The organism is Acinetobacter sp. ANC 4178 (assembly GCF_004331175.1).
GTDB lineage: Bacteria > Pseudomonadota > Gammaproteobacteria > Pseudomonadales > Moraxellaceae > Acinetobacter.
Genome location: NZ_SJOD01000003.1, coordinates 57,672 through 173,014 on the forward strand (window position 1 = coordinate 57,672; position 115,343 = coordinate 173,014).

At 40.3% G+C, this 115,343-nt stretch carries 101 protein-coding genes, 2 tRNA genes and 1 other RNA gene (2 of these 104 cut by a window edge); 29 read left to right on the forward strand and 75 right to left on the reverse strand.

Going from position 1 to position 115,343, the window contains the following annotated elements; genetic code table 11:
• The 8 genes from cysN to glnA form a co-directional block, all read right to left on the reverse strand.
• Positions 1 to 177, reverse strand: partial view of a sulfate adenylyltransferase subunit CysN gene (gene cysN, locus E0H87_RS07355; protein WP_131323001.1) — the start only. The gene continues 1,440 nt to the left of window position 1, outside the view; only the first 177 of its 1,617 coding nucleotides appear in the window; it begins with the start codon at positions 175 to 177; the stop codon falls past the left edge of the window.
• Positions 178 to 294: 117 nt separating this feature from the next.
• Positions 295 to 1,203: a sulfate adenylyltransferase subunit CysD gene (gene cysD, locus E0H87_RS07360; protein WP_171065359.1), complete on the reverse strand. Its 909-nt coding sequence runs from the start codon at positions 1,201 to 1,203 to the stop codon at positions 295 to 297.
• A gap of 214 nt (positions 1,204 to 1,417) precedes the next feature.
• Positions 1,418 to 1,630, reverse strand: a complete 213-nt coding sequence (locus E0H87_RS07365) for a hypothetical protein (RefSeq protein ID WP_131323002.1) — start codon at positions 1,628 to 1,630, stop codon at positions 1,418 to 1,420.
• Positions 1,631 to 1,733: 103 nt separating this feature from the next.
• On the reverse strand, positions 1,734 to 3,179 hold the full coding sequence (locus tag E0H87_RS07370) for a lipase family protein (RefSeq protein WP_131323003.1): 1,446 nt from the start codon (positions 3,177 to 3,179) through the stop codon (positions 1,734 to 1,736).
• A 107-nt stretch (positions 3,180 to 3,286) separates the two neighbouring features.
• Positions 3,287 to 4,168, reverse strand: a complete 882-nt coding sequence (gene ubiA / locus E0H87_RS07375) for a 4-hydroxybenzoate octaprenyltransferase (protein ID WP_131323004.1) — start codon at positions 4,166 to 4,168, stop codon at positions 3,287 to 3,289.
• Positions 4,169 to 4,186: 18 nt separating this feature from the next.
• A complete protein-coding gene (locus tag E0H87_RS07380) occupies positions 4,187 to 4,657 on the reverse strand; it encodes a chorismate--pyruvate lyase family protein (RefSeq protein ID WP_131323005.1) in 471 nt (156 codons plus the stop codon).
• 88 nt (positions 4,658 to 4,745) lie between these two features.
• Positions 4,746 to 5,021 (reverse strand): hypothetical protein, encoded by a 276-nt coding sequence (locus E0H87_RS07385; protein WP_131323006.1) that lies wholly within the window; start codon positions 5,019 to 5,021, stop codon positions 4,746 to 4,748.
• Positions 5,022 to 5,109: 88 nt separating this feature from the next.
• On the reverse strand, positions 5,110 to 6,525 hold the full coding sequence (gene glnA / locus E0H87_RS07390; protein WP_171458355.1) for a type I glutamate--ammonia ligase: 1,416 nt from the start codon (positions 6,523 to 6,525) through the stop codon (positions 5,110 to 5,112).
• A gap of 803 nt (positions 6,526 to 7,328) precedes the next feature.
• Here glnA and E0H87_RS07395 point away from each other — a divergent pair.
• Positions 7,329 to 8,126 (forward strand): transporter, encoded by a 798-nt coding sequence (locus E0H87_RS07395; RefSeq protein ID WP_131323008.1) that lies wholly within the window; start codon positions 7,329 to 7,331, stop codon positions 8,124 to 8,126.
• 54 nt (positions 8,127 to 8,180) lie between these two features.
• Here E0H87_RS07395 and yddG read toward each other — a convergent pair whose 3' ends face one another.
• The 13 genes from yddG to E0H87_RS07460 all read right to left on the reverse strand — a co-directional run bounded on the left by yddG (position 8,181) and on the right by E0H87_RS07460 (position 23,207).
• Positions 8,181 to 9,068: an aromatic amino acid DMT transporter YddG gene (gene yddG, locus E0H87_RS07400; RefSeq protein ID WP_131323009.1), complete on the reverse strand. Its 888-nt coding sequence runs from the start codon at positions 9,066 to 9,068 to the stop codon at positions 8,181 to 8,183.
• Between the two features lie 248 nt (positions 9,069 to 9,316).
• Positions 9,317 to 9,583: a PAAR domain-containing protein gene (locus tag E0H87_RS07405; RefSeq protein WP_131323010.1), complete on the reverse strand. Its 267-nt coding sequence runs from the start codon at positions 9,581 to 9,583 to the stop codon at positions 9,317 to 9,319.
• Positions 9,584 to 9,604: 21 nt separating this feature from the next.
• Positions 9,605 to 10,369: an OmpA family protein gene (locus E0H87_RS07410; protein ID WP_131323011.1), complete on the reverse strand. Its 765-nt coding sequence runs from the start codon at positions 10,367 to 10,369 to the stop codon at positions 9,605 to 9,607.
• A 7-nt stretch (positions 10,370 to 10,376) separates the two neighbouring features.
• The gene (gene tagF, locus E0H87_RS07415; RefSeq protein WP_131323012.1) at positions 10,377 to 11,336 is read right to left on the reverse strand and encodes a type VI secretion system-associated protein TagF; all 960 of its coding nucleotides are present in this window, start codon (positions 11,334 to 11,336) and stop codon (positions 10,377 to 10,379) included.
• A gap of 34 nt (positions 11,337 to 11,370) precedes the next feature.
• The gene (tssM, locus tag E0H87_RS07420) at positions 11,371 to 15,198 is read right to left on the reverse strand and encodes a type VI secretion system membrane subunit TssM (RefSeq protein WP_131323013.1); all 3,828 of its coding nucleotides are present in this window, start codon (positions 15,196 to 15,198) and stop codon (positions 11,371 to 11,373) included.
• A 49-nt stretch (positions 15,199 to 15,247) separates the two neighbouring features.
• Entirely contained in the window at positions 15,248 to 16,630 is a 1,383-nt protein-coding gene (locus E0H87_RS07425; RefSeq protein ID WP_131323014.1) for a hypothetical protein, read from the reverse strand.
• A gap of 1 nt (position 16,631) precedes the next feature.
• Positions 16,632 to 17,624: a type VI secretion system baseplate subunit TssG gene (gene tssG / locus E0H87_RS07430; RefSeq protein ID WP_131323015.1), complete on the reverse strand. Its 993-nt coding sequence runs from the start codon at positions 17,622 to 17,624 to the stop codon at positions 16,632 to 16,634.
• Positions 17,588 to 19,396 (reverse strand): type VI secretion system baseplate subunit TssF, encoded by a 1,809-nt coding sequence (tssF, locus tag E0H87_RS07435; RefSeq protein ID WP_131323016.1) that lies wholly within the window; start codon positions 19,394 to 19,396, stop codon positions 17,588 to 17,590. Before tssF ends, tssG begins: the two co-directional genes overlap by 37 nt.
• A gap of 17 nt (positions 19,397 to 19,413) precedes the next feature.
• The gene (gene tssE, locus E0H87_RS07440; protein WP_016165885.1) at positions 19,414 to 19,887 is read right to left on the reverse strand and encodes a type VI secretion system baseplate subunit TssE; all 474 of its coding nucleotides are present in this window, start codon (positions 19,885 to 19,887) and stop codon (positions 19,414 to 19,416) included.
• A gap of 83 nt (positions 19,888 to 19,970) precedes the next feature.
• A complete protein-coding gene (locus E0H87_RS07445; protein ID WP_016165884.1) occupies positions 19,971 to 20,474 on the reverse strand; it encodes an Hcp family type VI secretion system effector in 504 nt (167 codons plus the stop codon).
• Positions 20,475 to 20,522: 48 nt separating this feature from the next.
• Entirely contained in the window at positions 20,523 to 22,004 is a 1,482-nt protein-coding gene (tssC, locus tag E0H87_RS07450) for a type VI secretion system contractile sheath large subunit (RefSeq protein ID WP_131323017.1), read from the reverse strand.
• Entirely contained in the window at positions 21,997 to 22,506 is a 510-nt protein-coding gene (gene tssB, locus E0H87_RS07455; protein WP_131323018.1) for a type VI secretion system contractile sheath small subunit, read from the reverse strand. Before tssB ends, tssC begins: the two co-directional genes overlap by 8 nt.
• Positions 22,507 to 22,532: 26 nt before the next feature.
• On the reverse strand, positions 22,533 to 23,207 hold the full coding sequence (locus E0H87_RS07460; RefSeq protein ID WP_131323019.1) for a hypothetical protein: 675 nt from the start codon (positions 23,205 to 23,207) through the stop codon (positions 22,533 to 22,535).
• A gap of 356 nt (positions 23,208 to 23,563) precedes the next feature.
• Between E0H87_RS07460 and tssH the strand changes: the two genes are divergently transcribed.
• From tssH to E0H87_RS07490, 6 genes are read left to right on the forward strand one after another with little or no spacing between them, the layout of a single operon-like run.
• Positions 23,564 to 26,224, forward strand: coding sequence for a type VI secretion system ATPase TssH (gene tssH, locus E0H87_RS07465; RefSeq protein ID WP_131323020.1), 2,661 nt, complete (start codon positions 23,564 to 23,566; stop codon positions 26,222 to 26,224).
• Positions 26,225 to 26,249: 25 nt separating this feature from the next.
• Positions 26,250 to 27,362, forward strand: a complete 1,113-nt coding sequence (tssA, locus tag E0H87_RS07470; RefSeq protein ID WP_131323021.1) for a type VI secretion system protein TssA — start codon at positions 26,250 to 26,252, stop codon at positions 27,360 to 27,362.
• Between the two features lie 5 nt (positions 27,363 to 27,367).
• Complete coding sequence (gene tssK / locus E0H87_RS07475; RefSeq protein ID WP_131323022.1) at positions 27,368 to 28,732, forward strand: type VI secretion system baseplate subunit TssK; 1,365 nt, start codon at positions 27,368 to 27,370, stop codon at positions 28,730 to 28,732.
• 12 nt (positions 28,733 to 28,744) lie between these two features.
• Positions 28,745 to 29,548 carry a type IVB secretion system protein IcmH/DotU gene (gene icmH / locus E0H87_RS07480; protein ID WP_131323023.1) on the forward strand — a complete coding sequence of 268 codons (804 nt, stop codon included), beginning with the start codon at positions 28,745 to 28,747 and terminating at the stop codon, positions 29,546 to 29,548.
• Between the two features lie 14 nt (positions 29,549 to 29,562).
• The gene (locus E0H87_RS07485; protein WP_131323024.1) at positions 29,563 to 30,141 is read left to right on the forward strand and encodes a hypothetical protein; all 579 of its coding nucleotides are present in this window, start codon (positions 29,563 to 29,565) and stop codon (positions 30,139 to 30,141) included.
• A gap of 7 nt (positions 30,142 to 30,148) precedes the next feature.
• Entirely contained in the window at positions 30,149 to 31,117 is a 969-nt protein-coding gene (locus tag E0H87_RS07490) for a M15 family metallopeptidase (protein WP_131323025.1), read from the forward strand.
• Positions 31,118 to 31,252: 135 nt separating this feature from the next.
• Here E0H87_RS07490 and E0H87_RS16100 read toward each other — a convergent pair whose 3' ends face one another.
• The 9 genes from E0H87_RS16100 to E0H87_RS07535 form a co-directional block, all read right to left on the reverse strand.
• The gene (locus E0H87_RS16100; protein ID WP_319922776.1) at positions 31,253 to 31,402 is read right to left on the reverse strand and encodes a zinc ribbon-containing protein; all 150 of its coding nucleotides are present in this window, start codon (positions 31,400 to 31,402) and stop codon (positions 31,253 to 31,255) included.
• A gap of 352 nt (positions 31,403 to 31,754) precedes the next feature.
• On the reverse strand, positions 31,755 to 31,898 hold the full coding sequence (locus E0H87_RS07500; protein ID WP_205677742.1) for a zinc ribbon-containing protein: 144 nt from the start codon (positions 31,896 to 31,898) through the stop codon (positions 31,755 to 31,757).
• A gap of 94 nt (positions 31,899 to 31,992) precedes the next feature.
• Positions 31,993 to 33,339 (reverse strand): PIN-like domain-containing protein, encoded by a 1,347-nt coding sequence (locus tag E0H87_RS07505; protein WP_131323026.1) that lies wholly within the window; start codon positions 33,337 to 33,339, stop codon positions 31,993 to 31,995.
• A 193-nt stretch (positions 33,340 to 33,532) separates the two neighbouring features.
• Positions 33,533 to 34,048: a hypothetical protein gene (locus E0H87_RS07510; protein ID WP_131323027.1), complete on the reverse strand. Its 516-nt coding sequence runs from the start codon at positions 34,046 to 34,048 to the stop codon at positions 33,533 to 33,535.
• A 70-nt stretch (positions 34,049 to 34,118) separates the two neighbouring features.
• Positions 34,119 to 36,743 (reverse strand): Fe/S-dependent 2-methylisocitrate dehydratase AcnD, encoded by a 2,625-nt coding sequence (acnD, locus tag E0H87_RS07515; RefSeq protein WP_131323028.1) that lies wholly within the window; start codon positions 36,741 to 36,743, stop codon positions 34,119 to 34,121.
• The gene (gene prpC, locus E0H87_RS07520; protein ID WP_131323029.1) at positions 36,743 to 37,894 is read right to left on the reverse strand and encodes a 2-methylcitrate synthase; all 1,152 of its coding nucleotides are present in this window, start codon (positions 37,892 to 37,894) and stop codon (positions 36,743 to 36,745) included. The genes acnD and prpC overlap by 1 nt, the downstream gene beginning before the upstream one ends.
• A gap of 96 nt (positions 37,895 to 37,990) precedes the next feature.
• Positions 37,991 to 38,875, reverse strand: a complete 885-nt coding sequence (gene prpB / locus E0H87_RS07525) for a methylisocitrate lyase (protein WP_016165869.1) — start codon at positions 38,873 to 38,875, stop codon at positions 37,991 to 37,993.
• Positions 38,876 to 38,898: 23 nt separating this feature from the next.
• On the reverse strand, positions 38,899 to 39,582 hold the full coding sequence (locus E0H87_RS07530; protein WP_131323030.1) for a GntR family transcriptional regulator: 684 nt from the start codon (positions 39,580 to 39,582) through the stop codon (positions 38,899 to 38,901).
• Positions 39,583 to 40,012: 430 nt separating this feature from the next.
• Positions 40,013 to 42,976: a heavy metal translocating P-type ATPase gene (locus E0H87_RS07535; RefSeq protein WP_131323031.1), complete on the reverse strand. Its 2,964-nt coding sequence runs from the start codon at positions 42,974 to 42,976 to the stop codon at positions 40,013 to 40,015.
• An 82-nt stretch (positions 42,977 to 43,058) separates the two neighbouring features.
• Here E0H87_RS07535 and E0H87_RS07540 point away from each other — a divergent pair, with 82 nt between their 5' ends.
• The 4 genes from E0H87_RS07540 to E0H87_RS07555 all read left to right on the forward strand — a co-directional run bounded on the left by E0H87_RS07540 (position 43,059) and on the right by E0H87_RS07555 (position 47,206).
• Positions 43,059 to 43,454, forward strand: coding sequence for a MerR family transcriptional regulator (locus tag E0H87_RS07540; RefSeq protein ID WP_131323032.1), 396 nt, complete (start codon positions 43,059 to 43,061; stop codon positions 43,452 to 43,454).
• Between the two features lie 71 nt (positions 43,455 to 43,525).
• Complete coding sequence (locus tag E0H87_RS07545) at positions 43,526 to 44,116, forward strand: 5-formyltetrahydrofolate cyclo-ligase (RefSeq protein ID WP_131323033.1); 591 nt, start codon at positions 43,526 to 43,528, stop codon at positions 44,114 to 44,116.
• A gap of 148 nt (positions 44,117 to 44,264) precedes the next feature.
• Complete coding sequence (gene lon / locus E0H87_RS07550) at positions 44,265 to 46,694, forward strand: endopeptidase La (protein ID WP_131323034.1); 2,430 nt, start codon at positions 44,265 to 44,267, stop codon at positions 46,692 to 46,694.
• A 131-nt stretch (positions 46,695 to 46,825) separates the two neighbouring features.
• Positions 46,826 to 47,206, forward strand: a complete 381-nt coding sequence (locus E0H87_RS07555; protein ID WP_131323035.1) for a VOC family protein — start codon at positions 46,826 to 46,828, stop codon at positions 47,204 to 47,206.
• A gap of 282 nt (positions 47,207 to 47,488) precedes the next feature.
• On the opposite strand, the gene E0H87_RS07560 is transcribed toward E0H87_RS07555, so the two are convergent.
• On the reverse strand, positions 47,489 to 48,427 hold the full coding sequence (locus tag E0H87_RS07560; RefSeq protein WP_131323036.1) for a M20/M25/M40 family metallo-hydrolase: 939 nt from the start codon (positions 48,425 to 48,427) through the stop codon (positions 47,489 to 47,491).
• 153 nt (positions 48,428 to 48,580) lie between these two features.
• Between E0H87_RS07560 and rlmH the strand changes: the two genes are divergently transcribed.
• The 3 genes from rlmH to E0H87_RS07575 all read left to right on the forward strand — a co-directional run bounded on the left by rlmH (position 48,581) and on the right by E0H87_RS07575 (position 50,841).
• The gene (rlmH, locus tag E0H87_RS07565) at positions 48,581 to 49,063 is read left to right on the forward strand and encodes a 23S rRNA (pseudouridine(1915)-N(3))-methyltransferase RlmH (protein ID WP_026441300.1); all 483 of its coding nucleotides are present in this window, start codon (positions 48,581 to 48,583) and stop codon (positions 49,061 to 49,063) included.
• A 114-nt stretch (positions 49,064 to 49,177) separates the two neighbouring features.
• Positions 49,178 to 49,954 carry a dioxygenase gene (locus E0H87_RS07570; RefSeq protein ID WP_131323037.1) on the forward strand — a complete coding sequence of 259 codons (777 nt, stop codon included), beginning with the start codon at positions 49,178 to 49,180 and terminating at the stop codon, positions 49,952 to 49,954.
• A 116-nt stretch (positions 49,955 to 50,070) separates the two neighbouring features.
• A complete protein-coding gene (locus E0H87_RS07575; protein WP_131323038.1) occupies positions 50,071 to 50,841 on the forward strand; it encodes an META and DUF4377 domain-containing protein in 771 nt (256 codons plus the stop codon).
• Between the two features lie 67 nt (positions 50,842 to 50,908).
• Here E0H87_RS07575 and gdhA read toward each other — a convergent pair whose 3' ends face one another.
• Positions 50,909 to 52,252 carry an NADP-specific glutamate dehydrogenase gene (gdhA, locus tag E0H87_RS07580; RefSeq protein ID WP_131323316.1) on the reverse strand — a complete coding sequence of 448 codons (1,344 nt, stop codon included), beginning with the start codon at positions 52,250 to 52,252 and terminating at the stop codon, positions 50,909 to 50,911.
• A gap of 343 nt (positions 52,253 to 52,595) precedes the next feature.
• On the opposite strand from gdhA, the gene E0H87_RS07585 reads away from it, so the two are divergent.
• Positions 52,596 to 53,387 (forward strand): RnfABCDGE type electron transport complex subunit B, encoded by a 792-nt coding sequence (locus E0H87_RS07585; protein WP_131323039.1) that lies wholly within the window; start codon positions 52,596 to 52,598, stop codon positions 53,385 to 53,387.
• Positions 53,388 to 53,389: 2 nt separating this feature from the next.
• Positions 53,390 to 54,088, forward strand: a complete 699-nt coding sequence (nth, locus tag E0H87_RS07590) for an endonuclease III (RefSeq protein WP_131323040.1) — start codon at positions 53,390 to 53,392, stop codon at positions 54,086 to 54,088.
• A gap of 51 nt (positions 54,089 to 54,139) precedes the next feature.
• Here nth and E0H87_RS07595 read toward each other — a convergent pair whose 3' ends face one another.
• The 4 genes from E0H87_RS07595 to E0H87_RS07610 all read right to left on the reverse strand — a co-directional run bounded on the left by E0H87_RS07595 (position 54,140) and on the right by E0H87_RS07610 (position 57,053).
• Entirely contained in the window at positions 54,140 to 54,322 is a 183-nt protein-coding gene (locus tag E0H87_RS07595; protein ID WP_131323041.1) for a hypothetical protein, read from the reverse strand.
• A gap of 84 nt (positions 54,323 to 54,406) precedes the next feature.
• Complete coding sequence (gene adk, locus E0H87_RS07600) at positions 54,407 to 55,066, reverse strand: adenylate kinase (RefSeq protein WP_116759750.1); 660 nt, start codon at positions 55,064 to 55,066, stop codon at positions 54,407 to 54,409.
• Between the two features lie 83 nt (positions 55,067 to 55,149).
• Positions 55,150 to 56,466 carry a hypothetical protein gene (locus E0H87_RS07605; RefSeq protein ID WP_131323042.1) on the reverse strand — a complete coding sequence of 439 codons (1,317 nt, stop codon included), beginning with the start codon at positions 56,464 to 56,466 and terminating at the stop codon, positions 55,150 to 55,152.
• A gap of 59 nt (positions 56,467 to 56,525) precedes the next feature.
• Complete coding sequence (locus E0H87_RS07610; RefSeq protein WP_131323043.1) at positions 56,526 to 57,053, reverse strand: hypothetical protein; 528 nt, start codon at positions 57,051 to 57,053, stop codon at positions 56,526 to 56,528.
• Positions 57,054 to 57,305: 252 nt separating this feature from the next.
• Here E0H87_RS07610 and mrdA point away from each other — a divergent pair, with 252 nt between their 5' ends.
• Together mrdA and rsmD are read left to right on the forward strand one after the other, a co-directional pair.
• The gene (gene mrdA / locus E0H87_RS07615; protein ID WP_131323044.1) at positions 57,306 to 59,354 is read left to right on the forward strand and encodes a penicillin-binding protein 2; all 2,049 of its coding nucleotides are present in this window, start codon (positions 57,306 to 57,308) and stop codon (positions 59,352 to 59,354) included.
• Positions 59,354 to 59,908, forward strand: a complete 555-nt coding sequence (rsmD, locus tag E0H87_RS07620; protein ID WP_131323045.1) for a 16S rRNA (guanine(966)-N(2))-methyltransferase RsmD — start codon at positions 59,354 to 59,356, stop codon at positions 59,906 to 59,908. Before mrdA ends, rsmD begins: the two co-directional genes overlap by 1 nt.
• 88 nt (positions 59,909 to 59,996) lie before the next feature.
• Here rsmD and E0H87_RS16105 read toward each other — a convergent pair whose 3' ends face one another.
• Positions 59,997 to 60,329 carry a hypothetical protein gene (locus E0H87_RS16105; protein WP_205677743.1) on the reverse strand — a complete coding sequence of 111 codons (333 nt, stop codon included), beginning with the start codon at positions 60,327 to 60,329 and terminating at the stop codon, positions 59,997 to 59,999.
• A gap of 624 nt (positions 60,330 to 60,953) precedes the next feature.
• On the opposite strand from E0H87_RS16105, the gene E0H87_RS07630 reads away from it, so the two are divergent.
• Together E0H87_RS07630 and E0H87_RS07635 are read left to right on the forward strand one after the other, a co-directional pair.
• Positions 60,954 to 61,163, forward strand: coding sequence for a hypothetical protein (locus tag E0H87_RS07630; protein ID WP_131323046.1), 210 nt, complete (start codon positions 60,954 to 60,956; stop codon positions 61,161 to 61,163).
• 325 nt (positions 61,164 to 61,488) lie between these two features.
• Positions 61,489 to 63,114, forward strand: coding sequence for a bifunctional 3-(3-hydroxy-phenyl)propionate/3-hydroxycinnamic acid hydroxylase (locus E0H87_RS07635; protein WP_131323047.1), 1,626 nt, complete (start codon positions 61,489 to 61,491; stop codon positions 63,112 to 63,114).
• A gap of 76 nt (positions 63,115 to 63,190) precedes the next feature.
• On the opposite strand, the gene E0H87_RS07640 is transcribed toward E0H87_RS07635, so the two are convergent.
• The 12 genes from E0H87_RS07640 to E0H87_RS07695 all read right to left on the reverse strand — a co-directional run bounded on the left by E0H87_RS07640 (position 63,191) and on the right by E0H87_RS07695 (position 76,694).
• Complete coding sequence (locus E0H87_RS07640; RefSeq protein WP_131323317.1) at positions 63,191 to 63,802, reverse strand: glutathione S-transferase family protein; 612 nt, start codon at positions 63,800 to 63,802, stop codon at positions 63,191 to 63,193.
• Positions 63,803 to 63,919: 117 nt separating this feature from the next.
• On the reverse strand, positions 63,920 to 64,813 hold the full coding sequence (locus tag E0H87_RS07645) for a LysR substrate-binding domain-containing protein (protein WP_131323048.1): 894 nt from the start codon (positions 64,811 to 64,813) through the stop codon (positions 63,920 to 63,922).
• Entirely contained in the window at positions 64,813 to 66,018 is a 1,206-nt protein-coding gene (locus E0H87_RS07650; RefSeq protein ID WP_131323049.1) for an MFS transporter, read from the reverse strand. Before E0H87_RS07650 ends, E0H87_RS07645 begins: the two co-directional genes overlap by 1 nt.
• 1 nt (position 66,019) lies before the next feature.
• Positions 66,020 to 66,601 carry a TetR/AcrR family transcriptional regulator gene (locus E0H87_RS07655; RefSeq protein ID WP_131323050.1) on the reverse strand — a complete coding sequence of 194 codons (582 nt, stop codon included), beginning with the start codon at positions 66,599 to 66,601 and terminating at the stop codon, positions 66,020 to 66,022.
• 167 nt (positions 66,602 to 66,768) lie between these two features.
• Positions 66,769 to 67,293 (reverse strand): acyl-CoA thioesterase, encoded by a 525-nt coding sequence (locus E0H87_RS07660; protein ID WP_116759774.1) that lies wholly within the window; start codon positions 67,291 to 67,293, stop codon positions 66,769 to 66,771.
• 475 nt (positions 67,294 to 67,768) lie between these two features.
• Entirely contained in the window at positions 67,769 to 68,698 is a 930-nt protein-coding gene (locus E0H87_RS07665) for a patatin-like phospholipase family protein (protein ID WP_227547332.1), read from the reverse strand.
• Between the two features lie 323 nt (positions 68,699 to 69,021).
• Complete coding sequence (locus E0H87_RS07670; RefSeq protein ID WP_131323051.1) at positions 69,022 to 70,500, reverse strand: alanine/glycine:cation symporter family protein; 1,479 nt, start codon at positions 70,498 to 70,500, stop codon at positions 69,022 to 69,024.
• 78 nt (positions 70,501 to 70,578) lie between these two features.
• A complete protein-coding gene (gene gltS, locus E0H87_RS07675) occupies positions 70,579 to 71,820 on the reverse strand; it encodes a sodium/glutamate symporter (RefSeq protein ID WP_131323052.1) in 1,242 nt (413 codons plus the stop codon).
• 215 nt (positions 71,821 to 72,035) lie between these two features.
• Positions 72,036 to 72,500, reverse strand: a complete 465-nt coding sequence (locus E0H87_RS07680) for a hypothetical protein (protein WP_131323053.1) — start codon at positions 72,498 to 72,500, stop codon at positions 72,036 to 72,038.
• Positions 72,501 to 72,805: 305 nt separating this feature from the next.
• Entirely contained in the window at positions 72,806 to 74,218 is a 1,413-nt protein-coding gene (locus E0H87_RS07685; RefSeq protein ID WP_131323054.1) for a DcaP family trimeric outer membrane transporter, read from the reverse strand.
• Positions 74,219 to 74,816: 598 nt separating this feature from the next.
• On the reverse strand, positions 74,817 to 75,728 hold the full coding sequence (locus E0H87_RS07690; protein WP_131323055.1) for a neutral zinc metallopeptidase: 912 nt from the start codon (positions 75,726 to 75,728) through the stop codon (positions 74,817 to 74,819).
• 39 nt (positions 75,729 to 75,767) lie between these two features.
• Entirely contained in the window at positions 75,768 to 76,694 is a 927-nt protein-coding gene (locus tag E0H87_RS07695) for a DUF808 domain-containing protein (protein ID WP_131323056.1), read from the reverse strand.
• Between the two features lie 198 nt (positions 76,695 to 76,892).
• Here E0H87_RS07695 and trpS point away from each other — a divergent pair, with 198 nt between their 5' ends.
• The 4 genes from trpS (at position 76,893) to E0H87_RS07715 (ending at position 81,600) form a co-directional block, all read left to right on the forward strand.
• Positions 76,893 to 77,906, forward strand: a complete 1,014-nt coding sequence (trpS, locus tag E0H87_RS07700) for a tryptophan--tRNA ligase (protein WP_131323057.1) — start codon at positions 76,893 to 76,895, stop codon at positions 77,904 to 77,906.
• A 382-nt stretch (positions 77,907 to 78,288) separates the two neighbouring features.
• Entirely contained in the window at positions 78,289 to 78,930 is a 642-nt protein-coding gene (locus E0H87_RS07705; RefSeq protein WP_131323058.1) for a YqiJ family protein, read from the forward strand.
• Between the two features lie 24 nt (positions 78,931 to 78,954).
• Positions 78,955 to 80,664 (forward strand): flotillin family protein, encoded by a 1,710-nt coding sequence (locus E0H87_RS07710; protein ID WP_131323059.1) that lies wholly within the window; start codon positions 78,955 to 78,957, stop codon positions 80,662 to 80,664.
• A 117-nt stretch (positions 80,665 to 80,781) separates the two neighbouring features.
• Positions 80,782 to 81,600, forward strand: a complete 819-nt coding sequence (locus E0H87_RS07715) for a VOC family protein (protein WP_131323060.1) — start codon at positions 80,782 to 80,784, stop codon at positions 81,598 to 81,600.
• A 37-nt stretch (positions 81,601 to 81,637) separates the two neighbouring features.
• Here E0H87_RS07715 and E0H87_RS07720 read toward each other — a convergent pair whose 3' ends face one another.
• From E0H87_RS07720 to sdhC, 13 genes are all read right to left on the reverse strand, one after another.
• The gene (locus E0H87_RS07720; RefSeq protein ID WP_227547334.1) at positions 81,638 to 82,000 is read right to left on the reverse strand and encodes a hypothetical protein; all 363 of its coding nucleotides are present in this window, start codon (positions 81,998 to 82,000) and stop codon (positions 81,638 to 81,640) included.
• Positions 82,001 to 82,251: 251 nt separating this feature from the next.
• The gene (locus tag E0H87_RS07725; protein ID WP_165493947.1) at positions 82,252 to 83,007 is read right to left on the reverse strand and encodes a TorF family putative porin; all 756 of its coding nucleotides are present in this window, start codon (positions 83,005 to 83,007) and stop codon (positions 82,252 to 82,254) included.
• 70 nt (positions 83,008 to 83,077) lie between these two features.
• The gene (tynA, locus tag E0H87_RS07730) at positions 83,078 to 85,312 is read right to left on the reverse strand and encodes a primary-amine oxidase (protein WP_227547345.1); all 2,235 of its coding nucleotides are present in this window, start codon (positions 85,310 to 85,312) and stop codon (positions 83,078 to 83,080) included.
• A 196-nt stretch (positions 85,313 to 85,508) separates the two neighbouring features.
• Positions 85,509 to 86,183, reverse strand: a complete 675-nt coding sequence (locus tag E0H87_RS07735) for a response regulator transcription factor (RefSeq protein ID WP_131323064.1) — start codon at positions 86,181 to 86,183, stop codon at positions 85,509 to 85,511.
• A 132-nt stretch (positions 86,184 to 86,315) separates the two neighbouring features.
• Entirely contained in the window at positions 86,316 to 87,206 is an 891-nt protein-coding gene (sucD, locus tag E0H87_RS07740; protein WP_131323065.1) for a succinate--CoA ligase subunit alpha, read from the reverse strand.
• Positions 87,207 to 87,217: 11 nt separating this feature from the next.
• Positions 87,218 to 88,384 (reverse strand): ADP-forming succinate--CoA ligase subunit beta, encoded by a 1,167-nt coding sequence (gene sucC, locus E0H87_RS07745; protein WP_131323066.1) that lies wholly within the window; start codon positions 88,382 to 88,384, stop codon positions 87,218 to 87,220.
• 175 nt (positions 88,385 to 88,559) lie between these two features.
• On the reverse strand, positions 88,560 to 89,993 hold the full coding sequence (gene lpdA, locus E0H87_RS07750) for a dihydrolipoyl dehydrogenase (protein ID WP_131323067.1): 1,434 nt from the start codon (positions 89,991 to 89,993) through the stop codon (positions 88,560 to 88,562).
• A gap of 60 nt (positions 89,994 to 90,053) precedes the next feature.
• Positions 90,054 to 91,271, reverse strand: coding sequence for a 2-oxoglutarate dehydrogenase complex dihydrolipoyllysine-residue succinyltransferase (odhB, locus tag E0H87_RS07755; RefSeq protein ID WP_131323068.1), 1,218 nt, complete (start codon positions 91,269 to 91,271; stop codon positions 90,054 to 90,056).
• The gene (locus tag E0H87_RS07760; protein ID WP_131323069.1) at positions 91,271 to 94,111 is read right to left on the reverse strand and encodes a 2-oxoglutarate dehydrogenase E1 component; all 2,841 of its coding nucleotides are present in this window, start codon (positions 94,109 to 94,111) and stop codon (positions 91,271 to 91,273) included. The genes odhB and E0H87_RS07760 overlap by 1 nt, the downstream gene beginning before the upstream one ends.
• Positions 94,112 to 94,861: 750 nt before the next feature.
• On the reverse strand, positions 94,862 to 95,572 hold the full coding sequence (locus tag E0H87_RS07765; RefSeq protein ID WP_116759813.1) for a succinate dehydrogenase iron-sulfur subunit: 711 nt from the start codon (positions 95,570 to 95,572) through the stop codon (positions 94,862 to 94,864).
• 14 nt (positions 95,573 to 95,586) lie between these two features.
• Complete coding sequence (locus E0H87_RS07770; RefSeq protein ID WP_131323070.1) at positions 95,587 to 97,485, reverse strand: FAD-binding protein; 1,899 nt, start codon at positions 97,483 to 97,485, stop codon at positions 95,587 to 95,589.
• A gap of 12 nt (positions 97,486 to 97,497) precedes the next feature.
• Positions 97,498 to 97,863: a succinate dehydrogenase, hydrophobic membrane anchor protein gene (gene sdhD, locus E0H87_RS07775; protein ID WP_004695554.1), complete on the reverse strand. Its 366-nt coding sequence runs from the start codon at positions 97,861 to 97,863 to the stop codon at positions 97,498 to 97,500.
• On the reverse strand, positions 97,863 to 98,261 hold the full coding sequence (gene sdhC, locus E0H87_RS07780) for a succinate dehydrogenase, cytochrome b556 subunit (RefSeq protein ID WP_026441307.1): 399 nt from the start codon (positions 98,259 to 98,261) through the stop codon (positions 97,863 to 97,865). Before sdhC ends, sdhD begins: the two co-directional genes overlap by 1 nt.
• 994 nt (positions 98,262 to 99,255) lie before the next feature.
• Here sdhC and gltA point away from each other — a divergent pair.
• On the forward strand, positions 99,256 to 100,533 hold the full coding sequence (gltA, locus tag E0H87_RS07785) for a citrate synthase (protein WP_131262493.1): 1,278 nt from the start codon (positions 99,256 to 99,258) through the stop codon (positions 100,531 to 100,533).
• Positions 100,534 to 100,606: 73 nt separating this feature from the next.
• Here the strand turns inward: gltA and E0H87_RS07790 are convergent, their stop codons facing one another.
• The 4 genes from E0H87_RS07790 to E0H87_RS07805 form a co-directional block, all read right to left on the reverse strand.
• A complete protein-coding gene (locus E0H87_RS07790; protein WP_131323071.1) occupies positions 100,607 to 102,205 on the reverse strand; it encodes a flavin-containing monooxygenase in 1,599 nt (532 codons plus the stop codon).
• 16 nt (positions 102,206 to 102,221) lie between these two features.
• Positions 102,222 to 103,067, reverse strand: a complete 846-nt coding sequence (locus E0H87_RS07795) for an SDR family NAD(P)-dependent oxidoreductase (RefSeq protein WP_131323072.1) — start codon at positions 103,065 to 103,067, stop codon at positions 102,222 to 102,224.
• A 19-nt stretch (positions 103,068 to 103,086) separates the two neighbouring features.
• Positions 103,087 to 104,043 (reverse strand): metal-dependent hydrolase, encoded by a 957-nt coding sequence (locus tag E0H87_RS07800; RefSeq protein ID WP_131323073.1) that lies wholly within the window; start codon positions 104,041 to 104,043, stop codon positions 103,087 to 103,089.
• 195 nt (positions 104,044 to 104,238) lie between these two features.
• Positions 104,239 to 104,724: a type IV secretion protein Rhs gene (locus tag E0H87_RS07805; protein ID WP_131323074.1), complete on the reverse strand. Its 486-nt coding sequence runs from the start codon at positions 104,722 to 104,724 to the stop codon at positions 104,239 to 104,241.
• A gap of 239 nt (positions 104,725 to 104,963) precedes the next feature.
• Here E0H87_RS07805 and E0H87_RS07810 point away from each other — a divergent pair, with 239 nt between their 5' ends.
• A complete protein-coding gene (locus tag E0H87_RS07810; RefSeq protein WP_131323075.1) occupies positions 104,964 to 106,589 on the forward strand; it encodes an NAD+ synthase in 1,626 nt (541 codons plus the stop codon).
• Between the two features lie 118 nt (positions 106,590 to 106,707).
• Here the strand turns inward: E0H87_RS07810 and E0H87_RS07815 are convergent.
• The 5 genes from E0H87_RS07815 to coaD all read right to left on the reverse strand — a co-directional run bounded on the left by E0H87_RS07815 (position 106,708) and on the right by coaD (position 108,591).
• Positions 106,708 to 106,784, reverse strand: a tRNA-Met gene (locus E0H87_RS07815).
• Positions 106,785 to 107,280: 496 nt separating this feature from the next.
• Positions 107,281 to 107,357 (reverse strand) — tRNA-Met (locus tag E0H87_RS07820).
• A gap of 73 nt (positions 107,358 to 107,430) precedes the next feature.
• Positions 107,431 to 107,808, reverse strand: an RNA gene (gene rnpB / locus E0H87_RS07825) — RNase P RNA component class A.
• A gap of 26 nt (positions 107,809 to 107,834) precedes the next feature.
• A complete protein-coding gene (locus tag E0H87_RS07830; protein WP_131323076.1) occupies positions 107,835 to 108,098 on the reverse strand; it encodes a YfhL family 4Fe-4S dicluster ferredoxin in 264 nt (87 codons plus the stop codon).
• A gap of 1 nt (position 108,099) precedes the next feature.
• Positions 108,100 to 108,591, reverse strand: a complete 492-nt coding sequence (coaD, locus tag E0H87_RS07835; protein WP_131323077.1) for a pantetheine-phosphate adenylyltransferase — start codon at positions 108,589 to 108,591, stop codon at positions 108,100 to 108,102.
• Positions 108,592 to 108,842: 251 nt separating this feature from the next.
• Here coaD and smpB point away from each other — a divergent pair, with 251 nt between their 5' ends.
• On the forward strand, positions 108,843 to 109,319 hold the full coding sequence (gene smpB / locus E0H87_RS07840) for an SsrA-binding protein SmpB (RefSeq protein ID WP_131323078.1): 477 nt from the start codon (positions 108,843 to 108,845) through the stop codon (positions 109,317 to 109,319).
• Between the two features lie 43 nt (positions 109,320 to 109,362).
• Here smpB and E0H87_RS07845 read toward each other — a convergent pair whose 3' ends face one another.
• The 3 genes from E0H87_RS07845 to rluD all read right to left on the reverse strand — a co-directional run bounded on the left by E0H87_RS07845 (position 109,363) and on the right by rluD (position 111,916).
• Positions 109,363 to 109,929 (reverse strand): flavodoxin family protein, encoded by a 567-nt coding sequence (locus tag E0H87_RS07845; RefSeq protein ID WP_131323079.1) that lies wholly within the window; start codon positions 109,927 to 109,929, stop codon positions 109,363 to 109,365.
• A gap of 106 nt (positions 109,930 to 110,035) precedes the next feature.
• On the reverse strand, positions 110,036 to 110,776 hold the full coding sequence (pgeF, locus tag E0H87_RS07850) for a peptidoglycan editing factor PgeF (protein WP_131323080.1): 741 nt from the start codon (positions 110,774 to 110,776) through the stop codon (positions 110,036 to 110,038).
• Between the two features lie 87 nt (positions 110,777 to 110,863).
• Complete coding sequence (gene rluD / locus E0H87_RS07855; RefSeq protein WP_131323081.1) at positions 110,864 to 111,916, reverse strand: 23S rRNA pseudouridine(1911/1915/1917) synthase RluD; 1,053 nt, start codon at positions 111,914 to 111,916, stop codon at positions 110,864 to 110,866.
• A 71-nt stretch (positions 111,917 to 111,987) separates the two neighbouring features.
• Here rluD and E0H87_RS07860 point away from each other — a divergent pair, with 71 nt between their 5' ends.
• Both E0H87_RS07860 and E0H87_RS07865 read left to right on the forward strand, forming a co-directional pair.
• Positions 111,988 to 112,977: an outer membrane protein assembly factor BamD gene (locus tag E0H87_RS07860; RefSeq protein ID WP_131323082.1), complete on the forward strand. Its 990-nt coding sequence runs from the start codon at positions 111,988 to 111,990 to the stop codon at positions 112,975 to 112,977.
• Positions 112,978 to 113,162: 185 nt separating this feature from the next.
• Complete coding sequence (locus E0H87_RS07865; RefSeq protein WP_131323083.1) at positions 113,163 to 115,043, forward strand: DNA primase; 1,881 nt, start codon at positions 113,163 to 113,165, stop codon at positions 115,041 to 115,043.
• Positions 115,044 to 115,059: 16 nt separating this feature from the next.
• Here the strand turns inward: E0H87_RS07865 and hemA are convergent, their stop codons facing one another.
• Positions 115,060 to 115,343 carry the end of a glutamyl-tRNA reductase gene (hemA, locus tag E0H87_RS07870; protein ID WP_131323084.1) on the reverse strand. 1,000 nt of this gene lie beyond the right edge of the window, so 284 of the gene's 1,284 nt are visible here — the last part of the coding sequence; its start codon lies beyond the right edge, outside the window — the gene reads right to left on this strand; it ends in the stop codon at positions 115,060 to 115,062.

A 115,343-nucleotide genomic window follows, 5' to 3' on the forward strand; every position in this document is an offset into this window, starting at 1 on the left:
TACGGCTTGCAATTGATCTTCATAAATCAATTTTGAATCGTAAAGCAAACGACCAATTAAAGTTGACTTACCATCATCGACGTTACCGCAAGTCAAAAAACGTAATAAGTCTTTATTTTCGTGTTGTTTCAAATATGCCAAGATATCTTGGCTAATCAGGTCAGATTGATGAGACATTGCTCAAACTCCACAAATTCGTTGAAATCGTTTTAATCCTGAATCTCCCTACATCCCTCTTTATCAAAGAGGGACTTTTTCTCCTCTCTTTCTTAAAGAGAGGTTGGGAGAGATTAATTAGAAATAGCCTTCTTGCTTTTTCTTTTCCATCGAGCCTGCTTCATCATGGTCAATCATACGACCTTGACGTTCAGAGCTTGTGGCAAGAAGCATTTCTTGAATAATTTCCGGTAAAGTATTAGCCGTTGATTCAACCGCACCCGTGAGTGGGTAACAGCCTAAAGTACGGAAACGTACCGATTTCATTTGTGGAACTTCACCTTCTTTTAAAGGCATACGTTCATCATCAACCATGATGAGTGTACCGCTACGTTCAACCACAGGACGTTCTGCAGCCAAATATAAAGGTACTAGTGGAATACTTTCTAAATAGATGTATTGCCAAATATCCAGCTCAGTCCAGTTTGACAATGGGAACACGCGAATACTTTCACCTTTGTTCACTTTACCGTTGTAAAGATTCCAAAGTTCAGGACGTTGGTTTTTAGGATCCCAACGATGCTTGCTATCACGGAAAGAATACACACGTTCTTTGGCACGTGATTTTTCTTCGTCACGACGTGCGCCACCAAAAGCGGCATCAAAACCATACTTATCCAGTGCTTGTTTTAAGCCCTGAGTTTTCATGATGTCGGTATATTTTGAACTGCCATGATCAAACGGATTGATTCCAGCGTCTTTACCTTCTTTATTTTGATGAACGATCAAATCGAAACCATGGGTTTTCGCCATGTTGTCACGGAAGGTGATCATCTCTTTGAATTTCCAGCCTGTATCGACATGCAATAGTGGGAATGGAAGTTTTGCAGGATAGAACGCTTTCAAGGCAAGATGCAGCATGACCGCTGAGTCTTTACCAATAGAATACAACATCACCGGATTTTCGAATTCGGCAGCTACTTCACGAATAATGTGAATACTCTCAGCTTCAAGCTGTTTAAGATGAGTAAGTCTTTCCTCATTTATTGACATCGACAACACCGATTACTAATTCGTGCTTATTACACATTCAACAATTGATATTCATTATAGAGATTTACTATTCACAACTATTGCTTGTTTTATTATATTGATATGCAAAATTATCATATAGAGCATAACTAATAATAACTATAAGTTTTCAAGCTATAGTAGACCCCTACCCGTTCAAAATGATTGCAAAGTTCTGGAAGATTTTAGCCTATTCACTCTTTGCCTGCGCAGCAGCTTCGCGCTGTTGCCTTAATTCAACACGCTTTTGAATTTCTGCACGCTCTAAATCATATTGCTTTTTATTCTCTGCATCGCTTTTTGCAGCTAAAAGTGCCATGCCAAGGATAAACACTGGAATGAGCAGCCCTAAGACCATTAATTTCCAAGGTATGGGCTTTTTATTCACTTCTGGTTGGCTCATAGGTGATTTAACTCAAATCTTGCTTTCTTCATTGTGCAACAATATAACAAAAAAGAGCCTCAATAATGAGACTCTTTTTCACAAAGATTAATCTAAAAATGACTTAGAAATTGCCCGTACATTGTGGGTTTTGACTTGCATCTTTCTGAGCATCGGTTAACACGATACCCGTAGCCGCTGACATATTTGCTTGAATGAAATCTACAGCATCTGCATTTTTACAAACGATCGTTTGCGTATGTGTTGCATTCGGCACGATAGTCAGCTTGTAGCCATCAGCATAAGTATTTTGCGGGAAATACTTTGTGGCATTTGCTTGCATATTTGCATACAACGCTTGTGTCATTGGAGGTAATACCGCTTGATCATTCGCCCCTTGAATAATAAATACTGGGGTTTTAATCACTTTTGCTGCGGTTGCATTAGTGGCTGGCTGATTATCCACTAAGAATTTCTGAACCACTGGATCGGTTTTAATTTTATTTAAATCAATTCCGTATTGGGCAATTAAATGTGTAGGGTCTTCATTTAAGAAAGCAAGTACCCCGACTTTAAATTGTTCTTGTAAACCATTCGCACTATTCGGGTCGGCATAACCTAAACATGCGCCATCATCGCCCGTACGGCCATAGGCTTTTTCTGCAATATCCGCCGCACCCGCAGTAAAGATATTTTTTAAATCGTAATTGGGTTGATATGCTTTAATACCTGAACTGGTCAGTGCTGCATAAGCCAACAACTCAGCATAACCATCTGCAATTTGACCAATTGCTGCTTGTCCTTGTGCTGCTGTAATTAAGTTGTTTGCAACTGCATAACGAACTTTTAGTAATTGTTCATCTAATCTATTCACACCCTTAGATTGATTATTTTCATCAAGATTCAACTGCGGATCGAGATAAATTTGAATAATTGTTCCTAAGCTTGATGCTGGCGCACCCGCAACTGCCCCTTTATAACTGCTATCAGTATTGGCAAATTCCGCAGTGCCCAAGGAAGCATGTCCACCTTGTGACTGACCAATCGACATCCATGCGCCATTTAACTGCGTACCATAATGATCCTTTGCTGCTTTAACTGCCGCAATTGCTGAGTTTGCGGCACTAGATAAGTTCAAATAAGGGTGTACACCTGGTGTACCCAAACCTTCATAATCTGGTGCAACTATCACGTAACCTGCTGCCAATAAGGTATCTGCAAGAATTTTAAAGCGAGGGTTAAGTAGATTTTTGCTTGGCGCACAGCCATCTCCACCTCCGACTGTACCATGCTCCCAAACCACAACTCGATAACCATCTTTAGGCTGAATGGCTTTTGGAAATAAAACCATGGCAGTGGCTGTTGCAGTTTTCCCTTGAACATTGGTCATATTATAGGTCATGACTTTAATCGATGAGCTATTCTCTACTGTATCTAAAGAATAATTCCCTTCAGATAAATAGGTTTTATTTGAATCGGCTACCGTATTATCGTCATCATCATTACAAGCTGTTAAAAATAGACTTGAAAGTGTCAATGTAAGTGCCAAAGCTATTTTCGTGCGCTTCATAAAATATCCTTTTTTAATCTTTATTTTTGGGCATGAAACTACATGCAGAATTATTAAGGCATAAAAAAAGTGCCCTGTATAGGACACTCTTTAACCATATGGTCATTTTAAACTATTAATTCTAAAAAAATTCCCATAAATATTATCATTCCTACCCAACGATTGTGACGGAATGCCCAAAAACATATTTGTGGATCACGATCTTTGGTTTTAACCGCTTGAAAGATAAAATCACCTGCAACTAAAATTAATGCAAGCATGCCAAATGGCATCAATAATTGCTCTAGAAATAAAGCAGTCGCAATTAAAATCAGGCTTAATATCTGCAACGCACCAATAATTTGAATATCGTAACGTCCAAATAAAATCGCGGTTGATTTCACTCCAATCTTTAAGTCATATTCACGGTCAGTAATGGCATATTGCGTATCATAAGCAACTGTCCATGCCAAATTACCAAAATATAATAGCCAGCAGGTTAATCCCAAAGGTTCTCCCACTGCGGTATAAGCCATAGGAATAGACCACGAAAATGCAGCCCCCAGAAAGACTTGCGGCAAATGGGTATAGCGCTTCATAAAGGGATAGATAAAAGCGAGAAATAGCGCACCAAAAGAACAATAGAAGGTTTCTATCGGTAAAAACAGCAGCATACATGCGCTGGCAAAAACCAGAATTAGAAACACATAAATCGCTTCTTTCGCACTAATGACTCCTGTTGCCAAAGGTCTATTTTTTGTTCGTTCAACGTGTGCATCGACTTTACGATCAGCGAAGTCATTAATCGCACAACCTGCCGCACGCATAAAAATGGTGCCCAAAATCATTGGAATTAAAATTCCTAAACTTGGCATTCCTTTATTCGCTATCCATAAAGCCCACATGGTTGGCCAAAAAACCAACTCTGTACCAATAGGTTTATCAAAACGACATAAATAATAATAAGCTTCTAAGCGTTCACGCCAAGTAATATGTTGCACCGTAGCCATGAAAATCCTTCAACAATTTCATAATTTGGTTTTGCGTAGATACTGCTCGAATGCAGGTAAGAACGTTTCTTGCACAATAAATTTACAACCATGCCAAGTATAACAACTTTGACGTGTCCAACCATCTTCCAGCCAAATCACACGGCGTTCACATGCTGGATTGGTGCGCTGAAACAAGAACCAGCCAATCGGTTTTGTGCCAATATGTTTAAACAGTCGTGCCCGACCTTGCAAACTTAGAATTGGAAAAATACTTTTCGCTTTGACCCAAGGCTGCTCTTCACAACCATACAGATAACTTTCTCGCACCCACGAGGTATGTTGTGGCGGCATTCTCATCCATTTCGCATTGATAAAATGCAGGCGCTGAAAATGCTCTTGAGTGGGCTGTACCCTAAATTTTCCACCCGCTAAATCCGTGAGTTGCTGCGTCAATGAACCTGAAGCATATAACCATGTTTTCAGTTCAGCTGGAATTTGCTGCTGCATAACCTTACCTGTTTAATTGATCTACTTTATGTTCAAACCCTTTTAGAGTTTATAAAGAATGTTATTGATTTAAGTTAAAGATCAATTATTAACAATTATCTGTTTTTGCAATGACTTCAAATTTTCCTTGTGGTGTTTTCACCAAAATAAACCCTTCTGCACTCAAGTAAAAACTTTGAGGATAATCATAATCGAGTGCCAATTCTGGGCTTTTTAGTGCAACAAACTCTGCCTGTTTATACCCTTCTGCTGTTCGACCAACTTCGACATAAGTCACCATTGAAAAGTTCAGTTTAAAACCTTTGTCATGGTCTTTGGGATCGATCCACGGATAAAAACTGGTGTGTTTCTTACGTTGAGCCATAAAGCTGATCTATTTTTTAAATAAAACAGATCATACAAAAAAAACCCGCGACAAGCGCGGGTTTTTTACAGTGAAATTCAGTTCAGAATCACAAGCTGTAGTACATATCAAATTCAACTGGGTGAGTTGTCGTATTTAAACGACGAACTTCTTCAGTTTTAAGTTCGATGTACGCATCAAGCATTTCTTTAGTGAATACGCCACCTTTCAATAAGAATTCGTTATCCGCTTGAAGTGCTTCAAGTGCCATATCTAGGCTATGCGCAACTGTAGGGATTTTCGCTTCTTCTTCTGGAGGAAGGTCATACAAGTTCTTGTCAGCAGCTTCACCTGGGTGAATCTTGTTTTGGATACCGTCGATACCCGCCATTAACAATGCTGCGAAACCTAAGTACGGGTTCATCATTGGATCTGGGAAACGAGCTTCGATACGCTTACCTTTAGGGCTAGAAACGTAAGGAATACGGATTGATGCAGAACGGTTACGCGCTGAGTATGCCAACATAATTGGTGCTTCAAAGTGCGGAACTAAACGCTTGTACGAGTTTGTAGAAGGGTTAGTAATTGCATTCAATGCACGAGCGTGCTTGATTACACCACCGATGAAGTAAAGCGCCATTTCTGAAAGACCAGCGTATTCATCACCAGCAAACAAGTTCTTGCCATCTTTAGAGATAGACATGTGAACGTGCATACCTGAACCGTTGTCACCTACCATTGGTTTAGGCATAAACGTTGCAGTTTTTGCATATTGGTGCGCAACGTTCCAAACAGCATATTTAAACTGTTGAACTTCGTCAGCTTTACGAACCATAGTGTTGAAGCTCACACCAATTTCTAATTGGCAAGATGCAACTTCGTGGTGATGTACTTCTACACGACCTGGGCCCATGATGTCTTCAATTTTCGCACACATTTCTGCACGCATGTCATGTGAAGAATCAACTGGAGGAACTGGGAAGTAACCACCTTTTACACGTGGACGGTGACCAGAGTTACCAGACTCGTAGTCTTTACCAGTAGACCAAGCAGCTTCTTCAGCGATTAATGTATGACGAGCGCCAGACATATCGATGTCCCACTTCACTTCGTCAAATACAAAGAATTCTGGTTCTGGACCAAAGAATGCAGTATCACCAATCCCTGTAGATTTTAGGTATTCTTCTGCACGGCGAGCGATAGAACGTGGATCACGGTCATAACCTTGACCAGTTGATGGCTCGATGACATCACAAGTAACAACTACTGTAGGCTCAGCGAAGAACGGGTCAATAAAACCAGTTTCAGCATCTGGGCGTAAAATCATGTCAGACGCTTCGATACCTTTCCAACCAGCAATTGAAGAACCGTCAAACATTTTACCGTCTTCAAACGTATCTTCATCAATTGTATCTGCTGGGTAAGTTACGTGTTGTTCCTTACCTTTAGTATCAGTAAAGCGGAAATCGACCCATTTTGCGCCACTTTCTTGGATGAGTTGAAGGACCTTGTTCGCCATGCTCATTTTGCTCCGATGATTTTTTGTTGCACCTGTGGAGTGCGTGTTAGTAGTTGGCAGTTATAAAGCAATTCTCGTACCAACTTTCAAAAAGCAAAGCTAAAACATTGAATTATTTATCAGAATACAAGATTTATAAACTTCGCTTCAAACCTATTATACTGTTTGAAAAATGAAATGCACCATATTCAAACATTTTCATTATTCAGCAATTAACCAAACCACAAAAGGAACCAAAATAGTGCATTAAAATACAAATGACATAATCCAGTGCATTTTTAAGCGTATTTTTTGACGCTTATGCCTTTTTTATTTATAGACCATAGATCCATCCATCAGAAAAGCTTATAAATAATATAGAATGCTATCCAAGCCCCCATAAAACCTCATACCTTTGAGCTGATTTAGTCGTCCCTATCCTTCATCTAATCATTTAAAACGGCGCTCAAGATCCAAAAGATGCACCACTTTATTGCCAGTACTCCTTATCTGATTAATATTTCTTCCATGCTTTGGGTAGAACAATAAAAATTTCAATAATGCCGTTTAGGACAAACGTTTAGCTTAAAAATTAAGTTCACTTTATAGACAACGCTGTTGTTTTAACCAATACTACCACTACCGTTGATTGTTCTAAGTCACTCTTTGTATAGGTATTCCAAGGATAATAGATCAACATGATTTCCCGTGGTTGCAACAATGAATCCTTTTAATACTGAATAAGTTAACAAGAAATAAAACTGCTTTTATTCTAGATTGATTCAAAAATATTAAAGAAATAGAAATAAGCAGCTGATCCAGAGGTCAAAATGAATAAAAAATTGTGTTTGGGTATTGGTCTTCTGCTCTCTTCAGTCAGTCAGAGTTATGCAGCAGATACGGCAGACTTAGCAAAACAGCTATCTAACCCTGTTGCGGCCATGGTGAGTGTGCCTTTTCAATTTAACTATGATGAGAAGATTGGTGCGAATGAAAACATTGAACGCTATCAGCTCAATATTCAGCCCGTCATTCCAATCAGTTTAAATGAAGATTGGAACTTAATTTCCCGTACTGTACTTCCTGTTCTTTATCAGACCTACGGCGATAACTCTAAATATGATGACTGGGGTACGGGCGATATTGTTCAAAGCCTATTCTTATCTCCTGTTAAATCCGGTCCAGGTGGAATAATTTGGGGTGTTGGACCTGCGATGTTATTACCCACCGCTTCTGAAAAAACCTTAGGCGCAGACCAGTGGGGACTCGGTCCCACAGCTGTAGCGCTAAAGCAAAAGAATGGCTGGACTTTTGGTGCGCTTGCTAACCATATTTGGGCGGTTGAACACAAGGACAATACCGAAGGTATAAATAGTACATTCTTCCAACCTTTTGTAAGCTATACCTACCCAAGTAGCTTAACCCTTGCCCTTAACAGTGAAATCACTTATGACTGGAACAGCGAAGATGCAACTGTGCCAATAAATGTAACAGCCACCAAAATTGTGAATTTAAATGGGCAGTTGATAAGCGTAGGTGGTGGTGTACGTTACTGGGCAGATGATACGACAGGTAGTGCCAAAGAATGGGGTGGTCGCCTAATTGCTTCCTTCATTTTCCCCAAATAATTTTGCATAACACTTGATGATAAACTGAATGGGAGATACTGATATCTCCCATTTTCACGACCGAGTACGTGTAGACCACCAACATAAAAATGAACCTAAAGTGACCAAAGCAGCACCCTGCCAAAATGACCATGAAAGCTCTAAATCAAGCAACTGCATCGCAATTAAAGAGGAAATAATGGGGGTGAAATAAGATGCGGCTGTCAGTAGTTGAATATTGCCATGCAAAATTCCAATGTTCCAAGCCGCATAACCCAATCCAAATGCAGCAGCACTAACGACCAAATAGACAAAACTCTGTAGTTGAAGTTCAGGAACTTGAAAATCACCCACCCAAAGATATTTAAGCCATAAAACCACAGAAGTTAGACAAAAAAATAGAGCGATTGCATTCTGACCATTACCTATTTTTTTTGTGAGTGTGCAATACGCGGCCCAGATAAAAGCACCGATAAATGCTAAAGCGTAGCTGATGGGGTTCACCGCAATATTCTGTATCAGTTGATTTAAGCTAAACTCGCCACTTCCGACTTGAACTTGAATAATGCCAAATAAAGTCAGCAACATTCCCACAATTACCCAAGGATGGAACTTTTGCTCTTTGGTTAAAATTAAAAGTAAAACGGTCAAACTCGGCCACAAATAATTCAAAATACTCACTTCAACGGCTTGTTGATTGTTTTGAGCAAATGCTAAAGAAAGTGATAGGCATAACTCATAGGCAACAAACAGAATTGAGCCAAAAATCAGATAAGCTTTAGGGAATAAATGCAATTTTGGTGGTTTAAATACGATCAATAAAAGAATAGAGCTTAAGCTGTAAATTAAACAGACCCCTAAAATTGGACCAAATCCATCCGTGACTTGTCTTAACAGCCCTACAATAGAAGCCCAGAACAAAAGAGCGCATAGCCCAATCGTAGTGGCAAAACGATGTGACATAATCCCCTACTTAACCCGTGTAAAATTCATGTGAATGTAGCAATAGTCAGATGAGGGAACAAGGTTTTTGTGGCAAAGACTAATCAATATAATTTAATCTAAGTTCTATCAAAATCGTACTGATAATACGAATACACAGTTTAAAATCACATACTTTGCCTTATCCTCTCTTACCCAAAAGAAATGTAATACAGTAAATATTTATCTGACAGAAAAATAATCATAAAGTCTAAAATTGACGTCCATGTTTAATTCGCACCTTGCACCAAATTTTGCTTGGGTAATAACTTACAACCACAAGATAAGGCATCATTGACTCGTGCAACTGCCTTCCCCATGACTAACATATGCGCATCTCCAGAAACAATAGTCGCGACCACTTTATGTAAGGGACAAGTCGCTTTATCTCCGACACAAGCAATCGCAATACCATCGACCAAAAAACTAGAATTGCCAGAAATTACTTTTCCACCACCTGTTGTTGGACATCCGACTGTTATATAAGGCATCGCCATAGCCTATCCCCTTATTGCCAATTACAATACTTCAAACTCAATTCTACGATTTTTTTTACGTCCCTCTATTGAGGCATTATCTGCGACAGGTTTTTCTGAACCTAATCCAGCCGTACTTAAACGTCCTGCAACAATCTCTTTCTGAATTAGATACGTTTTGACTGCTTCTGCGCGTGCCAAGCTCAATGCCACATTCTTTTTAGCATCACCAGAGCTGTCAGTATGACCAATAATTTTGACGTTCTTGTCTCGTACTTTATTTAATGCGACTGCCATCTCATCCAGAATTTTTGTTCCTATCGGAGTTAAAATGGCACTTCCAGATTCAAATTCTACAATTCGATCTTTCAAAGCATCATCTACGATTTTTTGTTCGGATTGATTAATCGAAAAACTTGTATTTACCCGATAAGGTGGCAGTACAAGGGATTGAAACATAGATGTAACTGGTTGAATTTCTGTTGGGTTCATCAGTTTTCCAGTTAATTCAACTTGCGTTCCTTTTACAGTTAACTTACCAGCTGTGATTTTTTTTAAATCAGAAGTAATCACCCGTGCCACAGTATCATCCCAAGCTGGGGGGGTGGCGACGGATCGTATTTGGATTTTATCAACAATCTGATCCTGCCCGTAAACAGCATACAATTTCTGTAAAATTGCCTGTTTACTGGTTTGATTAGCAACCACACCCTCTACAATAACAGGCTGTGCATAAAGCAAAGCACTAGATAAAAGCCCACATGCCAAGATGATATTTTTGTAAATCGTTCTATTTTTAAAATTCATTTTTCTATTAGCCGCGAATAAAGGTCTGTTTAAAAAATTTAATCCCTTGATTGAGACTTAATTGTCGCTCGCACAAAGCTTGTTCTAATACCGCTAGACCTGCATTTTGTTCTAAATAGCGATCAATCCATTCTGCATGAATCAGAGAAACCCAACGTTCAGCAGTAAAATTCTGCATAAAAATATCGCTAAGTGCTGAAATATCAGCACCTTGAAAACCAAAGAGTAAAATAGGTTCTTCGGCATGTAGCAGCCCAATCAAGACCTCAGTATTTTGGTTACCAATGAACAAATGAATTAAATTGACCCAAAATGCTGCTATTTCATAACGATAACGTGCATTATGTATGGGCAGAATCAACACCTTATTTAAATTGGCAACACCCACACTGAGAATAGGCTGTAATAATAATCCTAAGCCAATCATACTTTGCGCCAGCTGATAACTATTCATTTTCATTAAATTGGCAAATGAATACATGGTTTGATTATCAAAAAAATCTGGGCTGACATTAAGATTACAGCTCAGATTGTCACGACCAAAATTTGCTAATTGTTCTAGTAGCTGATCGGGTTCCTGAATCGCTTGCAGCTTTTTATTGGTTTGAAATAAATCAATTAACAAAGGTTTATACACAACAGGTGCATAGGACAAATTCTGTATTGGCTTCGGCACTTCAAGTAAATGGCACAACACCATTGGAAACTTTCGCCCCGAAGCATCTTCACTAACTTCTAAGTTAGCAAGTAACAGCGGTGATTCCATTGGATTAGCAATGAAAAAGTCTAAGCTTGGTAAAGCTTGATATGCTCTTTCGAAATCTGGTTTTTGCATCGCCAACTCTAATGCTTCCGTCATCCAGCGATCAATCATTTGAATAACATTAGACTGTCCCTTACTTTTTAAGAAGTCACCACGCGCTGGGCACTTGCCAAAATAAAAAGATGCCGTTTTATTTACTTGCATTGAGCCTCTCCCCTACTTCTTCTCAAGCCTCGTATCATTGTGGTTTTACTCCTAATAAAGCTTGCGAAGTAGATGCCAAATTTTGCGGTTCTGCTTTTATATTGACTTGCGTAGGTGCAACTTGTGCAGCAACAACCCGTACAGCTTTGTCCATCACTACTTTATCGACCAATTGCAGCCCTGCATAACCTCGACCAGCACCAACATTGCTACCACTATTACCGCTAATGAGGCGGAAATTTAATTTCACAGCAAGTGATGGATCTTGCGGGCTTGCCCAAGTCATTTCAAAACTACCGTTTTGTGGCTTTCTTTGCGCAGAATCAATCAAGCGGTTAATGCCATATTCACCTGGTGCCTCAAAAATAGTATGGGTTTGCCCTGCTAAGTCGACAGCAGTGATTCTGACACCGGGAATAGCACTCGGATTTGGCCAAATAAAATTCACCCACTGTTGTATTCCATTTTCATACACCATTCTTTGACCATCAATATCGATGCTATAAGACAGAAATTTTGGATTCGGTAATGGATAAAATTGGAAATTCGATTGATTCGCTGCAGCAGACGGCGCTGTTTGATTTAAATCACCCGTCGCTACACCATTCGCTGGTGCAACATAACTTTGAAAATTCATCACAAACTGTGGATTTAAACCTATACCTAAATCTTTCCATGTTTTAGATGACAACATATATCCACGTCGAATCACTAAAGGATCCAGACTTTCTTTAACAAAACGAGCGATACTGCCTGTTTCGCCAAAAATCTGTGCAATTTCAGCACTGGTCGCTTGTATCGTCGCACCCTGATTAAATGGATATTTTTGTCCCAAAGTCGTGCTAAATGGTTGATATGCCTGCATGACCCATAATTTATTCAGTTCATTTTGTGCAGGAGGCAATAAAGCATTAAAAGCTTGGGTTAATGGACTCACCAATAGACGTTGTAACACCTGCTGATCTGTCGCATTCAGCCCAACCATTAACTTTTCATCGACAATTTTCTGCGTAGTATTAAATACAGAAGCTTGTTCATTAATGGTTTGTTTAACGACGGTTAAAGCGCTTGGACCAATATCACCTGCATTTTTTAAATCATTAAACTTACTACGTACCTGAGAAAGGTTATTTAAATATTCATCCAGAAGAGACTGATTTTGCTGATCATCACGCTTACGTATTAGTTGGTAGAAAAATACAAACTCTTGCGATATTGGTCCTTGAGCCTGATTGATAGCTTTCTTTACGGCATCTTCGTTATTTTGTCTTAATATCGTCCGCTTGAACCATGCAACAAAACCTGTTTGTGGTGCTGCCAATTCAGCTTGTACAACAGGATTATCCCAGCTGGTTTCTTTAGTCACACGCTCGATTAATATTCTGATTGGTGAGTTTTGCGGTTCACCTAAGATTTCGACAATACGAGCATCACTTTTAAAGTCTGTTCCTTTCGCATAATGTACGGCATTCAGGAACTTTTTCCATTCTGCGATATATTCCTGCTTATACAACTGCGTGAGTTGTTTTCGAATTTGATCTGGGCTTCCAGTAAAAGTTAAATCATCCGACTGAGTCGTATTTAGCACCCAATCTTTTGTATCAGTCGGTTTATTCGCAGCATCTTCAATCGCTTGGTCAACGTAATCATTCCATGCCTTGTAAGTGAATACACCAGGTAGCGCATAGCCTCCCATTAACGTGGTCTTATTGCTTTCACCGACAATCTGACCAACAGTCAGTGCAGGGAAACGAACTGATGCCCGCATTTTAATTTCATTATAAACTCGGTCTCTGGCTGGCATACCACGCACTACAGCCACCATGACCTGACGTGTTTGATCCACCAATTGGGTATCGGCTTCTAATACAGGGAACTGTTTTTGATTGGCTAAAGACATTGCATAAGTTAAAATTTGCTCCGCTTTTTGCGTCAGCTCACTTTGCGGCATGGCTCCACGATTTGCCAATAACCAAGAACGCCAGAACTTTGTCACCTGATCACTGAGATGACTTGCATCCATATACTGTGGATTGCTCAGCATGATATACGCTTTTAAAGCATTATAAGCATCTTGAGGATTGGTATCAGACGGTTCAAAGTACTGTTGATTTTTATTGGCAGCCAATTGTTGAATTTGTACATTGACATGATTTGCCTTTAACGTGGCTTCATTACTTTTAACCCTTTGCAAATATTGCGCAATATTCTGCTGCGAAGGTTCCAGTACAATCTGCCGAATACCTTTTAAATATTCACCTTGTAATTTCTCACGCAATTCATTGCCTTGATATAAACCAAATGAAAATTTGAAAGGATGATCTTGATCAAAGGTATCTAATTGCTGCAATCGATTTTGTAGAATTAACAGGGCGTCTAATTGTGTCGCTAAATCATTTTCGGATGTTTTTTCCAACTGTTGGACTTTGTTTAGGTCCGCTTGCACATCCAAAATCAACTGCTGGTTATTACGATAAGACCAAACCCATACACCAAGTACCATAGCAACTGTTATTAAACCCACCATAAAGCCCAAGTAACGTTGGCGTTTACGCAAAGGATTAATATGCTGCTTAACTAAATTTTTATCTTTTAAAATTACATTTGAAAATAAACCTTTTAAAAAATAACCATGATTTTGCGCACTGATTTTCTTCGAGGCATCTTCAACATGTAGCCGATTCAAATCAAATTCTTGTGCAATTTGCTCAGTCATCGGGCTTTCAATGATGCCCTCTTGTAATGCACTGGTAAAATAGAAACCACGGAAAACAGGTTTAAATTGATAAGGGTTGTCTTCAAATAATGCGGCAATAAAGGTCTTTACCGCTGGTTTTAATGTTTTAAACTCGAGCGGAAATGTCATTACCCCAGGTGAAATATTTTGTGCATGGCGACGACTTAAATGCGTGGTACTTACGCTTTTTAAGCCATCAAATAGCGTATTATAATGTTGCTCAAATAAGTCTGAAGCATTGGGCGAAGAGTCAGCATGATATGGAAGTGTTGCACCCCACACTTGATCGAATTCCTGCCCCTCATAACATTCAAAAAACTCAGTAAAACCCGCAATCAAATCCATTTTCGTAAACACCACATAAACTGGTGCAAATACTTCTAATCGTTCGGTTAAGTCTTGAATCCGTGCTCTTAAATTTTTGGCTAGTTTTAGTGATTTCTCAGGACTCTGACTAATCAATTCGGCAATACTAACCACCACAATTAAGCCATTTACGGGTGCTTTCGGTCGATTTCTTTTCAATAGTTTAAGAAAACCAAGCCATTCACCATGATCCTCAGCATACACAGAATAACGACCTGCTGTATCCAATAAAACACCATCAGTTGAGAAAAACCAGTCACAGTTTCGGGTTCCGCTTAACCCCGCAGAGACCACTTTTTGATGGGATTCCTCAAATGGAAACTTCAATCCAGAATTATAAATCGCCGAACTTTTACCAGCTGCTGGATTACCAATCACCATATACCAAGGCAATTCATATAAAGCCGTATTCCCCTTTTTATCCCCCAACTTTGATTTGCGAATCAGTTGAATGGATTCTTTCATCTGCTGCTGAATCAGTCTTAATTCTTCATTATTTTTGGTTTGACTGTACTCAGATTCAGTTTCCTTGCCAATTGCTTCTGCAAGTTGCTCACCTTGCTGTTCATGCTTTCGACGTTGAATCAGCCAATAAATACCATAACCGATTAAACCTAAAAGATAGGCAATACACAGCATAATAAAGATATGCCGAGGCACCACATTAAATGAAGATATCAGAGCAACCAGTATGGAAAGTGCAATGATTGCTTTGGGATTGGTAATGTACTGCCACAAGTAGCCTAAAATTGTATACATTGTTATCTCGTCAATTTTAATATTCTTAAGTATTTAATTCTGATCATCATTATTCAGGCAGGAACACCACATGCGTGTCTGGAGCATCTAGACTGAACATAAAACTATGTATTGATTCGGATGCTTGTAGCCCAAGAAAAAATCCGAAAATCTTAGCCAAACTTTGCGTATGTCCTAAACTGTAATGACTATATAAGCAGTGATACGACTGTATGTTTGATGCACCAATATGTGTTGCTATTTGTTGAGCAACTTTGATTTGAGCAATATTGTCTGGCACCACAAAAAATGGAGTTTCGTTGGCATATTGTTCTAAATTCTCAATGCCTAATTTGGTAATAAAGTTCATTACATTGGTTTCATTTTCAACCAGTTCAATTACCTTGACTCTAGAGAGTTCAGATACTTGTAACGATTCGGCAGAAATACAACAACTACCAATAAACTCTGCAGGAATATATTGATCAATTGCCCATAGATGTTCGTCGATAATGTCCTGATCTATGGCTGAGTCAACCACCGTGATATATGAAACTTCATCCTTTTGGTGCTGAATATCTTTAAGTAGTTCAATCCATTCCACATAGGCATTTTCGGTACCCCAATAATGGTAATGCACGTTTATTTGTTGGACTAATAGCCCTAAACTCTGCAAGTATTCTTCAATCAATACATCACTCGATTGTTCATTCCAAACATGCAGTAAGTAATCGGAAAGTACGACATGAATATTCAACATATTGAGGCGAGGAACATCCATAACCACTGTTTGCTCTTCTTCATCTTCCTGATAATCGGAGCGAATCCAAGCAGGATGCATACGATATTCATAAGCAAGTTGCTGATCATAAAACATCGCTGAATTTTTCAAATGCTCCACAATAGTTAATAAGGGTGCACAATTTTCATTGAGTTCTGCCTGCATCAATGCCTGTATGCGTTGTTGAATTTCGCTTATCTCAGGGCGATCCACTTCATGGTCTAAAGTCTCATCGACAGGATCAGGCATTCGGTAAGATAAAATTGGATTACCCATCTGATTCACAAGTTTGGAATCCAATGCAGGTGCAGGCATCTCAGCCATTTTGGCAAATATTTCTTGGTTTCGCCCTAAAGCCGATTGCAACGATGCTGCATAAACATTTAAACGTAAATACTCAGGACACAGCTGATTTTGTGTATTTACACTGCCAGAAGATGAATGTGCTTCTATCAGTTGTGCATCTCGTTGCCTATTTTGTATAAATTGGTACAGCTTCCATAGGAGATAAGGACTGAGTACTACCAATGAAATCAAAAAAGGCATCAACACAAAATAAAGCAATAAATCTTGTGCTGTCGGTTCAAATTTAGCATCGCGCCAATAATAAATAATCAGCGTAGAACTTACGAAAAATATGCTTAAAACTGTACTGAATATAATTTTAAGCATTTTAGATCTCTCGTATTAACGCATAACAAAATTCGTTATGATCTTCTGTCAATGTCGGCATTAAGAAAGTTCCCTGCCCCAAACCTAATGATTGGTTTGCACCAATTTGAACTGCTTTTTTGTCAGTTCTTTTCAAAATTAAACGAACATCGACATGCAAAGTCGGGTCACACCAACTCTTAAAAATCTTTCGGAGTTGTTCGCTTAATCCTTTCCCAGGCAAATAATCTAAATAATGTGGGTAGGTTAAAGGCCCGATTTGAACTTCAATTTTTCCATCCACCTGACGAACTTTTTCGCCACAAAAAGTATTTAAACCCAAAGCATTTTTAGCCAAGCCACCCAAACTGGTTTTTTGAGCATCATTCAACTGAAAGGTTTCTACAATAAATTCTTTAATTTCGATCTTTTGCTTAAACACACAGCACAACATCGTTTTCAAGGCATGTACATTATTATTCTGTCCTTGCATTAATCCTGAAAACTCGGCAAAAAAATCTTCCAAGTCAGAAGGCTGATGTTGCTGGCGCACAAAACCATTCAATGCATGTAAAATCGTTAAATAGTGATTATTCTGATCAATTTCGTAACGAACGGGTAAGTTATATACCAGACTGGAATCGACATACTGAGCGGTCAACTTGTGATTAAAAAGTCCAATAAATTTCTGTACTTCATCACGTTGCTTGCGCGGTGATAACTTAATTTTCTGTGTATAGCTATACGGTAATGCCCCTTGTATCCCGAGCAATCCCACCATCAAGTTTTTGAGTTCAATTTTATCGTCTACTAGATTTAAGGACTCAAGCTCAGAAACAGGAAAGTTGAGCTGAATTGAGCTCTCAAAACTAAAATGATCCGCCCAATGTTGAACCTGATTAAAAATAGGATCATGCCGTAACAAGCGAGTCGTTTGGATAAACTCATAAGCCGTGGGTGTATGAAACAGACCATCAATTACAGAAGCTTCTTGCCACCAACGTTCTGAACGCATTGGTATAACTCCTGTCCTGATTGATCATCAAAAATAATTAAATCAACGAAACTGTTCATTTGTACTTTTAAGTTGAATACATAGCTCAATAACTGGCTAAAAATATATAAACTATGCCCCCGAAAGACTTCCGCTTTGATTGATACTTTGACTTTTATACCGCGGACAAAAGCTGGGAATGGCTTGATATTCATCATTTTATGGGTAGATTCAAATTCAATGCCCTGAATAGCATCAATCAATAGATGATTTTCTTTAGTATTTGATAAATTATATAAAGCCAACAATTCTTGAATATGGGGTACAGCATTTTCTTGCATTAATGTCATTAAATTCAAAGATAAGTGTGAAATCAGTCGCCACTGCTCTTCTTTATTTCCATTAAAAACATAACATGGGGTAGGTCGTTTTAAGACCTGTGCACGCCGAACCAAGCCTGTACCATTCATATTTAAAGTATGCTGACTCAGACTCATGCTCTCGTAAGGCAAATTACCATTCGAGCACAATAAGTTTGTACTAATAAAATCAGACTTGATTTCATGGGGATTCAAATGCCGAGAAATAATGGAATAACCCAATTCAATGTTCTTATGTTGGTATTGTTTTTGATTCAGTGCATAAAAATATCGCACATTCTCTTTATGGGCATGACTCATGGCAAAAAATGGTGAAATCGGATAGGTCACAGCATCCTGATCATGTTTTTCTCTCATCATTTGCATATTAAGAATTGAATAAACACGATAAAATTCAGGGTGATGTGCATCCGTTAAAATTGGATATTCTAATTTTCTATGATCTATCTTTTGGGGTTCGGCTTTTTTCTCAAACAAATTTACTGCGGGACTACTAAATAACTTGAAATTTGCAATATTCAAAGCTGAATAATTATGAACAATTGCAGGGTCAGTCAAATTGAGTTTTAAATGAACATGTAATTCAAATTGGCTATTTCGTTGTGTTAATTTTTTCAGTCCCTTTAAATTTAATTTAAGATAGTTGAATTTTTCTGAAAAGCAAAAATACTCCATTAAAAGCCGATAAGCATGATGGGTATGCTGATCAAGAGGCAATAGACTTTCATTTTCTGCAAAGCCCATCACTTCAAATGGATTCTCAATTGCTAAAGTCTGTTGACCTGATTTCAAGCTAAAACTGGTTTCAGATTTAAAAACTGCATCTAAAAACTGCAAAGGAAAATTTGAAATAGCATCTAAATAAATAGGCAAGACTTCATTGTCCAACCATGCTTCTGCCCCATTAAACGCTTCAAAAGAAAAAACCAAAGTGGCATTTTGATTCAAATGTAAATGTGAGCTCTGATTGGTCTTAAATTCCAGAGATTTCAATTGGAGGGGTAAGAGCTGCACAGCCATACTGGTTTTAAACTCACACTGCACCCCTTTTACACTTCGTGATTTCAGTGTTGTATTTTCTGGGACAATCGTACCTTCCGTAAGCTTCTTCTGTTTTTCTATATCTTCGAAACTCACCACGGTACAAGCAGGAAAATGTCTCAAATATTGAGGAAACATCACCTCAAATAATGACCGTGTAAACACGTCATAACTGTCTTCTAATTTTTTATCAATTCTTGCTGCAATTAACGAAAACGCTTGAATCAGCCGTTCAATGTGCGGGTCATCAATTTGCTCTTGATTTAGAGATAAACGTTGCGCAATTTTAGGATACTTTTTTGCAAATACTCTGGACTGTAGCGCAAACTCTTGCAACTGCTTTTCATAATAAGGTAAAAGTTCTTCGATCACAGCATTGTCCTTATACCTTAAGCTTGCGCAGAAATAACATATTGTTGCGTCGTTGGTTTCAACAATGCATCAAAAACGACGGGCTCATATAAGGGATGAATATTTAAATAAGCCTGAATGGTTAAACACAATGCCCCCATATTGTGACCATCTAAAAGCATCTCTACTTTGACTTGTTTTAAGCGTGGTTCATGTGCAGAAATAGATTGCTCTATCGACTGACAAATTTTATCGCGATCAAGAGGATTTGCGGTCGAAAGTCCAACAAAATCAATAATGCCAAATTGTACAATCGATTGTTTTGACAAAGGATAAGCATCAATAAGATGATCTAATTTTGCTATACGGCTGTTCAGTAAATCTTCAAGATCATTGGCGACTGACTGTCTTAATTCTTGAATTGAAAGTCCTTTTATACTTTCAGTTTCAGGAAGTAAGCGATCAAACAGCGTGGACTGAAAGCCGTAGGGGTGTAATTGTTCTAAACTCATGCTCATTATCTCAGTCAATTTATTCTGCATTCAAAAAATAGAGGACAACATTAGTTATCCTCTATGTATTGATCTGAGTTTAGTTACGCAGCATAAGATGCTGTATTATTCGATAATGACCATTTCTTGGTCACAGCACCTTTCGCAGTACCGTTAATATCTTGTTGATTATAGGTCCACTCAACTGCAGCATATTTCAAACCGAAAGTTTCAGTTGGCACACCCTCTTCATTCACACTTGGCGCAACACTTGAAACTAAAACATGCTTCAATTTAATTTGAAGATATTTAATACGCTTATCACCATTGGCACGGTAAAAATCGATTTGCACTTCATCAAAAGTGTAACCTGCTGAACACGCTTCCCATAGTTTCGGGCTAGTCGCATCAAGGTCTTTTACAAAGTGCATATCGGCATGTTCAACACGTTCAGCAGTGTGACCACCCACGCTAGATGAAGTTGCAGACTTAGGCTGACGAATATTGTGCGCCCAAGAGTTTACTTCTAACCAACCCTTGTGCTCTGAGTCACGTGACTCGCCATCAACTTTGTATTTACCTCGAAATTCGACGTATATATCTTTCATGAAATTATCCTATATTATAAAGTTCTTAATTATTGAGCTGTTCTTAATTTAATTAGAAGACTGAGGCAACTCAGTGACGAGTCGCAAAGATACGGACAACTCGTCCAGCTGGAAATGTGGTCTTAAAAAGACCACAGACTTGTAGTGACCAGGCTCTGCTGGATTTTCTACAACTTTCACGGAAGCTTCTCTTAATGGAAATTGGGCTTTTGCTTCTTGAGAAGCCCCATCATCCAAGAGCACATATTTTGCTAACCATTCATTTAAAAAGGCTTCGACATTGCCTGCCGATGCAAAACTACCCACTTTGTCACGCATCATGGCTTTTAAATAATGTGCAATACGAGAAACTGCCATAATGTATTGAATCTGGCTCGATAAAGCTGAATTGGCATTTGCAGTATCGCTGTCATATTTCTTTGGTTTTTGCGCGGATTGCGCACCAAAAAATGCTGCATAATCCGTGTTCTTACAATGTACCAATGGAATAAAGCCAAGATCACTTAGCTCTTTTTCGCGGCGGTCTGTAATCGCAATTTCAGTTGGACATTTGAATGCAACTTCACCATCGCTGGTTTTAAAGGTATGTACTGGTAAACCTTCTACCAATCCCCCGCCTTCTACGCCACGAATTGCAGCACACCAACCATGCATATCAAATGCATTGGTTAAACGTGTACCAAATGCATAAGCAGCATTCATCCATAAATATTCATCGTGGTTTTGACCCGAAACCTCTTCTACAAAATTAAAGCCTTCGGTTTGCATGCCTTGCTTTGGATCATAAGGTAAACGACCTAAAACACGTGGCATGGTTAATGCCACATAACGGGCATCATCACTTTCACGGAATGAACGCCACTGCACATATTCAGCGGTTTCAAAAATTTTTGATACATCTCGCGGTCGGTCAATATCAGTAAAAGATTCCAGACCTAACATATTGGCACTGGCAGCAGAGATAAACGGAGCATGAGATGCCGCAGCAACATGTGAGATTTGCTCTAACAAATACATATCTGCTGGGGTACGGTCAAATTCAAAATCACCAATCAAAGTTGCATACGGTGCTCCACCAAAGGAACCATATTCTTCTTCATAAATTTTCTTGAATAAGGTGCTTTGATCAAAATCTGTAGCGCTTTGAAAATCTTTAATCAACTCTTTTTTCGTGGTGTTTAATACCCGAATTTTAATGAGTGGATTTGAAGGTGATTCTTGGCAGAAGTAATATAATCCGCGCCATGTCGATTCGATTTTCTGAAACTCAGCATGATGCATAATTTGACTTAATTGTTTGGAAATTAAATCATCGATTTCGGCAATTCGCTTATCAATCGACATCGACATGTTGTCTGAAACCGTAATTGTTCCAGCCATAACTTCTTTTGCTAGTTCAGCGATGAGGCTTTTCGCACGGTCATGTTCTTCATCGTTTCGAGCAATACGGCTTTGCTCAACAATAGAATCAAGTAAAGTAAATTCTGCTGAACTATCTTGCACAGCAAGTGCAGATTGCATGTTATTCATTGTCCGCTCCCACATCTTGACTCAGTTGACGGACTTGTTCGGTATTTTTTAAAACGTCATCTAATAAATCTTCTAAACGTTCACTATTCGATATTTTGTTACGTAAATCCGTTAAACGCTCACGTGCTTCGACCAGTTTACGCAGAGGTTCAATTTGCTGTGCAATATTTTCAGGTCTAAAGTCATCCATTGATTTAAAGGTTAAATCAACTCCAAAGCGCCCACCCGTTTCAGAAAGCGTATTTTGTACCTGAAAAGTTGCTCGTGGCGAAAGTGATTCCATGACTTCATCAATATTTTCTAAATCAACATTCACGAACTTCTTATCTTTAAGTTTGGTTTTTTCCTGCTCCGAAGCTGCAGAAAAATCGCCTAAAACTCCAACGACAAAAGGGAGCTCCTTAATTTCTTTCCCCTCACCCACTTCTACGTCATAAGTAAGTTGGACACGCGGGGGGCGGATACGCTGCAATTTTTTTTGCACGCTTTCTCGTTTAGCCATGTTTTAAAGCCTTATATTTTAAATTGTTATAAACCCGCAAAAGGGTTGCTACTGCTATTTGTACTCGTATTGGTCGTATTGACTTTAACTGTCGCTGTACTTGCCTTCACCTTATTGGTTGTTACTGCTGCGGGTTTAGTTTTGGTCTTATTCTTTGTAGTTGTGCTAACTTTTGCTGATTTTTTTTTCGATGATTTTGATGTCGTTTGATTCTTTTCAGCATTATCTAAAGCAGTTTCTAATAAAACTGAGGCTGGTTTTGCCAAATCAATTGATCGAATGAGTTCATTTGCTGCTGGATAAGTAATGTCCGAACTGAGATAACGCATTTCTTTCTGACGCATTTGTTTTAATGCATCATTTGCAATATTGGTCGCTGCAAGAAACTTAACATCAGTCAGGGTATTACCTTGTACTTTTTCAGCTTCAAGCTGCTGTACCAGTGCTAAAGCTTTTTCGCTTCGACCAATTTGCTGAAAACGTTGCGCTGCTTGAACTAAATAACCATTTTTATTATCTGCATTTTTTTTATCGCAAATTTGGCTATATGTTTTTAATAAAACAGGATCATTTTCACCAGAAACTAACGGATTTTTCTTGATGCAACTTCGAGAAATATCAATATCTGAATTACTCGCAAGCGTACTCATAGATAAACTAGACAGCATTAAGCCTGCCCATAAGAGAATATTTGTCTTCAAAACAACCTCTATTATTAAGTATTTGTCTAAAGTTTTAACCCGTTTATTTACTGGTTTTTACTTTATGTATTTTTAAAGTACGCAGATTTAACTAAAAATCGACCACAATAGTCAAGACAAATTTGGTCAGTTAATGACATTTAATAAATTTAAATAACACTTTTTTTCTTAAAATTTATGATATATGATTCGCACGACTTTATACCAATTACTTAAAAACATAATTTTTCATGCTAGAAAGTTATGATTTTTTTGACTAAGAAAATTTGATTATTACTTTTTTATTAATAACTTAACCAACAAAAATATTCGTATGAAAGTAGTGATTCAAATCTTAGTCTCAAAAGCTGAGATCCATAATGAATAATTTAAAAGTTTTAATTACAAAACTGTCTATTCCTGCACGTGAAGCTTTAGAAAAGGCGGCGAACTTTTGTGTTTCTCAACAAAATTTTGAAATAGAGATTGAGCATTTACTGACTGAATTGATGAAACAAAATTCAGATAATGATCTGCAACTCATATTAAAAAAATACAAAATTGCGCATGAAGAACTTTTAAATGATTTAAGCCAAAGCATTGCATTATTGCCTAAAGGTAACACTCGTACCCCTATTTTTGCTTTGTCTATTGTTCGTTTATTTGAACAAGCTTGGTTAGTGGCCTCTGCTGAGAAAATACCTGTTATTCGGAGTAGCCATTTATTGGTTGCATTACTTACCGCGACTGATTTACACCAGATTGCAACCCGAGCATCTGTACACTTAACCATGTTGCCAATCGACACGATAAAACATCAGTTTTTAGACATTTGTCGAAACAGTACCGAATGTCATACAACACCAGCAGTACAAGATCTTCCCTCTAGTTCTATCCAACCATCAACTTCGCAGACACCTGCTTTAAATCAATACACCATCAACTTGACGCAAAAAGCACAAAACGGACAAATTGACCCTGTAATTGGACGCGAACATGAAATTCGCCTCATGCTCGATATTCTGATGCGACGTAGACAAAACAACCCGATTTTAACGGGCGAACCAGGCGTCGGAAAAACAGCGGTTGTTGAAGGACTGGCTTTAAAAATTGCACAAAATTCCGTTCCAGATGCGCTCAAAAATGTACAACTTCACACCTTAGATATGGGGTTATTACAAGCAGGAGCCAGTGTCAAAGGCGAGTTTGAAAACCGACTGAAACAAATTATTCAGGAAGTGCAACGTTCAAGTCATCCTATTATTTTATTTATTGATGAAGCACATACACTGATTGGTGCAGGAGGACAAGCGGGACAAAATGATGCTGCAAATTTACTTAAACCTGCACTAGCTCGTGGTGAACTGCGCACTATTGCTGCAACAACTTGGGCAGAATATAAACAATACTTTGAAAAAGATGCAGCCTTAAGTCGTCGCTTTCAAGTCATTCAAGTGGAGGAACCAACCGAAGCTGTCGCAATTGATATGCTACGCGCCATGATTCCAGTTATGACTGAACATTTTAAGTTACAAATTGATGATGAAGCAATTATAACCGCTGTTCATGCATCACATCGTTATATTACAGGGCGCCAACTCCCCGATAAGGCGATTAGCGTTTTAGACACTGCGGCTGCACGTGTCGCACTGACGCAGAATGCTCAACCTATTCAATTAGACCAATTTCAAGCGCAATTACACAATCTCAAATTAGAACTAAACATTCTACAGAATGAACACCAAAGTAATCCAATTCATGAAGAACGTCTGAACAGCATTCAAGAAAACATTCTGTCTTTAGAACAAAATATTCAAGTCATACAACAAAAATGGCAGCAAGAACTGGCTTTAGTCAAACAAATCCAAGCGCTGCAAGATGGTCAAACCGTTAACTGTAATGAGCAAATTGCTGAACTAAGATTCAAACTGCTCCAATTACAAGACAATAACCCCCTCGTGTTTGACCGTGTGAATGCCACCATCATCAATGAAATTATTTCTGATTGGACAGGTATTCCTGTAGGTAACATGGTCAGCGATGAAATTAAGCAAATACTGAACCTAAAAAGCAAACTTGAACAACGCGTCATGGGGCAAGATTATGCATTAAAACTGCTAGTTCAAGGCATTAAAACCGCTAAAGCCAAGCTTGAAGACCCCAATAAACCACAAGGTGTGTTTATGTTAGTGGGACCAAGTGGTGTAGGTAAGACCGAAACAGCACTGGCACTAGCACAGGAGTTATATGGCGGTGAATCGCACCTCATTACCATTAACATGTCCGAATACCAAGAAGCCCATACCGTTTCCTCGTTAAAAGGTTCGCCTCCGGGTTATGTCGGTTATGGTCAAGGTGGCGTATTGACCGAAGCGGTACGACGAAATCCGTATAGTGTTGTTTTACTGGATGAAATTGAAAAAGCACATCAAGATGTTCAAGAATTATTTTTCCAAGTCTTCGACAAAGGTACTCTAGAAGATGGTGAAGGACGTATCATTGATTTTAAAAATACTACGATCTTACTGACTTCAAATACAGGCTCTAGCAGCATCATGCAAGCCTGTCTAAATCATCCTGTCGAGCAATGGCCTACTGCTGAGCAACTACTTGATAAATTAAAACCAAGTTTATATCAGCAATTTAAACCTGCATTTTTAGGTCGCATGCAAATTGTTCCTTACTTCCCATTACATGATGATCTTTTAATTCAAATTATTGAGCATAAATTAGGAAAAATTATCCAGCGCATCGAGCAGCAATACAATGTGCAGGTTCAGTATAGTGATGATGTCAGTGAGCTATTACTTAGCCGTTGCACTGAAGTGGATAGCGGTGCCCGAAATGTAGATCATATTTTAAATGCTTCGATTCTGCCTGCTTTAGCAACGGAAATTTTACTGGCTTTAAGCGAGCAAAAGTTGCCAAATCAAATTTGCATAGACGTGCAAAATGACGAATTCATTTATGTTCTTGATCCCAATATTAAGCAAACTAAAAAGAAAAAAACCAAAACGGTCAAAGCTGAAACTGTATAAAACGTAAATTGGATTATTTCATACCATGAATATAGAGTTAGACAAGTTACTCGAACCCATTTCGGGTACAAAAGCATGTGGGGAAGATTTATCCTTTTCCAATGAATTTCATGCCATTAAAAAAGCCAAGACTGAAGATGATCCATCTTTGGTCTTGGGTGACTGGATTACAGAACCGAAACAAGCTGACTGGAATTTTGTTGCAGAACAAAGTTGCCAACTTCTAATTGAAAAAACCAAAGATATTCGACTGCTCACTTGGTTATCTGAAGCATGGGCAAATTTGTATGGTTTCTATGGCTTATCGAAGAGTCTGGAACTGTCACACCGTTTATTAGAACAATTCTGGCTCAAGTTACACCCTGCAATTGAAGAAGATGACTTAGATCAACGCTTGGGATTATTAAAAGGTTTAGTCAATCAACTTCCGCTATTAATCAAAAAAACACCATTGATTGAAAGTTCGCCAGCTTATTCTTTATGTGATTATGAAAATTTTCTTTATCAAAACAACAATCAAAGAAAACAAGCCGATGATGAGGCTGTATTTTCGAATCAACTCGAACAATTTGACCTCGCACTGGCGCAAAGTTCCCGAACGGTACAATTACAGAATTACCAAAGTTTTGAACAACTTTTATTGCATTGGGAAACCTTAAAACTGGTACTAGATCAACTCATGCAACTGGAAGCTCCAAGCTTTGCGCATATCGATTCACAGCTTGAAGATATCCATAAGTCATTAAAGAAAATTTATAAAGCGGATCAATTTCAACATGGATCTGACACTTTAGACACTTCATCTACGCTTGAAATATCAACAGATACCCGTCAATTGCCTCACACCGAAACAGCTTTCGCTATGCCCCTGCATTCACAACAAGGTTTTCAACCTTCCCCACAAAGTCATTTACAAAATCGGGAACAAGCTATCAAAGTTTTGCAGGACATTGCCGATTATTTTCAAACACATGAACCCCATAGCCCAGTGAGTTATATGCTGCAAAAGACAGTGAAATGGAGCCAAATGCCTTTACATGAATGGTTAGCTCAGGTCATTAAACAGGAAAATCCACTTGAATCTGTTCAAGAATTATTGGGCATCTCCTCAACCAACAATGAAACAAGTAACTGGTAATTGACATGTTTAAAGCAGAAAAAATTCTTTGGGGCGAAGGTTTGTTTTTACGTCCTCAACACTTTCAATTACAAGACCGTTATCACGAACAACATCTGAATCAGACCATTCGTGCCACCATTCCTTTTGCCTACGGTATTCAAAAAATTAGCTTCGATGAAAGCCAATTGAACTTAAATGTTTTGGCTTTAGAAGCTATTGAAATGATCTGGCAAGACGGTGAAATTTATGCCGCTCCCTCACGTGACCTTTTACCTGAACCCATTTTATTGGACAATTTAAACTTGCAAGGTGAAATGCAAATTTATTTGGCGATTCCTATCGTACAAGCCAATAAAAAAAATGTCTCATATGAAAAAAGTTCACAGTCAAGTCGTTATCATTGTTATTTGACAGAAACCCATGACCTGTTTACCGATGCGTCTCCTGCTGAAATTTCCCTATTGCAACGTCGCGCAGAATTTAAGTTATTAGAACCACATATGATGCCAACCCATGAAATGGATGGGTTCTTATATCTACCTGTTGGCATGATTAAACGCCAAAGTTCAGGACATTTTGAACTTGACCCGAAGTTTATTCCGCCGTTATTGCATATTGAATCAAATGCAGCATTGCTAAATCAGTTGAAACGTTTGCTAAATATCATTCGTGCCAAGATTAAAACCATTCAATCTAATAATCGTGAAAATGAACAAAAACTGATTGAATTTCGTTCTGGTGATATTGTGTCTTTTTGGTTGGTCAATGCACTTAATACAGCATATTCTTGCCTCAATCACATTTTTCAACACCCTCAGATTCATCCTGAACGCTTATTTTCCGAACTGTTACGATTGACTGGTTCTTTACTGACTTTCTCATCCGTCTATGACGTAGACCAACTGCCCAAATATCAACATCACCAACTGCAACAAAGTTTCAGTGATTTAGAGCAAATTTTACGTGACTTACTTGATACGATTATTTCTAATCGCTACATCAGTATTAGCTTAAAAGAAACACGCCCATCGTACTGGGTCGGTAGTCTTGAAACTGACAAGATTACCCGAGATACCCGACTCTATGTTTCTGTCTCTAGTAGCATGATGCAAACGCATGAACTAATTCAAATTGTGCCTTTACGCTTTAAAGTGGGCAGTACCATTGACGTCGAACAACGTGTGGTTGCAGCACTTCCTGCAATTCCATTACATCACTTAATGCAAGTTCCTACGGCCATTCCTGTGCGTTCAGGGGTGAGTTATTTTGAAATTGAACCTCATCATGAACTTTACCAACAGATGTTGTCTTCTGAAACCATTTGTATTTATGTTCCATCTGGTTTCCAAGACATTAGTATTGAATTAATTGCTGTGATGAATAGCTAAGGAATAATAAAAATGAATTCTTCTAGTCAGGCACCCTCTTTGTTTGATGATGGTCAAATTGGCTCAAATACCTTGCCTTATCACCCTGCGATTGTGAAGCCAACATCCTGCCTAATTGATTTACTGTATGACGGTTTTTATGTGGTTTTTTTATTAAGAAACCAATATGTCCCTCAACAACCCGAACAATTTAGACAAAAAGTTCTGGATTTATTACACCGCTTTGAACAGCAGGCACGCAAATTACAATTTTCTGCGGAAGATATTCATGATGCTAAATATGCCTATTGTGCCTTGTTGGATGAAACCATCGTTACGCAGCAAAACGATGCTTTTTTTAATTTGCAAAATCTATGGTTAATTAATCCATTACAACTAAGCCTGTTTGGTTCACAACTGGCAGGTTATCAATTTTTTGAAGTTTTAGAGCAACTGCGTAGTAAAGGTAAAGACCGACTCGCCTCACTCGAAGTTTTTCATTATTGCTTGCTGTTGGGCTTTCAAGGTAAATATCGAATTGAATCGACTGAAAGCCTAAATCATTTGGTGGCACGAATTGGAGATGAAATTGATTATTTAAAAGGGAAAAAAGCTGCTTTCTCGCCTTTTTCGGCTCTACCTGATCAAATCAAGAACATCATTCATCGTGAACTTCCATTCGTCTGGATTATTCTATTTTTACTGATTTTTAGCCTTCTGGCTTTTGCAGGCTTAAGATACACCCTTAACCAGCAAACACAAAAGTCGCTTGCGCCATTTAACAATGTGATTAGTACGCCAACTGAACAGGCCAATATCACGATTTATTTACCATAAATGGTGGTAGCTCCATGGCCCAAGAAAAGCAAAATACCCTACGCATTTTAAAAGCAAATCCTGCAAAGCCACAAAAGCGTTCAAGCATTTATGTGATTGCAGGTTTTGTCGGTGGCATTATTTTAAGTTGTGGATTTTTCGGTTTTTATCTTTATGCACAAAACTCTGAAAAAACGACATCTACTGACATAGAACCGAATCAAGCTGAGACAATTACGCATACACCTCCCCACGAAACTAAGCCCGTGGAAAATGCGACTACAACAGATGAGGATATTGATTATCCAAATCAAATCAATGAACAAGAGATGTCCGCACTGTTTAAGCATTCAGTGAATAATACGACCAATCTGAATACGCATACGCCAAACAGCTCACCCTTCGCCAATCTGGGTCAAGAACCCAAATCAGCGAGTAAAGCCGTGGTCTCAATCGAAAAAAGAATGCAGAAACATCACACATCAACCCCGACAGTACAACCCTTGGCTCAAGGCGTAGTGAAGCCTGCCTTATTAGATCAACTGGATAAAGAAGCTGAATTGGTTCAGCCTCAAGTACAAACCACACATCCATCATCACCTGCTACCCATTAAAACCAAGATGATTATTTTTATTGGCTGTAGCTTTCTGGCGTTGGTGATTGGTTTGAGCTTGTTAATGTCTTACGAGCTTCGGCTGCGAACCCTAAATTATGTACGGTTGATTTTACCCAACAGCAAACAAAAGCTTGGGCACGCACGTCAGTTTGCGCAAGAAATGGGTTATGCAGCTTCTGCCGAACAGACTCAAACCCATTGGCATCTACAACAATGGTGGATTTTGATTGCTGGATTCTTTTTACTGGGCAGTATTCTACTTTTTGCCTTTACCCGCCCCATTGATCCAACCAAAGTTGAGGCCAATTATCTGGAAAAAGTCGACCCACAAATTTATGCCTTATTGAATGGTGAAATACTGACACCACCACCAGAGGTTGATGAACAGTTGGTGGATGCTGCAATTGTTGAGGCCATGCAACTAGAACAGCAATATCAAGCACAGAACAACAGTGTCACGGCTCAACCTTTCTCTTTAGAACGCGATACGACATTTGAACAAAGCCATGGGCATTTTGATACTTCATTGATTGACCGAAAATGGGATCGGATGAATTTACGCTACAAGCAACGGTTATTGATGGTTTTTAAAATCATGAAGGAACGTTATGGTTATGAACTGGTATTGTTAGAGGGTTACCGTAGTCCCGCGCGTCAAAATATGCTTTCTGGCAATAAAAATACCACGCGTGCTAAAGCCTTCCAAAGCTATCACCAATTTGGCTTGGCTGCAGATGTTGCATTTAAACGGGATGGCAAAGTGGTCATTTCTGAACGTGATCCTTGGGCTTGGAAAGGCTATCAACTATATGGTGAAGTTGCCGAGTCGGTTGGTTTAACTTGGGGCGGACGCTGGAAGTCTATTCATGACTATGGTCATACCGAGTTCCGTATGCTAGGTTTGAAAAAAACAGCAGAAATGGCCGAAAAACTCACGACTGAAGGACAGCTTTTAGCACAAGAGTTAAATTAATAATACGCCCAATTGGGATGACTGAATACCAAGTCATATCCCTTTATATGGTTCATGACAACAAAAAGCCCTATGGATGAATAGGGCTTTTTTTAAAACAGGGATATCTGTTTTAATGTTGTTGCTTAGTCACTTTTATTTTTGAAATTGAGTGCAAGCGCATTTGGTACACGGGGGTAAACGATCAGTACCAATTTCTAAGTAGACTCGACGTCCGCATTGAACACAAAAATAGAAGCCTGTTCCAGGTTTAGAGCCAGCAGTAACCATTTTTGTCCTCCTTATGTTGTTTTAGAAATGGTAGCCCTAGTATAACGCGCTTATGCTCAATGTCTATTGATCATTTTTAAAAATAATGGTGTCATAAATGTAAGAAATAATGTATTGAAAAAACTGGTGAGCTAAATAGAATTTAGTCATCAAAGCGAAGTTTTACTCATTTTGTAAACACAAATAAGGCTTTAGGTCGCATATGCCATGTTCTTTAGAGGGATCCGTTGTCCACAATACTGTCTAGGATCAAAGTACTAAAATCAGGTTTCATTTCCCTCTATAGTTTTCTTGATACAAATAAAAAGCCCTATCTGGTGTGACAGGGCTTTATTCAAACAGCAGATCACTGTTTGTAGTGTGCAGCTTAGGCAATCTTGTTGTTAAATTGACTGCCAAGGCATTTGGTACACGGGGGTAAACGGTCTGTACCAATTTCTAAGTAAACGCGGTGTCCGCATTGAATACAAAAATAGAAGCCTGTTCCAGGTTTTTCGCCAGCAGTTACCATTTTTGTTCTCCATGTGTTTTAGAAATGGTGAACAGAGTATAGACAAGCTTTTGAGATTGTAGAGTCTAATTTGTGACCGCAGGGGTCAGAAATATTAATCATCATTTACATAATCAGGATCATGTCTACAAACAGGACACATTTTTTCAATATGCCCCTCATCTGTCCATTCAATATGTGAAATTTCTGAATTAGGCCACATTGAACCACACATAGTGCACTGTACCTCTATTTCATCAGACTCTTCATTTTCACAATAAATACATTTATAGCCTGTAGAACTTAATTCATTGTGAATCATTGCTTCTAAGCCACATTCTGGACATTCTAAAACATCTATTTGATACTCCCTTATTCCTTTATTATGATATAGCTCATTTACCATTTGTTTTTTAAATTGTTTCACTTTATCCAAAGCTAACTTCTTCTTTATTTCATCATAAAAAAAATCATGACTATCACTTATCTTGGTTAAATTAAACTGAATAGCAGACTTTGAAAAATTATTTTTATTATAAATTTCAGTCGTATCTCTAACTTCCCGAACAGCACTATCAGATATCTCAACATTTAAATAATTAGATGCATAACTAAGAAATTTTTCTGAATCATACATTATAAAATTTTTCACTCCCCCTACAATTAATGCTTCATCTATTAATTCTGGTCGAGGTTGATTAAATTTTTCACCTGAAGCATCATATTTTTTCCACCAATCTCCTTTTAAATCATTAGTAATAAAAACAATATTCTCAATATTCTGATTTTTTTTTGCATGTTCCAATATTTGATTCCACACCATATAATCACCAAACTTCTTCTTATAAATTAATGAAGAATCGACACATATATCAGTTTTATTTTCATCTAAGTATCCAGGTGGAATCTTATTTTTATATCTAGTTTCCGCAATTTTATACAATTCATCTAATTCTTTTTGACTCTGAGGTGGATTACCCACTTTATTTTCAAACAATAATTCCAATTGTTCTTTTAAACTATCTTGATGAGATAAGTGTTGTTGAGTTGACTTTAAATCATCTAAACCACTATTAAATTCTTTAATTAAATTATCAATTTTTTCAACAAATTGATCAATCTTTATTAAAGAATGTCTTTTTCTTAACTGTAGTTTATCCAATTCAGTACTTAAGGTTTTTGACGTAGAATTCAAAGCATTTTTGGTTTTTGAAAATAATGATTTTTGCTCACAAATCACATCTAGTCTATTTCTTTGAAATTCCAAAGCAACATGGTGCGGTATCCATATTCTATTCGAAATTTTATCAAGAACTTGTAAAAATTCATTCTTTGTTTCTTCTTGATAACGATATAGGTTTAATAAAGCATTTGTATCAAATACAAACAATGCATTCTCCCAAATATCTTTATATTGCTCAGGCGTATAAAAATAATTGTACTGTTTGAACATATTTTTCATAGAAAGTATTAATCTTTAAAAGACCACATATAGATTTAGGAACAAAAATCGACTTTTATTTCAATTATTCAGCTACTTAACCACCACAAAAACCCAATTAAAGAATCGTATATTCATTACTTACAAGGATTTTAATGGAGTATTTATAGTGACTATTTCACCAATACATAAGAGTAGTTTTATTGCTTAGATTTTAAATTAATGTATAAAAATAATTTGTATTTCCAATTGGATTACTAATTATTTCATACATACATTTTTCATAATGTTCTTCTTTAAGTTGCCCCAAATGAACACCCAAACACCAAAGATTTCTATCCGTACTTATTCCAGTATATTTAATATTTCCAAACTTCTTAACATCGCTCAACATATTTCTTAAACATGTAGTTGGACTAACATCTTGTTTAATTTCTAATGGGATAGCCGAAGTTTTATTCTTTTCATGAATCATAAAATCAAGAATAGCAGAACGCTTGATTTTACTTTTTCGACCATCTAGAAAACAGCGAATTTCTCTATCTACTTTTTTTACTTGAGGATGATTGCTTAAAAAAATAAAATATTCTACTTGAAGCCAGATCTCCCATCCTTTAATACCAAACTGACTAAATTCATGAAGTTTGCTAATAATATTATCTTGCTGAAAAAATTCTTCACTTATTTGTAAAATGAAAGCACGATCTTTCTTTAAAATACTTATATTCACTTATTAATCTCTAAAAAAGCCCCACATAAATGTAGAGCTTTTTTTAAACAATTTCAAATACTTTTAATAATTAAGCTCTTAATTGCTCTTTCTCTTCTTGGCTTTCCAAAAAGTCTTGTGCAAAACGCTGTAATACACCACCTGCTTCATATACAGAAACTTCTTCTTCTGTATCTAAACGGCAAGTCACGGGCACTTCCACGATTTCATTCTTACCATCAGCAGTTGAGCGCTCAATCACCAACGTTAAATCAGAACGTGGCGCGATATTACCAATCACGCTATAAAGCTCTGTACCATCTAATTTTAAAGTCTTGCGGTTTACACCCGGTTTAAACTCAAGTGGTAACACGCCCATACCCACCAAGTTAGTACGGTGAATACGTTCAAAACCTTCTGCCACAATTGCTTCAACACCTGCAAGGCGTACACCTTTTGCAGCCCAGTCACGGCTTGAACCCTGACCGTAGTCAGCACCCGCAACAATAATTAATGGCTGCTTACGGTTCATGTAGGTTTCAATCGCTTCCCACATACGCATCACTTCGCCTTCTGGCTCTACACGCGCTTTTGAACCTTGCTTAATGGTGCCATCTGAACGAACCACCATTTCGTTATACAGTTTCGGGTTAGCAAATGTTGCACGTTGTGCAGTCAAATGGTCACCACGGTGAGTTGCATATGAGTTGAAGTCTTCTTCTGGTAAACCCATTTTGTGAAGATATTCACCCGCAGCCGAGTCCATCAAAATCGCGTTTGAAGGCGACAAGTGGTCAGTGGTGATGTTGTCACCCAAAATCGCAAGCGGACGCATGTTCGCCAAAGTACGTGGTGCAGCCAACGCCCCTTCCCAATATGGTGGACGGCGGATGTAAGTACTTTGTGGACGCCAGTCATAAAGAGGACTTTCAGCCTCTACGGTTACGCCTAAGTCAAACATTGGAATGTAGACTTTACGGAACTGTTCAGGCTTCACAGCTTCTTTTACTAATGCATCAATTTCAGCGTCAGATGGCCAAATGTCTTTCAGGTAAATCGGATTACCGTCTTTATCGTGACCCAAAGCATCTTTTTCGATGTCAAAACGAATCGTGCCCGCTATTGCATATGCCACAACTAGTGGTGGGGATGCCAAGAACGCTTGTTTTGCATATGGATGGATACGGCCATCGAAGTTACGGTTACCAGAGAGTACTGCGGTTGCGTACAAGTCACGGTCGATAATTTCTTGTTGAATGACTGGATCTAACGCACCCGACATACCGTTACATGTCGTACAAGCGTAAGCCACAATACCAAAACCAAGTTGTTCCAAGTCTTTTAGAACACCCGCTTCTTCGAGGTAAAGTGCAGCCGCTTTTGAACCCGGTGCAAATGATGATTTCACCCAAGGTTTACGAACTAAGCCTAACTCATTTGCTTTACGTGCCAACAAACCTGCTGCCACGGTGTTACGCGGGTTAGAGGTATTTGTACACGAAGTAATTGCAGCAATAATGATTGCGCCATCAGGCATTAAGCCGTCAGAACGGTTTTCAACAACGCCCGCAATACCTTTTTCTTTTAGGTCCGCAGTTGAAACACGTGCATGTGGGTTTGATGGCCCAGCAATGTTACGTGTTACTTTTGATAGGTCAAAACGTAGTACACGTGGATACTCTGCTTTGATCATGTCAGTTGCCCAAAGGCCAATTTCTTTTGCGTACTGTTCAACCAATGCCACTTGAGCATCTTCACGGCCTGTTAGGCGTAAGTAGTCAATCGTGTTCTGGTCGATGTAGAACATTGCAGCCGTAGCGCCATATTCTGGTGTCATATTCGAAATGGTTGCACGGTCGCCCACAGACATGCTGTCAGCGCCTTCACCAAAGAACTCAAGATATGCACCGACTACACGTTCTTTACGCAAGAATTCAGTTAGAGCAAGTACGATATCTGTTGCAGTAATACCTGCCTGACGCTGACCTACAAACTCAACACCAATAATGTCTGGCAGACGCATCCAAGATGCACGGCCCAACATTACGTTTTCAGCTTCTAAACCACCTACACCCACAGAAATCACGCCCAAAGCGTCTGTATGCGGAGTGTGTGAATCTGTACCTACGCACGTGTCTGGATATGCCACGCCATCACGCGCCTGAATCACCGGAGACATTTTCTCTAAGTTAATCTGGTGCATGATGCCGTTCCCCGCAGGGATCACATCAACATTTTTAAATGCAGTTTTGGTCCACTCAATAAAGTGGAAACGGTCTTCGTTACGACGGTCTTCAACAGCACGGTTTTTTTCAAAAGCGTCTGGATCAGCACCACCGAATTCCACTGCTAAAGAGTGGTCAACAATGAGCTGTGTTGGTACAACCGGATTGACTTTAGATGGGTCGCCGCCTTTGTCGGCAATTGCATCACGTAAACCTGCAAGGTCAACCAAAGCAGTTTGACCCAAGATGTCGTGACACACCACGCGCGCTGGGTACCAAGGAAAATCCAAGTCCTGACGGCGTTCAATTAGCTGCGTTAAATAGGCAGTTAAGTTCTCGGCATCGGCACGGCGTACCAATTGCTCTGCAAGTACTTTAGACGTGTAAGGCAGTTTTTCGTATGCGCCTGGCTGAATATCTTCAACGGCTTGACGCACGTCGTAATATTCAAGCTGGGTTCCTGCCAGCGGTTTACGGTATTTTGTGTTCATTAACCACGCTCCGCCAATGGTTTAAATTTGAGGTTTTCAGGGCCTGTGTAGTTCGCGCTTGGACGAATGATTTTGCCGTCTTGGCGTTGTTCAATCACGTGAGCTGACCAACCTGCTGTACGTGCGATCACGAATAATGGTGTGAACATTGCAGTTGGAACGCCCATTAAGTGATAACTCACAGCACTGAACCAGTCGAGGTTCGGGAACATGTTTTTCGCATCTTTCATCACTGCTTCTAAGCGTTCAGCGATGAGGTACATCTTGGTGTTCTCTTGTGCTTGTGCCAAGTCATGTGCCACTTTTTTGATGACTTCGTTACGTGGGTCAGAGATTGTATAGACAGGGTGACCAAAACCGATCACAACTTCTTTCTTCTCAACACGGCTACGGATGTCTGCTTCTGCTTCGTCTGCGTTGTCGTAACGTTGTTGAATTACGAATGCAACTTCGTTTGCACCACCATGTTTAGGTCCGCGAAGCGCACCAATACCGCCTGTAATTGCCGAGTACATGTCAGAACCTGTACCTGCAACTACACGTGACGTAAATGTAGATGCGTTGAATTCGTGCTCAGCATACAAAATGAGTGATGTATGCATTGCTTCAATCCACTCTTCAGATGGTTTTTCACCATGAAGTAAATGCAAGAAATGCGCTGCAATTGAGTCATCATCGGTTTCAACTTCAATGCGACGACCGTTGTTGCTGAAGTGGTGCCAATAGAGCAGCATTGAACCTAGGCTTGCCATTAATTTGTCGGCAATATCTTTTGCACCAGCTTCATTGTGGTCTTCGTGTTCTGGAGTTAAGCAACCTAAAACTGAAACACCAGTACGCATTACATCCATTGGGTGTGCATATGGTGGGAGCTGTTCTAAAGCCGCTTTAAGTGATGCAGGCAAACCACGCAGCGCTTTCAGTTTATTTTTATAGGCTTTGAGTTCCGCTTTATTCGGTAATTTGCCATGAACCAAAAGGTAAGCCACTTCTTCAAATTCGCTTTGACCCGCAAGGTCTAAAATGTCGTAACCACGGTAGTGCAAATCATTACCACTACGACCTACGGTGCAAAGTGCTGTATTACCCGCCACTTGTCCGCTGAGTGCGACTGATTTTTTTGGCTTGAATCCGTTTGTTGTTGCATTCATGAGATCTTCCTTCTTCCATTGGGTGGATCAATTCATTTTTATGCTTTGCGTCAGTTTTATTTCCTACACTGACGCAAAGATTTTATGGTTAAACTGTTATTTATTTTTGACAAAAGAGGCATCAAGGTATTGTTCAAACGCATGGTAGTTAATGCGATCATACAATTCTTGACGGGTTTGCATGGTATCGACCACGTTCTTTTGTGTGCCTTCTTTACGTAAAGTAGTGTAGACATTTTCCGCTGCCTTGTTCATGGCACGGAAAGCTGAAAGAGGATAAAGCGCAATGCTGACATCCGCAGAAGCCAATTCCTCTGTGGTGAATAATGGCGTAGAACCAAATTCAGTAATGTTTGCCAAAATTGGAACATTCGTTGCAGCAGCAAATTGTTTATACATCGCCAATTCAGTAATCGCTTCTGGGAACAACATGTCCGCGCCTGCTTCAATATAAGCACCTGCACGGTCAATTGCCGCTTGCAAACCTTCTACAGCCAAAGCATCGGTACGCGCCATAATCACAAACTTATCATCACCACGCGCATCAACCGCCGCTTTAATACGGTCTACCATTTCTTGTTGTGAAACAATGGCTTTGTTTGGACGATGCCCACAACGTTTCGCGCCCACTTGGTCTTCAATATGCATAGCCGCTGCACCAAACTTAATTAAAGCTTTGGTGGTACGTGCAATGTTAAATGCTGAAGCACCAAAACCAGTATCGGCATCGACCAATAAAGGCAAGTCACATACATCAGTAATACGGCGTACATCGGTGAGTACATCATCAAGGTTGCTAATACCTAAGTCAGGTAAACCCAAAGAGCCAGCAGCCACCCCACCGCCAGATAAATAAATCGCTTTATAGCCAGCACGTTTTGCCAATAAAGCATGATTAGCATTGATGGTCCCGACCACTTGTAGTGGATGTTCACTTGCAACCGCATCGCGGAATTTCTGCCCTGCTGATAACGTTGACATACGTCCTCCCTCTCTCTTCATCATTAAATTAGGTTTTGTTCAATGTTTTGATAAGACGCAGCAATGTGGCGTCGCATCAGTAATTCCGCAAGTTCTGCATCACCTTCGGCAATGGCATCTAAAATACGAATATGTTCCGATAAGGCTCTGTGCGGACGATTTGGGGTTTTGGAATACTGAATTCGATACATCCGAATCAAGTGATACAACTCATCACACAACATCTTTTCTAGGGTTTTATTGCCACTGTTTTTGATGATGCAATAATGAAAATCGTCCTGACCTTCTTGTAAGTAATAGCCTTTCCCTTCTTTAAAATTTGGGTCTTGTGCATGTAAGTGCAGCACTTCACGCAAATTTAAAATCTGCTGTTTATCGATGCTTTGTGCAGCCAAACGGCAAGCCAAACCTTCCAAGTTTTCACGAATTTGATACAGCTCAAACAATTGTTGATGCGATAAAGACACTACACGCGCGCCGACATGAGCAGTGCGTTCTACCAATTTTTGCCCTTCTAAGCGGTGGATGGCTTCGCGCAAAGGTCCACGACTAATGCCATATACACGTGCCAGCTCAGGTTCAGAAATTTTACTACCCGCTGCAATTTCACCACTCACAATCGCAGTTTGAATTTTTCTGAAGATCTGGTCAGTTAAAGTCGCTGTAGCGACTTGTTTTGTCTGTGTAGACAGCTCGTCAATTTGCATATTGTCAACAATCAGTTCAATTATTAGCTAAAATAAGCACAAATAAATTAAAATGCAACAAGATTGTCAACAACTTTGGTATTAGAGTTGCAAATGTGATGGACGAAGACTTGACAACGTTTAAGTAAAATCATATTGGGTATCCGTTCTGAAGATGCTTCAATACAACAGTTCTACAATTTATTTTAATTCAATAGCTTAAATCTTATTTCCATGCTTATTCTGTGATAGAACTACATTTTTTATATCCATGTCGTGACCTGTTCTTCTAACGCTTGGTTTGAGTCCAATCATGACGTTATCCTGAATGACCCTTGAGTTCTATTGTCGACACTTCAGTTTTTGTTTTGTTCTATCTGTTATGCCGTAAATGTAAAAAAGCCTCAAGGAAATGCTTGAGGCTTTTGTTACCATTTATATGCGGCTGGACTTATTTCGCTTTTTGCAAACGCAAGGCATTTAAAACCACAGACAATGAACTGAGCGACATCGCCACTGCGGCTAACATCGGAGTCAATAGCAAGCCAGTCAATGGATAGAAAATCCCCGCTGCGACAGGTACACCCAAACCGTTATACACAAAAGAAAAGGCAAGGTTCTGTTTCATATTACGTACACCCAGTTTCGCCATATGCAGGGCATCGGCTGCTCCACGAATGTCACCTTTGACTAACGTCACTTGTGCCGTCTGTTTGGCAATATCAGTTCCATTCCCCATCGCAATTCCGACATTGGCTTGTGCAAGCGCTGGTGCATCGTTAATGCCATCTCCAGCCATCGCCACAATTTTGCCCTGCGCCTGATATTTCTTCACAATCTCCAATTTTTCGATTGGGGTACAATTGCCATGCACATGCTGAATGCCTAACTCTTTTGCCACCAGTTGCGCATTTTGCTCATGGTCACCTGTGGCCATCACCACTTCAATGCCATCGGCAATCAATTGTTGAATCACTTGCTGCGCATTGGCTTTAATTGCATCGTGAATAGAAATATAAGCCAGCACTTCTTGGCTATTGCTCAAGAAACTTATGACATTGCCTATTGCACGTTGCTGATCTAACTGGCTTTGTACAGTAGTGTCTAACGTGATGCCGAGTTGTTCTAGCAACTTTTGACTGCCGATATACAAGGTTTGCTCTGCAATCTGACCTTTCACGCCAAAGCCCGCGACATCTTCAAAGTCTTCCACTTTTAGCAACTGCTGTGCAGGAACAATTTGAGTCAGAGTTTGAGCAATAGGGTGACTTGAATATTGCTCAATCGAGGCAATCCACTGTTCAACTTGAGTTTGTTCCACATTTGGGCTGAGCAACTGAATTTCTTTAAGACTCGGTTTACCTTCCGTCAGAGTCCCTGTTTTATCGACAATCAAGGTATTCACTTTACTTAAGGCTTCAATCGCTTCCGCATCTTTAAACAGTACCCCTTTTTGTGCTGCACGACCTGTAGTGGCCATCACGGACATTGGCGTCGCCAAACCAAGCGCGCATGGGCAGGCAATAATCAGTACCGCCACCGCACACATCAATGCCAAATCAAATTGCGCCCCACCAAACACCATCCATGCAACGAAGGTCAAAGCACTAATTAACAACACCACAATCACAAAATACTTGGCAAACACGTCGGCTAAACGTTGCAACGGCGCTTTAGAACGTTGCGCTTCTGCAACCGTCTGAATCATTTTTGATAACGTTGTATTAGCACCTACAGCCGTGGTTTGTATACGAATGCTGCCTTGCTGATTCACTGTGCCGCCAATGACTGTGTCATGCACTTGCTTTTTCACTGGCACAGGTTCACCCGTCATCATGGCTTCATCGACATAGGTTTTGCCTTCCACCACCACGCCATCCAGTGGAATCTGATCACCTGAAGAAATTTGTAAAATATCGCCTTGTTTGACCATGCCAATATCTACTTCAATCACTTGATCGTTTTGAACCAACTTGGCGGTGTTGACTTGGAGTTTAAGCAAGGCTTTCAATGAATCGGCTGTTTTAGCACGTGCTTTCAGCTCCATGATTTGACCAAGTAAACTCAGAGATACAATCATACAGGCTGCTTCAAAGTACACCGCGACGCCATGCCCTGTTTTGGCTGCCATCGGAATCACACTTGGGAAAATGGTCGCCACGACACTATAAATATAGGCGGCTAATACCCCAACCCCAATCAGGCTCCACATATTTAAGTTACGAGTTTTATATGAGGTCCAACAACGCTCAATAAAGGGTTTACCTGCCCACAGCACTACAGGGGTCGCCAGTACCAACTCAATCCACGGCTGAATATGCGGTGAAATAAAACTATGAATGTGTGAACCCATCGCCAAGACAAACACAATCAACGTCAACGGTAAGGTCATCCAAAAGCGATGGCTAAAATCCACCAACTCAGGATTCGGTGCATCATCTAAAGTCGGTTGCATCGGCTCCAGCGCCATACCACAAATCGGACACGTGCCCGGTCCTTTTTGCACAATCTCAGGATCCATCGGACAGGTATAATCCATATCCGCAGCACCTTCAGGCACAGGACGCTGATCGGCTGGAATTAGATAAAACTCAGGATCTCCCTTAAATTTGTCTAAGCAAGATGGGTTACAGAAATAATAGATCTGTTGCTGATAATCAGTTTTTAACTCTGTATTTGAGTCAACAGACATACCGCAGACAGGGTCAATAAATGTGGATGACCCCGATGGAGCAAGATGTTCATGTTGATTTTTCCCACCACCACAGCAGCTACTTTTTGCAGCTTCTACTTTCGGCTTGGGTGCACAGCAACTTGCTTTGGTGTCTGGTTCTGTTTGCGGCTTAGGCTCACAACAAGACGTTTTTTTCTCTGTCTCTTTCGGAGTTGAACCACAACAGCCCGCAGTAGAAGTAGACACCGATACTGCATCTTCAGTTTTTACGTAAGCCTCTGGGGTTGCAATAAACTTTTGCAAACATTTTTCACTACAAAAATAGTAGTCCTGTCCCTGCCACTCGGTGTGCGGTTTACTTAAATCCGTTACGGTCATACCGCATACAGGATCAATAAATGTGGTCTTCTCTGTATCTGACACAGCTTTTGATCCGCAACCACAACCTTTGGAAGTAACTACAGCACTTCCCTCTTTCGCCTGAGATGAGGCATCTCTTATATATGTTTTCGGTTGATTGCAACAAGTGCTTGCTTGTTTTTCTGAGCTTAAGTAAGCCTCTGGGTTAGCGGCAAATTTCTTTAAACAGCCTGAGCAACAAAACAAATAACGAACTGATTGATGCTCATACACATGTGGAGAACCCTCTGCCACCGTCATTCCACAGACAGGATCAATATTCACCACCGTAGGCGCTAATTTCTGTTTGGAACAGCAAGACGTTTTGTGTTGTTCACTCATTCTGACTCACCTTTTATTTTTTGATTGTGTTAGCATAAAGTCTGTACCTAGGTACTGAGTCAAGCCTTTTGGAGATTATTTTATGCTCACTATCGGCAAACTGGCAAAACAGTGTCATGTTAATGTTGAAACGATTCGTTATTATCAGCGAATTGGTCTCATGCGCATTCCAGAAACCACACAAAACTATCGTTATTACAGCCAACAAGACATTGAAACTTTAAGCTTTATTCAAAAAGGAAAAGATGCAGGCTTGCAGCTCAGTGAAATTCAAGATCTATTACATTTACAATTGGATGACCGAGAAAAAGTCCGTGAAGTGATTCAGCAACGACTGGAAAAAATTGATCAACGGATTCAAGAATTAAATGCACTGAAACAGCGTCTTTCAAGTTGGGTGGATGAATGTAAAACCACCACCGACAGTTGCTGCCCAATTTTGCAAGAACTAAAAAAAGGTTCAACAACTGAACCATAAACAGTTGCCGTCTTTTAAATTTGGCGATCACTTTCCCACTCACCTTTTCGATACTCAGGACTGCGTTCACTATGTCGATTGAACTTGCTCAACTCAGAAAACAGCTTCGCAAACAACGCAGACAAGTTTCCGCTTATCGACAGCAGCAGTCCGAACAGCAAATTTTACAGCGCCTAAGACCTGTGCCCGAATTTAAACAGGCCAAGCATGTCGGCATTTATCTACATGCCTTTGGAGAAATTCAGACCCGTAAAATCATTGAATATTGTTTTCATCAAAAAAAAGTGGTGTATTTGCCGATGATTTGCAATATGAATCAACGTTTGGTGTGGGTCAAAGTTTCACGCAATCAATTTCAAAATAAGCGTTTTTCTCATCATCCGCTGGGTATGCAAGAACCCATGGCAACACGTGGGCAACACGTTTCACACCTAGACCTGCTACTAATGCCTTTATTGGCATGTGATCTTTATGGCACGCGTATTGGCATGGGCGGCGGTTTTTACGACAAAACCTTAGCTGCTGCACCCTATCACCGTCCGTTTCGTCTTGGTTTGGCCCATCACTTCCAGTTAGTGCCACAGCGCTTGATTCGAGAAAAATGGGACCAGCCTTTAGATGGACTGCTCACCCCTCAACAATATTTACGCTTCAAACGCTAAAATTGACATTTTTGACTGTTGAGAATACTTAAAAATCACATGTTTAGTCATTTTTTATACAATTTGTTTTGAGCGGCCCTTGTATTTTTTAAAATACCCATCACTATAAAAAACATGGCAACACCGTTGTCACTCATTAGGAGTGCCCATGTCTGAAATTATTATGAATCAAGAAACCTTAGAGCCTCAGGTTCCAAGTGTATTACCGCTTTTAGCGTTACGTGATGTGGTAGTTTATCCGCACATGCAAATCGCGCTATTTGTAGGTCGTGAAAAATCGATCAATGCAGTTGATGTGGCTCGTAACAGTGACAATCTAGTATTTGTAGTTGCTCAGAAAGATTCTCTTTCAGAAGAAATTGATCACGACAACTTATATCAATACGGTACTGTCGCGAAGATTGTGCAAGTTGTGAATCATGAGAATGACGAAAACTGTATAAAAGTATTAATTGAAGGCTTACATCGTTCAAAGTTAGAAAAAATCATTGATGAAAATGACTATCTAACTGCTGAACATGCCCTCAGCCCAATGTCTGTTCAGATTGATGAAACAACCCAAGAAACACGTGTCCAAGAATTACGTGCCTTGTTTGCTCAGTATGCTGAAGCAAAATTGCGTAACGCACGTGAGTTAGTTGCTGCCGCGAACAAAATTGAAGATTTATTGCAATTATTATTCTTTGTCGCAACACGTGTGCCTTTAAATATTGATGTGAAACAAAAGTTTCTTGAGCACGATGAATTTGAAGCACATTTACAAGAGCTCATGACCTATTTATTGCAACAGTCTGAAGAGCAACAGATTGAGCAAACTTTACATGACTCTGTAAAACGTCAAATGGAGAAAAATCAACGCGAATACTTCCTCAATGAAAAAATGAAGGTGATTCAGCGTGAACTTTCTGACATGAATGGCGGTGCGGAAGATGATGTTGCTGAAATTGAAAAACGTCTTGCCGAAGCTGATTTGCCTGAGCACGTACGTAAAAAAGCAGAAGCCGAATTCCGTAAACTGAAAGCAATGCAACCTGCCTCAAGTGAAGCGGCTGTGGTGCGCAACTATTTAGAGGTGATTTTAGATACACCTTGGAATAAAGCCAGCAAAGTCAGCATTAACTTAAGCAAAGCGCAAGAAATTCTCGATGCAGACCATTACGGCTTAGATGACGTAAAAGATCGTATTGTGGAATATCTTGCAGTTCAATCCCGCGTGAAAAAACTCAAAGGTCCAATCCTTTGTTTGGTTGGTCCTCCGGGTGTTGGTAAAACCTCATTGGGCGAATCTGTTGCGAAAGCGACTGGTCGTGAGTTTGTCCGTATGGCGCTGGGTGGTGTACGTGACGAAGCTGAAATTCGTGGTCACCGTCGTACCTATATCGGTGCGATGCCGGGTAAAATTGTGCAGTCTTTAACGAAAGTCGGCGTAAAGAACCCATTGTTCTTGCTCGATGAAATCGACAAGATGGCGCAAGACTACCGTGGTGATCCTGCTTCTGCATTGCTTGAAGTGCTCGATCCATCACAGAACAATAAGTTCAACGATCACTATTTAGATCTTGATCTTGACTTATCTGAAGTGATGTTTATCTGTACTGCCAACAGCATGAATATTCCTGAAGCGTTGTTGGATCGTATGGAAGTGATTCGTCTACCGGGTTATACCGAAGATGAAAAAGTTAATATTGCTGAACGTTACCTTGTTCCAAAAGCGATTAAGAACAATGGTCTACGTGCTAAAGAACTGACTGTTCACGAAGAAGCAATTCGTGACATCGTGCAGCGTTATACACGTGAAGCCGGTGTACGGAGCTTAGAACGAGAAGTCTCTAAAATTGCCCGTAAAGTGGTAAAAGAAGCGGTCAGCAAAAAGGCGAAAAACCTACAAGTTGATGTCACTTCGGCTAATCTTCCAGACTACTTAGGTCCGCATAAGTTTGACTTTGGTATGGCGGAAGATGAAGCACAAGTTGGTCGTGTTAACGGCTTAGCATGGACTTCAGTCGGTGGTGAGTTATTGACCATTGAAGTTGCAGCGGTTAAAGGTAAAGGTAAATTCATTACCACGGGTTCACTCGGCGATGTAATGAAAGAGTCGATTACCGCAGCCATGACCGTAGTACGTACTCGTGCAGATGAGTTGGGCATCGAGTCGACACGCTTCGAAGAAACGGATGTTCACGTTCACTTACCAGAAGGTGCAACACCAAAAGATGGTCCTTCTGCCGGTCTAGCGTTAACGACTGCATTGGTTTCTGCTTTCACAGGCATTCCAATTCGTCCAGATATTGCTATGACAGGTGAAACCAGTCTTGGTGGCCGTGCAATGCGTATTGGTGGTTTGAAAGAAAAATTACTTGCTGCACACCGTGGTGGCATTAAATTAGTCTTCATTCCTCAAGACAACGTGCGTGATCTCGCAGAGATTCCTGAAAATGTGAAAGAAGGGCTTGAGATTAAAGCAGTAAAATCGATTGATGAGATTTTACCTCTTGCCTTGACGTCTAAGCCTGAACCGTTGGTTAAAGCACCGATTGTAAAACCCGTTGATGACGGCAAAAAAGCAGCACGTCACTAATTTCAGCAAGAATGAGAAGAGAGCTACGGCTCTCTTTTTTTATTACAATTTACTGTAGATAACACCACACATCTTCGCGCTTTTATCCCCTACAATAAATTGCATTCAAAGGATGATACAGGACAATTAAAATGAAAAACCCTGTCGGATGGTTTGAAATTTATGTCGATGACATACCCCGTGCCAAACAATTTTATGAAGCAGTATTTAATATTCAACTCTCAGAACTCACGCCTCCATCTGAGGGCAACTCACTGCAAATGTGGGCTTTCCCATCAGATATGCAAGTCTATGGTGCTTCTGGTGCTTTGGTTAAAATGTCAGGTATCGCCGCAGGCGGAAACAGCACATTAATCTATTTTTCATGTGAAGACTGTGCAGATGAAGCCGCACGAATTGGTGAAGCGGGTGGCAAAATTCATGAAGCAAAAACTTCCATTGGTGAGTATGGATTTATTGTTTTAGCTTTTGATACAGAAGGAAATATGATTGGTTTGCATTCAATGAAGTAAACCAAGCTATCACAAACAATTTAAGAATTTTGTGTTTTCGGGCTTTCAGTATTGCGCAAGTTTTTCTGTAAAAACTCAACTTGAAAAAACTGAAAAAAACCCAATATTAAATAGTAAGAATACATATGTGCTGTATGTTTCTTATTTCTAAAGGTTATCTGTTTCTCCAGGCAGATAATCTCTTGATCGCAGTCCTTACACTATTCAAGGACTGCGTTTTTTATTTCTATTATTTATTTTTTCTACATAAAACCCAGTTATATCCGTTTTACTCGACACCATTTACTTCAATAGGGTTTGCACCAGCCCATCAATCACCTGTGTCATCTTTTCAAGATTCAACGTCTTTAATGTATCCTCAGCCGTATGATAGTTCTTATTCCGATAAAAGGCTGTATCGGTCACCATAATGGCAGGAATATCATAATTCCAATAATTGCTATGACTTGAAAAATTCAGCCCTGGAGTAAATGAGGGTGCAACCAAACGCTGGCATTCCAACTGCTGCATAGCAGCACAAAAATTCTCACCAAGTCCACGCGAATCAATATCACTCACCGCTGCAATAAAATTGCCATGGCTTGGATAAATCCATTTCAATCCAACAGGGTATTCTTGTACCAGTGCGGCATCGTAGTAGCCAATCATTTCAAGAATATAGACGCCTTGAATCTTGTCACGCTGTGCTTGTACCGACTTAGCATGTACATAACTGCCCATATATTCAGTATTGGTATACGGAGGTTCTTCCAGTGTATAAAAAGCAAACTCAACATTATGCGTCAGACTATTCTTCTCCTGCGCCAAAATACGAGCCGTTTCAATTACTCCTGCAACTCCCGAGGCATTGTCATCTGCTCCCTGTAATTGACCGAACACATCATAATGCGCGCCAACAATAACTTTTTCAGCACCGCCCACATTTAATGAACAGACCACGTTGCGATAATTTTCTCGGTTCACAATATAATTCTGAAATTGACAAGGAATCCCAAACAAACGCATTTGCTCTTTAATCCAAGCCGAAACCCGATTTAATTCGGCCGTATTTTGATGATTCCGAAATGAACCCGTACCAATAATCTGTTGTAGATAGACTTGTACATTCTGGACGTCAGCTTGCTGACTGATGGCAGAATTGGCTTGGCTCTGCGTAACCACTGAAATAGCCACAGTCAGCAATCCAAGCCAGCCAACGTTTAAAAGTTTATTCCTTTTCATTTATTATTATTCCACCGTCATTGCAATTTTTTTCATTCTTAAAGAGCATTAATGCAACAGCCAGTAATTATTTTCAATTGCAAAATGTATATCCATATGGGTTTGTGCGATTTCAAGGCTATAATTCTGCTGAATTAGCATGTGATGCCAGATATGAAAATACGAATTCTGACCATCGGTCAAAAAATGCCAGCTTGGGTTCTGACGGGTTTTGAAGATTATTTCAAACGAATTCAACCTTTTGTACAAACTCAAATTATTGAGCTACCGATGGCAAAGCGCGGAAAAAATGATTCTGAAGCCGACATTTTAAAATATCGACAAATTGAAGGCGACAGTATTTTAAATGCACTCAAACAAAATGAAACCCTCATCGCGCTTGAAGTGGGTGGTCGTGAATTCAGTACGGAAAAACTGGCAGACACCATGAAATCATGGATGTTGGAAGGCAATGATGTCGCCTTAGCGATTGGTGGACCAGATGGTCATTCTGAAGCGGTACGCAAAGCAGCCGCATGGCATTGGTCGTTATCGAAGCTGACCTTGCCACATCCATTGGTGCGTGTCATGCTGATCGAACAGTTATATCGAGCCATGAGTATTAATCACAATCATCCCTATCATCGAGCGGGTTAAACCTATCTCCCATCATTCTATAATTGCAACAATACGTTGAATAGAAACTCTTTATTCAATTATTCGTATTTGGCATGATGAACATATTCTCTTATTCAAATTAGGCGCAAGACGATGAATCTACAAACTTTACCAGGTTTATTTATTTCTCATGGATCTCCCATGCTTGCGCTTAACCCCGAACAAGTTGGCCCAGCTTTACACCGTTTAAGCTTAAATCTCCCGACACCCAAAGCCATTGTTGTGATGTCAGCACATTGGGAAAGTCAGGCACTTGAAGTTAATACGGGCATCCGTCCAGAAACATGGCATGATTTTCGTGGTTTTCCACCTGCGCTGTATGAAATTCGCTATCCCGCTCCCGGTGAACCTAAACTTGCAGAAGATATTTTAAAACGACTGTCTGATGCGGGAATTGATGCACATGCCAATAATAGCCGCCCACGTGATCACGGTGTATGGATGCCACTTTTGCATATGTTCCCAAATGCAGATATTCCAGTGGTTGAAATTTCACTCCCCATACACATGTCCGCAGAACAGATTTATCAAATTGGGCAAACTCTTTCAGCATTACGTGAACAACAAGTTTTACTCATAGGTTCTGGCAGTATTACCCACAATTTGTCTGAATTGTCATGGCATGGGGAATCTCAGGATGTCCCTGTATGGGCATCGACCTTCCGTAACCATGTGGTTCAGAAACTGACGCATCAAGATTATGACGCTATATTAGACTGGAACAGTATTCCTTATGTACAGCGCAACCACCCGACTCTAGAACATTTTGCTCCGTTATTTTTTGCAATGGGTACGGGTACGCGATTCAACATTGTACATAGCAGTTTTTCTATGGGTTCATTGGGAATGGACATTTACCGTTTTGACTAATCCTTTATAAACATTAAAGAAATGAATACAAATGTTGTACACGTATTCATTTCTTTTTTTTATTAATCATTTAACCTTAAGTTTTGTATCTATCTAACTTAAGTGTTAATTCTAAAATGAAATTGAAATACCTTTTACTTGCTTTGTTACCTTTTTCTCTTGCTGCTTGCCAATCAACTCAAACACCATCAAATATGGATCAAGCCGTGAATGTACAATCAATTCCTGATCAAAATAAAACACTTGCTGCCTATGAATGGATCAGCACCACATCAACCACGCCAAAGCCTTTAACACTGTCTTTTAATGCACAAGGACAATTGGCTGTTAAAACTAGCTGTAATGGTTTGGGCACCAATTGGAAAATTGAAGGTGACAAAATTGTCACAGGTGCAATGATGGGCACGCAAATGGCTTGTGCTGAACCTGCGATGCAACAAGAACGCTTAGCAGCAGATTTACTCGGTCAACGTTCAATTCAATTCACGTTGAATAGCCAAAATGCTGAAGCCCCGACATTAACACTGGTTTCTGCGAAAGGCGAAAAACATGTCTTTGTTGGGAAAATGACCCCTGAAACCAAATACCAATCTCAAGGCGAAACCCTCTTTTTAGAAATTTCACCAGAAACAAAAACTTGTTCTACAGGCGTGGCTCGCATTGAGTGCTTACAAGTTCGTGAAATCAAATATGATGACAAGGGTGCAAAAACTCAAGTAAATAAAGATTGGAACTTATTCTACGATCATATTGAAGGCTATACTCACGACTCTAAAACCCGCCAAATTGTTCGCGTAAAACGTTTTGAACGTCAAAACCCTGCTGCGGATCAATCAAAATATGCTTATGTCAAAGACATGGTGATTGAAACCGAAACTGTAAAATAAATACAAGCAAATAAAAAAAGCCGATGCAATTGCATCGGCTTTTTTATGATGTTCTACTGATTTAGTCTTAAAACACACCCTGTGACAGCATCGCATCGGCAACTTTTACAAAGCCTGCGATATTGGCACCATCCACATAATTAATGCTACCGTCTGCTTTTGTGCCATATTTAACGCAATTACGGTGAATGTCTTTCATAATTGCATGTAAACGCTCATCGACTTCTTCGAAACCCCAACCTAAACGCAAAGCATTTTGTGACATTTCTAGACCTGATGTTGCAACACCCCCTGCATTGGATGCCTTACCTGGTGCATACAAAATTTTTGCTGCAACAAATTTTTCTACAGCATCGAGGGTTGAAGGCATATTGGCACCTTCTGCAACACATAACACACCATTGGCTAATAACACTTCTGCGTCTTCACCCGTTAATTCATTCTGAGTTGCACATGGTAAAGCGATGTCACAAGGAATTCCCCAAGGGCGTTTGCCTTCTAAATATTCAAATCCATGCTGAGAGGCAAATTCAGAAATACGTCCACGGGCTTCATTTTTCAAATGCATCACTTCTGCAAGAAGTTCGTCAGTAAAGCCATCTTTGACATAAACCGTACCATTCGAGTCTGAAAGTGATACGACTTTTGCACCCAAGAACATGGCTTTTTCCGCAGCAAATTGCGCGACATTGCCCGAACCTGAAATAGTCACGGTTTTTCCTTGGAAACTGTCACCACGTGTTTTTAGCATTTCTTCGGCAAAATAGACTGTGCCGTAACCTGTTGCTTCTGGACGTGCCAAAGATCCGCCAAATGCCAAGCCTTTTCCAGTAAATACACAAGAAGTATCATTACTGAGCTTTTTCATCATCCCAGCCATATAACCGACTTCACGACCACCAACACCAATATCCCCAGCAGGAATATCAGTGTTAGAACCTAAGTGACGGTATAACTCAATCATTAATGCTTGGCAGAAACGCATAATTTCGCCTTCTGACTTCCCTTTAGGGTCAAAGTCAGAACCGCCTTTTCCGCCACCCATAGGCAACGTTGTTAAGGCATTTTTAAAAGTCTGTTCAAAACCCAAGAACTTCAAAATAGATAAATTGACTGAAGGATGGAAACGCATTCCCCCCTTAAATGGGCCAATTGCTGAGTTGTATTGAACACGAAATGCTCGATTTACATGGGTATTGCCTTGATCATCGACCCACGACACGCGGAATTGGATAGCACGTTCTGGTTCAATTAAACGCTCAAGTAATCCATGTGCTGCATATTTTGGGTTCTTTTCAATGAATGGCCACAGACTGGTCATCACCTCTTCTACCGCTTGTAGAAACTCGGGTTGGTGGGCATCACGTGTTTTTACGTAATCCAAAAAGTCGTTTAGGCTACTATATTTCAACACTTCATCCTCAGCAATTTATGAATCAAAATAGGTCAAAATTAAATTAAGTGATAAATTTTGGCGCAAAATATTAAATACTTTTTATCCACTGCCCACAATATTTATTTAAAATAATGTGATATTTTTAATATATAACAAATAATTATTTTAACTATTACACAAAGTTTGTCTTCCCTATTTTTAAACCCAGACTTAACAATAAACTCAATATATGCACCATACAAATACACGCAATGCATCAATTTGGAACACAAGATTAATCACCCGAATCATGCTAAAATTCGGGAAAATTTGACTCCCATCTTTCTAATCCTGCTTTAAAGGCAGGTGTGGTTTTCACATGATTTCGCAAATTGCTCTCATTCAACGCATCGACGCGCTACTCCCCCAAACTCAATGTGGTTTATGTGGTCATCGAGATGGTTGCCTTCCCTACGCCAAAGCAATTGCAGAAGGAGAAGCAGCCAATAAATGCGTGCCAGGTGGGCAACCTGTAGCGGATGCTTTAGCTGAATTGCTACAACGTCCATCTCTCAAAGCTGAGGAAAGCGTATGGCCACTTCAGTCGGATGGACGTCCGCAACGGATGAAAGCCGTTATTCGGGAAGATGAATGTATTGGTTGTACCAAATGTATTAGTGCATGCCCTGTCGATGCGATTATTGGATCAGGCAAACTGATGCATAGCGTATTGACTGATTTGTGTACGGGCTGTGAACTTTGCATTCCGCCTTGCCCAGTCGACTGTATTGATTTGGTCGAAGACTTGAATCGCTTACCGAATCAAATTGAACGTACGACAGAACAAAACGATTTACGCCAGCGTTACTATGCGCACATTCAGCGTGAAGAAACACGACGTTTGCAGCGTAAAGGGCCTGTGGTACGTGCCGAAATTGATACAACATTATTTGCCCAATTCTCTACTCAGCTTGATTCAGTCCCCGTGATTGAAGTTGCAGATAAAACATCTGTCGTCGCCAATCAAAATGCTCAATCAACCATTGAATTGGCAAAGCTACGAACACAAATCAAAAAATTAGAAAAGCAACTCAGTGTTCGTGAAGATGTAACTAAGCGCGCTCAATTGCTGACATTGACCGAACAACTCAATGCATTGCAAGGAGCTTAAACATGGTGACTAAAACCTCTTCTGTCAAAAACATGACCAAGAAGCAAGTTCAAACCTTCTTTGAACGTTTACGTGATCAACGCCCAAATCCGACAACGGAGTTAAACTTTTCAACCCCATTTGAGCTATTAATTGCTGTCACGTTATCGGCTCAAGCCACCGACGTGAGTGTCAATAAAGCCACAGACAAATTGTTTCCGATTGCCAATACCCCTGAAGCCATTTTTGGACTGGGTGTTGAAGGGCTCAAGCAATACATCAAAACCATTGGTTTATATAATTCCAAAGCTGAAAATGTCATTAAAACTTGCCAAATTTTAATTGAACGACACAACAGTCAAGTGCCGAATAATCGTGCAGACCTAGAAGCTTTACCTGGCGTTGGACGTAAAACTGCAAATGTGGTGTTGAATACTGCATTTGGACATCCAACCATGGCGGTGGATACACATATTTTTCGTTTAGGTAATCGGACTGGGTTGGCAGTAGGCAAAAATGTACTCGAAGTCGAACATAGACTGGTTAAAGTCATTCCTAAAGAATTTATGGTGGATGCCCACCACTGGCTGATTCTACATGGTCGTTACTGCTGTATTGCACGTAAACCCAAGTGTGCCGAATGCGTGGTATCGGATGTCTGCAACTGGCCTGAGCGCTTTGAATTTGGGGCTACACGCGCAATTCCTGTCAGTAATATTTAAAGAGTGCCGTGCATATCGATTAATAAGCACGGTCATTCAAAAACCACGCTCTTATTTTTTATGCTGTTTTTGTTTCAATTTCGGGTGTAACTGATATTCAGGTTTTGCCGCAGTTCTATTTTGTTCTTTTTGTTTTTGCTGGGTTTCTCTGAGCATTTTAAAACTGATATATAACAAACCTAGCAACAATGCCAAGCAAGCCACTATTAAAATGAATAAACCAATTTTTAACAAAATCGTATCCTCAAAAGTTCGGACAAATAAAAAGAGCCCTAATATGACTTAGGACTCTTTTAAAGTCAAAAACTCAGACTTGAATTATTTTGACTGATCTAAAATAGCAAACAAATCTTTTTGTACGTCTTCAATTGCACGTAAACCATTTAATTTGTCATAAGTCGGAGCATTTTCACCAGAAGCAGCACGACCTTGGTAGAATCCAACCAACTGTTCAGTTTCTGTATGATATGAACCTAGACGCTTACGAATGGTTTCTTCTTGGTCATCTGGACGTTGAACCAAATCTTCACCAGTTTCGTCGTCTTTCCCTTCAACTTTAGGTGGGTTGTAAACAACATGATAAACGCGACCAGATGCAGGGTGCTGACGACGACCAGACAAACGCTGAACAATTTCTTCGTCAGGGACTTCAATTTCGATCACGTGATCGATATTGATGCCTTCTTTTTCCAAAGCTTCAGCCTGCGGAATCGTGCGCGGGAAACCATCGAAAATGCAGCCGTTCACACAATCAGGTTGAGCAATGCGTTCTTTTACCAGACCAATGATCAGTTCATCAGAAACGAGACCACCGCTTTCCATTACGCTTTTAGCTTTAAGACCTAATTCAGTACCTTCACGAATTGCAGCACGGAGCATATCACCGGTTGAAATTTGTGGGACATTGTAGCGCTTACAGATCAACTGAGCTTGTGTACCTTTACCTGCTCCAGGTGGTCCGAGTAAGATAATGCGCATAAAAAAACATCCTCATTTAAAACAATATGTATGATACTTCGAGCCAACAATTCTGCAGATCTAAACAGTCGGCAAGTATCTAATTATAAGAAAGCCACAAACAAATGTATTGTACCAGCTATAAATCCAGTGACCCCACCTAATACAATCAGAATCCATTCATCTTCCTGAAATGCAGGACGTAATAGGTTCTGGAACTCTTTCGGCGTTAACTCTCGAATACGCTCTCGGAACATTTGAAAGATTTTCTGTGCACGGCTCGCATTGAATGCAGGGTCGCATACTGGCACCATCGTAATTTCAATTGAGCGATCAATCAAGTCCGTCTTGAGTTTTGCGTACTCTTTTGGCCCTAAAGATAGCTGTAATGATGTACGAACCAGTGGAGTTTCCATAATTTGGTTAATATGCCGTTTGACGATACGACGTGTTTTGTCCTTTTTACTACCATACATCATTTCAGTCATGATGGATTTTAACGTAATCAGGTCTTCTGTTACTACACTAGCAAATACGTCCGACACTTCTTCCTGACGCTTCATGAAAGCACCTTGGATATTATACGTTCCGATTCTCGGCCAGACTGGTTTCACCCAAGGAAACTTACGATCTTTAGTTAATTCAGTCAGTTGTGGATAACGTACATAATGCGGCTCTATTGGGTTAAATACCATCCAGATGGCAATCCAGTTGGTTAAAAAACCCCAAACCGATGCCCAAAATGGAACTGTCCAATGCCACGGCACCACAAACCATACAACCATTTGGAACACGCCAAAAAACATCCCGATTAGAGCACTAATATGCCAAATGAAATTGATTTCTTTCTGTCCCACTTTTAAAAACATACGTACCATTAAACGACGATCACCCTCCATTTGGCTGACCACCATTTCACGCATGTTGACCAATGACTCGACGTTCACAGTTAATTCTGTTACCAGTTCTCTTAACACTTCTGGAAGCTGTTTATGTGCCTGTGCATAGATACGGCGTTTAATGGAATAAGGTAGATTTTCCCAAAGTACGGCATTGCGATCGATCATAACTTCATCAATCAAATGTTCCAGTTCAAAGCCAACCTGCTCACCAATAATACGCGCCATATCTTCAGGATCCATGGCATCTAAAAATTCACGCAAAGACCCGAGTTTAGACAAGGTATTATCGGTAATGATGCCTGAGATGCGTCCTGCCTTTCGCGGCACAATGCCCTGCCATCCCACAGGCAAAGGTCCCAAATGGAAGCCCCAAAACGTAATTGGATAGAACACCATTTTGAGCGCCATCCAAACATGGGCCCAAGTTACGAAAGCAGTTACAGGAATAATGCTCAGCACAGCCCAAAAATCGGGACGATTCAAAAAGGTTTGCCACAACTGATTGATGTACTCAAGCATGCATATTTTCCAAAATAATGACTAAATAACAGAGATTAATTCTTAATTTTTTAAACAGGTTATTTTCTGCCTAAGCCCATACTTAATGTATAAGAGAATTGTATTTTCGGTTCTATGTGTTCCACAACCTTACCCTCACGATTTTTTAATTCTTCTCCTGCCCCAAGCCCAACACTGAATGTGCTAATACGATCTTTATCCAACAAAACATATGCAAGATCTACACCTGCACCTAGGCGAGTTTCATCTTTATTATCCACTTGCTTACTGGCAATGTGACCTGCATAAGCCCCCACATAATACCCGTTTTTATCCTTCCCTGTGAAATAGTAAGGATATCTAAAACCAATTTGTGTTCCAAAAGGGGAATCATCGGTAAGGAAAAAACCTGCTTTGGCGTAGGCAATACCATAAGGATTGACCCATTCTGTATTTAAGTGAATCAGTTGTTGGGTTACCCCTGCACCCAGATTCCATGTACTGACACTTTCAGATGTCAATTTAGCCTCTGGTAGATAATGATGATCCTGTGCGTAAGCTGTATTGAATAATGTTATCAATGCTAACAAGGGATAAACTCTTGTCATTATTGTCACCTTTGTCCTTATTTTAATTGTGCATGCATTCCAAGTTTTTTTGCATGTTTTTGACTTTAACAGAATTGTTTCTATTCTTATATACAACACCTGATCTTTTTACTGTCTATAAAGTCAAAACACCCTGTTGCAATTAAACAACCCAGCCTCGCTCACTTCCAACAGATAAGCATTATCAAAGCCAGTGACTTGAGTTAGAATAGCGCCTTCCTGATTCTCCCCCACAGTGTAAGTCAATCGCGTATGAAGCAGCACTTTCCTTTAAAAAATGTCCAACAAGAAAAGCGCATTTATCGCAATCGAGTGTTTATCTCTGTCGGGATCGTCAGCTTTTTTATGTTGCTGTTGGTGGCACGTTATGCCTACTTGCAGATTATGCAATATCAACAGTTTTCAACAGCATCGGATCAAAACCGCATTCGACTTCAACCGCTTGCTCCAGCACGTGGTTATATTTATGACCGTAATGGTATTTTATTGGCCGATAACTACCCTGTCTTTACCGCGACCATGAGCCGAGCCGATGTGGAAGATATTGAAGATACCGTTAAACGTCTTACCCCAGTTTTGGGTTTGACTGACGAAGATATCGAACGCTTCCTATCACGTATTAAAACCTCGAAGAAAACCGAACGTGTCTCGATCAAACTCAATTTAACTGAAACCGATATTGCCAAATTCAGTGAAGTTAAATTCCAGTTTCCTGGGGTCAATATCGAGACCCAAATGACCCGTTATTATCCACATGGTGAACTGTTTGCCCATGTGATTGGTTATGTAGGTCGTATTAATGACAAAGAACTTAAAAGTATTGATAAAGACTTATATGCAGGTACCAACCTCATTGGAAAGATTGGGGTGGAAAAGTCTTATGAGGAGCTGCTACACGGTGTACCGGGTAATGAATCCGTTGAAGCCGATGCGCATGGTAATGTCCTGCGTCATTTAGGACGTAAAGAACCCGTTCGTGGCAATGATTTATATCTTTCTCTGGATTATGGCTTACAGACTGTCGCGACTGAACAACTGGCAGGTCGACGCGGTGCCATTGTCGCTATGGATCCCCGTACAGGTGAAATTCTAGCGCTCGTTTCTAGCCCAAGCTTTAACCCAAACTTGTTTGTGACAGGAATTAGCCATACCGACTATAGCGGTTTACGCGACAATTTAGATCAGCCACTTTATAACCGTGCAGTACAAGGCGCATATCCACCGGGTTCGACCATTAAACCCATGTTTGGTTTAGGGGGTATTCACTACGGTTATATCGACTGGGGTACCGCCATTTCTGATCATGGTTACTTTACCCTGCCAGGTGACTCTCATAAATTCCGTGATTGGAAAAAATCGGGGCATGGGGTCGTCAATCTGCATAAAGCTCAAGTCGTTTCTTGCGATACCTTCTATTACGTGCTCTCTTACCGTATGGGTATTGAGAAAATGAACGCTTGGATGCGCCAATTTGGCTTCGGTCAAAAAACGGGAGTAGATTTACCGAGCGAAAGTGAAGGTTTATACCCAAATCCAGACTGGAAAATGCGCACTCGTAAAAGTAAATGGTTAAAGGGTGAAACGATTTCAGTGAGTATTGGACAGGGTGCTTTTACCGCCACACCTTTGCAATTAGCCATGGCTACTGCTATCACTGCTAATCATGGTGCACATGTGATTCCACATGTATTGCAAGCCAGTAAAGGGGCTAAACCACATCAAGTTTTAAATGCACCCGATGGACATATTCAGTTTAACGGCAAAGATGAAGACTGGGTTCAAATGCGTGACGCCATGGTCGATGTTATTGAAACAGGAACAGGTCGCGGTATTCGGACACCGATGTATAAAATTGCAGGAAAAACGGGTACGGCGCAGGTCAAAAGTATTGCGCAAGGGAAAAAGTATAATGAAGCTTTGCTGACAGAACGTCAGTTAGACCACGGTCTTTTTGTGGGTTTTGCCCCTGCTGAAAATCCTGAGATTGCAATTGCTGTCGTTTGGGAAAATGGTCGTCATGGTGGTTCTGCTGCACAATTGGCACGACCTGTATTTGACTATTGGTTAATGCAACGTAAGAAAAACCCGATTAAACCCGAAGGGCATCAAATTAGTGGCGGATTGATGACAGCAGGTATTAAACCTGGTGAACTACCGAGTGGCTCTGGCGCAGCCCCAACGTCTGCAACAACAGGCTCTCAGGCGCGACCAGCAAGCTCAACCACTCACACAGCTCAGCAACCAGCTACTCCTACTACCACCCAAGCTGCTCCTGCGGCTGCAGCGGATGATGTCGAATAATGAAAAATCAATTGAGAATTATTGGCGGAGAGTGGAAACGCCGCCAACTCGCTTTTGCCAGTATTGAAGGGTTACGCCCAACCCCTGACCGAGTCCGCGAAACGCTGTTTAACTGGTTAATGTGGGATATTCAAAATGCCCAAGTCCTAGATTTGTGTACAGGTTCTGGGGCTTTAAGTTTTGAAGCCCTATCACGTGGTGCCAAGCATGTGATTATGATTGAACCAGACCGAACTCAAGCCCAGTTTTTAAAGCAAAATATTCAGTTATTAAAAGCAGAAAACTGTGAATTAAAAGTGGCGACTGCGCAACAAACCCTCCCCACTCTAAAGTCGAATTTTGATTTAGTATTTTTAGATCCGCCTTACAGCTTAAATCTTTGGGAAGAACTGGCAAAACTAAGCGATCCGTTGATTGCTGAAAATGGGTTGATTTATATAGAGGCAGATCGTGATCTCAATACGCTGAATTTACCTCGCAGTTGGCAATCTATAAAGCAAACCAAAGCGGGTACTGTTCGAGCAGCCTTATATAAAAAAGTAACAGCTTCTTAATGCAGATTTAATTTTAAGCCAGTCATCTACACTCAGCCTTGACTGGCTTAAAATGGTAAACACAAATGCTCAATGCAATACCATCACATTAACGCGGTGGTGGTCGGTTATGATCATCATTCTGATTGTCTGCATGATCATGGTGATTAGAATCTGGTCGATGCTCTGGCGGGCGACTTTCAGGTGGTCGACCTTCAGGTGGGCGATGCTCTGGTGGCCTATTTTCTGGAGGACGATGCTCTGAAGGACGATCATGCGGAGGCCTATAATCTGGACGCCCACCCCATTCATAACCATAAGATGGTCGATGATCATAGTCATGTGAATAATGATGACCACGGTCGTACCAATCATCATCATACCAAACACAACCCGATAACATGATGACCGACAAAGTGGATAACACAATTAGTTTTATCATAATGTTCCCCTTGTCAAATGGGTGTATTTCTTCATTATTCAGGATAAGCATGAATAAAAAACAAGCAACTTGTTCATTTTTTGTTATGTCAAAATAAATGCGGTGCTATGACTAAAAATCTATATTTCCATTGATTGAAACTGGATACCACTCCACCACCTTCACGCCTTTTATCAAACGGCTATTCCTCTGGCTTAAAGCAAGATAACAGACCCCTTCAAATCGTAGTGACTGAGTATTTCTAAAATAAGATGCTTTTTAATATATTTAATTTCTGTGCACTAAATCACACCGAGACATAATTTCTTACAAGTCTACCTTCGCCCAGCAAGACCTAAAACAGTGTATATCACACAGCTTTGTGTGGTTTAAGTAAATGAAAATTGCCTGATTACATGCCGTTGAAATATCTAAATACAAATCCTGATGACCGTTTCACCTCATTGTTACCCTAGCTACACAGTTTGCACATTATTGTATTATTCACGTAATTCATTCTGTTTCGCTTTGTTGTTTTCATTGATTGAATGCCTGTGAATACTTAGCATGAGTCCTGTTCTGACTTAAGTGATGATAAGTAGAACATCTTTCATTTTATATCGTTAATAACACAGGATGCCTATTATGAAATTAACTCATATCCTACTTGCTACAACATTTGCTGCTGCCGCAACTACTACTTTCGCTGCGACAACTAAACAACCTCAAACTGAAGAAAAAGTGATTGTTTCTACCCAAGAGCAACCTACTACTTCTGCAATTGAAGGCACGGCTGCTCAACCAAGCACTCAACCTGCTGCAGATTCTGCAAGCGAAGCGACACCTTCACAATAAATAACGTACCAGTTTTCTAAGACCTTCACTCCACCTCATTCACTCGAAGGTCTTAGAAATGCTCAGGTGATTCAGCGTATTCTGTCTCACCTGAATTTTCTTAGAAATGCATAATTATCTAAGTACTCTGAACAATAAACATAGTTAATTACGATGATTCCCATGACATCAACTATGATTAAGATTTAAATAAAATTATAAAAATCATATAAATATTAGAATTTTCAACATTAACCCCAAAGCTATTCATGCTAGCTATCCACTATGGCATAGCTTGTTTGCAATCATGACTTCATCGTTAATAGCATCATTGTGAATGGATTGAATGGAATTCGCTGTGAGCACAAAAAATACTGAATTTACCACTGAAGTGGCAATCCTTGGCGCTGGTCCTGTAGGGCTTACGCTTGCAAATTATTTAAGCAAGCAAGGGGTGCAAGTCACCGTCATAGAACAACTGGATCAACTAATCGATTATCCGCGTGCCATTGGTATTGATGATGAAGCATTGCGCACGATTCAATCACTTGGGCTAGTAGAGCAAGTTTTACCCCATACGACCCCAAATCATGCCATGCGCTTTTTGACCCCTAAAGGGCATTGCTTTGCGGATATTCAACCGTTAACACGTGAGTTTGGTTTCTCGCGTCGTAATGCTTTTATTCAACCGCAAGTCGACAATGTTTTACTACAAGGGTTGAAGCAATACCCACAAACCCAAGTGCTATTTGCACGTCAACTGACTGAATTTAGCCAAGATACGCAATCAGTCACCTTGAATATGCAAAATAAACAGGGAGAAGCTGAAGTTGTAAAAGCCAAATATCTAATCGCCTGCGATGGGGGTAACTCTGTCGTACGTCGGACTTTAAATATCGGTTTTGACGGTAAAACTGCTCCGAATCAATGGATTGTCATTGATATAGAAAATGACCCATTAGCAACCCCACATATCTATTTATGCTGTGACCCCGTGCGTCCTTATGTCTCGGCTGCATTACCGCATGGTATTCGTCGTTTCGAATTTATGGTGATGCCTGGTGAAACCCAAGAAGAACTCAGCAAACCAGAAAGCATTAATCAACTGTTGGCAAAAGTTTTACCGAATACCCAAAACATTGAAGTGATTCGTCAACGTGTATATACCCATAATGCCCGCATTGCAGACAAATTCCGTGTAGATCGTATTTTACTGGCAGGTGATGCTGCCCACATTATGCCCGTCTGGCAAGGTCAGGGCTATAACAGCGGTATGCGTGATGCCTTTAACTTAGGCTGGAAATTGGCTTTGGTCGTAAAAGGAAAAGCTGGACCTGAACTCTTAGATTCATACCAAATTGAACGTAAAGATCATGCTAAAGCCATGATTGATCTTTCGGTTATGGCGGGTCATGTCCTCGCTCCACCTAAAAAATGGCAAGGTTTTGTCCGTGATGGAATTGCTTATGCACTTAATTATATTAAGCCCATTAAACAATACTTATTGGAAATGCGCTTTAAACCCATGCCGCAATACCATGATGGCGTGTTGATTCAAAATAAGCTGAAAAACTCACCTGTCGGTAAAATGTTTATTCAGCCCAAAGTTGAATTGGTTTCTGGTGAACAAGTTTTATTAGATGAAATCATTGGCAATGACTTTGCGATTCTGGCTTGGGGTGTAGACCCACAATGGGGATTGTCTGAGACAAGCTTGCAGCAATGGAAAAAATTGGGGGTGAAATTCATTCAAGTTTTACCTGCTGTTCAGCTACAAAACGAAAAGCGTAAACAATTTGATGGTGTGATTTGTGTCGGTGATATTGGGACTGACATTCGGACTTGGTTTGGTCGTACCAATGACTCAATGGTGATTTTACGCCCTGACCGCTTTGTAGCAGCCCTTGCAATTCCACAAAGTGTCGATCAAATTAGCCAAGCCTTGTTCTCAAAACTACATAGCAAAGCTTAAGTTATTTGAATTATCTCCCCCTGTAAAATGACAAAGCCCAGCACATATGCTGGGCTTTACTCATTCATCAAAACAATTATTCAATGGCATCAAACCAAGCGATTCCTTGTAGCGAAGCGCGAGTTTTCATCTGTCTTAAAAAGGGTTTCGCTTCTTCAAAATACGGAATCAACTTAAACGACATGGCATATACCAACCAATACGCCAAATATAAATCTGCTGCGGTGCACTTTTCTCCAAGTAAATAAGGGCTTGCCTGACTGAGGCCTTGCTTTAAAAATTGGAATAATCGTTGCTCATCGCCAAAACTTAAGCCCATTTTCTTACTTTCAATCTGATCAGCTGCAACATTCAAATTTTTGATGTCCATATATTCAGTTAATGGACCATGAATGTAGAACAGCCACTTTAAGTAAGCACCGCGCTTCGGGTCATTCAGTGCAGGAGCAAAATCCTGCTCGATATACTTATCTGCCAGATAGGCAATAATTGCGGGTACTTCAGTGACGACAATGTCACCATCTTTCAAACAAGGTACTTTTGCCATAGGATTAATGGCGAGATAAGTTGCCTGATGCATCTCTTCATAGCTGATATTAATCAGTTCGACCTGATCTTCAATCTTTAGCTCTTTGAGGAAAGGTAAAATGATATTACCTCGAGATTGCGGATTGGTATAAAGCTGCATCATTGTTCTGGTTCCACTGTTGTTATTTTACGCTACCTTAGCATAGCCTACCTCACAACTACGTGGCGATTCTGTCATCCATGAACCGAAATGTTAAAGTACCTTCTGCACGAAGCATTAGAAAATTCCGGTATAAAATTGCTCTTTTAAAATTTTTAAAATGAGGTTAATCGCTTCATTACGTTGCTCTTTACGATAGCTGGCATACAGACCAATGGTCGGTAAAGGCTCAATGGTGTTTTTCACCACAATTTTATCGCCCAACAAGGGAATTACATAGGCAGGTACCAAGCTCCAACCCACACCCATTCCCACCAAATTCACATTTAAAAGAATGTTGGTTGAATGCTGAACTACATTTACATTGAGTTTGGATTGTTTGAAAAAATCCTGAATAATTTTATAAAGTTGAGGTGAAGCCCCTTCATCGCTGATAATAAAATCTTGCTGATTAAAGCTTTTAATACTGACATGACGCTGCGCTGCCACAGCTGAATCTTTCGGTACAATGAGCGCCAAAGGTTCATTGAAAATTTGTACAAACTCCAATTCACTCGATTCATCAATATAGCGGGTGAAAGCAATATCAATATCACCTTTCTTTAAGGCTCTAAACTGATCTGCATCGGTCAAACTATGAAAATGAATTTTCAACTCAGGAAAGTGCGCTCGAATATTGGGCATGATGTAGGGGAAAATTTTCATCTCCGCCACAGGTACAAAACCAATATGTAATTGGTCTTTGCTCATATTAGCCACTTTACGTGCATCGTGAATGGCTTTTTCGGCATGTTCCAAACTGAGCAAGGCTTCTTTTAAAAAGGCTCTTCCTTCTTCCGTTAATTCCACTTTACGGTTAGAGCGAACCAACAACTGCACCCCAACTTCTTGCTCCAAATCTTTGATTTGCTGGCTTAATGAAGGTTGCACCGTACACATGCGCTGTGCTGCTTTGGTAAAATTTAATTCTTCAGCCACCGCGACAAAGTAACGTAAATGACGTAATTCCATCAGTGTTCTCCTTCCTGTTGAACAGGTACAACTTTAGATGCCACTTTCATTCGATACACCACAAGCGTGACCAAAGTCATCATGGCACAAAACAAATACGTCATGGCGTAGCCCCAGCAGGCAATTAAAATCCCCATGAATATGGAACCTACCGCTAAACCTAAATCAAACAAGGTAAAATAAGTCGAAATGGCATGTCCAATCCGTTGCTTCGGTACACTCTGAATCGCAACAGTCTGCAAGCATGGAAATAAAGTGCCGTAACCTATGCCAATGAGGACTGCTGATAACCAGAGTACCCACGGCTGATTCAACTGACTGAGCACAGCTAAACCAAGAGCAAACAGAAGAAAAGATGGATAAATCACCATGCTGGCACCTTTCTGGTCAAAGCAACGCCCCACCCATGGTCGAACCAAAATCATGGAACAAGCAAAGACCAGAAAGAAACTACTGGTATATGCCATTAGTTGCTTGGTTTCGGTATACGCCGCAATAAAGCTCATCACACTCGAATACGCAAATGCAGTTAACAACGCCACCATACCCACGGACAGAACTCGAAACTCAATAATATCGTGTCGCGTCAAACTGGAAGTTGGTGGCGCGACTAAAGCTCGGCTATCTTCATCATGAATAGGAATACACAAACAGAAAATAAATCCAAGCATCATTAGCCCCGATAAAATGGCAAACAACACAGTAAAATTGGCATATTGGGTAATGGTTAAAGCCAATAAGGGGCCGAACACCACACCCAAATTGGTCGACATGACAAAATAGCCCATGCCTTCACCTTTGCGCTGTTCAGGAATAAATTCATTGGCAACAGGTATTGTGACTGTCGTCAAAATACTGAACCATATCCCATGAATAAAACGCACCAATAACAGGCTCCACATGCTGTCGATGCATAAATAACTAAATGCAAACAACACAAATAAAATTTCTGAGCCACGAAAACTAAGCTTCTTGCCTATTTTTTCCGAAATCAATCCTGAAAATGGACGTACCAAAATGGATGAAATCAGAAATAGTGTCAGTGCCAAGCCTGCTTCTTTGACTGTGCCACCCAAATCTTTCATGATGTAGACAGGTAAAATGGCCAGCAAGGCAAAATAATAGGTAAATAAAAACAGGTTATTCAGAACACAAAATACAAATGCCCGATTCCACAGCCGATCTACACGTCCATCCGATCTCATTTTATGGACTCACTTTCTCAGCGACATGCATGCGTGCGGGTTGCAGAACCATGTTCAGCAACGCTTGAATATAAGCTTCATCAGGCTGACGATTAAAGAAAATCATCTGGTAGTGAATGGGTGCATATAAGGTATCGAGCATCAGTTCAAAGGGATAATCGGCACGAATCTCTCCATTTTGAATGGCCAATTGAATTAACTTGCGGGTCGCTTCACGGCGGGGTAATAAATACTGGCTAAAAAACTCCCCTGCGGCTTGACGATGCTCGGATAGCACCACCAATAATGCTCGTCCAATTGGGCGATTTAAAGCATCTGATAATTTGAGTAATTGTTGCTTCAAATTAAATTCCAGACTTTGCGTATAGTCCAATTCGAATACTGAAGCCGTTTCCTGCTTGAAGGCTTCAAAGACCAAATCAGATTTATGTTTCCACCAACGGTAAATGGTGGACTTCCCCACACCCGCCCGAGCCGCAATCTCTTCAATCGTCAATTTACTGTATTCATAATCCTCTAAAGCTGTAATGACAGCATCTAAAATACATTGCTTACGACGTGAAGATTTTTCTAACTCTGACATAGCTCACCACAAAACGAAACGATACGTATCGTTTTATATTAATGTAATTTTACCCGCCAAACTAGAGGATTAAGACCAAGGGATGATAGATCCTTATAATTTTTAGCGGCATAAAAAAACCCGTAAGTTAGTTACACTCACGGGTTTCGCTTGAACAAAGCTAAATTTTAACTTGGTGTCGAAGACTTTTTATAAATGCTGCAAGATGGATGATGATTTTCTTGCAAACGAGCCACTTTACGTTGTTCTGCGGCTTCAAAACGACAACGCTTCCATTCATTGGTTAAGTCCAATGGTGGAATTTGTTTAGGTTGACCTGTTTCATCTACCGCAACCATCGTGAAATAGCAGCTATTGGTATGACGTACAGTACGTTTTTGAATGTTTTGTGCTTCTACACGAATACCGATTTCCATAGAAGTACGGCCCACATGGTTCACACTGGCGAGGAAAGTGACCAACTCACCAACATGAATCGGCTCTTTAAAGTTCACTTTATCAACCGATAGTGTCACAACATAACTACCTGAATAGCGGCTTGCACAGGCATACGCCACCTGATCCAGCAACTTTAAAATAGTTCCACCATGAACATTACCCGAGAAATTTGCCATATCTGGAGTCATCAATACAGACATGGTCAACTCCGACTGATCATCTAAAATTGGAGTAATTTGATCTAATGGGGACATCGCGTTCTCTAGACTCTTGTAAAGATAGTAGAATATGTACACATTATTATATAACTTTTGTCACAAATAACATGTTCAAATCGGCAATTAAGTCATCATTATTATTTATAGTGATTACCATATCATTCAGTAAAATATATATTAATACACTCAACTTAAATATAAGCCCATAATTTTATTGTATTTATCTAAAAATCACTCAATAGTATCTACAGTACCCGACAACTCACCTTATCTTTGCAAGGCTCAATTTAAATGACTTGGAAACTCAATCCAAAGCTATCTTCCGCTTGAAATACCCCTGTTTGAGGTTTTTAGCATGCCATTTCACCAAATTTGAGCATACTCATTAAAACAGACACGGCGCTCAATTCATGCAATTACTACGATGGATGAATTTTACCGTACTGAGCCGTTTCACTTCAGCTTTGAGAGAATGGATACAAGAGTCTCGCTATGTCCACTTCAGAATAATCTAGTTTTGTACAGAGAATTGCGGAATTTTATAACCACGCGAGTAATTCTGTTGATCAAAAACTTTTAAGATATTACTCAATTGTTTATCCGCAGCATTCATGCCTGCCTGCATGGTTTCTTCACGCCCTTTAACATCAAAAATATGCGCTTTTTCACGTAAATCTGGCTGAATGACAATATCGGCATGTTTCAATTCTTCTTGAGCCAAGTGATTCTGCATAATATTAATGTTTTGGTTAAACAAGCCCCATACATTGGTGGTTTCAGTATGTTCAGGCTGAGCCAATATATCTACAGCAATCACAATGTCTGCACCTAATTCACGGGCAACATTCACAGGTACAGGACTAACCAATCCACCATCGACATATTCATCTCCCGCAATTTTGGTTGGAATGAACATGCTTGGAATAGAGACAGAAGCACGGACTGCTTGCCCAGTATTCCCGTAATTAAAAACCACTTTTTTGCCTTCTTTGAGCTCAGTCGCCACCACATACATTGGCGTTTTTAAAAGTTCTAATGGGGTACTCAGCACTTGTTCATTCACATAATCTTGAACTTTTTGACCATCAAAGAAACCCGTCATCGCCAACTTTACATCACGGACATCATTGGCTTTCATATTCAGCGCAATCTCACGTAATTGTTGGGCATTTTTCCCACTGGCATAAATTGAACCCACTACACTGCCCGCACTGGTACCCACAATAAAATCTGGATGAATACCGTATTGTTCTAGTACCTGAATCACGCCTATATGGGCATAACCACGCGCACCGCCACTACCCAAAACCAATGCCACAATCGGACGATGTTCTGTTTGTTTGAGTTTTTTAAAATCAATGCGATTCGCCTGCACCTGTGCTTCGGCAGCTAAAGGCTTAGTGTTCGGCTGAGCTGAGGAAAATAATGATGACTGAGCCATACTCTGCCCAGAGCACATTCCCAGAATAATGCCAATAACTAAACTAGATTGAAGCGGTTTCAAGGTAGGTAAACTCTCTGATCGTGACTCATAGTTATTCTATGCAAAATCGATGGTTTCACTGTTGCATTTCGTAAAAATGCAACCTCAGTTCATTAAGATAATGCAGAAAAACCGTGAAATCATGAAGACTGTGCTGCATTTTTGCAATGTGGTTTCAATGAGCTAGGTTAAACCTTTTATCTAGTCTGATCATCATCAGCAAAATAAAAAAGCCAGCCTTGCAAATGCAGGCTGGCTTTTTTAGTATCAGGTAATCTTTTTTATGACCAGATATCTGAATCAACTTTTTTCTTCAATTCCGGATATTTATCAATTTTAAACTCAGGCTCTTTAATGCCTTTTTTCAATTGTTCACGGTAATCTTTCAACAATGTGCGTGCCATCGGTGTTAACAGTAAAATTGCAATCAAGTTAATGGTTGCCATGATACCCATAAACAAGTCGGCCATAGACCAAACCAGTGGAACACTACCAATTGCACCGAAGTACACCATCACCAATACAAAAATACGGAAGATGAACATGACTTTCGGGTTGTTATTAATAAACTGCACATTACCTTCTGCATAAGCATAGTTACCGAGTACAGCTGAATAACAGAATAAGAATAATAGAACAGCAAGGAAGTCTGATCCCCAATGTCCCACTTGAGTTTCTAAAGCACGTTGTGTCAATTCAACACCGACAAAACCTGCATCTTGGTAAACACCAGACACCAAAATAATGATTGCGGTACTTGTACATACAATAAAAGTATCTACAAATACACCGAGCATTTGTACCAAACCTTGGTTTACAGGATGTTTTACATCAGACGCCGCCGCTGCGTTTGGTGCAGAACCCATCCCCGCTTCGTTAGAGAACAAGCCACGCTTAATCCCTTGCATCATCGCCATAGAGATAGCAGCACCAAAGAAACCACCTGCCGCAGCATTAAAATGGAAAGCTTCAGTCACGATCAGCTTTAAAATATCAGGCAAAATTGCATAGTTACTGATTGCAATATAGAGAGCAACAGATAGGTAAAGACCTGCTTTTAAAGGTACAAACATCTCTGCAAATTTAGCGATACGCTTAATACCACCAAAAATTGCCAATGCCACTAAAACGACAAGCGCAAGGCCAACCCATGAAATTTCTAGATCAACGCCGCCTAAATGAGCAATAAGATTAGCTTTATCCCAACCCCAAGCATGTGAAGAAGCATTAGCAATCGCATTGATTTGAACTGAGTTGAATACGAAACCGTAGGTAAAGATCAATGCAAGTGCGAAGACCACACCAAAGGTTTTACTGCGTAAACCTTGAGTAATATAGTAGGCTGGTCCACCGCGGAACTGTTTACTCTTACTATCTCTAACTTTAAATAGCTGAGCAAGCGTAGACTCAATAAAAGCGGAGCTCATACCAAGAACCGCAGTTACCCACATCCAGAACACGGCACCAGGACCACCAATGGCAATCGCAATTGCTACACCAGCAATATTACCTACCCCAACACGGCTCGCAAGACCAGTTACAAACGCCTGAAAAGGTGTAAGACCATGCTCATCTTCCCCTTCTGTACGACTGCTTTTCATCACTCGGATACTTTGCAAGAACATGCGAATTTGCACAGCTCCTGTTACAGCCGTATAAAAAACACCTACAACCAGCAAGAAAATAACCAAAAAGTCCCATAAAGGGTCATTAAAAAATTTAACCCACGACATCAGTGTGGCATTCAGTTGTTCGTTCATTTTCTTATTCCTTAAGACTCAGCAGATAGTATTTCGCAATTCAAAAAAGGCCTTGTGACCAAGACCTTTTGCTTTCTCTTAAGCAAAGAACTTAAGAATAATTTGAATAACAGTTGCGTTGATTAAATCAACGAAGAATGCCCCACAAAGTGGAACAATCAAAAATGCTTTATGTGAAGCGCCATACATATTGGTGATGGCTTGCATATTGGCAACAGCAGTTGGTGTTGCCCCCATACCAAAACCACAATGACCTGCAGAAAGTACGGCTGCATCATAATTTTTACCCATGACTCGGAACGTCACAAATGCCGCGTAAAGCGCCATAGTAATAGTTTGTGCACCCAAAATGACAACCAATGGACCAGCAAGGTCTGCAAGTTGCCATAATTTCAGCGAAAGTAATGCCATTGCCAAGTACAAAGAAAGTGACGCATTACCAAAGACATCAATTGCACGATCAAAGATATTTACTTTGAACACACTCTCAAGAATGTTACGTAAAATTACCCCACCGCCCAGTGTCCACACAAAAGTTGGTAATTCAAACCACGTACCCTTACTAAAGCCTGTCATGAAATCGGCAAATGCTAGACATGCAGCAAACATCCCTAAGGTGGTAATCGCATTATCCGCAGTAATCAAACGTACTTGGTGTGGATATTCAAACGGTGCAGACTCTTCAGCTTCTTTGTCGGTCATTGGCGTATGATCACGCTTCTCAATCTGAGCATTGGTATTGGCTTCAGCCAATTGATAACGATTAATCAACATTTTCGCCAAAGGGCCACCAATTAAACCGCCAATGATTAGACCAAAAGTCGCACTGGCCATACCCAATGCCAATGCACCTTGAATGCCATGCTCAACTTCCAGAATTTCGCCCCAAGCACCCGCAGTACCATGACCACCAGTTAAAGTAATTGAACCTGCAATCAGACCAATCAGTGGATCAATACCCAGTAAAGTCGCAAGACTTATACCGACGAAATTCTGCAACACGATGAATGAAGCCACAGCAATCAGGAAGATCACCAAGCCCATTCCACCTTCTTTCAATTTTGAGAAATTTGCACTTAAACCAATCGAAGCAAAGAAAATGAGCATAAAGCTCGTTTGCAACTCACTACTGGTACTAATACTAAAACCCCAAATGTTGTATACAACTAGGGAAAGGACAGCCGCAACCAAACCACCTGCAACTGGCTCTGGGATATTATAACGACGTAAAAAGTCGATATGATTCACAAGGAATCGACCCAACAACAATACAATGACTGCTGCAATCAGCGTATAAAACGCATTAAAAGTAAGTGCCATAATTCTTGTCCGTCAATTTTATCTGTTGTTATACAGATAAATAATAACGCTCTATAAAGGAAAAGCTGCTTAAAGCTTTGTACAAAAAGTGAATACCCTATTTGTAACAAGCGCTTGCAGTTTGACTTTAGAGCAAGAGTTTTCAGAAATCGTAACGTGCCATAATACCAACGCGATTATCATTGCCTTTTTTCAGAGAAAGTTTCTTGCTTCCCTTAGACATACTTCATCCCAAGCGTAACTGGAGTCACTGGGCTATACATCAAATTGAGCCGACCTTGTTCCAAGGTGTTGATCTTTACTGTATCTGTGGATATTAAGTTGTCAGCAAAGTTATTCGTATAATTTGCCAACATAAGGCCATTTCCTAAAATACGATGAGCCTTAGGATGGAATTGATCACTTGTGCCTAAGATTGTCGCAGCAAGATGAACTGGTGTTTTCTCAACAACTGTAGATATTGTCGTTTTTAGTTTTATTGTGTTGCTTACCACGGGTACTTGTTTTACTTGTGGAAAATTTTGTTTAATCAAAGCTTGTAATGCTTCGACATCCACGCGTAATTGTGCAATTTCCTCTTGCTCAGCAGACGCTGCATGAGTCACTGTCATCATCAAAGTTGCAATGGTAACTGCCAAGCTTTGACGAATTGCAGGCTTCTTCATGAGGGATAAACTCATTCTAAGCTCCTTGTTCGTTTGGTAATTTGCAAGTGATAAATCTATTTACATTGGGTAAATACAAATAGAGCTATACGACAATATCAATTTTTTAATCAATATCTATCAAAAACGAAAGCGCAACATTATGCTTAATTTTTACTAAAAATCTTATTATTTTTTTTAAACTCTGATTTAAGTGTTTCTAATTTAATCTACTTTTTGTTCAATTATTCTCTTTTTGTAACTTTTAATTTCAGCTAACCATTTGTTTAAATCAATAAAAAAAGAGGCTTATGCCTCTTTTTTTTATTTGAATAGAATATTTAGAAATTATACAGTGCAACCACGTTTACACGATTTTCTTCACCTGTTTTACTGGTTAAAGGTGTTGTTGCATTTGGTGCAGCGAAGGTTTCACGTTCGCCATAAGTATATTCAAGACCTAAACTAACGGGTTTGATTGGGCTATAAAATACATTTGCCCATGCTTGCCATAAGTCTTTATTCAAAGCACTTGGGCTTTTAGAGGCATTAATATAATCCAAATCTGTATCATGCTTCATATAACCATAACCCAAGGTACCACGCAATTTTGGATTAAACTGCTGAGTAATACCGACCGTAATTGAGTCAAATTCACTTTGTTGAATATTTTTGTTGGCATCAATGGCATAGCCTGGATTTGACCAAGAAACAAAGCTGCTATCGCCTTTGACATGGTAATAATCTGCTTTTAAGGTCGTGCTTGGCGTTACGTTGTATTTTGTTCCTAAACCTATACCCCAAGCGACTTTTTCATCGTCAGAAGTTTGCTTGTCTGCCACCATGGTACGTGCTGAAATAATACCTGCATTGTTGGCAAATTTATGATTCAAACGTGCTGTAAGTGCTGGAATTCGCATTTGGTTATCTGGATCTGAACCTAATGCTGTTACAGTTGTAACATTTTTAACACCTGTAATTATACCATTAGTATCCTTAGTAACTTCCAGTTTAGTTCCTGTCGTATTATCGCTATATTTAGAATCTTCCAGCGCAAAGATTAAGTTGGTTTCGGGTGTAAAAGTGCTGGTATAACGTACTTGTGGTGTACGCTTAACTGCACCACCTACATAGCCTAAAGCATCAATTGTTTCTGGCATATAATCAGGCACAGCAAAGTTTGACCATGTTTGACCAATGAGCCAGTTGGCATAAGTTAAGTACGCATGACGAATACGTAAAGTATCATTGCTACCCAAAAAGTCGACTTCAACTTTACCAGCAACATCTCCCGCTTGAGTTGGCGTCTTAAAGTCAAAACCTAAACGTGTTGCAGCTAGTGTAGATTTGAATAGATCACTATTTCCTGGTGCTCCATCTAAAGCAGCTTTATTAATTTGGTTATATGGATGTGCTCGGCTCGGACCGCCATCAATCTGATAAGTCGCATCTGCGCGAATATTCCCATAGAAATTAACTTCAGCCCCACCAACCGTCATACCCAAGCCTTTTTTCTCTGCTACTGGTTTGGCTGGTGAAGTTTGTGCAGCTACCTGAACTGGATAATTTTGCTGCTGCGTATTCATTTGCTTTTGCTGCTGTGCATATTGCTCCAACATGCCGCGCAACTCTTGAACTTCTTTACGTAATTGTTCAACTTCCGTATTGGTATCTGCATGCGCAGTCCCTGCTGCTACTATACCCATCGCTAATACTAACGTTTTTAAACGTACAGACATCTTTTGAGTCGTCATCCTAAGTTCCCTATCCATCACAGTTCAAATTATTGTTTGTTCATTCCACTGAACATTTCTTGAGCCAAAATGTGACAGATAAGTTTTATATCGACTATATATGCTTTAGTCGAAGGCTATTTTTTTGTTTTTTAAACAAATTACCATTCCGTTTACAATGAAATTAAGACTAAGTCTTTGTCTTTTCAATATAAGTATCGAATTATTATTCACAAATAATGAATTATTATTCATTATTTTAAAAATATGGTTTAACTAAGCTGATGATTCCCATCACCACCAATACCTTTAAGGTATTGAAATCAACCTATTAGATGTCATTTTTCCTTAAATTAATACCTAGAAATTTCTTATTCAGCGGTCTTATTCTTCTAATGTTATAAGATCTTGGGCATTCAGCTCATCTACTCAAACTAAATAACACCAGAAAATCTCTACAAAGATTCAACTCAGATCGATACGTTGCGATCAGCAATTTCGACCAAAACACTACTCAACACTACTCAGTGAAATTCATTCTCTAGGCAGGCATTCTGTATATGAATCACACATAAAAAAGGCGTAATTTAAATTACGCCTTTTAGGTTCTGCTTAAAAATTAAATCGGCTGATTAAAGGTATCGCAGTCTTTTAAGTTGCCTGATTTAAGACCAGCTTGAAACCATTTCATCCGCTGCTCACTCGAGCCATGCGTGAAGCTGTCAGGCACAACCTGCCCTGTAGATTGCTTTTGCAAATAATCATCCCCAATTTTATGGGCTGCATCCATCGCTTCTTCAATATCACCCTGTTGCAAAAATTGGGTCCGCTGTTGGTTGTGATAGGCCCAAATACCTGCCAAGCAGTCTGCTTGTAATTCTTGACGGACAGAAAGTTGATTGGCTTCAACTCTCGAAGCTTGGGTGCGTGCTTTATGAACCTGATCGGAAATCCCTAAAAGATTCTGCACATGATGCCCAACCTCATGTGCAACTACATAGGCTTGAGCAAAGTCGCCCGCTTGATCTTGGCGAGTAAGTTCAGTCTGGTTTTGTTCGCCACTAATCCCCATTTGCTGTCGCATATCTTTAAAGAAAGTGGTATCAATATAAACTTTCTGATCGACTGGACAATAAAATGGTCCCATCGCCGCCTGCGCTGCCCCACAGCCTGAATTGACAGCTCCAGTAAACATCACCAGTTTTGGTGCGGTATATTGCCGATTCAATTGCTGCTGAAAAACCGTATTCCATGTGTCTTCAGTATCTGCCAACACTGTACCAATAAAATCAATGGCTTCTTGTTGCTCTGGGCTTGGATTATCCAAACCTTTGGTTTCTGCACCAACCGAAGCTTGCTGTGTCACTTGTTGAGTGGCTTGATACGCCTGCTGCGGATCTACTCCAAAAAATTTCCACGCGACAAATGCAACCACCAAGCCAAGAATACTGAAGCCGCCCATTTTACGACCAGCACCACCGCCACGGCGGTCTTCAATATTGCTACTGACGCGACGACCTTTCCAACGCATAGCCTGATTCCTTATTTTTATGAAGTAGACCGTTATAGCTTAAGCCTGTTTTGAATTCGGCCAAATCTTTTTAAACACAGTTAGTACAAGAATGACTGCCAAACCTGCGGCAATACCAATCATCAAATTAATTAATGTCGGTGTAAATGCCCCAACAATGCTGCCAAAATTTGGAATCAACTCTAAGTGATCCACAGTATCTTCTGTAAAATGATGAATCAGTGGAACTGCATGGTTAATAATCCCGCCCCCCACCAAGAACATCGCAATGGTGCCTACTACAGTTAAGGTTTTCATGAGCTTAGGTGCAAAAGCCAGTAAAAAACGTCCAATCGACTGTTTTAGATTCGAGCTTTGCTGAGTTAAGTACAATCCAATATCATCAATTTTGACAATCAAGCCAACAAATCCATACACACCAATGGTCATTACAATTGCAATAATGCTGAGTACGGTCAGTTTACTGATAAAGGTTGCTGTTGCCACAGTACCTAATGAAATCACCACAATTTCTGCTGACAGAATAAAGTCGGTACGAACCGCACCTTTAATTTTCTCTTTCTCATAGGTAACGAGGTCAGTTTCAATAGTGTTAAGCTCTTCTTCTGCTTCCTGCTCATTGCTCGCCTTACGATGTTGCAAACTGTGTAAAACTTTTTCCACACCTTCATAACATAAAAATAAACCACCAATCATTAATAATGGATTGATTAGCCAAGGTGCAACTACACTAATCAGCAAAGCGAGAGGAACTAAAATTAATTTATTAATAAAAGACCCTTTGGCGACATTCCAAACCACAGGCAATTCACGGTCAGCTCGTACACCACTGACTTGCTGCGCATTCAATGCCAAGTCATCCCCTAAAACGCCAGCTGTTTTCTTTGCTGCAACTTTACTCATCAGAGCAACATCGTCTAATACAGTCGCAATATCATCTAATAATATTAATAAGCTACTCGCCATTATATTTATCCTAAGAACTTTGCTTTATTTTAATGTGATATAAAGAAAAAAACTGTATTTGCTTAATGATTTCTGTCCCAATTTATTTTTTTTTGACTTCTATTTTTTTCTGACTGACATTAAAAAAAATTATGCCGTACAATGTAGCCCATTAATTGACTGCAGATGTAGTAAATACACTACTTTTTGGAAAAGAAAATGAGTAATCAAGATAATCGTCCAGTCATTTTGACTGGCGACCGTCCTACAGGGCAACTTCACTTAGGTCATTTTGTTGGTTCGTTACGTTCACGTGTGGGTTTACAAGATTCGCATCATCAACATTTGCTGTTGGCAGATGCTCAAGCGCTGACTGACAATGCCGACAATTTTGAAAAAGTACGTCGTAATATTCTTGAAGTTGCTACCGATTACTTGGCAGTTGGGATTGATCCAACCAAAACGACCATCTGTGTGCAATCTTGTTTACCTGCATTAAATGAACTCACGATGTTGTATCTCAACTTCGTGACCGTTTCACGTCTAGAGCGTAACCCAACCATTAAATCTGAAATTCAGATGCGCGGTTTTGAGCGTGATATTCCAGCAGGCTTCCTATGCTATCCAGTCGCTCAAGCTGCTGACATTACCGCATTTAAAGCGACTGTTGTTCCTGTTGGTGAAGACCAAATTCCAATGATTGAACAAACCAACGAGATTGTTCGTCGTATTAACCGTCAAATTGGTCAAGACCTATTACCAGAATGTAAAGCACTACTTTCGAATATGAGTCGTTTACCAGGCTTTGATGGTAAGGCAAAAATGTCAAAATCTTTAGGCAACACCATCGTGCTTGATGCCAGCGATAAAGACATTAAAAAAGCCGTAAATGCCATGTATACCGACCCGAACCACCTGCGTATTGAAGATCCAGGTCAAGTCGAAGGTAATATCGTATTCACTTATTTAGATGCTTTTGATCCAAATAAAGAAGAAGTTGAAGAATTAAAAGCACATTATCGTCGTGGTGGTTTAGGCGATGGTACCGTGAAAAAACGCTTGGAAGCTGTCTTAAAAGAGTTAATCGGACCAATTCGTGAACGTCGTATCGAACTTGCCAAAGATCCTGATTATATTATGGATATTTTAAAGACTGGCACAGATAAATGCCGTGATATTACCCAACAAACTTTAGATGAAGTGAAATCTGGTTTAGGTGTATTCCACTTCTAAGCTCATTTAAACTGCATCATACATTAAAGGTCTTAATATAAGGCCTTTAATTTTTTATAGCGCAAAAAAATACCAACCTGATCACAAGACCCTCTTATTATTAACGTTATTTAACATGAAGTAACGTGATTGCTCATGATCTTAAAATTCATTCCGATTACCATTAGCACATGATTTAGGGAATCCTAAATTGATAACATTTCTCCTTAACCGAACTGTGCAAACAGATTCGTTGTTCTACGCAATGATCACCCCAATCGTTGCGTATTTTTTTGTCTCAAAGTTTTTTAGACTTATTCTCATTTCGGTGATATCTTAGACATTAAAGAATAAATTTGTATTTTATTTGTTATAAATAACATTAAAAAAAGAGAATTCGATCATGTGGGAACTTGTGACGCACCCGTCAAATCTCATTTTTAGCATTTCTATATGCCTACTCTTTCTCTTTGCCTTTTTTGAGCTGACTTTATTGTTACTGGGTGGTGGTACTCAAGGTATTCTCGACCAACTTTTACCCGCTGATCTCACTTCACCTGAAGTTGATATAGATACTGAAGCCAGTTGGCTGTTACAGGTCTTGGACTGGTTATATTTGGGGCGTGTGCCTTTATTAATCTGGTTTATTATTTTTCTGACTATCTTTGGCCTGTTTGGGCTGCTATTACAAACCGTTGCTCACTTCATTACAGGAAGCTATTGGAGTGCTTGGTTGTTAGCTCCCGCCAGCTTCTTCTTGTGTATGCCATTGGTCCGTTTCACCGCAAAAGTTGTCTCAAGAGTTTTACCGCAAGATGAAACCACAGCAATATTTAGTGAAGAACTGGTTGGTCGTACTGCCGTAATTGTTATTGGTATTGCTAAACCCCATTCCCCTGCACAAGCCAAAGTCAAAGATCAATTTGGACAAATTCATTATGTTTTGGTTGAACCAGAGCAAGAAGATGCCTTTAAACAAGGTCAGCAAGTAATTTTGACCCAAAAAACAAAAATGGGCTTTCAAGCCATACGTTCTGAAACTTAACAACACTTAAATTTTGAGTATACGATGCTAAATTCAAATCTTATTAATCTATTCGTGATTGCAGGCATTATTTTTGTCGCAATTATTGCGATTGGTTTTATAGTCGCCCGCTTATATCAACGTTCAAGCAAAGAAATTTCATTTGTGCGCACAGGATTTGGTGGTGAAAAAGTCATCTTGAATGGCGGTGCCATCGTGCTTCCTGTATTGCACGAAATTATTCCAGTCAACATGAATACCCTTCGACTTGAAGTAGTTCGTGCAGAAGAACAAGCGCTCATTACACGTGATCGTATGCGTGTAGATGTGATGGCAGAGTTTTATGTGCGGGTAAAACCAACAGCAGAATCGATTGCAACAGCGGCTCAGACTTTAGGTCGTAAAACCATGTCACCGAATGAACTGAAAAATTTGGTGGAAGGTAAATTTGTTGACTCCTTGCGCGCAGTCGCTGCTGAAATGGCGATGGAAGAACTACACGAAAAACGTGTGGACTTCGTGCAAAAAGTTCAACAAGTCGTATCAGAAGATTTATTTAAGAATGGTTTAGAACTTGAAACGGTGTCTTTAACTGGCTTAGATCAGACCAGTTTTAAATACTTTAACCCGCAAAATGCGTTCGATGCAGAAGGTCTAACCAAACTGACCGAGACCATTGAAGACCGTCGTAAAAAACGTAATGTCATTGAACAAGATGCAGATCTTGCAATTAAAACTAAAAACTTAGAAGCTGAGCAAGCACGTTTACAAATTCTACGTGAAGAAGAATATGCCAAATTACAACAAGAACGTGAAATTTCAGTTCGTCGAGCTGAACAGCTTGCAGAAATTGCAGCGCAAGAAGCAGCTAAAAAACGTGAGGCAGAAGAAGCACAAATTGCGGCTGAACGTGAAGTTGAATTAAAGCGTATCGCTTCCGCCCGTGACGTAGAAAATGAAAATATTTTGAAAGCTCAACTCATTCAAAAAGCCCAAGTTGAGCAAAAGAAAACCATTGAATTGGCAGAGCAAGATCGCGCAATTGCGATTGCTGAAAAGTCTCGTGCAGAATCAGAAGCCAAAGCTCAAGCAGATCAAGCCCGTGCACAGGCTGTCAAAGCAGAAGAAGAGGTTCTCACCGTCCGTGAAACTCAACGTGCTGAACGTGAAAAAGCGGTTGAATTAGTTGCAGCAAAACAAGCTGCTGAAAAAGATGCGATTGCCATTACTGTTGCTGCCGAAGCAGGTAAAAAAGCAGCGGTGGACGAAGCGGAAGCAATTCGAATTGCTGCGGAAGCAGAAGCAGAAAAAGCCCGCTTACATGCCAAAGGTGAAGCAGATGCCAAAATTTTACTGGCACAAGCCATGGAAAAACAATATCAAGTTGATGCTGAAGGTACTCGCGCAGTACATGAGGCCAATAACACCTTGTCATCTGAGCAAGTTGAAATGCAAATTCGACTGGCTTTACTTAAATATCTACCTGAAATTATTCGTGAAAGTGTTAAACCAATGGAAGGTATTGATGATATTAAAATTTTGCAGGTCAATGGTTTAGGAAGTGTTGCACATCCTCATAGTCATGAATCCGCACCTGAGCATTCAACGGCTTCCCTATCCGATCAAGTTGTGAATAGTGCTTTACGCTATCGCTCACAAGCTCCATTAATTGATAGTCTAATGAGTGAACTTGGGCTTCATGGTGGTGATATCAATGGTTTGACTCAACAACTGAAACCGCAAAGCAAAGTGTAAATTCGATTTTTTAAAGTTAAGCGCAACTTCTGTTGCGCTTTTTTCATCAAAATATTACATATTGCAACTTCGCACTCGGTTAAAATTCAACCCTATAGCTAAACACAAGGACCATGCATGCATCTTACGATTTATCCTGCTTTGTGGTTTGATAATCAAGCGTTAGAAGCGTTTGAATTCTATTGCTCTGTTTTTCCAAACAGCATGATCCATGAACATAATCCAACTGTCGTAAAAGCATCTTTGTCCAATCAATGCTTTATTGGAATTAATGGAGGGCCTTATTTCTTACCAAATCCAGCCATCTCTTTTACTGTTATTTGCGATAGTCGCCAAGAAATTACTGCATTGTGGCAAAAACTGATTCTCGGTGGTACAAGTCTTATTGATCTCGGACATTATGCTTGGAATGCTTATTATGGTTGGGTTCAAGATCAGTTTGGCTACACATGGCAATTGCAACTGGGTAACTGTGATAAAACAAAACAACACATTCTTCCCAATTTATTATTCTGTGGTATCCATCAAAACCAGTGTTCACAAGCCTTACAATATTATCAAAAAATTTTTCCAGATTTTCAGCGTCATCAACTGCTTCGCTACCCTTCAGGTGATTTAAAAGGACAAATCCAAGACTGTATGTTCAGCTTGAACCATCTCACATTCATGGCAAAAGACAGTCCAGATCCCCATATTTTTGATTTTAATGAATCGGTTTCTTTTGTGATTCCCTGTAAAACACAACAAGAAATTGATTATTACTGGAATTATTTTACTGAGCATGGCTCGGAAAGCCATTGTGGTTGGTGCAAAGATGTTTTTGGAATCAGTTGGCAAGTCATTCCTGAAAATATTGCACAAATATTGGCAACACAGCCCAAAGCCTTAGCAGCACTTACACGTATGAATAAAATTATTCTGGCAGATCTCTGCTGATTTTGAAAAAATAAAATCTATTTGTCATTATCAATTTTTAGAAGATCCGCACCCAAAAAAAGCGGATTAACTGCCCACGATCATAGGGGAAATTTGACAGATACTCATAGCCGAGTTTATTTCGCTTATTCAATTTAATTTCAATACCATAACCAAATGATATTCTTAAAGCATCTAAATCTGAACTATGGAACTCACCTGTCCCGAGTTTATTGGTGAAATTATCAGAATTATAAGCAGTGTAATTAAACACCCGAATATATTCATTCTCATAAAAGTCATTATTGACTACACTATAATCATTTTCTTTTTCATTATGCTGCTCCGCAAGATGCTGATAATAATGAAAAATATCATCACCAAGAAATTCATCCATGTAGACATCTTTATTTTCGGCCATAGCAGCATTCATCAATAAAAAAATCAGAGTGAATATTCGGAAAAAGAACACATAAACATGTCTTAACATCTGTAATACGGTGTTGTGAAAATAGAATTTTATGCATCAATATAGCATAGGTAAACAACATCACATACCATGCCAAATTAAACTACAACTCTGATTTTTCAGAAAATAAAAATCCTTTCTAAAAGAAAAAGGGCTTCATCATCTTGATGCCCTTTATCACTTTAAAATAATTATTTTCTAGATTAAAATTGTTTGGTCAAAGAGAATACAACACTGCCTTTCATCATATTGGCATCACTATCAATATTATTATCAATCCATACCAACTCTGAACTCAGCCCCAAGACTTCAGCACCCAAACCTACTTTATAATCGAAATAATCATCTTGCTGACCATCACCACCAAAGGCTTTAGCAAACTGTTCATTATCTTCCAGTTTGGTATAACCCAAGCTCGAAACAAGTTTAATATTTTTATACACTGGGAACTTATAACTTGTATTTAAATAGATTTCTGTACCTGATTTAAAGGCAAACTCAGGTGAGTAAAACACACCCGCTGTGAAATAGTCACCCCCTATCATTAAATCACTATGGTTATAATTCACACCAAACTCACTAAAATCGGTGTGATATTCTTTGATCGTGCCCGGATAATTGACATCGGCATAGTTAATATCTAAGAATGATTTTTCTGTGATAGGTAAAATATAGCCCACAAAAAAGTCAGCTTCGACATTCCCTCCTGCGCCCACATCGGCATTTGATGCCCATAGGCTTAAGTACGCCCCAGATTTATGTGTAAAGTTTAAAGCCCCCTGAACAGATGGATCTCGGTTCGACATTGACACACCACGGAAACGGTAATCCGTTGCCATGGTCATTGAACCTGAAACACTAATTGCAGGTGTAGTTTCAGTCGATTCTTCAGCAAAAGTCGCTGCCGAAGCCAATAAAAGTGACACAGTCAACAACTGTTGAGCACATGATTTAAACATAGATTCCCCCAAATCTTTAGACATGCCATATCAAATGCTTGATATGGCATATTGGATTGCTATCGCAGCATTAGTGTTGATGTGTTGTTGTATCTTTTGGTGTATTCAAGTTCAAAGATGGTGTCTCATCAAAGAAGTTCCACGGCTTAAGCAATACATTCACCCATTCCGTAGGCATGATTGGCCACTCTTCTGCACGAGCCACATGTGTTGTCCCCGTGGTTAACCACACCACCAAGTCTTTGTTGTCGATGTTGTCGTTATTTTGAACAAATTGCCCCAAACCTGTATCTTTGTCAGAACGGTTTGGATATGCACCCTCAGGATATAATTCTGTAGGATTATATTTGGTGACCCAAATTTGCTTGTCCATGAAGTTTAAACGCTTGAATAACCATTCATCTGGACTAAAGTTTGCACCTTTGGCGATTGGGTGTGTACCACCAGCAAATGGTATCAGTTGATAAGAAACTGGATTGCCGACTTTGTTCTCTTTCGAATAATTACTGATTAAACGAATGGTCGATGGATTAAATTTCTCTGCTGCTTCTTGTTCGTTATTCACAACATGCTTTTCGATTTCCATCGTGCTCTTACGCACACCTTTTTTATTCACATTCACAACTGGGTTCATGTGGGTCAGTGTATTGTTCTCACCATCGACATCTAAATCTAGACGGAAGTTATAAATATGCTGATGGGTTGTTCCCACAATATTATGATCAATCAAAGTACCGTAACGGGTGTCTTCTTTGGCTGTTGCATCATGCATCGTTGAAGCTTTTACCCCTTTCACCGCTTCAATACCTGTAGCACCCGCATTAATCCCTATGGTGCCATTGTCTGAGAAGACCCAGTCAAACATGTAGTCATAGTTACCGACTGTACTAATCCAGCGCACCACAAGCTCACGGCGCTCGGCACTTACATTGGTTTGCCCCATTTCCTGATGTTTAAACTCTGGTCCCGCATAACGTTCAAATACAGCAATTGCATTTGGAATCGTCATTGGTTTACCTTCGTAATCAGCAATCACTGCATCAAGCAGTACAGCATTCTCAGGAACATCCTTACCCCGCTCAATAGATGAGGTCAACGTACCCATTCCATATTCACCAGAGTCGAGATAAGACTTGAAGTACCAGCCCATGTCTGGATCACCGTAAGGAACCACCATGCCGCCAAGGTTTCCTTGGTACATCACCTTGCGTTTTACACCTTTATCTTTAAACGTAACGGTACCGACTTGTAGACCTACACGAGAATCAAGCCCGACATGGAAACACCAGTTACCCCAGTGGATATACTGCCCTGAGATGCTGTAGTTTTTCCCCTCAGGTTCCACAATATTTAAAGGCTTACGTGTTTGTGCCTTTTTATCACGACCATCATAAGGACGTGGTGTCATAGGTACAGGCACTAAACTGCCTTCTTCAATTTTGACAATTTTCTTTTTGTCTAAATCAACCACAGCAACTAGATTTTCAATTGGATGTGCCCAGTAGTTACCATCACCCACATCAAGATAACTGACAATTTTCAGTAGGCTAAGTTCTTTGTTTAAACCATCTTCACCACCAAAATATCCTACAGTCAGTGGTGTACCCACGACTTTGGTCACATCTGTAATGCCACGTTTTGCTAACGCAGCTTTGTACTCTGGACTCTTTTGAATAACTTCTTGGACCATCATAAAGTCATCCAACAACACCATGCCATGCGTTGCAGGCAAGACCTTCCAAGCCGTCACTTGTTGTGTGTTCAGATCAACCACACCCTCAATAATATTACCGCTTTGCAATAAGCTAAATTCGGCTAAGCGTGGGCCTTTATACTCAGTATGATTCAGTACACTGTTCCAAACCGCATTTTTCTCAGGCTCTTGCAAACGAATACGACTGAAACGTAATGCTTTTGGTGCACGTTGATCTGCCTGAATAATTTTAGTCACTGACTGAATTTCTTCTGTCGTTAAAGTATTTAACGGATGCTTTACCGTTTCAACTTGAAAAGTTTGATCAAGTCCAGATTGGAAAATCTCATTCGCCAATGTTTCAGATGCCATAGCTTGACCATCTTTTACAATAATGGGTGCTGAAATTTTTAATGGCTTGCCATTCACCATAATGGTGGTTGAATTGGGTTTTGCTCGGACTAAGGTCGAGTTTTTGCTGATGGTGTAGACATTGGCATATTGATCTTGCTGTACCGTTGCACCAACCGATTGCATGGCTTGTTGTAACGGTAACATTTTCGCTGCTTCACCATGCGCCATAGCTTGAGTTGCACATGCACCAATTGCCATTACACCAACAACATTTGATATTTGTTTAAGATATTTTTTCAGCATTTGTGAATGTAATGTTTTCATCGCGGATTTCCTTAGCCTTACAAACTGTTTTTCTATGCTGAAAAATTACGCTGTTCCCTATACAAAAAAATCATCCCAAAGGATGATTTTTAAAATTGAAGATAGATTGCATTTTAATCTATTAAGGAGGTCAGCCAGACAGTACACGGCTCATTAATTCCTGACGGCTTCTGACCTGTGTTTTTTGATAGATATGCTGTAGGTGGGTTTTAATGGTGGATATTCCACAATGCATTTCATTTGCAAGCGCTTGATTATTTAAACCTTTGCATAACAAGCCTAATATTTTAGATTCTTGTCGGGTTAGTGACTCTGTTAGACCTTCATTAAATAGACTGACCTGATGGCTAGAAACATCATAAATTTGATTAAAACAACATGCTGTTAAATCATAAAATGACTCTATCATTTTTAATTCTTGATCGGAAAATTCCGTATACGCTGAAGATCGAACTAAACTCATACCACGTACAGGAACCCCATTCTGCCTAAAAAAAAGCTCAATCGTGTCTTTTACATCCCATTTTTTTCTAAAGTCATCATAGTCTTCATTCGATTCGGCTGCTTGTAATACACTAAACTTCATATCAGCTTGATGGTATGCAAAACGAAAATGCACAGGATCAAAATATTGCATACGCCCCAAGTATTCATTCACTGCTTGATAAGGTATGCCCTTGAACAAGTATTGACTCGCTGTTGTTTCAGCGTCGATCTGAAATGCAACCAATCCATCAAATGGCAGCACTTTTTGGATATTACGGGTGAACTCTTCGCTGAACTGATTCCAATTTACCGCTTGCATCGTATCAAGACACTATTTTGAAAGAATACTTGCTCAGAGCAATTTATGTACCAAATGTAATGCGATAAACGTAAAAAAGCGCATGCTACCTAAGTAACACACGCTTTCTATACTCAATGAGTCTGAAAAAAATTAAGCTAAACCTTTTTCTTTCAATACTTGCAACATGGTAGAACCGAGCTCGGCAGGACTCCGTGTATACGCCATTCCAGCACGTTCAAAGGCTGCAAATTTTTCTTCAGCAGTCCCCTTACCACCTGAAATAATCGCACCAGCATGCCCCATACGCTTACCTTTTGGTGCGGTTACTCCTGCAATATAACCCACGACAGGTTTAGTAACATTCGACTGAATATATTCAGCTGCTTCTTCTTCAGCCGAACCTCCAATTTCACCAATCATGATAATGGCATCTGTATCTGGATCATCTTGGAATAGTTTTAATGCATCAATTTGGTTCATACCCGGAATTGGGTCGCCACCAATACCGATACAGGTGGATTGCCCAAGACCCAGTTTAGTGGTCTGTGCAACAGCTTCGTAAGTTAGAGTCCCTGAACGTGAAATAATCCCGATACGACCCGGTTGATGAATATGACCCGGCATAATTCCAATCTTACATTCGCCTGGTGTAATCACTCCAGGACAGTTTGGACCGACTAAACGTGTTCCATTGCCATTGGTCTCTAAATAACGTTTGGCTTTTAACATGTCTAAGGTTGGTACACCTTCGGTAATGACCACAATCAGTCCAACCCCTGAATCGACAGCTTCAATAATCGAATCAAGTACATAAGGTGCTGGTACATAAATCACAGATGCGTCTGCTTGCGTTTCGCGCACAGCATCTTTCATGGTATTAAAGACGGGTAAATCTAAATGCGTCGTGCCACCTTTACCCGGAGTCACCCCACCCACGACTTTGGTTCCATAGTCGAGTGCTTGTGCAGAATGGAACGTACCATTTTTACCTGTGAAACCTTGTACCAATACTTTTGTGTTTTTATTAATTAATACGCTCATGATGGCATTCCTTATGCTTTTACTGCTGCAACAATTTTTTCTGCTGCATCAGCCAAGCCGTTTGCAGAAGTTAATTTCAAACCTGATTCATCTAGAATTTTTGCACCCAATTCCGCATTGTTGCCTTCTAAACGAACCACGACAGGAACACTCACATGTACTTCCTGAACCGCAGCAATAATGGCTTCTGCAATCATGTCACAACGAACAATACCGCCAAAAATGTTAATCAAAACGCCTTGTACCGAGGTATCTGCCAAGATCAATTTAAATGCTTCAATAACGCGCTCTTTGGTTGCACCACCACCGACATCTAAAAAGTTTGCAGGTTGCCCACCATATAGTTTAATGATGTCCATGGTTGCCATTGCCAAACCTGCACCATTGACCATACATCCAATATTGCCTTCTAAAGCAACATAGTTCAGATCAAATTCAGATGCTTTTAATTCACGTTCATTTTCTTGTGATTTATCTCGAAGTGCAGAAACTTCTGGCAAACGATATAAAGCATTTGAATCAATACCAACTTTGGCATCGACACATAAGATTTCACCATTTTCACGAACAGATAATGGGTTAATCTCAAATAAAGCAAAATCATTTTCAATAAATGCCTGATATGCAGCTGTCATAATTTTCACAAATTGCGCAACCTGAGCATCTTTTAATTTCAAAGCAAATGCAACTTCACGTGCTTGAAAAGGCTGTAACCCTACTAATGGATCTACTTCTACTTTGATAATTTTTTCTGGGGTTTCTTCTGCAACTTTTTCAATTTCAACACCACCTTCAGTCGATGCCATAAAAGTTACGCGTCGACTTGAACGATCAACGACTGCACCAAGATATAACTCACGTTCTACTGGATAGACATCCTCACAAACCAAAACGCTATTCACGGGCTGTCCATTGGCATCAGTCTGATAAGTAACTAAACGAGTACCGATGATATGGTTTGCATAATCTGCCGCTTCAATACTGGATTTTACAACTTTAACACCGCCAGCTTTACCACGACCACCAGCATGTACCTGCGCTTTCATGACCGCAAATTTTCCACCAAGTTGCTCGAAGGCTTTTACAGCTTCTTCTGCATTGGTTGCCAATACACCGTCTTGAACAGGCATACCATATTTTTTTAATAACGCTTTGGCTTGATACTCATGTAGATTCATTGACTAACCTTTTACTACTTCTTTGCTTTGTTATGGACTGACTAATCCCTAGACTCACGTCTTATTTGGTATTAGTCCTTATTACATTTTTTCTTTCTTATTTGTAGTAGATTGTTCTGCTAAAAACAACCTTTAATCAAAAAAAAAGAGCGGTTAAAACCGCTCTTTTCTTATCTTATTTACGCTTACGCTGAATTGCGTGAATTGCTCGACCATCGACAGCCAATGCAGCTTCATGTACAACTTCAGAGAACGTTGGGTGACCAAAAGTCATCAACTGTAGATCTTCAACAGAAGATACAAACTCAAGTGCGATCATACCTTGGTGTACGATATCAGACGCAGCAGGTCCAATCACGTGCATACCGAGTAAACGATCTGTTTTCGCATCCGCAACAAACTTCACGAAACCAGCATTTTCACCAGCAGCCATTGCACGGCCGTTTGCAGCGAAACCGAATTGACCCGTTTTCACTTCGTGACCTTTCTCGATCGCTTGCTGTTCAGTTAAACCGACCCACGCCGCTTCTGGGTGTGTATAGATCACAGAAATGATGGTGTCATAGTTGACTTGAGCTGCATGACCGTGAATACGCTCAACAGCCATTACGCCTTCTTCCATTGCTTTATGTGCAAGCATTGGACCACGAACTAAGTCACCAATTGCATATACGCCTTCAACAGACGTTGCACACCAATCGTTCACTTCAACTAAACCACGTTCAGTGAGTTTAATGCCGCAATCATCAGCCAATAGACCTTCAGCGTATGCACGACGACCTACACAAACGATCAACTTGTCGAAAGTTTGAGTTTTGTCTTCGCCACCTTGGGTGTACTGAACAGTAACTTCTGAACCATTGACTTCTGTACCAGCAACTTTAGCGCCAACACGAATATCAAGACCTTGTTTCGTCAAAAGTTTTTGATAGTCTTTTGCCAAAGCTTTATCAGCCATTGGTAAGAATGCATCCATTGCTTCAAATACAACAACTTCAGCACCCAAACGACGCCAAACAGAACCAAGCTCTAGACCAATCACACCAGCACCAATCACACCTAAACGCTTAGGTACTTCTTGGAATTCTAGTGCGCCAGTCGAGTCAACAATAATGTTTTGATCAACTGGTGCTGATGGAATGTTAATTGGCACAGAACCCGTTGCAAGAATCACGTACTTAGGTTCTAAAACTTGAGTTTCACCTTCGTGAGATACAAATTCTACTTTTTTACCTGCAAGTAATTTACCTGTACCTTTTAACCACTCGATACCATTACCTTTGAGAAGGCCATCAATACCCATGGTAAGCTGGTCAACAATTTTGTCTTTACGTGCAAGAAGTTTAGACAAATCAAAGTTCACATCACCTGTGGTAATACCGTGATCAGCTAAGTGATGTACGGTATCTTCATAACGATGTGAAGAGTCAAGTAATGCTTTAGACGGAATACAACCCACGTTTAAGCAAGTACCACCCAAAGATGGTTTGCCTTTGTGAATACGTTTTTCGATACACGCAACTTTAAAGCCCAATTGTGCTGCACGAATTGCTGCTTCATAGCCACCTGGGCCACCGCCAATTACAACAAGATCAAATTGTTGAGACATGTTTATCTCCAAATACAGGCTTAGAGGATCGCTCTAAGCCTGTTATTTTTATTCTATCGATTAAAGGTCAAGGATCAATTTAGCAGGTTCTTCTAACAATTCTTTGATTGTTACCAAGAAACCAACTGCTTCTTTACCATCGATTAAACGGTGGTCATAAGAAAGCGCTAAATACATCATCGGTAAGATTTCTACTTGACCGTTTACAGCCATTGGACGCTCTTGGATTTTATGCATACCCAAAATCGCAGTTTGTGGTGTATTCAAAATCGGAGTTGATAACAATGAACCGAACGTACCACCATTAGTAATGGTGAACGTACCGCCAGTCATGTCTTCGATGCCCAACTTGCCATCACGTGCTTTGTAAGCAAAGTCACGGATGCCATTTTCAACTTCAGCATAGTTCATGCGATCTGTATCACGAAGCACAGGTACAACTAGACCGCGCTCAGAAGATACTGCTACACCGATGTCATAGTAACCGTGGTAAACAATGTCATCACCATCAATTGAAGCATTCACTGCTGGGTAGCGTTTAAGCGCTTCAGTTGCCGCTTTAACAAAGAAAGACATAAAACCAAGACGCGCACCATGACGCTTCTCAAATGCATCTTTATATTGTGCACGCATTTCCATGATTGGCTTCATGTTCACTTCGTTAAACGTTGTCAACATTGCAGTTTCTTGAGTTGCTGCAAGTAAACGTTCAGCTACACGCTTACGAAGACGTGTCATTGGAACACGTTTTTCGATGCGCTCACCCACCGCAACGCTTAAAGGCGCTGCTGCAGTAGCCGCTGGCTTAGTTTGGTGATTTGCAACATCTTCTTTAGTGATACGGCCACCGCGACCAGTACCTGCAACGTCAGTAGCTGCAATACCAGTTTCAGTTAATGCTTTACGTACAGCAGGAGCTTGATCTTGAACTTGTTGAGCACGTTCAACTACTGGTGCAGCACCCGCTTGAGTATTTGCAGCAGCTTGTTCAACTTTTGCTTCACCTTGAACTGCTTCTGTTGCAGCAGCACCAGAAACCGCACCTTCTTCAAACTGAGCAATTACTTCAGCAGAAAGAACTGTGTCGCCTTCACCTTTAATGATTGTAACGATTGTACCGTCAGCAGGAGCAACGACTTCTAAAACAACTTTGTCGGTTTCAATGTCACAGATCACTTCATCACGTGATACTGCTTCACCTGGTTGTTTGTGCCAAGTTGCAATCGTACCGTCTGCAACTGACTCTGGGAATACCGGTGCTTTAATTTCGGTTGCCATTACTTAGAATCTCCTGATTGTTCAGCTACGATCGCTAAAGCGTCATTAACCAGCTGAGCTTGTTGTTTTGCATGCAAATATGGTGAACCACAAGCCGGTGCAGCAGAAGCTTCACGACCTGCATAACTGATACGTACTGGTTTACCTGATTTCATCACATCATCATATAGACGTGGTGCGATGAATAACCAAGCACCTTGGTTCTTAGGCTCTTCTTGCGTCCAAACAATTTCTTTTACATTTGGATATTGAGCTAGAACTTCAGCAATACGTTGTTCTGGGTATGGATACAACTGTTCAATACGAATGATTGCAGTGTTATTTAACTCTTGCTCACGACGTTTCTCAAGCAAGTCGTAGTAAACCTTACCACCACAAAGAACCAAACGAGTTACGTCTGCTTTGTTGATGTTATCGATTTCATCAATCACCGTTTGGAATGTACCATTTGCAAGTTCACTTAAAGTAGACGTTGCAAGTTTGTGACGAAGCAAAGACTTCGGTGACATGATGATCATTGGCTTACGAATTGGGCGAATCGCCTGACGACGTAAAGCATGGAAAATCTGCGCAGGTGTTGTTGGAGTCATCACTTGCATGTTGTCTTCAGCACATAGCTGTAAGAAACGTTCTAAACGTGCAGATGAGTGCTCTGGACCTTGACCTTCAAAACCGTGCGGAAGAAGCAGAGTTAAACCACACACACGCTCCCACTTGGTTTCGCCAGATGCGATGAACTGATCGATTACCACTTGCGCACAGTTTGCGAAGTCACCAAATTGTGCTTCCCAAATCACCAAGCTCTTAGGAAGCGTGGTTGCATAACCATACTCAAAACCTAACACCGCCATTTCAGACAATAATGAGTCGTAAATTGCAGTACGTGGTTGGTTTTCTTTGATGTGGCAAAGCGGAATATAGGTAGAACCATCCACTTGGTTATGTAGCTTCGCATGACGGTGTGAGAAGGTACCACGACCAACGTCTTCACCAGTTAAACGAACTAAATAGCCATCATCTAAAATAGATGCATAAGCTAAAGTTTCAGCTGCACCCCAGTTCAAAGGCATTTCGCCAGTTTGCATTTTCAAGCGATCATCAATCACTTTTGCAACTTGACGCTGCATGACAAAGCCTTCAGGAAGCTCACGCATTTTGAGACCAAGTTCTTTCAAACGGTCTTCAGAGAACGTGGTATCCCAAATGTCTGTATATTCATGACCTAAGTACGGCGTCCAATCTACAAACATTTTTGTATTTGGCTCAAGTACCAGCGCATTCGCAACATGTTTACCCGCTTCTAAATCAGAACGGTAATCTTCAACCATTTGATCAGCTTTCGCACGGTCTAACACATTTTGCTGAACCAATTGGTCTGCATACAATGCACGTGTCGTGGTTTTCTTGTTGATAACTTGATACATCATTGGCTGTGTTGCAGCTGGCTCGTCCGCTTCGTTATGACCACGACGACGGTAACAGAACATGTCAATTACAACGTCTTTACGGAAAGTATGACGGAAATCATGTGCCAATTGAGCAACAAACAATACCGATTCAGGATCATCACCGTTCACATGGAAAATCGGCGCTTGGATCATTTTCGCGATGTCCGTACAGTATTCTGTAGAACGCGCATCACGTGGATCAGACGTTGTGAAACCCACTTGGTTATTCACCACAATGTGAACTGTACCACCCACTGTATAGCCACGAGTTTGTGACATTTGGAAGGTTTCTTGGTTAACACCTTGACCTGCAAATGCAGCATCACCGTGAACAATTACTGGCAATACATCATCACCGCCAATGTCTTTACGACGAACTTGACGTGCACGTACTGAACCTTCAACCACAGGGCCGACGATTTCTAAGTGTGATGGGTTAAATGCCAATGCCAAGTGAACTTCGCCACCTTGAGTCATGACGTTTGAAGAGAAACCTTGGTGGTACTTCACGTCACCAGAACCTTTTTTATGGATGCTCTTACCTTCGAACTCACCAAATAGGTCTGCTGGGTTTTTACCCATGATGTTCACAAGAAGGTTCAAACGACCACGGTGTGGCATACCAATAACAACTTCTTTACAACCTACAGAACCTGCACGTTGAATCAAAGCATCAACCATTGGAATGAAAGATTCGCCACCTTCAACGCCAAAACGTTTTGCGCCAACGTATTTATTACCTAGGAATTTTTCTAGACCTTCAGCAGCAGTTAAACGCTCCAATACGTGCTTTTTCTGTTCTGCAGTAAAGTTGAATTGACCACGGGCACCTTCAAGGCGTTGTTGAATCCAGCGTTTTTCTTTGGTATCAACAATGTGCATGTATTCTGCACCAATCGAAGCACAGTAAGTTGCTTCCATGGCTTGAACCATTTCACCTAAAGTTGCTTCGTCTTTACCAATCAAAAGATTCCCTGTATTGAATACAGTGTCTAAATCCGATTGAGTTAAGCCATGTGCAGCAAGATCAAGATCTGGCACGATTTCACGTTTTGCCAAACCTAGTGGATCAAGCTTTGCTTTCTGATGACCACGGTTACGATACGCTGCAATAAGTTGTAATACGCCAATTTGACGACGCTCATGTTCAGTACTAACTGTGCTTTGAACCACCGCCTGAACACGGCTTGAATTGCGGCCTAATAAGAGGAATTGCTCACGTACATTGCTGTGTGGTTGATCACCTTTCGGGAATTTATCGAAGTATTCGCGCCAATCAGCACCAACTGATTCAGGTGACGTCAAATACTGCTCATAAAGTTCTTCAATATACGCTGCACTATCAGCGGAAAGTTCAGTGTCAAGACGCAGAGCGTCAGCAACTTCTTGCATTTGTGGACCCATTTCCTATTGCAAAAATATTTCAGGTGCCTTTTAAGCAACCCAATGATTGATAATGTCAAATTGGTAACATGACATTAGTCCCCAGCAGACATCAGCCTCAGGGCGTTATCACCACATTAGGAGTATCCTGATGTGAAAAATGAACAACAACACCCACAATGGCATCATCACTCATCCATATATACTCGACCGAAACCGAGCAATTTTTTGCAAAATCGTTTTAGAAAAGATAAATTCTTGATTTAGCTTTTCTAAAACCACTTAGAAAGTATGTAAGCACTCAATATATATCAAAAAATGTGTATTAATTAACCACAGTTTTTTTCAATATAACGATGTATCAAATCGTAACATGTTCCTCTTTCTTCAATTGATTTTTTTGACACATACCATTCATAAATCAGCGAAATACACATCATATTTTATGCTGTAAACTATGGTGATTTATCATCAATCAAGAAGCAATTTAGACCAAAGTCCTATTTCAGTTTAGCAAATAATAAAAAAGAGCATCCTCTTACAAACTGCCCTTTTCTAACGTTATATAATAGCATTTATTCTACGCGACAAATGCTTTTCAGCATAAATAATCCGCCCGTTTTTACATGAATTGCACAAATTATGTTTACATTTTTGCCCCTTCCCAGCAAAACAGTATTACGCGCGATAATTTTGATGTTTCATAAAAAAAGCACACTCGTAAGTGTGCTTTTTTCAATCATCTTTAATTGCTAAAGATTAGCCCGCCATATCTAAAAGCATGTTACGGATGTGACCGATTGCTTTCGTCGGGTTCAAACCTTTAGGACATACTGATACACAGTTCATGATCCCTTTACAACGGAACAATGAGAATGGATCGTCAAGACGAGCCAAACGCTCTTGAGTTGCTGTATCACGAGAGTCGATGATAAAACGGTAAGCATTCAACAATGCTGAAGGACCCAAGAATTTATCAGGGTTCCACCAGAACGATGGGCATGATGTTGAACAACATGCACAAAGAATACATTCGTATAAACCATCTAAGTGTTCACGCTCTTCAGGAGCCTGTAAACGTTCTTTTGGTGGTGCAGGTTGGTTATTGATCAAGAATGGATGAATTTTGTTGTACTGATCGTAGAACTGATTCATATCCACAACTAAATCTTTAACCACTGGCAAACCTGGTAAAGGACGCACAGTGATCACTTCTGGTAAGTCGTTTAGGTTCCAAAGACACGCTAAACCATTTTTACCATTAATGTTTACACCATCAGAACCACAAATACCTTCACGGCATGAACGACGGAACGTTAAAGTTTCATCTTGTACTTTTAATGCAAGAAGCGCATCAAGCAACATACGGTGCTTATCAGTCAACTCTAGCTTAAAAGTTTGCATGTATGGTGCTGCATCCTTATCAGGATCGTAGCGGTAGATATTAAATGTACGAGTACCTCTACTCATCTTACTTCTCCCAATTAGAATGTACGTGGTTTAGGTGGAATGGCAGCTACAGATAGCGGCTTGTAACGCACTGGCTTGTACTCAAGACGGTTATCGCTAGAGAACCATAATGTGTGCTTCATCCACTCATCATCACGGCGACCGTACGGATACTCTGGATGATCAGGAGATTCTTCAAAATCTACAACCGTATGCGCACCACGACACTCTTTACGTGCAGCAGCTGAAATCAGGGTCGCTTTAGCAACTTCATATAAGTTTTCAACTTCTAAAGCTTCAATACGTGCCGTATTAAATACTTTTGATTTGTCTTTTAAATGAATGTTACGTACGCGTGATTCAATCGCAAGAATTTCTTTCACACCTTTATCAAGCAATGCTTCTGTACGGAATACGCCAGCATGGTCTTGTACGATGTCACGAATTGCATCAGCAACTTCTTGTGCATTTTCGCCTGTTGTTGAGTCATCCAATTTACGGATACGCGCAACAGTTTGCTCAAGTACAGTCGTAGGAAGTGGTTGGTATTCATCACCGTGGTGTTTAGTCACGTAATCAATGATGTGTTCACCCGCAGCCTTACCAAATACAACCAAGTCAAGCAGTGAGTTCGTACCTAAACGGTTTGCACCATGTACAGATACACAAGAACACTCACCAATTGCATAGAAGCCTTTAACAGGTTTCGTAAAGTTACGTTCACCTGCATTGGTAGAATAAACATCAGTCTCTTTGTTGTAGTTTGCTTCAAGCGGTGAAACTTCAGCACTTTCAGGCACAACAACTTGACCATGAATATTCGTTGGAATACCACCCATTTGATAATGGATTGTTGGTACTACAGGAATTGGTTCTTTAGTGATATCAACGTTCGCAAATTTCTTACCAATCTCAAATACAGATGGAAGACGTTTCATGATTGTTTCAGCACCCAAGTGCGTCATATCAAGTAAGATGTAGTCTTTCTTCGGACCACAACCGCGACCTTCTTTAATTTCTTGGTCCATAGAACGTGATACGAAGTCACGTGGCGCCAAGTCTTTTAAAGTTGGTGCATAGCGTTCCATGAACGGCTCACCAGCATCGTTACGAAGGATCGCACCTTCACCACGACAACCTTCTGTCAACAATACACCTGCGCCCGCCACACCTGTAGGGTGGAATTGCCAGAATTCCATATCTTGTAATGGAATACCTGCACGAGCCGCCATACCAAGACCGTCACCCGTGTTGATATATGCGTTAGTAGATGCACGGTAAACACGACCTGCACCACCTGTAGCAAACAATGTCGCTTTGGCTTGGAATACTGCAATTTTACCAGTTTCTTGGTCGTATGCAGTTACACCGAGTACATCACCCGCTTCATTACGAATAAGGTCAAGTGCAATCCATTCAACGAAGAATTGCGTGCCCATTTTCACGTTGCTTTGATAAAGCGTATGAAGAAGTGCATGACCTGTACGGTCAGCAGCAGCACATGCACGTGGAACTGCTTTTTCACCGTAGTTTGCAGAGTGACCACCGAATGGACGTTGGTAAATCGTACCATCTGCGTTACGGTCAAACGGCATACCTAAGTGTTCTAACTCATAAACCACTTGTGGTGCTTCACGCGTCATAAATTCGATCGCGTCTTGGTCACCTAACCAGTCTGAACCTTTAACAGTGTCGTAGAAGTGGTAGTGCCAGTTATCTTCTTGCATGTTACCAAGAGATGCACCAATACCGCCCTGCGCAGCAACTGTGTGTGAACGTGTTGGGAATACTTTAGTCAGAACCGCAACTTTTAAACCAGCTTGAGCAAGTTGGTAAGATGCGCGCATACCTGAACCACCACCACCAACGATGACTGCATCGAAAGTTTCGTGTGGAATATTTGTGTAATCTTCTTTAGGGGTTATAGCGCCCATGATCTCTTCCTATCAATTCGCCCAAAAAATCTGGATTGCCCAGATCGCATATGCAAATACAGCAATAATTACTGCTGAAGTTAGTACAAGGCGTAAACCTGAAGCTGAAGGCCCCATTTGACGAGTAGTCACATAATCCGTGAATACCTGCCACATACCAATCCATGCATGTGCAACAAGAGATAAGACTGCTAATAAAGATAAGATCTTCATTGGAGCTGTCATCATAAAGCCGTACCACTGTTCGTAGCTAAAACCGCCATTGCATAGGATCCAACCTAAAACAACAACAGTATAAACTGCTAATACGACAGCACTTACGCGTTGGATAAACCAATCACGAGAACCTGAACCCGTTAAACCAGTAGCACTTTTCATTAGATAACAATCCATACAAATGCCGCAATGATACCGATTGCAGACAAGATCAATGAAATAGTAGCTGCGACACGACCACTTTGCAGTTCTTCAGCAATACCTAGATCCGCAAGTAAATGCTTAACCCCCGCAATAAAGTGGAAAATTAAGCCGGCTACAAATACCCATACGATAAAACGCACGATGAAGCTATTAAAAATAGCTTGCACTTGCGCAAAACCTTCAGGAGAAGACAATGATTTGTCTAAAATCCATAAAAGTACTGGTACGAGTAAAAATACGATAACGCCAGATAGGCGGTGTAAAATTGATGCAATAGCCACAGGGGATTTTAAGTTTACTTCTAAAACTTGACCCATGGACAAATTGACAGGTCTGTTGCTTTTCACAGCGGGCATCCTGTAAGTAAAAACTCCATCCGGAGTTTGTTGGAATTAATTCGAAGGAAAGCTGGCATTGTCAGGCAAATAAATGCCTAAACTTAAAACGACATCGAATTATAAAACGCGAAAAGTCAAAATACAAACAATCAAAGACTGGTTTTTTAACAAAAAACCTTTAAATAAGAATCATTAACAAAAACAACATTCTATAAAAACCAATAATTTAGCTCAAATTTATTGCTATGCTATTGGTTTTTATCACTTATCCACCAAAACACATCCCTTTTAGCCATCTCCTGTAATTTTGCATTTTTAGACTAAAGATAAGGAAGATATTTACCCTATTTGATAATCCTTTCCTTTATATGGAGAGACTTGCATTTCCTATCAAAATGTTCAGTATTTATTTAAAGCGATAATTTTGCGATATAACGTGATTAAATAATGACTTAGCCAAAACAAAATACAGATCACGTATAAATTTTAAGGGCTTAATCCGTTCAAAATTTGCAAAAAATCATGCAAAAAGATCATTTTTCATTCAGAATCAAAAATCCAATTAGTCATTTTTTGATCAATCAAACCATCCCCTTGGATTAGAATTTAATGTCAAATTAGACTCAAAAATGAAATAAAATATGAACAAAAAAGAGTGTAAGTTATGAAAATTAGATGAATTTCGATTCAATTTGCTTGCACCATTTGTTCTAAAATACTCCCCCCATAATTTTTATAAATATTTACAATTAAGATGGAGTGCTATTTTTTTTCTGCACCTCAAGAATTTTTTGACATATTATAGCGCGGCGGTGCTTTGATTTTACTCATTCCACTCAGGACGGATTTGACTAAACCTCTGTGAGGACGTCAGTTTTTATCCATAAGTATAATTGACAAAATTTCAGCACGCTCTAATCTAATTAGCAAATTTTTGATCCGTCTGATTCGCGCATTACAAGATTAGTACTACGAGTCAGATTAAACATTCACCAGGACAGGAGATCTTTGAATGTCTGAAGCAACTGGCAAAAAAGCCGTATTACAGCTTGATGGCAAAGAAATTGAATTACCAATTTACAGCGGCACATTGGGCCCAGATGTAATCGACGTTAAGGATGTGTTGGCCGCGGGTCACTTTACTTTTGATCCTGGTTTTATGGCAACAGCAGCTTGCGAATCAAAAATTACCTTCATTGACGGTAACAAAGGTGTACTTTTACACCGCGGTTACCCAATTGACCAACTTGCTACTAAAGCAGACTACTTAGAAACTTGCTACCTATTATTAAATGGCGAGCTTCCAACTGCTGAGCAAAAAGCTGAATTTGACGCTAAAGTACGTAACCACACTATGGTTCACGACCAAGTTAGCCGTTTCTTCAACGGTTTCCGTCGTGACGCTCACCCTATGGCAATCATGGTGGGTGTAGTAGGTGCACTTTCTGCGTTCTATCACAATGGTTTAGACATTGAAGATGTTAACCACCGTGAAATCACTGCAATTCGTTTAATCGCGAAAGTACCTACACTTGCAGCTTGGAGCTACAAGTACACTGTAGGTCAACCATTTGTTTACCCACGTAATGACTTAAACTATGCAGAAAACTTCTTGCATATGATGTTTGCTACTCCAGCAGACCGTGATTACAAAGTAAACCCTATTCTTGCAAAAGCAATGGATCGTATTTTCACGCTTCATGCTGACCACGAACAAAACGCGTCTACATCTACTGTACGTTTAGCTGGTTCTACTGGTGCTAACCCGTATGCATGTATTGCTGCTGGTATCTCTGCACTTTGGGGCCCTGCTCACGGTGGTGCGAATGAAGCTGTTCTTAAGATGCTTGATGAAATCGGCACTGTAGAAAACGTTGCTGGCTTCATGGAAAAAGTGAAAACTAAAGAAGTTAAACTTATGGGCTTCGGTCACCGAGTTTATAAAAACTTCGATCCACGTGCGAAAGTAATGAAAGAAACTTGTGACGAAGTTCTTGCTGCGCTTGGCATCAACGATCCACAGCTTGCTCTTGCTATGGAACTTGAACGTATCGCACTTTCTGACGAATACTTCATTAAACGTAACTTATACCCGAACGTAGACTTCTACTCAGGTATCATTCTTAAAGCGATTGGTATCCCAACAGAAATGTTTACTGTAATCTTCGCGCTTGCACGTACTGTTGGTTGGATCAGCCACTGGTTAGAAATGCACAGCGGACCATACAAAATTGGTCGTCCACGTCAGCTTTACACTGGTGAAGTTCAACGTGACATCCAAGGTCGTTAATTCGAAAGAATTAAGGATTTTAAAAAACCACCCTTCGGGTGGTTTTTTATTTCGCGTGGAATAAAACTAAATATCAAGCAATATCATAATCAGCCAAGTCTAATTTTTTTAGTTGTTGCTTTAATTGCTTTAACGACCACGGCCATGCGGCAAAATTTCGCCCATTTTGATCTAAATAATAAGATTTACAACCACCACGGTTAAAAACCGTCTTCTGCAAGTTTTTTTGTACTGCAACATTATGCTCATGAAGTACTTTAGGCTTAATTTCTATGCGCTTAATACCCTGATCACGCATTTGCACTAAGCCGCTAATAATGTAATCCAGTTGCGCTTCAGCAATCCCAATAAATGAGTCATAGACCAGAATATTTGGACCCAGCACTAAAAAGACATTGGGCACATGTTCCAAACTGGCACCCAAAAATGCTTCTGGAGAGCTTTCCTTCCAACGCTCTGCCAAGAGTTGCTCATTCGCATCATAGACTCGCTTACCTATAGGCGGATGTGAAACCTCAAAGCCTGTCCCCCAGATAATCACATCGGCCTCGTACTGCTCACCATTTGCAGCAATGAGTTTATTCCCTTGTATTTCAATCAAACCCTGTGGCACAAGCTGTACATTTTTTTGCTGTAAGGCAGGATAATAATCATTGGCGAATAAAAGCCGTTTACAGCCAATTGAGAAATGAGGGGTCACATTTTTTCGTAATGCTTGATCTTGAATTTGCAGCTTTAATAGCTGTTTGCTCAGCAGATTAATCGGCTCTAATATTTGAGGATGGCGTAGTCCAAAATTAATCCCATTTAAAATTTGCGCCACACTGCTACGCCACAACTGTTGAATCACAGGATATTTGGCAATAACACCTTTAGCAGCATTATTCAATGCGAGATCTGCTTTGGGTAATACCCACGGTGCAGTACGCTGAAAAACAATCAACTCCTTAACGAGAGGTTGAATTTGAGGAATAAACTGAATTGCAGATGCACCTGTACCAATCACTGCAACCCGTTTACCTGTTAAATCGTAGTCATGTTTCCAAAGTGCTGAATGAAACATTTCCCCTGCAAAAGTATCAACTCCCTTAATCTGTGGTACAGACGGCTCCGTAATAGGGCCAGTAGAGAAAACCACTGTCTTGGCGAGAAATTTTCCCTGTGAAGTTTCTAAAACCCATCGTTGCTGCGCTTCATTCCATTTGGCGGATAAAAGCTCATGCTGAAATTTAATTTGGTCATGCAAATTGAATTGCTTCGTGACCTGCTCCAGATAGGTCAAAATTTCTGTTTGCTTAGCAAAGAGATGACTCCAAGCATGACTTGGCGCAAACGAGAAAGAATATAAGGCAGATGGTACGTCACAACCACAGCCAGGATAAGTGTTGTCACGCCAAGTTCCACCGACGCGATCTGCTTTTTCGAGCACTAAAAAGTCAGCATAACCAGCTTGTATCATCTTATAGGCAGCTGCAATACCCGATATTCCTGCTCCAATCACAATACAATCATATATACGCGTTGGCTGCGGTTGTTTCGCTTGAGTTCGTAATTTTGGTTTTTGTTGAGTCACGGAAGTTGGGTTTTCCTCTACCCCAATAGAATCAGCACCTTCTTCTGAGGCAGATTCAATTTTTTGATCTGAATTTTCCACTAAAATATTTTCTGTCATGTTGAATCTCTTATTTTTATTTCACATATTTTTGGAACAATGGATAACCCACGCCAAGCAGCTTGGCATACAGACTTGGAGCCGCTCGTTTTAACCACCAAAACAACTTGGCATCTGGCTGCGGAATGGTATACAGCTTATTCGCATCTAGCCGATTCAAGGTTTTAACCGCCACTTGGTCGCTATTGATAAAAGCATGATTCATCAGCAAATGATCTGCCAAACCAGAGTAATGTTGTGGTAAACGCCCATTTTTCATAATGTTGGTTGGCACTAACGTTGGACAAAGTACATTGACACGAATATTGGCACTGCGAAGTTCTGCGGACAGCGTTTCAGACAATGCTAAAACGCTCGATTTGGTGACGTTATATGCTGTCATTTCGGGTGCAGCAGTAAACCCTGCGGCAGAGGCGACATTAATAATCGCACCATAGCCTTGCTGTTTAAATTGGGGGACAAAATAATGGCATCCATGAATCACACCCCATAAATTGACATGCATACACCATTGCCAATCTTCTAGGCTGACTTCATCAAACTTTCCACCCAAACCAACTCCCGCATTGTTAATAATTAAGGTGGTCGCGTACCCCATTAATTGTTCGGCTTGCTCAGCTAATGCTTTGACTTGCTCAGCGCAACCCACATCACATTGCACAGCAAAAGCATCTGTTTGATATTGATTTTGAATCAAGCTGACGGTTTCTTCAGCAGCGTTGAGATGAATATCTGCACAAACCACCACCCCTCCGCGCCGCGCAAGCTCCAGCGCAAAACTCCGCCCAATACCACTCCCCGCACCTGTTACCACGGCATAAGCATGCTTGCTTGGTTTACTTTTCTTATTAAAAATTGTCATTTTAAAATCCCCCACTTTGTTATGAACGTAAACTAGGAGTAAATTCACGCGTAAAATAAGGCGTTAAAATGCCATGTTCAGGGTTTAACAGCTTTTCTTTGTAATAACTTAAATAGGCAGAAGTATCATAATCATTGGGATGAAAATCAGGGCGTAAATAATCAAAAATATGCTGCATAGTGCTGCCATAAACACCATCTTTTAAGCCAAAAATTAGGCTAAAACTATAAGGCAGCTCCCTCCAGTAACTCCAACGAATTAAATTCTTCGGTTCTCGGTAGAATGGCACCATGAGTGAAGCGGCTGAAATTAAAATAAGAATCGTGATGAGCGCAGGGAAAAAGCCTGCTATACGAAGCGCATAATTATTGGATAAGGCTTGGAAGACATCATAGGCAATGTCTTTATGCTCAGACTCTTCGAGCATATGCCACATCCAGATCGCACGCTGCTTTTCATCTCTCGAGCTGAAGAAAATTTCCTCATGCTTCATCATGTATTCCGCCAATACCGCAGTGAAATGCTCAATACCCGCCATGAGTGATAATTTCATGGGTTGAGGTAAACGGTTAAATCCATAGTCAAATACCCAACCCGCCCACGTGCGAAACAACTGCACGGGATAATCCACTTCCAGCAATGCATCATTTAACTCATTGTGCATTTTCGAATGGATGGCTTCTTGACCAATCAAAGCCGTCACACGTTGTTTCAGCAGCGGATCTTGTACCAAATCACGATGATAACGTGCCGTATCTATCACCAAGTCCTCTCCAAAAGTTAGAAAAATGGAAAGTGATGCAAAATATGCACTTGCCAATTCTGTATTGAGATAAAACTTGGGATCAATTGCTTTCGGATCAAAGTCAAACCGCATGTGCCGAATCGGAATCATGGGAGACTGTTTCAGAGCATCAAAAAGAGGTCCAGAAAATACATGATTCAATGTATTTCTAAGCGGTGTAATGAATTGCATGACTATTCCTTATTTTTCTACTGTAAGTGCAACTTTGTGGTATTGCGCATGCTGCTTAAGCATGTACCTACAATAAAAAACTAAGTGAGCTTAGGCGGCTTGCCACTAGCAATTCAGGTCATTTGATTTGCAATTTCTGCCTTTCCTTATGCTTGTCAGACAGTTTTCTGACAAAATTATCTGCATGGGACAAAATCACGCTTTGGGTGCCAAAAAAGGAATGCATTGTTCATAAGCATCGCAGTCCTGTCCTTGAGCTTTTTTAATAAAATAATCTTGTACCATTTGTGCCTGCTGCTCTATTCCATAATTTAAAAATAATTTTCCTTGCTGGATTACATAGCGATAACGGCGATCAAACAATGCCTTACGTACTACAGCAATGCCTTGCTGGTATTGCCACACATGCGTCATCTCATGAATAAACCAAGATTGCAAACCGAGTGAACACTTTGAAAAGTCATGACAGTAATTTTGTGCATGAAAATAAATATGTCCATTTGGACTCATCGCATGATTTTTGAGAACTGCTTTATGCGCAATAATTTGAACCTGATCCAACTGAATCGTGTCTGCAAAAATCCATCGAACCAATGATTTTTCACCTTCGGTCAAAGAACGTCGAGACAAAACGCCTAAGCTTCGGATAGCCTGAATCAGCGTTGATAAATATCGTGACATATCTTTAACCTTTTCAGTGAAATATAGATAACTTCCCATGTACAATCATGAATTGTTTTTCTAAATGCAAATAAGAATTTTTTTTGAATTTATACACTACATTTATCGCAATTCGTATATAGTATCAACGCAAATTATTTATTCATTGTTTTGTCGTTGATTACACAGTACTGAACCGATAACGATAAGAAACTCAGTCGTCTGTGTGCACATCCCTATAGCTTTAGGATTAAGTTGGAATGAAAAGTTTTAAAATTGCCCTAGCACAATTCTCTCCGCATATTGGCAATATCGAAGCAAATGCTGAAAAAATGCAACAATTGGCAAATGAAGCCAAAGCGCAAAAATCAGATTTAATTATCTTTCCTGAATTAGCAACCATTGGTTACCCAGCCGAAGATTTACTGTTGCGCCCAAGCCTATCAAAACGCACACAACAAGCGTTTGAACAGCTTAGCCAAGTGAAAGACATTGTCATGGTCTTTGGTTTTGTCAATCAAACCGAAGACGGTCAACGCTACAACTCTGCCGCGGTCATGAAAGACGGTAAAATTCTCGGTATTTACAACAAGCAAAACTTACCAAATTATGGTGTGTTTGATGAAAAACGTTATTTTAACGAAGGACATCAGCACTTGGTATTTGAATACCTCGGTCATAAATTTGGTGTACTGATTTGCGAAGATATCTGGTCACTGAATACTGTTCAGCAACTTGCGCAACTCAATGTAGAAACCGCTTTAGTCCTAAATGCTTCACCATATGAAGTGGGTAAGCCACAGCATCGTGTTGAAACCATGTCTGCTCTTGCGAAACAAATGAACCTCAATTTGGTTTATACCAACCAAGTTGGTGGTCAAGATGATTTAATTTTTGACGGCACCAGCTTTGTCATTAATAAAGACGGCGCTGTTGCACTACAAGCACCAAGTTTTAAAGAAGCACTGCTTTATTCGGACTATATTGCTGAACAACAAAGCTATCAAGTGACTGAAAGCACTCCAACCCTCGAAACCATGGCAGAAATTTATCAAGCCTTGGTGATGGCAACGCGTGACTACGTTCAACGCTCAGGCTTCCCTGGCGTGATTTTAGGTCTTTCAGGTGGGATTGACTCAGCATTGACCCTTGCGATTGCTGTAGATGCGATTGGTGCTGACAAAGTACAAGCCGTTATGATGCCTTATACTTATACATCACAAATCAGTGTAGAAGATGCAGCAGCACAAGCGAAGAATATGGGCATTACCTTTGGTATCGCGGAAATTAATCCGATTGTAAACAGCTTCATGCAAACGCTTTATCCATTCTTTGGCAATGCACCTGCGGATGCCACTGAAGAAAACTTACAAGCACGTACACGCGGTACGCTGCTGATGGGTTTATCGAATAAATTTGGTAACCTTGTTCTATCTACAGGCAATAAATCAGAACTTTCTGTCGGCTATTGCACGCTGTACGGTGATATGGTTGGCGGTTTTGCTGTTCTAAAAGATGTGTATAAGACCATTGTATTTGAATTGGCGAAATACCGTAACAGCATCTCTGAAACCCCTGTGATTCCAGAGCGTGTGATTACTCGCCCACCTTCAGCAGAACTTCGTCCAGACCAAACCGACCAAGACTCATTGCCTGCTTATGATGTCCTCGATGCAATCCTGTATGCCTACATTGAAGAAGACATGAGCCAAGATGATATTATTGCCAAAGGCTTTGATGCAGATGTGGTGAAAAAAGTGATTCGCCTCGTCGACTTTAATGAATACAAACGTCGCCAAGGCTCTATTGGGCCGCGTATTAGCTCACGTGCCTTTAGCCGCGAACGTCGTTACCCAATCATCAATGGTTGGAAAGCTGGCGTATAACAGCGAATAAAAACACAAAAGCCCAAACCAATGTTTGGGCTTTTTTATGCGTTATATATTTTCTTCTCTTTTTCACGCACAAAAAAAGAGACCAAGCTGAGAGCTTGGTCTATAAAAATGGTGGCTATGACGAGACTTGAACTTGTGACCCCCGCATTATGAGTGCGGTGCTCTAACCAACTGAGCTACATAGCCGTAAACTGTGTGCGCATTATCTAAATTTCATGCCTGTGCGTCAAGCTTTTTTACTTATGAATGTTCAGAGTTTAGGCAATTGATATATTTAGCCCGTTCATTCATACATCTTTGTATATTTTTCATCATATTAGTATCAAAGTGATGAACATAAGGAGCATTTTTTCACTATCTTTTCTAGGTTAATTGTACATAGCACGTTTAAATAGCCTCCTTTATGCCTCTAAGCGGTCAATACGTGCAGAGAACCAGAATGAGCTAACCGACCCAAACATATAAACAGGTGATGCAGCAATAAACTTAAAATATTTAGGGGGGAAATGCACACCTCATCTCTAACTCGGCACGACAATCCTTAGGGAGACATCAAATTTTCGATCACAAGGTCATCATTTTAATACGTATGCCAAGCTACTTTTTATAGATACTTGCACCAAACAATAAATAGCAAATTTTGGACAAAAAAAATCACGTTATAGGAACGTGATTTATAAAATGGTGGCTATGACGAGACTTGAACTTGTGACCCCCGCATTATGAGTGCGGTGCTCTAACCAACTGAGCTACATAGCCGTAAACTGTGCGCGCATTATGTGATTTTATCTTTAGTACGTCAAGTACCTAATGCGCTTAATTGATCAAAATTTGGTGAAGTGAGCCGATAAGCCGGGTTCTGTCGTGAACGATCATTCCTCTAGGCGTACAATCACTCATACGCTCCAGCGACCTACCCGGATCCAGCATGGGCCATGCCTAAAGGATCCCTATTTGGTCTTGCTTCCGGTGGGGTTTACCATGCCATGAACTGTTACCAGCCATGCGGTGCGCTCTTACCGCACCCTTTCACCCTTACCTCCGATCTCGATTGCTCGAAACCATAATGAAGGCGGTCTACTCTCTGCTGCACTTTCCGTCGGCTCGCGCCGCCCAGGCGTTACCTGGCACCTTGCCCGTTGAAGCCCGGACTTTCCTCCCCTGCTTTAGTCACGGAGACCTCCACAGCAGCGATCGTCTGGCTCACTTCGAGGCGCATCTTATCAAATTTAAAAGCTATTTGCTTGTGCTTTTTTGATCAATTAAACGTTGATACTTATCTAACAACTGTTCTTGCGTCTCCGCATGATTGGGATCAAGCGGAATACAGTCCACAGGACAAAAGAGCTGACACTGTGGTTGATCATGATGCCCTACACATTCAGTGCATAAGTCTGGGTTAATTTCATAAATCAATTCGCCCATAAAAATGGCTTCATTGGGGCAAACAGGTTCACAAACATCACAATTGATGCATTCATCAGTTATATATAAAGACACTCTACCAACCCTGTTGATGCTTTTGCTCAAAGGCTTTCACCACCGCTTCTGGAACGAATTTGGTGACATCGCCTTTCAGACGAGCAATTTCACGAATTAACGTGGAAGAAATAAATGAATATTGTTCAGATGGGGTGAGAAACACCGCTTCAAAGCGTGAATCGAGTTGACGATTCATATTCGCCAATTGAAATTCATATTCAAAGTCAGACACTGCACGCAAACCACGTAAAACGGCTGTTGCATTCTGTTCACGGAAAAAATTTACCAATAAACCATCAAACCCTACAAATTCTACATTAGGTAAATGGCTCAGAGAAGCCTGTGCCAAAGCCACACGTTCTTCTAATTTAAACAATGGATTCTTATGATGCCCAATCGCAATGGCCACCACAACTTCATCAAACATTTTTGATGCACGCGTCACAAGGTCGACATGCCCATTGGTAATTGGATCAAATGTTCCTGGATAGATTACGCGAGTTTTAGTCATCCATTTGTACTCTGATTCATTTTATTGGGATGTATTTTAACAAAATCTTGTTTTTTTGGTGAAGAAACTGCATAAATTTGAAAAATCTTCATTATTCGCACAAAAACTATTGGCCTGTTTTCCTTAAACGAAATAGCCCTATTCCATCTGGTTGTATATTTGATTTAGATTAAACCTTTCCAACCTGATTTAAGAATTGTCAGTAGGTTCATGTTGGGGCACAATAGTCATAACTTTGGAAGTAATTGATTATGGCGAAAGCAACTGTAGTTAAAAAACATAATGGCGGTACGATTGCCCAAAATAAGCGTGCCCGCCATGATTATTTTATTGAAGAAAAATTTGAAGCTGGACTTTCCCTACAAGGTTGGGAAGTTAAATCATTACGCGCTGGTCGTATGACACTGTCTGAAAGTTATATTACTTTCAAAAATGGTGAGGCATTCCTTTTCGGTGCACAAATTCAACCTTTACTGAGTGCGTCTACGCATATCGTTGCTGAATCAACCCGTACACGTAAGTTACTGTTAAACCGTCGCGAGCTGGAAAAATTGCTTGGTGCAGTCAATCAAAAAGGGTATTCGTGCGTTCCGCTAGCCGCTTACTGGAAAGGCCCACGTGCAAAGTTAGAAATCGCCTTAGTGAAAGGTAAACAACTGCATGACAAGCGCGCCACTGAAAAAGATCGTGATTGGCAACGTGATAAAGCTCGTATATTTCATAAATAATAAAAAAACCTCCCATTGGGAGGTTTTTTTATTATTTGCACTGTTAATAGTCAGCTTTTAGTTCGACCAAATATTTACCAAACTTGCGCGCTGTTTCCAAATCCCCTTCTGGCGGGGTCACTTCAACACTGGCATTATCGGACTGGGTCATTAAACCTAAAAAGCTCGACATACGGTTAATATCTTGCTGGCTACGCCCAGTGGGCATAAACGGCAAACCCGCCCACAACATCCCATGCTGCATGGCAAATAAATTAATCTGTTGCAAGACTGCCAATTTATCGCCACTTAAGCCACCGCCATTGGTAAAACCAGCAGCAAGTTTTCCTTGCCAAGCACGAGCCAACCAACGCTTAGAAGAATCTTCCATAAATTGTTTCAGGGCTGATGTCAGGCTTCCCATATACGTTGGGCAGCCCATAATAATAATATCAGCCTGATCTAGAAGCTCCCACTGAACTGCTGCCACAGAAATCAAATGCACATCTGCACCTGCCTGCTCTGCACCTTGCGCAATATATTGGGCTACCTTGGCCGTATGACCATAAGGACTATGATAAACCACACATACATGTACTGGAGTAGAAGAAACGGGATCAGTGACAGACATGGAAACTTTTAAAACCAAATAATTAAGTCAAGTTTAACACTTTTCATTCGCCTGAGGGAGTGTATAACCCAATGTAAAATCGGCGAACCAATTAAGCTGACCGTGCCTATTTTAAAAAGACAAAAGTCGCCATTCTTCCAGTTTTAGCATTACGGCGATAAGAATAATATTCTTCAGTTTGTCTATAGGTACACTGGTCGCCACCTAAGATCTTAGTGACACCATGCTGCTGCAAAATATAGCGTGCGATTGCATATAAATCAGCAAAGTATTTTCCTTGTTCTTTTGATGGTTCAAAAGCCGAAGCTAAAGCAGGATATTTACTACAGAAGCTTTGTTTGACTTCTGCCCCTACCTCAAAGCAAGGCTGGCTAATGGCTGCCCCTAACCATGCCCAAGCAGGAGGATGCTGCATCGCGGCAATGGTATTTTCTACAATCCCATTGGCCAGTCCACGCCAACCTGCATGTAGGTTCGCCACCTCAATCGCATCGGCATCACCAAGGACAATGGGTAAACAATCCGCAGTCATCATCATTAAGGCATGCTGCTTCTGTTGAGTCACTAAGCCATCGCCTTCAAGTGCCTCAAAGCAGATTTGCTCATTCACCACGTGACAAATCGTGCTATGGGTTTGTGTCATCCACGTGATTTTTTCCACGCCCAAAGCAGAGAATTCTTCAAGTAACTGCATTCGGTGTTGTTGTACTCGATGGGCATTATCCTGAACATGCAATGCCAAATTAAAACCCTCAAGTTCAGGTTTATCCGATACCAAAGTATGCTCATGGTGTACACGCGTTTGTCCGACAAAAACACCTTCTGGAAAGCCTTGAACAAATTGCATGTTAAATTCCTTATGTAACTTAAATCATCTTTGCGTTATTCCTTTTTAGCATCAGGAACTTCGCAAAGATTACATTTTCAATTGCTTTTAATAAGCTGCATTCTCGCTACGCAAGACCTCAACCAATGCTGCAAAATCTTCTGACCATGGGGCTTCAAACATCATGTCTTTACCCGTACGTGGATGGACTAAACCCAATTGCACAGCATGCAATGCCTGACGTCTAAAGCCACGCAAAGTATCATTCAACAATTCAGATGCTCCCGCTGGAACACGCACACGAGGCATATAAACTGGATCTCCGACCAGACCATAACCAATGTAGGCAAAATGCACACGAATTTGATGCGTACGTCCAGTTTCCAAACGTGCCTGTACGCGCGTAAAATGTTGAAAACGTTCTTTTACATTATAGTGGGTCACAGCATCTTTGCCGCCCGGTAATACAGTCATTTTAACGCGATCAACAGGATGGCGTTTAATTGGCTCATCAATCGTACCGCCTGCAATCATGTTGCCATAAACAATCAAATCATAGACACGATAAACTGATTTACTTGCTAGTTGCTTGCTTAATGCAAACTGAGCTTCCAAGTTCTTTGCCACAACCAACAAGCCGCTTGTGTCTTTATCAATACGATGCACCAGACCTGCACGTGACAGTTCAGCCGACTTTGGATAATGATAAAGCAGCGCATTGACCAAAGTCCCTGTGCTATTTCCAGCGCCGGGATGGACCACCATTCCAACAGGTTTGTTAATCACAATGATGTCATCATCTTCATAAACAATATTAAGTGGAATGTTTTCAGGCTGACTAGTCGTTTGTGCTTCTAGCTCAACATCTAGAGTAAGTTGCTCATATCCTTCACATTTGTACTTTGGTTTAACAATGTTACCATTTACCAACAAATGCCCATCCTTCAGCCACTGCTTGAGTTTTTCGCGTGAGAAATCGCTCCAAACATTCGCCGCAACCTGATCAATACGCTGTCCGATATAGCTTTCATCCAATTGAAATTGCAACGATAAACGTGTTGCAGTTGCATCAGAAGTATGGTTATCTGCTTCGTCTGTTTCTTCAAGTAAATTGAAATCAGTTTCTGCAAAATTTGTATCAGTAGATTGTGCTTGGGTCATTTGATCATTCAAACAAAAGTGGTTTAATAGCGCAATTGTAGCTCATTGCCCGTATTAACAGAGGAATTTTTATGTCGCTGCCACGTTATAAAATTACAATGCTCGCTCTTTCTTTAGGCATTGCATCGGCAATGGTGGGCTGTAGCAGTAATCCAAAAAAAGAAGTGGTGGATACAGGTCCACAATTAAGTGAGCAAGTGTATATACAAAAAGCTGAAAAAGCGCTAGATAATGGTCAATATACTGATGCAGCCAAATACCTAGAAGCGATTGATACTTACTACCCAACGGGTGATTATGCACAGCAAGCTCAGCTTGATTTGTTGTACGCTAAATTCCAGCAAAAAGATTATGAAGGCACCATCAGTCTTGCAGAGCGTTTTATTCGCTTAAACCCGCAGCACCCAAATGTAGATTATGCTTACTATGTACGCGGTGTAGCGAACATGGAACAAAACTATGATGGTTTAATGCGTTATACCTCATTAAAGCAATCACATCGTGATACCAGTTATTTAAAACAGGCTTACCAAAACTTTGTCGATTTCATTCGTCGCTATCCATCAAGCACCTATGCAGTAGATGCGGCCCAACGTATGAAATATATTGGCAATGAGCTGGCTGAAAGTGAAATGAACGTGGCGCGCTTTAACATTAAGCGTAAAGCGTGGTTAGCCGCTGTTGAACGTTCGCAATGGGTGATTGAACATTACCCACAAACACCACAAATTCCAGAAGCTTTAGCAACAGTTGCCTATGGTTACGAACAACTGGGTGATAAAGCCACTGCGCAACAATATATAGATGTTCTTAAACTGAACTATCCGAATCTGGTGAAATCTGATGGTAGCGTGAATTTACGTGCTGCGCGTAAAGAAGGTAGCTGGCTCAACCGTGCAACTTTAGGGGTCTTTGGTCGTGAAGAACAGAGTTCTATCGAAACCCATAAAACGACAGCACCAGCCGAACAACGCAGCATCACCAACCGCATGACTTTTGGTTTGCTTGATCGTCCAAAAGTTTCTAGTGAAGTACCTGCATCAAGCACATCTGGCGAATAAAACTCGTAACACGTCGTGCAATTTGATCAAGGGCAAGTTATCATACTTGCCCTTTTATATTTTGCATTTGGCTTGATCAAGTTGATTAAACCATATACAAATAAATAGTTTTCTTTTGCAAAAGTTAGATTCGCGCAAATCTCACTTTGCATTTTCTTTTTGCTGCACGTATCACGATAACGACTATGGCCATTCCTCAGCACACGATAGATCAAATTCTCGATCGAACTGATATTGTCGATTTAATTGGTCAACGCGTGAAACTTAAAAAAACGGGACGTACCTACTCAGGTTGTTGCCCGTTTCATCAGGAAAAGTCGCCCTCTTTTCATGTCTATCGTGACAAACAGTATTATCACTGCTTTGGCTGTCAGGCCAATGGTAATGCCATTCGCTTTTTAATGGACATCGACAATCGTAATTTTGTCGATGTGATGAAAGATCTGTCGAGCCAAGCGGGTATTGAATTACCCAAAGACAATCAAGATTCTAAACGTCTCTCCTACAAACGAGAAACTAAACCTGTAGCAGCAGATCCAGTTGCTCCTGCAAATCCTGTTCAGATTCCAACACCTCACAACCCGCAAATCGATCATGACCCATTTGAAGAATTTGGAAATAGCGATGACCCTTTTGCTCATTTTGAACAATTTCAAGCGTTCAATGAAGCCCCTGCGCAAGATGGTAATCTGTACGATTTGCTGGAAAATATCGCGCAATTTTACGAACGACAATTGCCACAGAGTCAAAGCGCACAACAATATTTTAGACACCGTGGCTTAGGCGCAGACACCATTCAATTCTGGCGTTTAGGCTATGCACCGGAAGATTGGCAACATTTGGAAAAGGCCTTTCCACAAGATGTTCAGGGCTTAAAATTATTGGGACTTATCCGTACCAGTGACAGTGGACGTGATTTTGACTTACTGCGTGACCGCGTGATTTTCCCGATTCGTGATGCCAAAGGCCGTGTGGTCGGCTTTGGTGGCCGTGCCCTGAATGATGAAATTAAACCAAAATATATCAACTCGCCAGATTCCGAAGTTTTCCATAAAAATCAGTTGCTGTATGGGCTGTATGAAGGTCGTAAACAAAAAGCCCAAGACTGGCTGATGGTTGAAGGCTATATGGATGTGATTGCGCTGCAACAAAATGGCATTCATGGTGCAGTCGCAACTTTGGGAACCGCGAGTAATACTGAACATTTAAATATTCTGTTCAAACAGAACAGCCGTATTACCATTGCCTTTGATGGTGATGCCGCAGGTCAAAAAGCCGCACGACGCACCTTAGATATTGCCTTACCCTTATTGAATGATGGTCGCGAACTGAAGTTTTTTGTGCTCCCAAATGATCATGACCCTGACTCACTGATTCGACGTGAAGGTTTAGAAAATTTCCAGCGCTTATTACAGCAAGCGCCCCTACTTTCGGATTTCGTGTTTGCACACCTCACCCAAAATCAGGATATCAGTAGTCCTGAAGGTAAAAGTCTGGTCATGGCCGAACTGCGCCAGTTGACCGAATTACTACCTAAAACGGGTTCTTTTCGTTATCTTTTAAATCAATCCTTTAAGGAGAAATTGGGGTTTGGTAAACGTTGGACACCGCAACTCAGCAATGATGCCTCCCTGTCTTTTAACATTCGAACCAAAGACGAAGATTTCGCCATCGCTATTCTGATGAATCATCCATTTTTGTATATTCATTTTGAAACTTTACGAGCCTTTGTTCCAAGTCAGGAATTGCTTTCGCATGTTCTCAACATTCTCAACCGGATTTTTGACAACTTACCTGATGACCAAGAACTGGCAACTTATTACGTATTGGGCGCATGCAGTACCTATGGCTTAGAAATTGCCGATATTATGCGACGTACCAATATTGAAGTGCTGACCCATGCACCCGAAATGGCAGATAAACTGGCGACTGAATACGCCTTAGGTTTACAAGAAAAATATTTACGACAGAAATTAAAAGACCCGAACTCATTGCTCGAATCACGTAATTTACGTCAACAACTGAATGAACTGACCAAGAAAATTGGACTGCGCCTATTATCTTAAGCCATAGAAAGCATGGTTATTTTTTAGCTTTACGTCGATGAGCTGCAACATGGGCTAAACTTTGCTGCAATTGTTCAAAATAAGCAGGATCTTCTGCTTTGGCTGCATCTCGCAACACAATAGAAGTTGGATGTAGCAATTTCTGCGTTAGACGATGCGCAAAATCTTGCATAATTTGTGCAGCATTTTCGCCTTTGGCTAAACGAGATAGGGCCAACTGTAATTCTTCTTGTTGTAATTCATGTCCATGTTGGCGATATTGATGAATGGTTTCGCCCGCTTCATTGACCCGTTCATGGG

What these genes read in the sequence shown, in the direction of transcription:
- E0H87_RS07365 (WP_131323002.1), bottom strand. Translation starts at nt 1,630, where the DNA reads ATGAGCCAACCAGAAGTGAATAAAAAGCCCATACCTTGGAAATTAATG.
- E0H87_RS07370 (WP_131323003.1), bottom strand. Translation starts at nt 3,179, where the DNA reads ATGAAGCGCACGAAAATAGCTTTGGCACTTACATTGACACTTTCAAGT.
- ubiA (WP_131323004.1), bottom strand. Translation starts at nt 4,168, where the DNA reads ATGGCTACGGTGCAACATATTACTTGGCGTGAACGCTTAGAAGCTTAT.
- E0H87_RS07380 (WP_131323005.1), bottom strand. Translation starts at nt 4,657, where the DNA reads ATGCAGCAGCAAATTCCAGCTGAACTGAAAACATGGTTATATGCTTCA.
- E0H87_RS07385 (WP_131323006.1), bottom strand. Translation starts at nt 5,021, where the DNA reads ATGGCTCAACGTAAGAAACACACCAGTTTTTATCCGTGGATCGATCCC.
- glnA (WP_171458355.1), bottom strand. Translation starts at nt 6,525, where the DNA reads ATGAGCATGGCGAACAAGGTCCTTCAACTCATCCAAGAAAGTGGCGCA.
- E0H87_RS07395 (WP_131323008.1), top strand. Translation starts at nt 7,329, where the DNA reads ATGAATAAAAAATTGTGTTTGGGTATTGGTCTTCTGCTCTCTTCAGTC.
- yddG (WP_131323009.1), bottom strand. Translation starts at nt 9,068, where the DNA reads ATGTCACATCGTTTTGCCACTACGATTGGGCTATGCGCTCTTTTGTTC.
- E0H87_RS07405 (WP_131323010.1), bottom strand. Translation starts at nt 9,583, where the DNA reads ATGGCGATGCCTTATATAACAGTCGGATGTCCAACAACAGGTGGTGGA.
- E0H87_RS07410 (WP_131323011.1), bottom strand. Translation starts at nt 10,369, where the DNA reads ATGAATTTTAAAAATAGAACGATTTACAAAAATATCATCTTGGCATGT.
- tagF (WP_131323012.1), bottom strand. Translation starts at nt 11,336, where the DNA reads ATGCAAGTAAATAAAACGGCATCTTTTTATTTTGGCAAGTGCCCAGCG.
- tssM (WP_131323013.1), bottom strand. Translation starts at nt 15,198, where the DNA reads ATGTATACAATTTTAGGCTACTTGTGGCAGTACATTACCAATCCCAAA.
- E0H87_RS07425 (WP_131323014.1), bottom strand. Translation starts at nt 16,630, where the DNA reads ATGCTTAAAATTATATTCAGTACAGTTTTAAGCATATTTTTCGTAAGT.
- tssG (WP_131323015.1), bottom strand. Translation starts at nt 17,624, where the DNA reads ATGCGTTCAGAACGTTGGTGGCAAGAAGCTTCTGTAATTGATGGTCTG.
- tssE (WP_016165885.1), bottom strand. Translation starts at nt 19,887, where the DNA reads ATGAGTTTAGAACAATTACACCCCTACGGCTTTCAGTCCACGCTGTTT.
- E0H87_RS07445 (WP_016165884.1), bottom strand. Translation starts at nt 20,474, where the DNA reads ATGAAAGATATATACGTCGAATTTCGAGGTAAATACAAAGTTGATGGC.
- tssC (WP_131323017.1), bottom strand. Translation starts at nt 22,004, where the DNA reads ATGAATAACATGCAATCTGCACTTGCTGTGCAAGATAGTTCAGCAGAA.
- tssB (WP_131323018.1), bottom strand. Translation starts at nt 22,506, where the DNA reads ATGGCTAAACGAGAAAGCGTGCAAAAAAAATTGCAGCGTATCCGCCCC.
- tssA (WP_131323021.1), top strand. Translation starts at nt 26,250, where the DNA reads ATGAATATAGAGTTAGACAAGTTACTCGAACCCATTTCGGGTACAAAA.
- tssK (WP_131323022.1), top strand. Translation starts at nt 27,368, where the DNA reads ATGTTTAAAGCAGAAAAAATTCTTTGGGGCGAAGGTTTGTTTTTACGT.
- icmH (WP_131323023.1), top strand. Translation starts at nt 28,745, where the DNA reads ATGAATTCTTCTAGTCAGGCACCCTCTTTGTTTGATGATGGTCAAATT.
- E0H87_RS07485 (WP_131323024.1), top strand. Translation starts at nt 29,563, where the DNA reads ATGGCCCAAGAAAAGCAAAATACCCTACGCATTTTAAAAGCAAATCCT.
- E0H87_RS07490 (WP_131323025.1), top strand. Translation starts at nt 30,149, where the DNA reads ATGATTATTTTTATTGGCTGTAGCTTTCTGGCGTTGGTGATTGGTTTG.
- E0H87_RS07500 (WP_205677742.1), bottom strand. Translation starts at nt 31,898, where the DNA reads ATGGTAACTGCTGGCGAAAAACCTGGAACAGGCTTCTATTTTTGTATT.
- E0H87_RS07505 (WP_131323026.1), bottom strand. Translation starts at nt 33,339, where the DNA reads ATGAAAAATATGTTCAAACAGTACAATTATTTTTATACGCCTGAGCAA.
- acnD (WP_131323028.1), bottom strand. Translation starts at nt 36,743, where the DNA reads ATGAACACAAAATACCGTAAACCGCTGGCAGGAACCCAGCTTGAATAT.
- prpC (WP_131323029.1), bottom strand. Translation starts at nt 37,894, where the DNA reads ATGAATGCAACAACAAACGGATTCAAGCCAAAAAAATCAGTCGCACTC.
- prpB (WP_016165869.1), bottom strand. Translation starts at nt 38,875, where the DNA reads ATGTCAACGTTATCAGCAGGGCAGAAATTCCGCGATGCGGTTGCAAGT.
- E0H87_RS07530 (WP_131323030.1), bottom strand. Translation starts at nt 39,582, where the DNA reads ATGCAAATTGACGAGCTGTCTACACAGACAAAACAAGTCGCTACAGCG.
- E0H87_RS07535 (WP_131323031.1), bottom strand. Translation starts at nt 42,976, where the DNA reads ATGAGTGAACAACACAAAACGTCTTGCTGTTCCAAACAGAAATTAGCG.
- E0H87_RS07540 (WP_131323032.1), top strand. Translation starts at nt 43,059, where the DNA reads ATGCTCACTATCGGCAAACTGGCAAAACAGTGTCATGTTAATGTTGAA.
- E0H87_RS07545 (WP_131323033.1), top strand. Translation starts at nt 43,526, where the DNA reads ATGTCGATTGAACTTGCTCAACTCAGAAAACAGCTTCGCAAACAACGC.
- lon (WP_131323034.1), top strand. Translation starts at nt 44,265, where the DNA reads ATGTCTGAAATTATTATGAATCAAGAAACCTTAGAGCCTCAGGTTCCA.
- E0H87_RS07555 (WP_131323035.1), top strand. Translation starts at nt 46,826, where the DNA reads ATGAAAAACCCTGTCGGATGGTTTGAAATTTATGTCGATGACATACCC.
- E0H87_RS07560 (WP_131323036.1), bottom strand. Translation starts at nt 48,427, where the DNA reads ATGAAAAGGAATAAACTTTTAAACGTTGGCTGGCTTGGATTGCTGACT.
- rlmH (WP_026441300.1), top strand. Translation starts at nt 48,581, where the DNA reads ATGAAAATACGAATTCTGACCATCGGTCAAAAAATGCCAGCTTGGGTT.
- E0H87_RS07570 (WP_131323037.1), top strand. Translation starts at nt 49,178, where the DNA reads ATGAATCTACAAACTTTACCAGGTTTATTTATTTCTCATGGATCTCCC.
- E0H87_RS07575 (WP_131323038.1), top strand. Translation starts at nt 50,071, where the DNA reads ATGAAATTGAAATACCTTTTACTTGCTTTGTTACCTTTTTCTCTTGCT.
- E0H87_RS07585 (WP_131323039.1), top strand. Translation starts at nt 52,596, where the DNA reads ATGATTTCGCAAATTGCTCTCATTCAACGCATCGACGCGCTACTCCCC.
- nth (WP_131323040.1), top strand. Translation starts at nt 53,390, where the DNA reads ATGGTGACTAAAACCTCTTCTGTCAAAAACATGACCAAGAAGCAAGTT.
- adk (WP_116759750.1), bottom strand. Translation starts at nt 55,066, where the DNA reads ATGCGCATTATCTTACTCGGACCACCTGGAGCAGGTAAAGGTACACAA.
- E0H87_RS07605 (WP_131323042.1), bottom strand. Translation starts at nt 56,466, where the DNA reads ATGCTTGAGTACATCAATCAGTTGTGGCAAACCTTTTTGAATCGTCCC.
- E0H87_RS07610 (WP_131323043.1), bottom strand. Translation starts at nt 57,053, where the DNA reads ATGACAAGAGTTTATCCCTTGTTAGCATTGATAACATTATTCAATACA.
- mrdA (WP_131323044.1), top strand. Translation starts at nt 57,306, where the DNA reads ATGAAGCAGCACTTTCCTTTAAAAAATGTCCAACAAGAAAAGCGCATT.
- rsmD (WP_131323045.1), top strand. Translation starts at nt 59,354, where the DNA reads ATGAAAAATCAATTGAGAATTATTGGCGGAGAGTGGAAACGCCGCCAA.
- E0H87_RS16105 (WP_205677743.1), bottom strand. Translation starts at nt 60,329, where the DNA reads ATGATAAAACTAATTGTGTTATCCACTTTGTCGGTCATCATGTTATCG.
- E0H87_RS07630 (WP_131323046.1), top strand. Translation starts at nt 60,954, where the DNA reads ATGAAATTAACTCATATCCTACTTGCTACAACATTTGCTGCTGCCGCA.
- E0H87_RS07635 (WP_131323047.1), top strand. Translation starts at nt 61,489, where the DNA reads ATGGAATTCGCTGTGAGCACAAAAAATACTGAATTTACCACTGAAGTG.
- E0H87_RS07640 (WP_131323317.1), bottom strand. Translation starts at nt 63,802, where the DNA reads ATGCAGCTTTATACCAATCCGCAATCTCGAGGTAATATCATTTTACCT.
- E0H87_RS07645 (WP_131323048.1), bottom strand. Translation starts at nt 64,813, where the DNA reads ATGGAATTACGTCATTTACGTTACTTTGTCGCGGTGGCTGAAGAATTA.
- E0H87_RS07650 (WP_131323049.1), bottom strand. Translation starts at nt 66,018, where the DNA reads ATGAGATCGGATGGACGTGTAGATCGGCTGTGGAATCGGGCATTTGTA.
- E0H87_RS07655 (WP_131323050.1), bottom strand. Translation starts at nt 66,601, where the DNA reads ATGTCAGAGTTAGAAAAATCTTCACGTCGTAAGCAATGTATTTTAGAT.
- E0H87_RS07660 (WP_116759774.1), bottom strand. Translation starts at nt 67,293, where the DNA reads ATGTCCCCATTAGATCAAATTACTCCAATTTTAGATGATCAGTCGGAG.
- E0H87_RS07665 (WP_227547332.1), bottom strand. Translation starts at nt 68,698, where the DNA reads ATGGCTCAGTCATCATTATTTTCCTCAGCTCAGCCGAACACTAAGCCT.
- E0H87_RS07670 (WP_131323051.1), bottom strand. Translation starts at nt 70,500, where the DNA reads ATGAACGAACAACTGAATGCCACACTGATGTCGTGGGTTAAATTTTTT.
- gltS (WP_131323052.1), bottom strand. Translation starts at nt 71,820, where the DNA reads ATGGCACTTACTTTTAATGCGTTTTATACGCTGATTGCAGCAGTCATT.
- E0H87_RS07680 (WP_131323053.1), bottom strand. Translation starts at nt 72,500, where the DNA reads ATGAGTTTATCCCTCATGAAGAAGCCTGCAATTCGTCAAAGCTTGGCA.
- E0H87_RS07685 (WP_131323054.1), bottom strand. Translation starts at nt 74,218, where the DNA reads ATGACGACTCAAAAGATGTCTGTACGTTTAAAAACGTTAGTATTAGCG.
- E0H87_RS07690 (WP_131323055.1), bottom strand. Translation starts at nt 75,728, where the DNA reads ATGCGTTGGAAAGGTCGTCGCGTCAGTAGCAATATTGAAGACCGCCGT.
- E0H87_RS07695 (WP_131323056.1), bottom strand. Translation starts at nt 76,694, where the DNA reads ATGGCGAGTAGCTTATTAATATTATTAGATGATATTGCGACTGTATTA.
- trpS (WP_131323057.1), top strand. Translation starts at nt 76,893, where the DNA reads ATGAGTAATCAAGATAATCGTCCAGTCATTTTGACTGGCGACCGTCCT.
- E0H87_RS07705 (WP_131323058.1), top strand. Translation starts at nt 78,289, where the DNA reads ATGTGGGAACTTGTGACGCACCCGTCAAATCTCATTTTTAGCATTTCT.
- E0H87_RS07710 (WP_131323059.1), top strand. Translation starts at nt 78,955, where the DNA reads ATGCTAAATTCAAATCTTATTAATCTATTCGTGATTGCAGGCATTATT.
- E0H87_RS07715 (WP_131323060.1), top strand. Translation starts at nt 80,782, where the DNA reads ATGCATCTTACGATTTATCCTGCTTTGTGGTTTGATAATCAAGCGTTA.
- E0H87_RS07720 (WP_227547334.1), bottom strand. Translation starts at nt 82,000, where the DNA reads ATGGCCGAAAATAAAGATGTCTACATGGATGAATTTCTTGGTGATGAT.
- E0H87_RS07725 (WP_165493947.1), bottom strand. Translation starts at nt 83,007, where the DNA reads ATGTTTAAATCATGTGCTCAACAGTTGTTGACTGTGTCACTTTTATTG.
- tynA (WP_227547345.1), bottom strand. Translation starts at nt 85,312, where the DNA reads ATGGCAATTGGTGCATGTGCAACTCAAGCTATGGCGCATGGTGAAGCA.
- E0H87_RS07735 (WP_131323064.1), bottom strand. Translation starts at nt 86,183, where the DNA reads ATGCAAGCGGTAAATTGGAATCAGTTCAGCGAAGAGTTCACCCGTAAT.
- sucD (WP_131323065.1), bottom strand. Translation starts at nt 87,206, where the DNA reads ATGAGCGTATTAATTAATAAAAACACAAAAGTATTGGTACAAGGTTTC.
- sucC (WP_131323066.1), bottom strand. Translation starts at nt 88,384, where the DNA reads ATGAATCTACATGAGTATCAAGCCAAAGCGTTATTAAAAAAATATGGT.
- lpdA (WP_131323067.1), bottom strand. Translation starts at nt 89,993, where the DNA reads ATGTCTCAACAATTTGATCTTGTTGTAATTGGCGGTGGCCCAGGTGGC.
- odhB (WP_131323068.1), bottom strand. Translation starts at nt 91,271, where the DNA reads ATGGCAACCGAAATTAAAGCACCGGTATTCCCAGAGTCAGTTGCAGAC.
- E0H87_RS07760 (WP_131323069.1), bottom strand. Translation starts at nt 94,111, where the DNA reads ATGCAAGAAGTTGCTGACGCTCTGCGTCTTGACACTGAACTTTCCGCT.
- E0H87_RS07765 (WP_116759813.1), bottom strand. Translation starts at nt 95,572, where the DNA reads ATGAGTAGAGGTACTCGTACATTTAATATCTACCGCTACGATCCTGAT.
- E0H87_RS07770 (WP_131323070.1), bottom strand. Translation starts at nt 97,485, where the DNA reads ATGGGCGCTATAACCCCTAAAGAAGATTACACAAATATTCCACACGAA.
- sdhD (WP_004695554.1), bottom strand. Translation starts at nt 97,863, where the DNA reads ATGAAAAGTGCTACTGGTTTAACGGGTTCAGGTTCTCGTGATTGGTTT.
- sdhC (WP_026441307.1), bottom strand. Translation starts at nt 98,261, where the DNA reads ATGCCCGCTGTGAAAAGCAACAGACCTGTCAATTTGTCCATGGGTCAA.
- gltA (WP_131262493.1), top strand. Translation starts at nt 99,256, where the DNA reads ATGTCTGAAGCAACTGGCAAAAAAGCCGTATTACAGCTTGATGGCAAA.
- E0H87_RS07790 (WP_131323071.1), bottom strand. Translation starts at nt 102,205, where the DNA reads ATGACAGAAAATATTTTAGTGGAAAATTCAGATCAAAAAATTGAATCT.
- E0H87_RS07795 (WP_131323072.1), bottom strand. Translation starts at nt 103,067, where the DNA reads ATGACAATTTTTAATAAGAAAAGTAAACCAAGCAAGCATGCTTATGCC.
- E0H87_RS07800 (WP_131323073.1), bottom strand. Translation starts at nt 104,043, where the DNA reads ATGCAATTCATTACACCGCTTAGAAATACATTGAATCATGTATTTTCT.
- E0H87_RS07805 (WP_131323074.1), bottom strand. Translation starts at nt 104,724, where the DNA reads ATGTCACGATATTTATCAACGCTGATTCAGGCTATCCGAAGCTTAGGC.
- E0H87_RS07810 (WP_131323075.1), top strand. Translation starts at nt 104,964, where the DNA reads ATGAAAAGTTTTAAAATTGCCCTAGCACAATTCTCTCCGCATATTGGC.
- coaD (WP_131323077.1), bottom strand. Translation starts at nt 108,591, where the DNA reads ATGACTAAAACTCGCGTAATCTATCCAGGAACATTTGATCCAATTACC.
- smpB (WP_131323078.1), top strand. Translation starts at nt 108,843, where the DNA reads ATGGCGAAAGCAACTGTAGTTAAAAAACATAATGGCGGTACGATTGCC.
- E0H87_RS07845 (WP_131323079.1), bottom strand. Translation starts at nt 109,929, where the DNA reads ATGTCTGTCACTGATCCCGTTTCTTCTACTCCAGTACATGTATGTGTG.
- pgeF (WP_131323080.1), bottom strand. Translation starts at nt 110,776, where the DNA reads ATGCAATTTGTTCAAGGCTTTCCAGAAGGTGTTTTTGTCGGACAAACG.
- rluD (WP_131323081.1), bottom strand. Translation starts at nt 111,916, where the DNA reads ATGACCCAAGCACAATCTACTGATACAAATTTTGCAGAAACTGATTTC.
- E0H87_RS07860 (WP_131323082.1), top strand. Translation starts at nt 111,988, where the DNA reads ATGTCGCTGCCACGTTATAAAATTACAATGCTCGCTCTTTCTTTAGGC.
- E0H87_RS07865 (WP_131323083.1), top strand. Translation starts at nt 113,163, where the DNA reads ATGGCCATTCCTCAGCACACGATAGATCAAATTCTCGATCGAACTGAT.